The sequence below is a fragment of the Roseovarius maritimus genome (assembly GCF_043355895.2).
Classification (GTDB): domain Bacteria; phylum Pseudomonadota; class Alphaproteobacteria; order Rhodobacterales; family Rhodobacteraceae; genus Roseovarius; species Roseovarius maritimus.
In genome coordinates this window covers 1-111349 of the sequence record NZ_JBHFPF020000005.1, presented here as the reverse complement: position 1 = coordinate 111349, position 111349 = coordinate 1, and the positions used below count along the sequence as shown (strand labels likewise).

The window sequence follows — 111349 nt, the reverse complement described above, 5'->3', positions numbered from 1 at the left end:
CCAGGTGATGGAGCGCAAGCTGCTGCATGCCATCATGAACCCGGCAATGATCTCGACCTGGCTCTTCGGTCTGCTGCTGCTGATGACGCCGGGCATTGTCGATTGGGGCTCGATCTGGCCGTGGACCAAGGCGGCGGGCGTTCTGGGAATGACGTGGTTTCATCACTGGCTGGGCCTCAGGCGGCGGGAGTTTGTCAGCGGCACCTCCTCTGTCAGTGGTCGTAGCTTTCGCATCATGAACGAAGTGCCGACGATCGCGCTGCTCGTGATCGTGTTCTCGGTCGTGTTGAAATTCTAGCCTGCGATTGACTAACGGCCGGCCGCGGCGTATGAGGCAACAGGGCCTCCCGTCCGGGATACGCCTTTTTCAAATGCCAATTCGATCTGACCCGCGCCACCAGCGCGCAAGAGGTATGCCAATGTCCGATGACCGCCTGAACCTTTTCGACCTCAAGGCGCATACTGCCAAGGATCTCTTGGCGATGGCTGAAGAGCTGGAGATTGAAAACGCCTCGACGATGCGCAAAGGCGAGATGATGTTCTCGATCCTGAAAGAACGCGCGGAAGATGGCTGGTTGGTCTTTGGTGATGGTGTGCTTGAGGTGCTGCAGGACGGTTTCGGCTTCCTGCGCTCGCCCGAGGCGAACTATTTGCCGGGCCCTGACGACATTTATGTCTCGCCCGATATGATCCGCCGCTATGCGCTGCGCACTGGCGACACGATCGAGGGAGAGATGAAGCAGCCCGATGATACCGAGCGGTATTTTGCGTTGACCAGTGTCACCCGGATCAACTTCGAGGATCCCGAGCGCGCACGCCACAAGATCGCCTTCGACAACCTGACGCCGCTCTATCCGGATGAGCGCCTGACGCTGGAAATCGACGATCCGACGATCAAAGACCGGTCGGCCCGGATTATCGACCTCGTTGCGCCTATCGGCAAAGGCCAGCGGTCGCTGATCGTGGCGCCGCCGCGCACGGGTAAGACGGTGATCCTGCAAAACATTGCGGCCAGCATCGAGCGCAACCATCCCGAGTGCTACCTGATCGTTCTGCTTATCGACGAGCGGCCCGAGGAAGTCACCGACATGCAGCGCTCGGTCAAGGGGGAGGTCGTCAGCTCGACCTTCGACGAACCTGCGACGCGTCATGTTGCCGTCAGTGAAATGGTCATCGAGAAGGCCAAGCGCCTGGTTGAACACAAACGAGATGTGGTAATCCTTTTGGATTCGATCACAAGACTTGGTAGGGCATACAACACTGTCGTGCCGTCCTCCGGCAAGGTTCTGACCGGCGGTGTTGACGCCAACGCACTTCAGCGCCCCAAGCGGTTTTTCGGAGCGGCGCGGAATATTGAAGAGGGCGGATCGCTCACCATCATCTCGACTGCGTTGATCGATACCGGCAGCCGGATGGACGAGGTGATCTTTGAGGAATTCAAGGGCACCGGTAACTCCGAACTGGTGCTTGATCGTAAGATTGCGGATAAGCGCGTGTTCCCGGCGATCGACATCCTGAAGTCCGGCACACGGAAGGAAGATCTGCTGGTCGACAAACTGGACCTGCAAAAGACATTCGTTCTGCGCCGCATCCTGAACCCGATGGGCACGACCGATGCGATCGAGTTCCTGATCTCAAAGTTGAAGCAGACCAAGAACAACGCCGAATTCTTCGACTCTATGAACACCTGATAATCCGTCTGGATTGCTGCCAAAGGAGGCAGACATGGATACGATCTACGCAATGTCCTCGGCGCAGGGCAAGGCGGGGGTGTCTGTCATCCGCGTCTCTGGTCCGCAGGCGCATCCGGCTTGCAAAGCGCTTTGCGGCGATGTCCCTCCCGCTCGACATGCGTCTTTACGGACATTGCGGGGCGGGGACGGCCAGGCCTTGGATCAAGCGCTGGTTCTGACCTTTGGCGCTGGGGCCAGCTTCACCGGTGAGGACTCCGTTGAATTTCAGGTACATGGAAGTATCGCGGTCGTTTCCGCAGTCATGGACGCGCTGGCGGCGATGAATGGTCTGCGGGTTGCGGAACCCGGTGAGTTCACCCGGCGCGCGTTGGACAATGGTTGCTTGGACGTTGCGCAGATCGAGGGGCTAGCCGATCTGATAGACGCTGAAACCGAAGCGCAGCGCAAGCAGGCGTTGCGAGTTCTGTCCGGCGATCTGGGCGCTAGAGCAGAGAGGTGGCGCCGCGATTTGATCAGGGCCGCGGCACTGATTGAAGCGACCATTGATTTCGCGGATGAAGACGTCCCGGTTGACGTATCGCCCGAGGTCGAGCAGTTGATTATCGGCGTGGTTGCGGATCTGGAGCGCGAAATTTCCGGAACCCACGTAAGCGAACGCATCCGGAACGGTTTCGAGGTCGCAATCGTAGGTGCGCCGAATGTTGGAAAATCCACGTTGTTGAACGCTCTTGCGGGCCGCGATGCCGCGATCACATCGGATATTGCCGGAACTACGCGTGATGTTATCGAAGTCCGGATGGACCTTTCCGGCCTGCCGGTCACCCTTCTGGACACGGCGGGGATCCGCGAGACGGAAGACAAGATTGAGGCGCTTGGCGTAGATCTCGCGCGCCGGCGGGCGTCTACAGCGGATCTCAGAGTTTTTCTGACTGAGCCCGGACAGGCTGAACTTGATGGTTTCATCGAAGGCGACATTCTTCTGATCGCTAAAGGGGACACGCAGAAAGGGACGCATCCTGGGATCTCTGGTAAAACCGGCCATGGCGTTGATGAACTGGTTTCGAGAATTGGACAGACGCTGAGCCAGCGCGCGGCCAATGCTGGAGTCGCGACCCGCGCCCGTCACCGAGCAGCGATGCAGCGTGGGGCGATGGTTTTGCAAGACGCTCTGAGGTTTCTGCACGGCGGAGAGGATACCGCCGACCTTGCGGCAGAAGAGCTGCGAAGCGCTGTTCGGGCGCTTGATTCTCTGGTAGGACGTGTTGATATCGAAAGCATACTTGATGAGATTTTCGCGAGCTTTTGCCTGGGCAAGTAAGGAGTGTTTCACGTGAAACATTGCGATTTTGACGTTCTGGTCATCGGCGGCGGCCATGCCGGAGCCGACGCGGCGCATGCCGCGGCGCGAATGGGAGTCCGAACGGCTCTCGTTACGCTATCCCGCGATGATCTGGGCGTCATGTCGTGTAATCCAGCGATTGGCGGGTTGGGAAAGGGTCACCTCGTTCGCGAAATTGATGCCTTGGACGGAGTGATGGGGCGCGTTGCGGACGCGGCCGGAATTCAGTTTCGCTTGTTGAATCGAAGGAAGGGACCAGCCGTTCAGGGACCTCGTGCGCAGGCGGATCGCACCATTTACCGAGCCGAGATGCGAGCTGCGCTGGAGAGTCAGCCGAACTTGGACATACTCGAGGGCGAGGCGGCGGACTTTCTGATGCGCGGCAGCACCGTAACCGGGGTTGTGCTTGCGGATGGGTCTGAGATTTCAGCACAGGCCGTTGTTCTGACCACAGGAACTTTTTTAAGGGGCGTTATCCATATCGGAGACGTGTCGCGACCCGGTGGCCGTATGGGGAACAGACCTTCGGTCAAACTGGCTGAGCGCATCGACGGGTTTGGACTTCGTATGGGCCGCCTCAAGACTGGAACACCTCCTCGGCTCAATGCAAACACCATCGCTTGGGGCGAGCTTGAAAAACAGCCGGGCGACGACAGCCCAGTCTTGTTTTCCTTTCTTTCGAAGAAACCTCAGGCTCGGCAGATCTCTTGCGGCATTACCCACACGAATGAGCAAACACATGAGATTATTCGAGAAAACCTGACCAGATCAGCCATGTATGGCGGTCATATAGACGGCGTCGGCCCGCGCTACTGTCCGTCTATCGAGGACAAAATTTTAAGGTTTGCGGATAAAGCGTCGCATCAGATCTTTCTTGAACCAGAAAGCCTGACCAGTGATACGATTTACCCTAACGGTATTTCTACTTCATTGCCCCAAGACGTGCAGCTCGAGTATGTGCGGTCAATTAAGGGTCTGGAGGGTGCCGAGATCGTTCAGCCTGGATATGCCATCGAATACGACTATATTGATCCTCGCGCGCTTGATGGATCATTGGCGCTGCGCGACGTCCCCGGCCTGTATTTGGCCGGCCAAATAAACGGTACCACCGGCTACGAAGAAGCTGCGGCGCAAGGGCTGGTTGCGGGTATCAATGCAGCGTTGGCGTGCCAAGGTCGACCAGCCGAGATTTTTAGCCGGGCCAGTTCATATATAGGTGTGATGGTGGACGACCTTATCACCCGGGGGGTGAGCGAACCGTATCGGATGTTCACCTCGCGCGCAGAATTCAGGCTGTCTCTGCGAGCGGATAACGCTGATCAGCGGCTGACTCCTCGTGGCATTGAGCTGGGGTGCGTGGAAAGAAACCGCCGAAATGCCTTTGAAAAAAAGGCAGAGGAACTGGCTTCCGCGCGCTCTCAACTGGAAAGTCGCCAGTTTACACCCCGGCAGCTCGCGGATATCGGACTGAAAGTGAATCAGGACGGTACAAAGCGCACCGGCTTTCAAATCCTCGCGTTTCCAAACGTGCACTTCGCTCATATCGTCCAGTTGGACGGCTCTCTGAGCAAGATACCTGTAGAAATATCAGAGCAACTCTCGAAAGATGCGCTCTATTCGAATTATATCGCACGGCAGGAGCGCGATATCGCGCTGGTTCAGCGCGATGAAGCGCACGTGATTCCGAGTGACTTCGATTACAGCGATTTGGGTGGGCTGTCCAACGAGTTGAAGGCCAAGCTCGCGCAGGTCCGCCCCTCAAATTTAGCCCATGCAGCGCGGATTGACGGGATGACGCCGGCGGCTTTGACGTTGCTTTTGACTCGCTTGCGGTCGAGTTCGAAAGTCAGCATTGGATGACATCAGAGTTCTTAAATGTTTCACGTGAAACAATCGAGAAATTGCGGGCTTTCGAAAGGCTCGCCAAAAAGTGGACCACCAAAATAAACTTGGTTTCAAAGGAAAGTGCTGAAAACCTCTGGGATCGCCATATCCTTGACTCCGTTCAGGTTTACAATGCCGCTTCTAATGATTGGCGGCATTGGGTCGACCTTGGCTCGGGGGGCGGCTTTCCTGGTGTCGTCGTGGCTATCCTTGCAGGTGAACACACAGACGCGCACAAGGTCACCCTGATTGAAAGTGACGCGCGTAAATGCGCTTTCCTTCGCGCTGCCCTTCGCAAGACTGGGGCCAATGCGCATGTTTTAACGCAGCGAATCGAGGAGCTTGATCCGCAGGAGGCGGATATCGTGTCAGCGCGTGCTTTGGCAGATCTGACTAGCCTCCTTGGATTTACTGAGCGACATTTGCGGCGGGGCGGAACGGCGATTTTTCCTAAGGGAGTTCGTTGGCGTCAGGAGGTTGAGGCAGCGAAAAGCCTGTGGAAATTCGATTTTGAACCGGTTAGAAGTGATCTCGCGGCCGACGCCGTGATCCTAAAAATCAAAGGAGTGTCCCGTGTCTGATCCCACCCGTCCGCATGGGCCGCGTATTATCGCCGTCGCCAACCAAAAAGGTGGCGTTGGCAAGACAACGACAACCATCAACCTTGGGGCGGCGCTCGCTGAGGGCGGCAAAAAGGTGCTAATTGTCGATCTTGATCCTCAGGGGAACGCGTCGACGGGATTGGGGATTGATATTGAAGATCGCGAATTCACAACTTATGAACTCCTCCTTGAAGACATTGATCTTGGGCAAGTAGTTCAGCCGACGCGCTCGGAAAATCTAACGATCATTCCGGCAACCGTTGACCTTAGCTCGGCTGATATCGAGCTGATATCTAATGAAAAACGCAGTTTTTTGTTGCATGACGCACTACGGCAGACGGCAATGGATCGTTATGATCTGGATTACGTTCTCATCGACTGTCCGCCGTCGCTCAATCTTCTGACGGTCAATGCTATGGTGGCCGCGCACTCCGTCCTGGTCCCCTTGCAAAGCGAATTTTTCGCTCTGGAAGGTCTGTCACAGTTGATGCTGACCATTCGCGAGGTCCGCCAATCCGCTAACCCGAAACTGCGGATTGAGGGCGTAGTCCTGACGATGTTCGACGCGCGCAACAACCTTTCCGGCCAGGTCGAGAAAGATGCGCGGGACAATCTGGGGGATCTGGTCTTCAAGACACTGATACCGCGCAATGTTCGGCTGAGTGAGGCGCCATCTTATTCAATGTCGGTTCTCGACTATGATCCGCAGTCGCGCGGCGCCGACGCTTACCGGGCGCTTGCCAAGGAATTGATGCAAAATCAGGCGCTTGTCGCGGCCTGACGGAAGGATAGAAGATGGCTGACAAGGTTCAAAGGCAGCGTGGGCTGGGGCGGGGATTGTCCGCCTTGATGGCTGATGTGAATGATCGGGATGAAGCGGACCGCGCGGCGCCACGTCAGCCTGACATGATGGTGCCGATCGAGCAGGTCGCCGCGAACCCGGACCAGCCGAGACGGCGTTTTGACGCCGAGCTGCTGGATGATCTGTCCAACTCGATCAAGGAGAAGGGCATCATTCAGCCGTTGATCGTTCGGCGCAAGGACGGCGGTTTTGAGATCGTTGCCGGAGAGCGGCGCTGGCGGGCGGCGCAGAAGGCCGGGCTGCATCAGATTCCGGTCATCATCCGTGACTTCGATGATACCGAAGTTCTCGAAATTGCAATCATCGAGAACATTCAGCGCGCGGACCTCAACCCGGTGGAAGAGGCGGCTGGCTATGTCCAGTTGATGAGTAAATTCGGCCACACGCAGGAAAAACTTGCCGAGGCACTTGGGAAAAGCAGGAGCCATATCGCGAATACTATTAGGCTCATGCAACTTCCTGAAATCGTTCAGGAATTTGTGACTGAAGGAAAGCTGTCGGCCGGCCATGCGCGCACGCTTATCACCGCAAAGGATCCTGTTGGGCTGGCCAAGAAGGTGATTTCCGGTGATCTGTCGGTCCGCGATACCGAAAAGCTGGTGCGCAAGGCGGCTGAGCCTTCGCGGGATGATGCGGGAGCGCCGCCGCGGAAGTCCCGCATCGCTGGCTCGAAGGATGCGGATACCCGCGCGCTGGAGGATGATCTTTCGGCAAATCTGGGTATGAAAGTTTCGGTAGATCACAAGGCGGGATCAGAGGGTGGCGCGATCTCGATAAGCTACAAGACGCTGGATGAGCTTGATGAGCTGTGCCGCATCCTTTCGACCGGAAAATAGGGTCTAATCGGGCAGAAGTTCGGTAATCACCGCGTTGAGCACGACGCGGCCTTGAGGCGTGGTCGCCAGACGGTTACCCGATTGCTGCACCATCCCAAGTTGGGTGAGGTAGTCAATTTTTCCTTGGTTCAGCGGCGCGCCGGCCAGATTGGCATAACGCAGCAGATCGATGCCGTCTGCTACTCGGAGGCCCATCATCAAGTATTCGCCTGCCTGATCCTTCGCGGTAAGCGACTGCCGCGGCTTCTCTGTTTGTTCGATAGCAGCGCGTTGCATCCAGGCGTCCGGATGGGAATAGGCCTCCGTGGCCCAGCGCGTCCCGTTCAGGGTGAGCCTTCCATGTGCGCCGGGGCCAATTCCGATATAGTCACCGCCTTGCCAGTAAATCAGATTGTGCCGGGATTCTGCACCCGGGCGGGCGTGGTTTGAGACCTCGTAGGCCTGCATACCGGCGGCACCACACAGGTCCTGCGTCGCCTCATACATGTCGACGGCCACGTCATCGGCCGGAAGCCCCTTCAGTCCTCCTGCATCGAAGCGCGCGCCGAACGCGGTGCCGGGCTCAATGGTCAGTTGATAAAGGGACAGATGATCTACTGCCATGCTGAGCGCGGTCGACAGTTCTTGCCGCCACGCCGTCAGTGTTTGATTCTGTCGCGCATAGATCAGATCAAAGCTGACACGATCGAATTGGGCCCGGGCGACATCGAACGCGGCTTGCGCCTCGAAGGCGGTGTGGATCCGGCCCAAGCGACGCAGATCTGAGTCGTTCAAGGCCTGAATGCCCATAGAAACGCGGTTCACGCCCGCGTCGGCATAGCCCGCAAACCGGGTCGCTTCGACCGAGCCGGGATTTGCCTCCAGCGTGATTTCAATGTCATTGGCAAAGGTCCAGTGCTGCCGCACGCGGTCCAGAATGGCGTGGACCGTATCAGGTGGCATCAAGCTGGGCGTGCCGCCACCGAAGAAGACGGAGTTGAGCACACGGCTCTGCGTTATCTCGGCATATCGGTCGATTTCGCGCAGAAATGCCGTGCACCAGGCGTCCTGGTCGATAGAATTGCTGACATGGCTATTGAAGTCGCAATAGGGACATTTGGCCGCGCAGAAGGGCCAGTGTAGGTAAAGGCCGAAGCCGCCCTGGCGCCAATCCTCAGTCAAGGCAGCCCTTTACCAACTGCCGAAACGCATCAGCACGGTGGCTGATGCGATTTTTCTCAGCCGGGTCCATCTGAGCGAAAGTGATATCATGGCCATCAGGCTGGAAGATCGGATCGTAGCCATGGCCTTGCGCGCCGCGCATCGGCCAAGTCACCTGGCCCTCGACTGTGCCGGGAAAAACCTCGTCATGCCCGTCCGGCCAGGCAATGACTAATGTACAGCAGAATCTCGCGGTCCACGGGGCAGGGGCGCCGCTGGCGATCAGCCGCTCATGCGCCTTGGTCATGGCCATGATGAAATCGCGGCCGGTCGGCGTTTCGGCCCAATCGGCGGTGTAGACACCAGGTGCGCCGTCCAAAGCATCAATCTCGATCCCGGAATCGTCCGAGAGAGAAGGCAGTCCGGTAGCCTGCGCGGCGGCATGCGCCTTGATCCGCGCATTGCCGACGAATGTCGTCTCGGTCTCGTCCGGCTCGGGGAGGTTCCGCTCGGCCGCGCCGGCCACCTTGATGCCATAGGGCGCCAGAAGGTCGGCGATCTCGGCCAGCTTGCCCGCGTTATGCGTGGCGACCAGCAGGGTATCGCCCGTCAGCTTACGCATCGACCGCCGCCAATTGCGCAGAGGCAAGCTCGGCCACGCCTTTTTCCGCCAGATCCATCAACTGGTTCATCTGATCGCGATTATAGGTAGCGCCCTCGGCGGACATCTGCACTTCGATCAGCTTGCCTGACTGCGTCATGATGAAGTTTCCATCCACACCCGCCTCGCTATCCTCGGGATAGTCCAGATCCAGAACGGCCTGCCCGGCATAAAGACCGCAAGAGACGGCGGCGACGGGATCGGTCAGCGGGTCCGAGACGACAGCGCCAGTTTTCATTAGCTTGTTCACCGCCAGCTTCAGCGCGACCCAGCCACCAGTGATGGAGGCGCAGCGCGTTCCGCCATCGGCTTGGATCACATCGCAATCCACGGTAATCTGGCGCTCGCCCAGCGCCACGCGGTCGACACCAGCGCGCAGGCTGCGCCCTATGAGGCGCTGGATTTCCACCGTGCGCCCGCCCTGCTTGCCGGCCGTCGCCTCACGCCGCATGCGGGAGGTGGTGGAGCGGGGCAACATACCATATTCTGCAGTGACCCAACCGAGGCCCGAGCCCTTGATGAAAGGCGGCACGCGGTCCTCGATGCTGGCGGTGCACAGCACATGCGTGTCGCCGATGCGGATCATGCAGGACCCTTCGGCATGTTTTGTGACGCCCGTTTCGATTGAAACGGCGCGCATCTCGCTTAACTCTCTACCGGAAGGGCGCATGGATCATCCTCTTTGCATCTTTCTCGCGGGGATACAGGGGGCCGGGCCGGAATGGCAACCCCGATTGACCCTGCGCCCGGCACCGCCTTAGATAACCGGGTGAGGCAAGGAAACCAGCATGAGCGACGCGCGACAACTTCTCGAGGAAATGAATGACCGCTCTCGCGAGGTGTTTCGCCGCGTGGTCGAGGGATACCTCACGACGGGCGCGCCGGTCGGATCGCGCAGCCTGACCCGCGAGCTGAGCGAGAAGGTCAGCGCCGCGACCGTGCGCAACGTGATGCAGGACCTCGAATATATGGGCCTCCTGGACAGCCCGCATGTCAGTGCCGGGCGCGTACCGACGCAATCGGGCCTTAGGATGTTTGTGGATGGGCTGCTGGAGGTGGGCGATTTGCAAAGCGCGGATCGCGCCCTGATGGACAGCACGATGTCGTCGAATTCCGACGATGTCGCGGGAGTTCTGGACCGCATCGGGCAGACCTTGTCGGGCGTCACGCAAGGCGCGTCCTTGGTCCTGGCTCCCAAGCATGAGGCGCCGATCAAGCATATCGAGTTTGTCAGCCTCGGACATGACCGCGCGCTGGTCGTGCTGGTCTTTGCCGACGGGCATGTCGAGAACCGCATCTTCACCCCGCCGCCGGGCCAGACGCCAAGTTCAATGCGCGAGGCCGCGAATTTCCTCAATGCGCTGGTCGAGGGCAAAACGCTGAGCGATGTTCAGACCGCCATCGCCCGCCAGATCAGCGACCGGCGGCAGGAAATAGATCAGTTGGCCCATGCAATGGTCGAGAGCGGTCTGGCTGTCTGGGCGAAAGAGGGCGAGGGGCCGGACCGCCTGATCGTGCGCGGCCGGTCGCACTTGTTGAACGCTGACTCCGATGAGGTCGACCTCGAGCGGATTCGCGTTCTCTTCGATGATCTCGAGCGCAAGCGCGATATTGCCAACTTCCTTGAATTGGCCGATGAGGGCGAGGGCGTGCGTATCTTTATCGGCTCAGAGAATAAACTTTTCTCACTTTCGGGTTCCTCTTTGGTTGTCTCTCCATATATGAACGCTGACCGGAAGATCGTCGGTGCCGTCGGTGTCATCGGACCCACGCGGCTGAATTACGGGCGCATCGTTCCTATTGTGGATTACACGGCGCAGCTGGTCGGCAAGCTGATCGCTGACAGAAGTTGAAGGGCTAAAAGAATGGCAGAGCGCAATAACGACGAATTTCTCGACGATATCGAACAGGCCGAGGCCGAGACGTATCGCGAAGATATGAGCGAGATTTCCGATGAGGAAGCCGAGTTGGACACCGTCCGCGCCGAACGCGACGCCTATCACGACAAGTTTCTGCGCGCGCTGGCGGACGCCGAGAATGCGCGCAAGCGGGCGGATCGCGACCGCCGCGAGGCCGAGAATTACGGCGGCTCCAAGCTGTCGCGTGATCTGCTGCCTGTTTATGACAATATGAAGCGCGCGATTGAGTCGATTCCAGAGGATCAACGTAGCGCGTCAGCTGCCTTGATCGAGGGTATCGAGCTGACCATGCGCGAGTTGCTCAGCGTTTTTGCCAAGCATGGCATTCGCATCGTGTCGCCCGAACTGGGCGAGAAATTCGACCCGCAGTATCATGAGGCGATGTTTGAGGCGCCACTACCCGGCACGAAGGCGGGCGAGATCATTCAGGTCTCTGCCGAGGGTTTCATGCTGCATGACCGCATCCTGCGCCCTGCGAAGGTAGGGGTGTCGTCGATGCAGGGCTGAACGACCCGAACTCGTTTTACCAAGCGCGCCCCGGCCATCCCTCCGGGGCGTTTCGCGTCAATCAGTCTCTGTTCCGGCGAGTTTCGACTTGAGATCATAGATCAGGGCCAGCGCATCACGCGGGCTCAACTCGTCTGGAAGGATGGATTTAAGCGTCTCCTCCACCTGGGACGGGGCGCTGGGTTTCACAGGGGCCGAGGGCGGTCTGCTGGAAAACAGCGGCAGATCGTCGATCAGCGCATCCCGCGCGCTGCCGCCTTCGCGCTCACCGCGCTCCAGTGCGTCCAGCACGACGCGCGCGCGTTCGATGACGCTGCTTGGAAGGCCCGCCAGTTTGGCCACCTGCACGCCATATGACCGATCCGCCGCGCCCTGCCGCACTTCGTGCAGGAAGATCACGTCGCCTTCGTGCTCCTTGACGGCAACCGTCGCATTGTCGACGCGGGTTAGCTTGTCAGTCAGGTTGGTCAGTTCGTGGTAATGCGTAGCAAAAAGGGCGCGACAGCCGTTGACCTCGTGCAGATGCTCCAGCGTCGCCCAGGCGATCGAGAGGCCATCATAGGTCGCAGTACCGCGCCCGATCTCATCCAGAATGACAAGCGCGCCGTTATCCGCCTGATTGAGGATTGCCGCTGTTTCCACCATCTCGACCATGAAGGTCGAGCGGCCACGTGCAAGATCGTCAGATGCTCCGACGCGGCTGAAGAGCTGGGTGACGATGCCGATATGCGCCGACGTCGCAGGCACGAAACTGCCGATCTGAGCCAATAGGGCGATCAGCGCATTCTGTCGCAGAAAGGTGGATTTGCCCGCCATGTTGGGGCCGGTCAGCAGCCAGATGTCGCTGGCGTCTCCCAGATTGCAGTCATTGGCCACAAATGGGCCCGCACCCTGAGCACGAAGCGCCTGTTCCACCACAGGATGGCGTCCGCCAATGATGTTCAATGCGCGGCTGTCATCGACCTTGGGCCGGCACCAGTTCGCCTCGGTGGCAAGATCTGCCAGCGCGGCGGTCAAATCCAGCTCCGACAAGGCGCGCGCAACCTGTGTCAGCGCGGCGGCGTGATCCAGAATGGCGCGTTTCAGCCTGTCATAGAGCCGTTTTTCGATCTCCAGCGCACGGCCCCCGGCATTGAGAATGCGCGTCTCCATCTCCGACAGCGGAACGGTCGTGAAACGCACCTGGTTTGCGGTGGTCTGGCGATGTTTGAAGGTCTCGTTCAGCGGCACTGACAGCATTTTCTCGGCATGGGTGGCGGTGACTTCGACGAAATAGCCAAGAACGTTGTTATGCTTGATCTTGAGCGAGGAAATCCCCGTCTGCTCGGCATACTCGGCTTGCATTCGCGCGATGACGCCGCGCCCCTCGTCGCGCAGCTGGCGGGCCTCGTCCAGTCCGGCTTCGTACCCCTCCGCAATGAAGCCGCCATCGCGGGCCAGCAGCGGCGGCTCGGCGATCAGGGCCTGATCCAGCAGATCCAGCAGCGCGTCATGGCCGATCAGATCATTGGTCAATCGTGACAGGACGTCCGGCAGGTCCAGCGCCTCCATCAGCTGCGCAATCTGCTCGGCGCCTTCCAGCCCGTTTCGTACGGCGGCCAGATCACGAGGGCCGCCGCGGTCCAGCGCAAGGCGCGACAGGGCGCGGTCAAGATCCGGCACCTTGCGGAGATGTTGCCGCAAATCGGCCCGGAATCGAGACTGTTCCACGGTGAAGGACACCATGTCCTGCCGGCCATGGATGACATCCAGATCGCGTGATGGGCTGGACAGCCTCCGCTCAAGCAGGCGCGCGCCGCCAGCGGTAACGGTGCGGTCTATCACGGCCAAAAGCGATCCAGCGCGCCCTCCTGACAATGCATGGGTCAGCTCGAGGTTGCGGCGGGTGGCGGCGTCGATTTGCATCACCCCGGCCAGGTTTTCGCGCTGGGGCGGCTGGAGCAGTGGCAGCTTTCCCTTTTGCGTGATTTCGAGATACTCGACGACGGCGCCCATCGCGGCGATCTCGGCGCGCTCGAACGTGCCGAACGCGTCCAGCGTCTGCACCTCGAAGAGCGCGCAGAGCCGCTTGGCCGCGCCGGTGCTGTCGAAGGCAGACCGGCCCAAAGGCGTGACAGATGCGCCCATATCAGTCACTAAATGGGCGATATCGTCATCGGCTCCGTCCGCGACCAACACCTCGCTGGGCATGAGGCGCGCAAGCTCGGGTCCGATCCGGGCGGGCGGCAGGGGCAAGACGTGCAGTGCCCCGGTCGAGATATCCGCCCAGGCAAGCGCATGTTCCCCGCGTACCTCGGCAATCGCCGCCAAATAGTTGTGCCGGCGCGCCTCAAGTAGGCATTCCTCAGTTAGCGTTCCGGGCGTCACCAGCCGGACCACCCCGCGCTTCACCACGGATTTCGATCCGCGCTTCTTTGCCTCGGCCGGGTTTTCCAGTTGCTCGCAAACGGCAACGCGAAATCCCTTGCGAATCAGCGTCAGAAGATACCCCTCGGCCGAATGGACCGGGACGCCGCACATCGCGATATCCTCGCCCAGATGCTTGCCGCGCTTGGTCAGAGCGATGTCCAGCGCCTCGGCGGCGGCCGCGGCATCGTCGAAGAACAGCTCGTAAAAATCGCCCATGCGATAGAAGAGCAGGGCATTCGCATGCTCGGCCTTGATTTCCAGATATTGCGCCATCATCGGCGTGACTGTGTCGGTTGTCACGAAACGTCCCCCATCGCTGCGCAGAACCTACAAACCATGGCGGCCCGACGAAACCCCATTCAGCACGGCAGTTGAGGGCGCGCGCATAGACCGCTATGCAGAAAGAAACGCATTTTCAGGACGCACCCGCACATGGCAAATCCCAAGTTCACCCCCGAAGAGGCGCTGGCCTTCCATCTCGAGCCGAGCCCGGGCAAGTTCGAGATCACGGCCACGGTGCCGATGACGACGCAGCGGGACCTCAGCCTTGCCTATTCGCCCGGCGTCGCGATCCCGTGCCTTGCCATCGAGGAAAACCCCGAAACGGCCTATGATTACACGAACAAGGGCAACCTCGTGGCCGTAATTTCCAACGGGACGGCGGTTCTGGGTCTTGGCAATCTGGGCGCGCTGGCCTCCAAGCCGGTGATGGAGGGCAAGGCGGTGCTCTTTAAGCGGTTCGCGGACGTCAACAGCATCGATATCGAGCTTGATACCGAGGACGCCGATGCATTTTGCAATGCGGTGCGCCTGATGGGGCCGACGTTTGGGGGGATCAACCTCGAAGATATCAAGGCGCCTGAATGCTTCATCATCGAGCAGCGCCTGAAGGAGGAAATGGACATCCCGGTCTTTCACGACGACCAGCACGGCACCGCCGTGATCTGCGCGGCGGGTCTGATCAACGCGCTGCATCTCAGCGGCAAGAAGATCGAGGATGTGCGCATCGTGCTGAATGGCGCCGGCGCGGCGGGCATCGCCTGCCTCGAGCTGCTCAAGACCATGGGCGCGCGGCACGAGAATACCCTGATGTGCGATACCAAGGGCGTGATCTATCAGGGCCGCACCGAGGGGATGAACCAGTGGAAATCCGCCCATGCGGTCAAGACGGATCGCCGCACGCTGGCCGAGGCGATGGAGGGTGCGGACGTGTTCCTTGGGGTGTCGGCCAAGGGGGCGGTGACGCAGGCGATGGTGGACAGCATGGCGCCCGATCCGGTGATCTTTGCCATGGCCAACCCCGATCCCGAGATAACGCCGGAAGAGGCGCACGCGGTGCGGCCCGATGCGATTGTCGCCACCGGGCGCAGTGATTACCCCAATCAGGTGAACAACGTCCTTGGGTTTCCCTACCTCTTTCGTGGTGCGCTGGACGTACATGCCCGCGCCATCAATGACGAGATGAAGATCGCCTGCGCCGAGGCGTTGGCGCGCCTCGCGCGCGAGGATGTGCCCGATGAAGTGGGCATGGCCTATGGGCGCAAGCTGGCCTTTGGGCGCGATTATATCATTCCCGCGCCCTTCGATCCGCGGCTGATCCACACGATTCCACCCGCCGTGGCCAAGGCCTGCATGGATACGGGCGCCGCGCGGCGTCCCATCGTCGACATGGAGGCCTACGAGGTATCGCTAAAGGGCCGGATGGACCCTACGGCCAGCATCATGCGCTCGATCAACGCGCGGGCGCGGGCGGCGCAGGCGCGAATGATCTTCGCCGAGGGCGACGATCCTCGCGTATTGCGCGCAGCGGTGCAATACCAGCGTGCCGGTATGGGCAAAGCCATTGTCGTGGGCCGCGAGGCGGATGTTCAGGCCAAGCTGGAGGCCGCGGGCATGGCCGATGCGGTGTCCGAGCTGGAGATCGTGAACGCTGCGAATACGCCCCATCTGGAGGAGTACCGCGCGTTTCTCTACAATCGCCTGCAGCGCAAAGGGTTTGATCGCCACGACATTCACAAGCTGGCAACGCGGGACCGGCATGTGTTTGCGTCGCTCATGCTGGCGCATGGTCATGGCGATGGCCTGATCACCGGCGCGACGCGCAAATCCGCGCATGTATTGGAATTGATCAATCACGTTTTCGATGCGGATGCCGAACACGGTGTCGCTGGTGTCACGGCATTGATGCACAAGGGCCGGATCGTACTGGTGGCCGACACGCTGGTGCAGGAATGGCCCGACGAGAACGAGTTGGCAGATATTGCCGAGCGCGCCGCAGCCGTCGCGCGCCATCTTGGGCTGGAGCCGCGCGTCGCCTTTGTCAGCTTCTCGACCTTCGGCTATCCGCAATCGGAGCGGGCCGAGAAAATGGGCCACGCGCCGCAGGTCCTGGAGAGCCGAGGGGTCGATTTCGAATTCGAGGGCGATATGACCGTCGATGTCGCGCTGAACACCGCCGCGCAAGAGGCATACCCGTTTCAGCGGCTGACCGGCCCCGCCAACATTCTGGTGGTTCCCGCGCGGCACTCGGCCTCGATCTCGGTCAAGCTGATGCAGGAGATGGCGGGCGCCACGGTGATCGGCCCGATCCTGTCGGGGCTGGATAAGTCGGTTCAGATCTGCTCGTCGACCTCGACGGCCACGGATATTGTCAACATGGCGGTGCTGGCGGCCTGCAAGGTGGGCTGACAGACCGCGCTTGGGGTTTCAGGCTCTGTGCCGACGCGACATTTGAACGGCCAGGATGCCGGCCATAATGATGGCCACGCCGATCAGGTCGGTGGGGCGCAGTTCTTCGCCCAGCACTAGCGCGGCGATCGCGACGCCGAGGAACGGATTGAGAAAGTGAAACGTCGCCGCGCGTGTGGCATTGATGCGCTGCACCAGTTTGAACCAGACCAACGTTGCCGCTAGGCCAGGGATCAGCGTGGTCCATGCAAAGGCGGCGCCGAGTTTCCAGCTCCAGTCGATGACGAGCGTCTCGGTCAGGGCGGCGACGACGGCCAGGACCGCACCGCCGATCAGCATCTGAAGCCCCACGACCATGAGGAAATTTCCGCCCGAGGTCGCGCCGCGCACGCTGAGCGTGGCGACGGCCAGCGCGATGGCACCTAGGATGCAAAGAGTGAGGCCATAGGGATCGACACCGCCGGAAAACCGCGTGCCCATGACCAGCGCGACACCCGCAAATCCGGCCATCAGGCCAAAGAGGGTCAACGGCGCGAGGCGCTCCTTGAGGAAGGCCCAAGAGGCCAGGGCGACCAGGAGTGGCATCATGGATGCGATAATCACGGCCAGCGATGCCTCGATTGTCTGCATCGCGACGAAGTTGAGACCAAGGTAGAGTGCGTTCTGGCAGATCCCGAGGATGATGCAGGCGCGCCACTGGCCTGGGGTCAGGCTCCAGGATTGTCCCAGCACCCGTGCGATCAGTACACCCAGCCCGCCAGATATGAGAAAACGCAGTGACAGAGCGCTGAGAGGGGGTGCCGCCTCGACGATGATCCGCGCGGAGGTGAACGCGCTGGACCACATGATGGCAAAGGCCAGACCCATCAAGATGCTTTTCAAATCCACGCCCGAGCCCCGCCCCTTGATACTGCGCCCATAGAAAAAGGGCCGCCTTTTCGGGCGACCCTTCATAAATCCCGTGCCAAATGCAAGATCAGCCGTTGACGCTGTCCTTGAGGGCCTTGGCGATGGTCATCTTGACGACCTTGTCCGCGTCTTTCTTGATCTGCTCACCTGTGGCGGGGTTGCGAACCATCCGCTCGGGGCGCTCGCGGCAATAGATCTTGCCGACGCCGGGAAGGGTGACGGCGCCGCCGTTCGACACTTCACGCGTGATGACGCTGATGATGCTGTCGAGGGCAGTGCCCGCAGTTTTCTTGTCGCTACCCATTTCTTCGGCCAGTGCGGCCACGAGCTGGGTCTTGGTCATCGGTTTTGCCATCTAGTGGTCTCCTTTTCTTGCCCGGAAAATGGGCCTCGCGGACAGGTGTAACGCTATTTTAATGGGTATTACAACGCATACTGAGGTTTCCTGTGCGAAATTTACGCAGAAAAGCGCCGGTTAAAGGAAGGCCGTTTCGTCAAAGGCACGCAACTTGCGGCTGTGAAGCCGGTCAAGCGGCATCTGAGCCAGCGTTTCCATTGCTCGAATGCCGATCATCAGGTGGCGCGCGACCTGGCCGGTATAGAAGTCGCTGGCCATTCCCGGCAGTTTCAGCTCGCCATGCAGCGGTTTGTCGGAAACGCAGAGCAAGGTGCCATATGGCACGCGAAAGCGAAATCCGTTGGCTGCAATCGTCGCACTCTCCATATCCAGTGCGATCGCGCGGCTCTGGCTCAAGCGGCGCACGGGGCCGGACTGATCACGCAGCTCCCAGTTTCGATTGTCGACGCTGGCGACCGTGCCGGTGCGCATGATGCGCTTCAACTCGTACCCTTCCAACTGGGTCACATCCTCGACGGCCTCCTCCAGCGCGATCTGGATCTCGGCCAGCGCCGGGATCGGCACCCATGTGGGCAGGTCCGCGTCCAGCACGCCATCCTCGCGCAGATAAGCATGGGCCAGCACATAATCGCCAAGGCGCTGCGAATTGCGCAGGCCCGCGCAATGCCCGACCATGATCCACGCATGCGGGCGCAGCACCGCGATATGATCTGTCGCCGTCTTGGCATTGGAGGGACCGATGCCGATGTTGATCAGAGTAATGCCCGACCCGTCGGCCTTCTTGAGATGATAGGTGGGCATCTGAGGCATCTTGACCGGAATGTCCAAGGGTGCATCCGGAGCGGTAATTTCGGCATCGTTGGTCGCGACAAAGCTGGTATAGCCGCTGTCCGGATCGGCCAGCGCACGGCGGGCATAGGCCTCGAATTCCGAGACGTAGAATTGATAATTGGTGAACAGCACATGGTTCTGGAAATGTGCCGGCGAGGTTGCGGTGTAATGCGCCAGCCGCGCCAGCGAATAATCGATGCGCTGGGCGGTGAACGGCGCGAGCGGCGCGGTGCCGCTGGTATCGGGTACGGCAAGTCCGTTGATGATGGCATCGTCCATCGTGCCCAGATCGGGTACATCGAACACGTCGCGCAGAGTGAACCCGGCGGCGCCTTCGTGCGGGACCGTCATGCGCGCATCCTGTGCCACGGCGAAATGCACGGGCATGGGCGTATCCGATATGCCAATGCTGACGGGAACGCCGTGATTTTCGACCAAAAGGCCGATTTGCTGTATCAGGTAATTCCGAAAGAGATCGGGCCGCGTGACCGTGGTGGCATGGGTGCCCGGCGCCGCCACATGGCCGAAGGACAGGCGCGTATCGATCCCCGCAAAGCTCGACGTTGTCAGCCGGATCTCGGGATAGAAGGCGCGGATGCGATGGGCAGGCTGCGGGCCCGCAAGGGCGCCGGAGAAGCCCGTGCGCAGAAACTCCACCGCCTCTTGGTAGAGCGCACAGAGCTGATCGACGGCGGCCGTGGCGTCGGTGAATTCGCGCGCCGCCACGGTTGGCGGGGTGTCGATCAACCGGTTATTTCCTTGCATCTCTGCCTCTTGCCTCTGGTCCTGTCGCGGCAGGGTGCACCGGCTGCACCCCGGGCGCAAGCGCGCTGCTGCCCTTGCCTTGAAGATAGGCGAGGCGCATATCAGGCAGATGACAAAGACACTTCTGACTTTTGGACACGGGTATTCCGCGCGCGCAGTTGCCGCGCTGCTGCAGCACGAGGGTGACTGGCGGATCATCGGCACTACGCGGGATGCGGAAAAGGCCAAAGCGCTTGAGGCCGAGGGGGTCGAGCCGCTGATCTGGCCCGGCGATGACGTGACGCCTGCCTTGGCCGAGGCCACGCATCTGCTGATATCTGCCGCGCCGGGCGAGGGCGGCGATCCGGTCCTTGTGGAGCTGCAATCCGAGATTATGCGCGCCGCGCCACATCTGGACTGGGCCGGCTATCTGTCGACGACGGGCGTCTACGGCGATCATGATGGCGGCTGGGTGGACGAGCAGACCCCCCTCGATCCCGGCACAAGGCGCGGCAAGCTGCGGCAGGAGGCCGAGGCGGCGTGGCAGGCCATCCCCGATCTGCCCCTGCATATCTTTCGGCTGGCCGGGATCTACGGTCCGGGGCGCGGCCCTTTCGCCAAGCTTCGCTCGGGCAAGGCGCGGCGCATCATCAAGGAGGGGCAGGTCTTCAGCCGCATCCATGTCGAGGATATCGCGCAGACCCTTGCCGCCTCGATGCATGCGCCCGATCCCGGTGCGATCTACAACCTGTGCGATGATGACCCCGCGCCGCCGCAGGACGTGATCGGATATGCCGCCGAATTGCTCGGCCTGCCATTGCCCGAGGCCGTGCCCTTCGAGGAGGCGGAGATGTCCGAGATGGCACGCAGTTTCTATGCCGAATCCAAGCGCGTCCGGAATGACCGGATCAAGGGGGATCTGGGCATCAACTTGCGCTATCCCACCTACCGCGAGGGGTTGCGAGCGATGATGGAAGACAAGGGTTAAGCAAAGGCTGGAAGGTGGCGCCATCCGCGCGCCCGCGCCAAGCCTTGCCAATCCTGCCCCGGCCCTGCTTTAACCCTTGGGAAGCCATACCGGAGCCTGACATGGTCGATATCGCCGCGCGCGTGCACAATCACAAATGGAAGATCGACCCCATCGTGCGGTCCCTGATCGACACCGATTTCTACAAGCTGCTGATGTGCCAATCGGTCTTTCGCAATCGGCGTGACACGCAGGTGACCTTCAGCTTGATCAACCGGGCCAAGCATATCCCGCTGGCCGATCTGGTGGATGAGGGGGAACTGCGCGAGCAGCTGGATCACATTCGCTCGCTGTCGCTGTCCCGCGGCGAGAGCACATGGATGCGCGGCAACATGTTCTACGGCAAGCGGCAGATGTTCAATCCCGAGTTCATGGACTGGTTCGAGAATCTGCGCCTGCCGCCCTATCATCTTGAGCGAGTAGGCGATCAATATGAGCTGACCTTCGAGGGGTCGTGGCCCGAGGTCATGCTGTGGGAAATTCCCGCCCTCGCTGTTTTGATGGAACTGCGCAGCCGCGCCGTGCTGCACAAGATGGAGAAGTTCGAGCTTCAGGTTCTCTATGCCCGCGCCATGACCAAGCTGTGGGAGAAGGTCGAGACGCTGCGCGAGGTGCCGAGCCTGCGCCTTGCCGATTTCGGGACAAGGCGGCGGCACTCGTTCCTGTGGCAGGATTGGTGCGTGCGCGCGATGCATGAGGGGCTGGGCGAGAAGTTCGTCGGCACGTCGAACTGCCTGATCGCCAAGAACCGCGATCTAGAGGCCATCGGTACGAATGCGCATGAACTGCCCATGGTCTATGCCGCCCTGGCCGAAAGCGACGAGGAATTGGCCCGCGCGCCCTATGATGTGCTGAGCGACTGGCACGAAGAGCATGATGGCAACTTGCGCATCATTTTGCCCGACACCTACGGCACCAAGGGGTTTCTGAAAAACGCGCCCGACTGGTTGAACCGCTGGACCGGCATCCGCGTAGATTCGGGGGATCCGGTCCAGGCGGCCGAAATGGCTATCGACTGGTGGACGGCCCGTGGCGAGGATCCGTCGCAGAAGCTCATCATTTTCTCTGACGGTCTGGATGAGACGAAGATCGCCGGGCTTCACGCGCAGTTCTCGGGGCGGGTGCGCGTGTCATTCGGCTGGGGCACGTATCTGACCAATGATTTCCGGGGCCTCGTTCCCAATGATGCGCTCGCGCCCTTCTCGCTGGTGTGCAAGCCGGTGGCGGCGAATGGGCGCCCGACGGTCAAGCTGTCGGACAACCCGAACAAGGCGATGGGCCCCGCGGATGAGATCGCGCGCTACAAGCGTGTCTTTGGCGTGGGCGATCAGACGGCGGTCGAGGTCAAGGTGTGACATCAGGGACCGCTGCATGACCGAAATCATCCTCATCCGCCATGGTCAGGCCAATTCGGGCGCGTCGGACGAGGCGGGATATGACCGCCTCTCGGATCTGGGCCATCGTCAGGCTGAGTGGCTGGGCGCCTGGCTGAACGCCACCGACGCCCATTTCGACCGGATCATCACCGGCACGCTGACCCGCCAGCGCCAGACGGCGGCGGCCATGGGATTTGCCGCCACGGCCGAGGACGTTCGTCTGAACGAGCTGACCTATTTCGATCTGGCGCACGCGATGGAGGCGCAGCATGGCGTCGCCGCGCCCGACACGGCGCGCGAGTTTTCGCACTACATGCCCCAGGTCATCGCCCATTGGGCCGAGGACAGGCTGACCGGCGTGCCCGAGACATTCGGGAGCTTTCACACCCGCATCATCTCGCTGGTTGATGAGATCGCCGCGCAGCACGGGCGCAGCATGCTGGTGACCTCGGGCGGCGTGATCGGGATGGTGATGCGCCATGTGCTTGGCCTCGATACCCATTCGATGACGCGCATGATGCTGCGCACGCATAACAGCTCGGTCCATCGCATCCGGCATGTTCATGGGCAGTTGGTGCTGGACAGCTTCAACGCGACACCGCACCTTGATGCGGCAGATCGGGCGCATGCCCGTACGTTCATCTAGATCCGGCAGGAGACTCTCATGAAACTTTACTACGCGCCCGGCACCGTTTCGGTCACGATCGCCATCGCCCTGCACGAGGCGGGACTTGCCTTTGATACACATAAGGTCAGTTTCAAGGATGCCGAGCAGACCAAGCCGGAGTATCACCGTATCAACCCCAAGGGACGTGTGCCCGCACTTGAGGTCGACGGCGCGATCCTGACCGAGACGGGCGCGATCCTCGACTACATCGCGGCCATCGCGCCCGATGCGCATCTGATGCCCCAAGACCCGATCGAGGCTGCTCGCGTGCGCGCCGTGATCCACTACCTGGCCAGCACGATGCAGACCAATCACGCCCACGGTCCGCGCGGCTATCGCTGGGCCGAGAAGGACGACTCCTTTGCCGACATGCGCGCGCAGGTGCCGAAAACCATGGCCGCCAGCGCCGCCTATGTGGAACAACATTGCCTGAAAGGCCCGTTCGTCATGGGGGACCATGTGACGGCAGCAGATCCGCATTTGTTCGTCATTTGCCAGTGGCTGGAGAGTGACGGTGTCGCCGTCTCCGACTATCCACGCATCGCCGCGTTCCTCAAGGCAATGGAGGCCCGCGCCTCGGTCAAGGCGGTGCGCGATGCCGGGATGCTGTAGGGGGCGCCGCATATGATACATCTCTGGGTCCGAGCCGAGCAGCGCCCGAACGAAGAGCGCGTCGGCCTGACGCCGGACGGCGCCCGCGATCTGATTGCCGCCGGCATGACCGTGACAGTCGAAGAGAGCGATCAGCGCGCTATTCCACTGGACGACTATCGCGGCGCCGGTTGCGCCATCGTGCCTGCCGCCAGCTGGCCGGACGCGCCCGAGGACGCCATCATCTTCGGCCTCAAGGAACTACCTGAGGACGGCACGCCCCTGACGCATCGTCACATCATGTTTGGCCATGCCTTCAAGGGGCAGCATTCCGGCAGGATCCTGCTGGAGCGGTTTCGCGCGGGCGGAGGCACGCTCTATGATCTGGAATACCTCGTGGATGAGGGCGGGCGCCGCGTCGCCGCCTTTGGATATTGGGCCGGCTATGCGGGCGCTGCGGTCACGCTGAAGTCATGGGCGGCGCAGAGTCGCGGTGGGATTTGCCCCGCTATCGGGACCTATGGCGGCAAGGAGGCGCTGCTGGCCGATCTGGCACGCGACATGGACGGCCTGCGCACACCCAGCGCCATCATCATCGGCGCGCTGGGCCGCGTCGGCGCCGGCGCCGCCGATCTTTGCACAGCGATGGGCATCGAGCCGACCCGCTGGGATATGGCCGAGACGCAGCAGGGCGGCCCTTTTCCGCAGATCCTTGCGCATGACATGTTCCTCAACTGCATCTTCGCGCGGCCCGGCACGCCGGTCTTCGTGCCGCCATCCGCCTTGGATGTGCCCCGCGATCTGACCGTCATCGGCGATGTCGCCTGCGATCCAGACAGCGATTACAACCCGGTGCCCGTCTACGAGGCCGCCACCGACTGGTCCGCCCCTGCGCGCCGCGTGCATGAGGCACCCCCTATGGACGTGATGGCGATCGACAATCTGCCCTCACTGCTGCCGGTCGAGTCCTCGACCGACTTTGTCGCATTGCTCTTACCCTCGCTGCGCAGTCTGGACGATCTTGACAGCGGCGTCTGGGGCCGGGCGCATCAGACGTTCTTGACGGCGATGAAAGGCCTGTGACATGACGGCCCACCGGTGTGGCGGGGTACTCTCTTTCTGAGACGTCTCGTGCTTCACCGTTCTTGAAATACTCATCCTGCGCGGCCCGCCACGGGTCCGCCCCGCAGCAACCCGAGGCGCCATGCCAAGCAAAGCCAGCAAAGAGCTGACCCGCCCCCGTTCGCCGCTGGCCTGGCTGCGGCGTTGGGCGCTGTGGGCGCTGGTCGCCGGGGCGCTGGTCATCGGGCTGGCAACGCTGTGGCACCGCGTCGTCCCGCCGGGTCCGACATTCTACATGAAGCAGGAGGCCCGCAGACTGGGACAGATCGCTTATGTCTGGACGCCCATTGATGCTATCGCACCCGTCATGGCACGGGCGGCTGTCGCCGCGGAGGATGCAAATTTCTGCACGCATTGGGGGTTCGACATGCGTGCGATCCGGCAGGTGCTGGAGCGCGGTGGCGCCCGCGGCGCCTCGACCATAAGTCAGCAGACAGTCAAGAACGTCTATCTGTGGCACGGCCGCTCTTGGCCCCGCAAGGCGCTGGAGGCGGTCATGACTCCGGCGATCGAGGCCGCCTGGTCCAAAAGGCGGATCATCGAGATATATTTGAACGTCGCGGAGTTCGATGAAGGCATCTTCGGCGTCGGCGCCGCCGCGCGCCACTATTTTGGCGTCAACGCAGCCGATCTGTCCGCCCTGCAGGCCGCGCGTCTTGCCGCGATCCTTCCCGATCCCAAGGATCGCTCGGCCAGCAAACCGTCGGATTGGGTGCGCAAACGCAGCGCCTCGATCATGGATGGCGCGGCCACGATCCGCCGTGACGGGCGCGCTGCGTGTTTCGAGGATTGAAAATCTCACGGCTAACGGGCATGGAAGGGCACCCGTCTCAACAAAGGTCCGCCACGTCATGGCCAAGCTCTATCACGTTCCCCTGTCGCCGTTCTGTCGCAAGGTCCGCCTGAGCCTTGCCGAGAAAAAGATAGAATGCGAGCTGATTGAAGAGCGCTACTGGGAAGAGCACCCCGATTTTCACCGCCGCAACCCGGCCCGCAAGGTGCCGGTTCTGCGCATCGACGGACGCACGCTGCCTGAAAGCGCGGCGATCTGCGAATACCTCGAAGAAAAATATCCCGAGCCGCCCCTGATGCCCCGCGGCGCCGAGGGGCGCTACGAGGTGCGCCGGCTGGTCGCGTGGTTCGATGACAAGTTCCATCACGAGGTCACGTCGAAGCTGCTCTACGAGCGAGTGAACAAGAAGATGATGGGCGCCGGCTTTCCCGATAGCGGCAACGTCAAATCGGGCGCCAAGGCGATCAAGTATCACTTGGATTATATGGCCTACCTCTTGGACCACCGCCGCTGGCTGGCGGGCGACGTGATGACATTGGCGGATTTTGCGGCGGCGGCGCATCTGAGCGCGCTGGACTATATCTCGGACGTGGACTGGAACCGCAGCGACGTGGTCAAGGACTGGTACGCCAAGATCAAGTCTCGCCCGGCCTTCCGCAACATACTGGCCGATCAGGTGTCCGGATTCCCCCCGCCAAAGCACTATTCCAACCTCGATTTTTGATTGCAGGCGTCGATGGGGTATTTAGCCCAAGAAAAAGCATGAATGGTTTGAAAGACAGGCTGGCGGCGCAGGCGTATGCGGAGGGGTTTGACCTGACGCGGATCTGCCGCCCTGGCGATGTGCCCCAAGTACCGGACCGTCTGGCCACCTTCCTGTCCAAGGGGCGGCATGGGCAGATGGGATGGCTTGCCGAGCGCAGTCACTGGCGCGGCAATCCCGAAGCGCTCTGGCCCGAGGCGCGCTCGGTCATCATGCTGGGAGAGAGTTACACGCCTCAGCATGATCCGCTGGAGATCCTGACGCATCCCGACAAGGCGGCGATCAGCGTCTATGCGCAGAACAAGGATTATCACGATCTGGTCAAGAAACGGCTCAAGCGGCTTGCGCGCTGGCTGATTTCCGAGACGTCGGGTGAGACCGAAGTAAAGGTATTCGTCGATACCGCACCCGTTCCGGAAAAGCCGCTGGGCGAGGCGGCTGGACTGGGCTGGCAGGGCAAGCACACCAATCTGGTCAGCCGCGATCTGGGCAGTTGGTTCTTCATCGGCTCGATCTTTACCACGCTCGAGCTGGCCCCGGACCGGCCCGAGAGTGATCATTGCGGCTCGTGCCGTGCCTGCCTGGATGTCTGTCCCACCGGGGCGTTTCCGGCGCCCTATCAGCTGAATGCACGGCGCTGCATATCCTACCTCACGATCGAGCATCACGGACCGGTCGACCCTGAGCTGCGCGCGCTGATGGGCAACCGCATCTATGGCTGCGACGACTGCCTTGCCGTTTGCCCGTGGAACAAGTTTGCCCGAGAGGCGCGAGAGCTGCGGTATCGTGCGCGGCCCGACCTCACCGCCCCCGATCTGGCCGAGTTGGCCCGGCTGGATGATGCCGCGTTCCGCGCGAAATTCTCCGGCAGCCCGATCAAGCGGATCGGGCGGAACAGATTTTTGCGAAACGTGCTATATGCCATCGGCAATTCGGCGCAGCCCGAGTTGGCGGAGGCCGCGCAGCCCCATCTGAGCGATCCCGATCCCACTGTCGCCGATGCGGCGGACTGGGCACTAAAGCGACTATGCGGTGACGCGAAAGAGATGGAATAGCCGCGATATCCGTCATAGAGCGAGGGGCGCGTCAGACAGGGGTAAAGGTATGGCGATCTTGTTGGGGGTGGATACGGGCGGCACGTATACCGACGCGGTGCTGATCCGCGACGAAACCGAGGTGATCGCCAGCGCCAAGGCGCTGACGACTCGGCACGATCTGGCCATCGGTATCGGCGCCGCGGTTGCGAATGTGCTAGCCGACGGCGGCACGGCCCCCGAGGACATCGCGCTGGCCTCCCTTTCGACAACGCTGGCAACCAATGCGCTGGTCGAAGGGCAGGGCGGGCGCGCGGGCCTGATCTATATCGGCTTCCGGGAGCAGGATTTGGACGGGCATGGGTTGCGCGCGGCGCTGGGCACCGATCCGGCGCTGATCCTCGGTGGCGGGCATAATCACGCGGGCTATGAGGCGCGGCCTCTGGATTTGGGTGCATTGGAGGCCTGGTTGAGCGAGGATCGCGGTATCTCGGCCTACGCGGTTGCCGCGCAATTCGCAACGCGCAATCCCGAGCATGAATTGGCGGTTCAGCGAATGGTGCAGGACATGACGGGGCGGCCAGTTTCCTGCTCTCACCACCTGTCGGCCAAGCTGAATGGGCCCAAGAGGGCGCTGACCGCGCTGTTGAACGCGCGCCTGATCGGGATGATCGCGCGGCTGATCGAAAAGGCCGAGGGTAAGCTGGCAGAGCTCGGCATTGACGCACCCCTGATGGTAGTGCGCGGCGATGGGGCCCTGATCAGCGCGGATCAGGCGCGAGAGCGCCCGATAGAGACGATCCTGAGCGGTCCGGCGGCGTCGATTGTCGGCGCGCGCTGGCTGACGGGTGTCGATACTGCGCTGGTGTCGGATATCGGCGGGACGACCACGGATGTCGCCGTGCTGCGTGGGGGCAAGCCAATGATCGATCCGGCGGGCGCGCAGGTGGGGCCGTGGCGCACGATGGTCGAGGCTGTGGGAATGCGCACGACCGGCCTCGGCGGCGACAGCGAAGTGCATGTTCAGGGTGACGGCCTCACCGGGGGCATCCTGCTAGGCCCCCGCCGGGTGCTTCCCGTTAGCCTGATCGCACATGAGGCGCCCGAGATCGTGCACCGCACGCTGGATGCGCAACTGCGCGCCACCGTACCGGGCGAGCACGACGCCGCCTTCGTGCGCGCGGTTCCCGGCATCGAGGCGGGCGGATTGGCCGAGCGTGATGACGCCCTGCTTTCCCGCATCGTCGAGGGGGGTGTGCAGCCCGTGGGCGCTGTTCTGCGCACGCGGATTGAGGCTCAGGCGCTTCGCCGGCTGGTTGCGCGCGGGTTGATCCAGGTGTCGGGCGTCACGCCCTCGGATGCGAGTCATGTTCTGGGTCAGGCAACGGTCTGGGATGGGGAGGCGGCGCAAAAGGCTTTGGCGCTCATGGCGCGCAAGCGGACCGGGTCAGGCAACGTCGTCGCGGCCAGCGCCGAGGATATGGCGCAGATGATCGTCAATCAGCTGACGAAACAGACCGTGCTTGTGATCCTCGAGACCGGGTTTGCCGAAGAGGTCGAAGCCTTCGGACTGCCACCGGATCAGCTTGCCCGGCATGTTCTGATGCAGCGCGGAATGGACCAGCATCAGGGTCTGGTCCGGCTGAATTCGGGCCTGAATGTTCCTGTCGTGGGGCTTGGGGCGTCGGCTGGCACCTATTATCCGGCGGTCGGCGCGAGGTTGGGTTGCCAGATGATCCTGCCGCAGCATGCGGGCGTGGCCAATGCCATCGGCGCGATCGTGGGCCGCGTCACGATCCGGCGCAGCGGCACGGTCACCTCGCCGTCCGAAGGGCTCTTTCGGGTGCATCTGGAGACCGGGCCGGAAGATTACCGTGATGCCGCCACCGCGCTGGATGCGCTGCAGGCTGCGCTGGAGGAGGCTGCCCGCGCCGATGCCGTCGCGGCAGGGGCCGAGGATATCCGGATCACCGCAGGGCGCGATCTGCGCACCGCCGAGGCCGAGGCGCGGCAGGTGTTCCTGGAAGGCGAGATTACGGTCGAGGCATCGGGCCGCCCGCGCATTGCCGTCTGAGCGCACCTCATGTTGCGCGGGCCGCAGATGCGGTAGCCTGCGGTTAATCCGAGTCAGTGAAAGGAGTATCAGATGAGCGCCGCCAAGGATTTTGACGCAGATATTGGAAGCAGACTCGACAGCCTCAAGGATGAGGGGCTCTACAAGGTAGAGCGCGTCATAACCTCGCCCCAATCGGGCCGCGTGTCACTGGCCAGCGGGGCCGAGGTGATTAACCTCTGCGCCAACAATTACCTGGGGCTTGCCGACAACCCTGACATCATCGCGGCGGCGCATGAGGCGCTGGATCGCTACGGCTTTGGCATGGCGTCGGTGCGCTTCATCTGCGGCACGCAGGAAGAGCACAAGGCGCTGGAGGCGCGCATCGCGGAGTTCCTCGGGACCGAGGACAGCATCCTTTATCCCAGCTGTTTCGACGCGAATGCAGGGCTTTTCGAGACAATCCTTGGCCCTGAGGATGCGATCATCAGCGATGCACTGAACCATGCCAGCATCATCGACGGCGTGCGGCTGTGCAAGGCGCAGCGCTATCGCTATGCCAATTCCGACATGGACGATCTGGAGCGCTGCCTGAAAGAGGCACAGGGCGCGCGGCATCGCCTGATCGCGACGGATGGCGTGTTCTCGATGGATGGCTATTACGCCAAGCTGGATCAAATCTGTGATCTGGCTGAGAAGTATGATGCGCTGGTCATGGTCGATGATTGCCATGCGACGGGCTTTGTCGGCGTTACCGGTCGCGGCAGCATCGAGCATTGCGGCGTGATGGGCCGGGTCGATATCCTGACCGGCACGCTGGGCAAGGCGCTGGGCGGCGCGTCGGGCGGCTATACCGCCGCCTCGGCCAAGGTTGTCGACTGGCTGCGCCAACGCTCGCGGCCCTATCTCTTTTCCAACACGCTGGCGCCAGTGATTGCCGCGGCCTCGTTGACCATGTTCGATCTGATCGAGGAGGGCGACGACCTGCGCGCGCAGCTTTGGGACAATGCCGCGCATTTCCGCACCCGCATGACCGAGCTGGGATTCGAGCTGCTTCCAGGTGAGCATGCAATCATTCCGGTGATGCTGCGCGATCCCAAGCTTGCCCAACAGATGGCGCAGAAGCTGGGCGAGCATGGGGTCTATGTCACCGCCTTCAGCTTTCCGGTGGTGCCAAAGGAGCAGGACCGTATCCGTACGCAGATGAGCGCGGCATTGACGCGCGAGATGCTGGACGAGGCGATCGACGCCTTTGCCAAGGTTGGCCGCGAGTTGGGAGTGATCTGAATGGAAAACCGCATGAAGGCTCTGGTCAAGGCGCGCCCCGAGCCAGGCCTCTGGATGGAGTATGTCCCGGTGCCCGAGCCGGGGCCGACGGATGTGCTGATCAAGGTGAAGAAGTCAGCCATTTGCGGCACGGATGTGCATATCTGGAAATGGGACGAGTTCAGCGCCAAGACAGTGCCCGTGCCAATGGTCGTCGGCCACGAGTTCGTGGGCGAGATCGCCGATACCGGCGCTGCGGCGACGCGCTATCGTGTAGGCCAGCGGGTCAGCGGCGAGGGGCATATCGTCTGCGGCACGTGCCGCAATTGCCGCGCCGGGCGCGGGCAACTGTGTCGGAACACCAAGGGCGTCGGCGTCAACCGGCCCGGCAGTTTCGCCGAATATGTCTGCATCCCCGAGATGAACGTGGTGCCGATCCCCGAGGATGTCAGTGACGAGATCGCGGCGATTTTCGATCCCTTCGGCAATGCCGTGCACACGGCGCTCAGTTTCGATCTGGTGGGCGAGGATGTGCTGGTCACCGGCGCTGGCCCCATCGGCATCATGGGCGCGCTGGTGGCGCAGAAGGTGGGCGCGCGCAAGGTGGTGATCACCGATATCAATCCCTATCGCCTCGATCTGGCACGCAAGATGGGCGTGCAGCATGTCGTCGATGTGTCGAAAGAGCAGCTCAGCGACGTGATGGACCGCATCGGCATGACCGAGGGCTTTGACGTCGGCCTCGAGATGTCGGGCGCGGCGGCGGCGATGCAGCAGATGATCAGCCGCATGAACAATGGCGGCAAGATCGCCCTTCTGGGCATCGCTCCCACGGAGTTCGCCGTCGACTGGAACGCGATCATCTTCAAGATGCTGCACGTCAAGGGCATCTATGGCCGAGAGATGTTCGAGACCTGGTACAAGATGATCGCGCTGGTGCAGTCCGGCCTCGACGTCTCGGGGCTGATCACGCATCGCATCGGGATCGACGATTTCGAGGAAGGGTTCGCCGCGATGATCTCCGGAAACTCCGGCAAAGTCGTGATGGATTGGGGCTCGACATGAGCGATATCGGCAGCACTTTTCGCGCGCTTCACCGCAGGGGCGATCCGGTTCTGATCATCAATGCGTGGGATCGCGGATCGGCGCGGATGATGCAGTCGCTCGGCGCGCGCGCGCTTGCGACCACCTCGGCGGGCCACGCGTTCAGCATGGGGCGTGTCGATGGCGGCACGCTGAGCCGAGATGAGGCGCTGGCCCATGCGCAGGACATCGTTTCCGCCGTAACAGTGCCGGTTTCGGGAGATTTCGAGAACGGGTTCGGCGAGGCGCCAGAGATGGTCGCCGAGACCATTCGCCTCGCGCAGGAGGCCGGGCTGGCCGGCTGCTCGATCGAGGATACGGCGCTGCCTGATTTCACGCCCTATGATTTCGACCTGGCGGTCGAGCGGATCCGCGCCGCAGCCAGCGCCGCGCGGGCATTGCCCCGCGACTTCGTGCTGGTGGCGCGGGCCGATGGTGTCATGCTGAAAAGCTACGATTGCGATGAGGCGATCCGACGGATCCGCGCCTTTGAGGCGGCGGGCGCGGATTGCGTTTACGTGCCAGCACCGCCAGACAGTGAAGCCCTGCGGCGGATCATCGACGCGGTATCGGTGCCGGTGAATGTGCTGGCATCCGGCGGGTTCGCGAACGTCACACGGGACGAGTTCGCAGCCATGGGCGCCGGGCGGATCACGGTGGGCGGCGCTTTGGCCCGTGTTGCTTATGGCGCCGCCGTTTCGACCGCGCGAAACATGCTGAACGGGGATTTCTCAAGGCTGGCGCGCGCCGCCGCCGAAGAGGATATCGACGACCTTCTGGAGACGTGAGACTCTAGCACCGTGGAGGGTGGAGATCTCGTCTGCGGGACGGGTTTGGGTATTTGGACCAAGAAAAAGCACGGGCGGCTCATCAATCCGGAGTGAGGCATGTGAAATATCGGTTGGAAATTCGCGCGCGGCGGCCATCTATGAGGCCAAGAGGCGTAATGAGAGGGAGCATTTCATGACCCGCTATACCAAGGACCCGGATGCCATCGCGCGTCTGACACCGGAAGAATATCATGTGACGCAGCAAAGCGGCACCGAGCGGCCCGGTACGGGAAAGTACCTGAGCAACAAGGCGCCCGGTATCTATGTCGATATCGTGTCGGGCGAGCCGCTCTTTGCCTCTTCGGACAAGTTTGAAAGCGGATGCGGCTGGCCCAGCTTTACCAAGCCGATCGAGCCTGCGCATGTGGCCGAGTTGCAAGATGACAGCCTTGGCATGCGCCGGGTCGAGGTGCGCAGTGCCCATGGTGACAGTCATCTGGGCCATGTCTTTCCCGATGGGCCGCAGGACCGGGGCGGGCTGCGGTATTGCATCAATTCGGCCTCGCTGCGCTTCGTCCCCAAAGGCGAGATGGAGGCAGAAGGCTATGGCGAATATATGGACCAAGTGGAGGATGTGGCATGAGCGAAGAGCGCGCGGTTCTGGCCGGTGGATGTTTCTGGGGAATGGAAGAGCTTATCCGCAAGCGTGATGGTGTGATCTCGACCCGGGTGGGCTATACGGGGGGTGATGTGCCCAATGCCACCTACCGCGATCACGGCACTCATGCTGAGGCGATCGAGATCATCTTCGACCCTTCCAAGATCAGCTATCGTGAAATTCTTGAGCTGTTTTTCCAGATCCATGATCCGACGACTTTGAACCGTCAAGGCAATGACATAGGCATCAGCTATCGGTCGGCAATCTACTACGTTGATGACGCGCAGAAGCTCGAGGCGCGGCGCACGATCAGGGATGTCGAGGCCAGCGGCAAATGGCCCGGCAAGGTCGTGACCGAGGTCGAGCCTGTCGGTGATTTCTGGCAGGCCGAGCCCGAGCATCAGGATTACCTGCAGCGGGTGCCCAACGGCTATACCTGCCATTTCCCGCGCGCGGACTGGGTTTTGCCGCGCAGCTAAAGGCGCGGACTATATGCCGCGCCCGGCCCTTGACCTCGCCTTGGGCCGGGCGCATTCATGGCCCGTCAAAGGAGCCATGCCCATGCAGCCGGTCAAGGCGATCACGCTGAAACTATGCGCGGTCGTTCTCTTCATCATCATGTCCGCGCTGATCAAGGCCGCATCGGTTGATGTCCCGCCGGGTGAGGCCGTATTCTTTCGCTCATTCTTTGCAATGCCGGTGACGGTGATCTGGCTGCTGATGCTGGGACAATTGTCGACCGGGCTGCGCGTGGCCTCTGTTTGGGGCCATGTGCGCCGGGGTGTGGCCGGAACATTGGCCATGGCGATGATGTTTGCCGGGCTGGCCCTTTTGCCGCTGCCCGAGGTCACGGCGTTGAGCTATACCTCGTCCCTTCTGATCGTGATCTTCGCGGCCTTGTTTCTGGGCGAGAAGGTCGGCGTCTTTCGTATCAGCGCGGTGTGCATCGGCCTGATCGGTGTGCTGATCATCCTTGCGCCGAAGCTGAGCGTTCTTGGCGGCGCGCCCGTGGCCGCGAGCGAGGTGATCGGGGCGGTTGTGGTTCTGGTTGGAGCGACCTTCGCCGCGATTGCGCAGATCACGATTCGCAAGCTGGTGCAGACGGAACATCCCGCCGCCATCGCCTTTTACTTCTCGGTCACGGCCACGGCCCTCTCGGCGCTGACCATGCCGTTCGGCTGGGTAATGCCCTCGGGTTGGCTGGCCGGGCAGCTGGTCTTGGCGGGTCTGATCGGCGGCGCGGCGCAAATTTTCCTCACGCTCTCCTACCGCTATGCCGATGCCAGTGTCGTGGCGCCGTTCGATTATGCCTCGATGCTGTTCGCGCTGGTCATCGGGTATGTCATCTTTGACGAGGTGCCGACCGGCCCGATGCTGATCGGTGCCGCGCTGATCGCGGCCGCGGGCATCGCCATCATCCTGCGCGAGCATCATCTGGGCCTCAAGCGGGGACGCGCCCGCGCGCTGCGCACGCCGCAAGGGTGATGGAATATCAGCGGACAGCAGTGTGTTTTGAGTGCAAATGCACATCAACGCGAGGCCGACATGACCAATACGTTTCAAACCATAAATCCCACCACGGGCGACACGATCCAGTCCTACAGCCATATCAGCAATGACGAGATGACCGCCAAAATCGAGGCGTGCCACGAGGCATTCCTTGGCTGGCGCAAGAAGAGCCATTCCGAGCGCGGCGAGGTCCTCAAGGCCGTTGGCCAAGGCCTGCGCGACGGCAAGGAAGAGCTGGCCAAGCTGATGACCCAAGAGATGGGCAAACTGCTGGAGTATTCGCGGCAGGAAGTGGATCTCTGCGCGGCGATCTGTGACTATACTGCCGAGAACGGGCCCAAGGAGCTGGCCGATGAGGACCGCGAGATTGCCAATGGCAAGCGCGGCAAGCAGGTTCACTCACCCTTGGGCGTGATCTACGGCATCCAGCCCTGGAACTTCCCGGCTTACCAGGTGGTCCGCTATTCGATTGCCAACCTGATGGCCGGCAATGGCGTGCTGCTCAAGCACGCGGCGAATGTGACCGGATCGGGCCTGATGCTGGAAGAAATCTATCGTGATGCGGGCCTGCCGGAGAGCCTGTTTACCGCGCTCGTCATCAGCCACGATCAGTCGGACGAGGTGATCGCGCATGAAAAGGTACGCGGCGTGACCCTGACGGGCAGCCCCGGCGCCGGCAGCCATGTGGGCGAGAAAGCGGGCAAGGCGCTCAAGAAGTCCGTACTCGAGCTGGGATCGAATGACGCCTACCTCGTCCTGTCTGATGCCGATCTGGAAACGGCTGTCGAAACATGCGTCACTGGCCGTATCTACAATAACGGCGAGACTTGCGTGGCGGCCAAGCGGTTTGTCGTCGTCGAGTCTCGCTATGATGCCTTTCGCGATGCCTGTGCCGAGCGGATGAAGGCGCTGAAGGCCGGCGATCCGACGGATGATGCCAGCGATATCGGTCCGATGGCGCGCGAGGATCTGCGCGACGATCTGCATGAGCAGGTGGAGAAAAGCGTTGCGAATGGCGCGACTGTTCTTTGCGGAGGGCAGAAGCCCGAGGGCAAGGGGTATTTCTACCCCGCCACTGTCCTCGCCGACGTCAAGCCGGGCCAGCCCGCCTATGATGACGAGCTTTTTGGCCCGGTCGCGTCCTTGCTCCGCGCCAAGGATGACAAGGACGCCATGCGCATCGCCAATGACAGCCGCTACGGCCTTGGTGGTGGTATCCTGTCGCAAGACACCGAAGCGGCAATCAAGCTGGCTGCTGAGGAATTCGACACTGGCATGGTGTTTATCAACGGGTTTGGCATGGCGACGCCCAATATGCCCTTCGGCGGCGTGAAGGACGCCGGATATGGGCGCGAGCATGGTGGCTTTGGCATGAAAGAATTCATCAACGCCAAGGCGATCATGGTGATGAGCTAACGCTTCAGGCCCCCGTCGCCCACATCGCACCGTAAACCGGCCAGAACCAAGCCCGCCTGAACCGGCCCAAGGGCCAGCGTTTGGGCGGGCTTTTCATGATCTGTGGATATAGGTTCTGCGGGGCACGATCCTGTGCGAGATCCGCCAGAAGGGCGCCCGCATAGGTGGCCATCGCCACGCCGTTGCCGTGATAGGACATCGCTGTGAAGGCGCCGGGCATGGTGTCGATTGGGCCGACATAAGGGGTCAGATCGCGCGAGATGCTGAGCAGGCCGTGCCAGCTATGCGGTGTTTCGACATGGGCCCATGCGGGGAACATTTTCTCGAAATGCTGGCGGATATTGCTGTGCATCCGCTCGTCGGCCCATGGCGCGCTGAAAAGGCCACCCCGCATTCCGAACAGCATCCGGTTGTTCGGCATTAGGCGAAAATAGTGCAGGAAAAACCTGTCATCGTAACAGGCCTGCCGTGTGGTCCAGCCTTGTTCGGCAAGTTCGTCCTCGGTCATCTGGCGGGTGACCAGCACGTTGGACTGCGTCGGCAGATAGCGGCCCTTCATCCAGTCCGGCAGATCGTCCGAGCTATAGCCATTGGTGGCCACGATCAGGCGGTGCGCCTGGATGCGGGCTTCGGGCGTCTGCAGGTTGAAATTGGCCCCTTGCTCGATTTGGCGCACGGGGCTGTGGGCGCGGATACGCACGCCGGCGACGCGAGCGGCGCTGGCCAGCTCCTGGATATACTTCATCGGGTTGAGGGCAAAGCCGATGGGGGTCGTCATCGCCCCGTGAAACGGCCCTGACATGCCGTTTTGTGCCTGTTCATGCGGCGGGATGAGGGTCGGTGTGACGCCGTAATCCCGCTCGACCTCCTCGGCGCGCGCCTCGAAGCTGTCATAGGCGGCGGGCGTGTGGGCCATCACCGTCTCGCCCTGCGAGTGGCGATCCACCTTCATCCTGTGGCGATCCATCAGGCTCGCAGCCAGTTCGACCGCGCGGCGCTCGGTCATGCGAAACTCGCGCCGCGCCTCTTCGCCGAATTGGCGCGTCAGTGCCTTGTCGCTGGCGGCCGAGCCGCCGAGGCAGCAAAAGCCGCCATTGCGCCCCGATGCGCCCCAGCCGACATCCTGTGCCTCCAGCACGATCACGTCCGCGCCAGCCTCGGCCAGATGCAGAGCGGCCGAGAGGCCGGTGAACCCCGCCCCGATGATGGCGACATCCGCCGTCAGGGTGCCGCGCGCGGGCGGGTTCGCCTCGCCTTCGGTGGTAACCGGCCAGTAGCATGCGGCGCGCGGGGCCTCGCCATAGGCGTGGGGGGGATAGATGCGTCTCATGTTCCCGCCGCGCGCTCGTCCGCCTGACGTTTCAGGCTGCTGCGCTTGCTGACCAGCGAGGCGGTGATGACACCGATCGCCACGACGGCGATCATCAGGGTCGAGAGCGCGTTGATCTCGGGGCTGAGCCCGAGGCGGATCGACGACCAGATCTTGATCGGCAGGGTGGTGGAGGAGGGGCCGGCGGTAAAGCTGGCGATCACCAGATCATCGAGGCTGAGCGTAAAGGCCAGAAGCCAGCCCGAGATGACCGCCGGCGCGATGATGGGCAGGGTCACGAGGAAGAACGCCTGCATTTGCGAGCAGCCGAGATCCAGCGCCGCCTCCTCCAGCGATTGGTCGAAACTGACGAGGCGCGACGAGACGACGACGGACACGTAGCACATCGAGAAGGTCGTATGTGCCAGCACGATGGTCATTACCCCCCGGTCGATGTTGAGCCCGATGAAGAGCAGGAGCAGCGAGAGGCCGGTGATGACCTCGGGCATGACGAGCGGGGCGTAGATCATGCCGGAAAAGAGCGTGCGGCCCGAAAACCGGCCTGCCCGCACCAGAACAATGGCGGCCATGGTGCCGAGCACGGTGGCGATGGAGGACGATATGACCGCGACCTTGATCGTGACCCATGCGGCGTCCAGAAACGCCTCGTTGCGCACCAGCTCGCCATACCATTTGGTCGAGAAGCCCGCCCAGACTGTCACCAGTTTGCTGTCGTTGAAGCTGTAGATGATCAGGATCACCATCGGCAGATATAGAAAGGCGAAACCCAATGTCAGGGACGTCGCGTTGAACCATGTGACGCGCCTCATCCTTCGGCCTCCCGCTGCTTTTGCTCGTTCCGCTGGAAGAGGATGATCGGGATGATCAGGATGATCAGCAGGATTACCGCCACCGCGCTGGCAACCGGCCAATCGCGGTTGTTGAAGAATTCCTCCCACAGAACCTTGCCGATCATCAGCGTTTTTGACCCGCCCAGCAGCGAGGGAATCACGAACTCGCCGATAGTGGGGATGAAGACAAGGAAGCAGCCCGCGATGATGCCGTTCTTGGACAACGGAAAGGTGACCAGCCAGAAGGCGGTGATGCGACTGCAACCCAGATCCTCGGCGGCTTCCAGCAGCGAGCCGTCCATCCGCTCGAGCGCGGCGTAGATGGGCAGGATCATGAAGGGCAGGTAGGTGTAGACGATGCCGATATAGACCGCGACATTGGTGTTGAGGATCGTCAGCGGCTCGGAGATGATCCCGATGCTGAGCAGAAGCTGATTGAGGTACCCTTCATTCGACAGGATACCGACCCAGGAATAGACCCGGATCAGGAAGCTGGTCCAGAAGGGCAGGATCACCAGCATCATCAGCGTCGGGCGCCAGTGATCCGGCGCGCTGGCCATGCCGTAGGCAATGGGATAGCCGACGAGCAGCGTCAGGAAGGTGGCGATGAATGCGATCTGGAGCGAGGACAGATAGGCCTTCCAGTAAAGGTCATCGGTGGTCAGAAACTCGAAATTCTCGAGATCGAGCCCGGCAAAGAATGCCTTGATCCCGGCCCAACCCTCGCTGAAATCCAGCGTCGGGGTATAGGGCGGTATGGCGAGCGCGATGTCGCTGAGGCTGATTTTCAGCACGATCAGGAACGGCACGAGGAAGAGCGCGAGGAGCCATAGATACGGGATGATGATCAGAAGGGTGCGGCGCATCGCTCAGCCCTCCAACAGGACACCGGCAGTGTCGGTCCAGCTGAGCCAGACGGTATCCTCCCAGGTGAAGCTGCGGCGCGACAGGCGGCGGGTGTTTGCCGTCTGTGCCTTGATGATCTGCCCGTTCTCCAGCCTGACATGGTAGGTCGACAGGTTGCCCAGATAGGCGATGTCCATGATTTCGCCCTTGAGGGCGTTGCGCGTGTCAGGCTTCTCGGCGGTGATGGCCACCTTTTCAGGGCGGATGGCCAGATGGCAGGTCTGCCCGTTTTGGAACTGCTTGTCCGACTCGGCGTGTAGCGTCGGCTGGCCCTCGGCGAAGGCGATGTCGTAGCCATTGCCGTTCTTGGTGGCGCGGCCCCCGATGATGGTCACGTCCCCGATGAAATCGGCAACATAGACCGAGTTGGGCGCCTCGTAGATATTGGCTGGCGTGTCGGCCTGCATGATCTTGCCATCGTCCATGACGGCCACGCGGCTGGCGACAGTCATCGCCTCCTCCTGGTCATGGGTCACGATGACGAAAGTCGTGCCGGTCTTTTCCTGGATGTCCACCAACTCGAACTGGGTGTCCTGACGCAGCTTGGCATCCAGCGCGCCCAGAGGCTCGTCCAGCAGGAGCAGCTTGGGCGCCTTGGCAAGGCTTCGGGCAAGGGCGACGCGCTGACGCTGGCCACCCGAAATCTGGTGCGGCTTGCGCTTGGCGAATTTCTCCAGCCGGGTCAGCTTCAGCATCTGTGCGACGCGGTCGGCGATCTCTTCCTTGGGTTTCCTGTCGCGCTTGAGGCCGAAGGCGATGTTGTCCCAGACCGACAGGTGCGGAAAGAGTGCGTAGGACTGGAACATCATGTTGACCGCGCGCTTGTTCGGCGGGATTGGGGCCATGTCCTGACCGGCCAGCAGGATCGTGCCCTCGGTTGGCTTTTCAAAACCTGCCAGCATGCGCATCATGGTCGTCTTGCCGCAGCCCGAGGGGCCCAGCAGTGCGAAGAACTCGCGCTCGTAAATGTCGAATGTCTGGTCGTCAATGGCGGTGAACTCGCCGAAACGCTTGGTGACGTTCTTGAACTGAATCAGCGGTTTGGCCTGCGGATCGTTCCACGGCTCGAAAACGGTCTGGCTCATCGGTGCTCCCGGTCTGGGGTGACGGAAAGGCCTGCGCAAGAGGGTCTTGCGCAGGCCGGTGTCCGAAGTCAGGTGCCGGATTTCACGGCGGTCCAGAGCCGCGTGACCTTTCGCTGCACCTTGGCCGGGTAGGGCGTCGTGATGTAGAGATTTTCCAGCGTCGCTTCATCGGGATAGACGGCCGGATCGCCGATCACATCCTCGACGAGATACTCTTGGCTCGCCTTGTTGCCGTTGGCGTAATAGACGTAATTCGACGCAGCGGCGATGTTCTCGGGGTCCATGATGAAGTTCAGGAACTTGTGCGCGCCGTCGGGATTGGGCGCATCGATCGGGATGGCCATCTGGTCGAACCACATCAGCGCGCCTTCGCTGGGTGCGTTGTAGGCGATGGTGACGCCGTTGTCCGCCTCGACGGCGCGGTCGCGGGCCTGCAGGATGTCGCCGGACCAGCCGAAGGCGACGCAGATGTCGCCGTTGGCCAGCGCGTTGATATATTCCGAGCTGTGGAATTTCTGCACATAGGGCCGAACGGCGGACAGAACCTCTTCGGTCTTGGCGATCACGTCGGGCTCATGGCTGTCGGGATCCTCGCCCAGCCACGCCAGTGAGGCGGGGATCATCTCGGTCGGGGCATCGAGGAAATGCACGCCGCACTCGGCCAGTTTTTCCATGTTCTCGGGCTTGAAGATCAGGTCGAGCGAGCCGACCGGAGCATCCTCGCCCAGCGCTTCCTTGACCTTGTCGACATTGATGCCAATGCCGGTCGTGCCCCACATGTAGTTGATCGAGTATGCGTTCTCGGGGTCGTACCGGATGGTGCGATTCTCGATCAGCTCCCACATGTTTTCGAGGTTGGGTAGCTTGGACGGGTCGAGCTTTTGAAAGGCGCCGGCGCTGACCTGGCGCTGCAGGAACGTGCCCGAGGGCACGACGACGTCATAGCCCGATCCGCCTGCCAGCATCTTGGTTTCCAGAACCTCGTTGCTGTCGAAGACGTCATAGATCAGGTCGAGGCCGGTCTCCTGCTCGAATTTGTCCAGCAAAGCCTCGTCAATATAGTCGGACCAGTTGTAGACGCGCACTTCCTGGGCCATCGCGTTCGTGGCCGTCAGCGCGATTGCGGCTGTCGTGGTCAGAATGGTCTTCTTCATTTTCTTCTCCCGTTGGTTCGGTGATCATGCCACCGCTGCCGCGAATTTGATCAAGTTTTTCCGCTTATGGCAATATGGTAATGTTTCCACGGGGCCGCTAAACTCGCAACCTCGGACATTGCAATCGATCGGAGCCAGGCGCGCGATGCATCACTTCGCCCAGAAATTCAGCAGCGATGACGCGGGGTTGCCGGCTCATGCGCAGGTCTATCTACGTCTGCGCGAGATGGTTCTTTACGGTGACCTGACGCCGGGTCAGGCGGTTACGATTCAAGGTCTGACGACGCGGCTCAATGCCGGAATGACCCCTGTGCGGGAGGCGATCCGCCGCCTGATTTCCCAAGGCGCGCTGGAATTTCAGGGCAATCGCCGGGTCAGCGTGCCGCAACTGAGCGCGAATGACATCAGCGAGATCATTGTCGCGCGCGAGTGGCTTGACCCTTACCTGACGCGCCGCGCGGCGGCGCGTGCGAATGCATCCGACGTAGCCGCGATGACAAATATCGACGGTGCGCTGGATGGCGCGATTCGGCAGGGCGATCTGCGGGCCTATCTGCACCTCAATCACCAATTTCATCTCTATCTCTACAACCTGGCCGATTCGCCTATCCTGGCCGATCTGGCCGAGGGGCTGTGGCTGCGTTTCGGGCCGGCCATGCGGGTGCTGTGCGGGCGGCTGGGCACACAGAACCTGCCCGACAATCACAAGGATCTGCTGACCGCGATGACCGCGAATGACCCTGAGGCGGCCGCGCGCGCCATTGAGGCGGATGTGCGTCAGGGCATGGATCAGCTGCGCGCGTCGCTGGACGAGGCTGCCCGGCGGGAAGGCGCAGGTGTTAAGTGATTCGATTGACAAAGAATAATTTGATCATATTTTGGACGTCATAGCGCCATGCGCCCGTTTCCACCCCATTTCAAACCGTGAAAGGCCAGCACATGAACATGATCGCCAACCACCCGCCCACGTCGGAACTTCAGGCGCTGGACGCCGCTCATCACATGCATCCTTTCACCCATGCGGGTGAACTGAAGGAAAAGGGCGCACGCATCATCGCACGGGCCAATGGCGTGACGCTGACGGATACGGACGGCAATGATTATCTGGACGCGATGGCGGGCCTTTGGTGCGTGAACATCGGCTATGGCCGGGGTGAGATGGCTGATGCCGCCGCCCGCCAGATGCGCGAGCTGCCTTACTACAACACGTTCTTCCAGACCTCGCATGTCCCGGCCATCGCGCTGGCAAACAAGCTGGCCCAGCTGGCGCCGGGCGATCTGAATCACGTGTTCTACGCTGGCTCGGGTTCCGAGGCGAATGACACGAATATCCGAATGGTGCGCACCTACTGGGCGCAAAAGGGCAAGCCCGATAAGAAGGTCATCATCAGCCGCAAGAACGCCTATCACGGATCGAGCATGGGCAGCGGCAGCCTAGGCGGCATGTCCTTCATGCACGAGCAGGGCGGTCTGCCGATCCCCGACATCTGCCATATCGATCAGCCGCATTGGTGGGCCGAGGGCGGCGACATGTCCCCCGAGGAGTTCGGACTGGAGCGCGCACGCCAGCTGGAGAAAAAGATCGAGGAGCTGGGCGAGGACCGCGTCGCGGCCTTCATCGCCGAACCGATTCAGGGCGCCGGCGGCGTCATCATTCCGCCCAGCACCTACTGGCCCGAGATTCAGCGCATCTGCGACGAGCACGAGATCCTGTTGATCGCCGACGAGGTGATCTGCGGCTTTGGGCGCACCGGCGCGTGGTTCGGCAGCGAGACGCTGGGTATCCGCCCGGATATCATGACCGTCGCCAAGGGCCTCAGCAGCGGCTATGCGCCCATCGGCGGCTCGATCGTCTGCGACGAGGTGGCCGAGGTCATCAACAACTGCGAATTCGCGCATGGCTACACCTATTCGGGCCATCCGATGACTTGCGCCGTCGCGCTGGAAAACCTTCGCATCCTCGAGGAGGAAGGCATCGTCGACCGCGTGGCCGACCATTCCGCCGCCTATCTGGCCAAGAAGTGGGGCACCCTCGCCGATCATCCCCTGGTGGGCGAGGCGTCCAGCATCGGCATGATGGGTTCCATCGTGCTGACCCCCGATGCCGAGCGCCGCGCCAAGTTTGCCGGCAACGAGGGCGATGCAGGCCTGATCACGCGCGAGCATTGCTTCCAGAACGGTCTGGTGATGCGGCATGTGGGCGACCGAATGATCATCTCGCCGCCGCTGGTCATCACCGACGCCGAGATCGACACGCTGGTCGAGCGGGCTTGGATCGCGCTGGACCTCGCGCACGAGCAGCTGAAGGCCGAAGGCAAGATGAAGGCCGCCTGAGCTTCTTTTTCGAGACTGCATTGAAGCGGGCGCGGCCAATAGGCCGCGCCCGTTTTCGCCCAAGGGCACGGCACGGTTGCGGAACGCAGGCATTGCCAGATACGTTTCACCCTGTTGCTCAGGGGCGGGAACGGCATGAACAGACGCAAGAAGACGGATCGGCAAGCAGCCTTCGCAGTGGTCGGACTTGGCAATTTCGGGGCGACTGTCGCAAGCGAGCTGATGCGCTTTGGCAATTACGTGATTGGCATGGATCATGACGAGCGCGCGGTGAACGCTCAGGCCGAGGTTCTGAGTCAGGCCCTGATCGTGGATGCCCGCGAAGAGGCGGCGCTGCGCGAGGCGGGCGCGGGCGATTGCGATGTCGCAGTGGTCGCCATCGGGGACGATCTGGAATCCAGCATCCTCGCCGCCATCAACCTCAAAACCATCGGTGTCGAGACGGTCTGGGCCAAGGCGATGAGCAAGACGCATCACCGCATCCTCAGCAAGATGAAGGTCGATCGCATCATCCACCCCGAGGTGGAGGTGGGCCAGCATATCGCGCAGGTGCTGCACAATCCGATGGTGCGAGATTATGTGAGCCTCGGCAACGGCTTCAACGTGGTCAATTTCCGTATTCCCGAATCGCTTGAAGGCAAGCGGCTGACCGACATCCCATATGCCAGCGAATACAACTTGCGCTGCGTCGGCGCGATGCGCGGCACCGAATGGCTGGGCTGTGACGGTGATGACTGCACGTTGCAGAAGGATGATCTGCTGCTGCTTTTGGGGCAGCGGTCGAACCTGCGCGCCTTCGCGGCCAGCCTCTGATGCCACGCCATCCAATGCGCGCCATATCGGGGTCGAGCTGGCGCCTGGCGCCCCCTGCGACGCTGGCGGTGATCTATCTGGTCTTCATCGTGGTGGGGGCGGTCATCCTGTGGTTGCCGATCGCGAATTACGGGGGAGTGTCCGCATGGGATGCGCTTTTTACCTCGACCTCAGCGGTGACCGTGACGGGTCTGATCGTTGTCGATACGGGCAGCGCGTTTACGCCCTTGGGGCATGTGGTGATCGCGCTCCTGATCCAGCTCGGGGGCCTTGGCCTGATGGTGTTCGCGGTCATGCTGCTCAGCCTTCTGGGCATTCCCATCGGCCTGCCGTACCGCGTGATCCTGCGCGAGGAGGTGAACCAGAAGGCGCTGCATGACCTGACCGACATCGCGCGGGTGATCATCACTGTCTCGCTGCTCTGCGAGCTGATCGGCGCGGCGCTGCTCAGCGTTGTCTTCGTGCCTGAATTCGGCTGGGCCAAGGGGATCGGCCATGCCTTGTTCCACTCGATCTCGGCCTTCAACAATGCCGGTTTCGCGCTCTATTCCGACAGTCTGATGAGCTATGTCGCAAACCCGGTGATCAACATCGTCATCCCGGCGCTTTTCATCATCGGAGGGCTGGGCTTTATCGTGCTGGCGGATCTTTACGAGGTGCGCGCATGGCGGCGCCTCACGTTGCACAGCAAGCTGATGATCGTCGGCACGCTGGCGCTGATCGGGTTTTCATGGCCGATGTTTGCGGTGCTGGAATGGACCAATTCCGGCACGCTGGGCGGCCTGCCGGACACCGCCTCACGCATCTGGGCCAGTTGGTTTCAGGCGGTGACGACGCGCACCGCGGGATTCAACTCGGTCGATACGGCGGCGATGCATGACAGCACCACCTTGATGACAATGGCCCTGATGCTGATCGGCGGCGGGAGCACCTCGACGGCGGGAGGGATCAAGGTAACGACGCTGATCGTGTTGGTCATCGCCACCATCGCGTTCTTTCGCCGCCAGACCGAGCTCCATGTCTTCGGGCGCAGCCTTGGGCCGCAGGAGGTGCTGAAGGTGCTGGCACTGACCACGGTCAGCCTGATCCTCGTCCTGACCGGCATTTTCGTCACATCGATTTCACATGACGGCGACTTTCTGGACATGGCGTTCGAGGTGACATCGGCTTTTGGCACGGTTGGAATGTCCCGCGGCGCCACGGGCGAGCTGGATACGATGGGCCGTATCGCCATCATGCTGATCATGTTCCTCGGGCGTGTCGGCCCCCTGACCCTCGGGTTCTTCCTGGCGACGCGCAGCGTGCCACGCGTGCGCTATCCCAAGGGTCAGATTTACCTGGGTTAGCGTCTAATCCTTGACGAAAAGCTCGCGCGGTTGGCTGCAGAGCGGCTCGGCGGCGCCATCCTCGGTGATCAGGATCGTCTCGGTGATCTCCATCCCCCAGCTGTCCATCCAGAGACCCGGCATGAAGTGGAAGGTCATCCCCGGCTCCAGCACCGTCTGATCACTGGCGCGCAGGCTGACCGTGCGCTCGCCCCAGTCAGGCGGATAGCTGAGACCGATGGGATAGCCGCAGCGCGCGCCGCGCTCGATCCCGGCCTTTTCCAGCGCACCGTTGAGGGCATTGGCGATGTCGCAGGCACGGGCCCCCGCGCGCGCCGCCTCGATTCCGGCGCCCAGACCTTCGACAAGCGCGCCCTCGGCATGGCGCATCTCATCCGTGGGCTTGCCCAGAACCATCGTGCGGCAGCAGGGAGCGTGGTAGCGGCGATAGACACCGGACACCTCAAAGAAGGTCGCTTCGCCCGAGGTGAAAGGCCGGCCATTCCATGTCAGATGCGGCGCGCCCGCCTCGCTGCCCGAGGGCAGGAGCGGCATGATCGCCGGGTAATCTCCCCATGCGCCGGGAATGCCGCGCACGGCATCGCGCAGGATCTCGGCCACGATCTCGTTCTTGGGGATGCCCGGCTCGACTCGCTCGCGCAGGCCATTGATGATCTTGTCGGTGATGCCAGCCGCCTTGCGCATCACGGCGATTTCCTCGTCCGACTTCACCGCGCGCTGCCAGTTCACCAGCGCGGTCGCGTCGACGAAGGTGACATCCGGCAACTCGGCTTTTAGCACCTCATACGCCTTGGCCGAGAAATAGTAATTGTCCATCTCGACACCGATCCGGGCCGAGCCAAGCCCCAGATCCTTCAGGCGCTTCGCCAGATCCTCCATCGGATGGCGCTCGGTCGACTGGATGTATTTGTCGTCGTAGCCCCAGACGCGGGCGTCCTCCATCCAGACGGTGCGCACGCCGCCATTGGCATCCATACTGCGGCCCCACCACGCTGGATCGGCATCGGGAAAGACCAGCACGCCCTGATGCACGTAGAAGGACCAGCCGTCATAGGCGGTCAGCCAGTTCTGGTTGGACGGATCGGTGCAGAACATCACGTCGATATTCGCGGCCTCCATCGCATGCCGTGTCTTGGTCAGTCGCCGCTGATACTCAGCGGTGCTGAACGGGATGTCCTTCTCGATCATGTGCCGGGCCTTTCATGTGATCGCTTGCGCCGCGCATCTCATGCGCTTTTGCGCGATTGCGCAAGGGGTGCGTTGACGGCGCCGTCTGCTGCGCCCAAAGCTGACCCATGACCTTTCCTCTGCGAGCCCCCTCATGATCCGCCTAGACGCCCGCGATCTGGACATCCTGCGCGCATTGGCGGGCAATGGCCGCATGACCAACGCTGATCTGGCCGCCGCTGCCGGCCTCTCGGCCAGCCCGTGTTGGGAGCGGGTGCGCAAGCTGCAGGAGGCGGGCGTGATCGAGGGGGTTCATGCGCGCATCGCCCTGAGGAAGTTGGGCCCGCATGTGTCGGTTTTCGTCACGGCCGAGTTGACAGGCCACACGGCCGCCGATTTCCGCCGCTTCGAAGCGGCGATGGCAGGATATGAGCAGGTGATGGGCTGCTGGGCGCTGGGCGGCGGGTATGACTATCTGCTGCATATCGTGGCCCGCGACATCGAGGGGTATCAGGCGCTTCTGGATGATATGTTGGAGGCCGGAATCGGGCTGGCGCGCTATTTTACCTATGTTGTGACCAAGACGGTCAAGGACAGCCCGGTGCCACCATTTGCGGCGCTGCTCGGGGAGTAGCAGAAGAATCTTCTGCGGCGCCCCGAAATTTCGGTTACACAACCTGCACGCTTTCAGGCACCTTGCGCCCCAAGACGCGGACGCGAGTGCGCGCATTCATTTCATCAGGAGACCCCCAATGCTCAGAAACGATCAGCTGGCCGAATGGGACCGCGAGAATTTCTTTCACCCCTCGACGCATCTGGCGCAATTTGCCCGCGGCGAGATGCAGAGCCGGATCATCACCGGTGCCAAGGGCTGCCACATCGAGGACCGCGAGGGGAACAAGCACCTTGATGCCTTTGCTGGCCTCTATTGTGTGAACGTCGGCTATGGCCGCACCGAGATTGCCGAGGCGATCGCGAAACAGGCGCATGAGCTGGCCTATTACCACGCCTATGTCGGCCACGGCACCGAGGCGAGCATCACGCTGGCCAAGATGGTGCTGGACCGCTCGCCCGACCACATGTCCAAGGTCTATTTTGGCCTCTCGGGCAGTGACGCGAACGAGACCAACATCAAGCTGCTCTGGTACTACAACAACATCCTCGGCCGTCCGCAGAAGAAGAAGATCATCTCGCGCTGGCGCGGCTATCACGGCTCGGGGCTTATGACAGGCTCGCTGACGGGGCTGGAGCTGTTTCACAAGAAGTTCGATCTGCCGCTGGAGCAGGTGATCCATACCGAGGCGCCCTATTACTTCCGGCGCCAGGACCAAAACCAGACCGAGGCGCAGTTCGTGCAGCATTGCGTGGACAAGCTGGAAGAACTGATCGCCCAGCATGGCGCCGACACCATCGCCGGCTTCATCGGTGAGCCTGTTCTGGGCACCGGCGGCCTCGTGCCACCGCCCGCAGGCTACTGGGAAGCGATCCAGAAGGTTCTGGACAAGCACGATATCCTGCTGATCGCCGACGAGGTCGTCACCGGCTTTGGCCGCACGGGCAGCATGATGGGCTCGGACCACTACGGCATGAAGCCGGATCTGATGACCATCGCCAAGGGTCTGACCAGTGCCTATGCGCCCCTTTCGGGCAGCATCGTGTCGGATCGCATGTGGCGGGTGCTCGAGCAGGGAACCGACGAGAATGGGCCCATCGGCCACGGCTGGACCTATTCGGCGCATCCCATCGGGGCGGCGGCGGGCGTGGCCAATCTCAAGCTGTTGGACGAGCTTGGCCTCATCGAGAACAACCGCGAGACAGGCGGCTACCTGTTGGCGTCCATGAAGGATGCGCTGGGCGAGCATCCCCATGTGGGCGACATCCGCGGCGAAGGGATGATGTGCGCCGTCGAGTTCGTGAAGGATCGCGGTACGCGCACTTTCTTCGACTCTGGTGAGAAGGTCGGCGCAACCGTCACGAGCGCGCTGGCGTCGCGCGGTGTCATCGGGCGGGCCATGCCGCAGGGCGATATCCTGGGGTTCGCGCCGCCCTTCTGCCTCAGCCGCGCTGAGGCGGACGAGATCGTGAGCAAGACTGCGCAAGCCGTGAAAGAGGTTCTGGGCTGACGTCCCGCAATTTGGATCAAAAGAGGCAAGGGGGCGCGCCGGATGGCGGCGCCCCTTTTTCCTGCGCGGCGCGGTCCGGGTTGCCCAATTTCTGACCACGAGAGGGCGCGCGCCGCAAATCGGGGCAAAAGTGACGCATCACGGTTGCAATGTCTCGCGTTTGACGGTTTAGTCTCCCTCCAACGCGGCAATGATCGCGGATAACGATAAACAACGGGGAGACTCATTTGGCCGAGTCGCAGACCAGCGACGCGTTCGTTGAATTCGAACGCGTGCAGAAAAGCTATGACGGGGAAACGCTGGTCGTCAAGGACCTGAACCTCAAGGTGCCCAAGGGTGAATTCTTGACGATGCTGGGGCCATCGGGCTCGGGCAAGACGACGTGCCTGATGATGCTGGCCGGGTTTGAGACGGCAACGCATGGCGACATCCGCCTTGCCGGAACCTCGATCAACAACATCCCGCCGCACAAGCGGGGCATCGGCATGGTCTTCCAGAACTACGCCCTTTTCCCGCATATGACGATTGCCGAAAATCTCAGCTTTCCGCTGGAAGTGCGCAAGATCGGCAAGGACGAGCGCGAGAAGAAGGTCAAGCGCGCGCTCGACATGGTCGAGATGGGGAAATTCGGCGGACGCCGCCCCGCGCAGCTTTCGGGCGGGCAGCAGCAGCGTGTCGCGCTGGCGCGCGCGCTGGTGTTTGAACCCGAGCTGGTCCTGATGGACGAGCCGCTGGGCGCGCTGGACAAGCAGCTGCGCGAGAAGATGCAGTTCGAGATCACGCATCTTGCGCATAATCTGGGTATTACAACGGTTTACGTCACCCATGACCAAACCGAGGCGCTGACCATGTCGGACCGCGTTGCTGTATTCGATGATGGCCGGATTCAACAGATTGCCGCGCCCGATGTGCTTTATGAGCAGCCCGAAAACAGCTTTGTCGCGCAGTTCATCGGCGAGAACAACACGCTGCAGGGCGTCGTCAAGGAGATCAAGGGCGACATCGCGCTTGTGGAGCTGGATGATGGCGAGTTGATCGATTGCCACCCGGTCAACGTAAGCAAGGTGGGCGAGCGCACGCAGGTCTCGATCCGCCCCGAGCGCGTGGAATTCGACAAGAAGCGCCTGCAGCAGGGTGTTCATACACTGAAAGCAGAAGTGCTGGAATTCGTCTATATGGGCGACATTTTCCGTACGCGCCTGCGGGTGGCGGGCAGCGACGATTTCATCGTCAAGACCCGCAACGCGCCGGATCAGAAGCGTCTAAAGCCGGGCGAACAGCTGGAAATCGGCTGGCTGCCGCAGGATTGCCGCGCGCTGGATGCGTGACCACACGAATATCGCGGCCATCGCGGCCCGATGATCAGAGGGATCGGTGGACAGGCCCGCGCCACCCCCTCACCCGAACGAAACGGGCCTCACTAGGGAGAAAAAAGAATGAAATTTACCAAAACACTTCTGACATCGACTGCGCTGACTGCCGTCGCGGGCATGGCAACGGCCGAAGTCGAAGAGCTGACCGTCGTCAGCTGGGGCGGCGCCTACAGCAACTCGCAGCAGAAAGCCTACCACGAGCCGTATACCGAAATGACCGGTATCCAGATCATCAACGATGACAGCTCGAACGAGGCCGTGGCCAAGCTGCGCGCAATGAACGAAGCCGACAACATCACCTGGGACGTGGTCGACGTGGTTGCCGCCGATGCGATCCGCCTGTGCGACGAAGGTCTCGCGATGGAGATCGACTTCAACGAGATGCTGGCCCCCGGCGATGACGGCTCGACCGCCGAAGACGATTTCGGCGATCTGCTGGTATCTGACTGCTACGTTCCGACGATCGTCTATTCGACCACCTTCGGCTATCGCACCGATCTGGTCGGCGACACGCCTCCGGATGATGTCTGCGATGTCTTCGACCTCGAGGCCTATCCCGGCAAGCGTTCGCTGGAAAAGCGCCCCATCAACAACATGGAATGGGCCCTGCTGTGCGACGGCGTTGCCAAGGACGAAGTCTATGACGTGCTGGAGACCGACGAAGGTCAGCAGCAGGCGCTGGACAAGCTGGACACGATCCGTGACAGCGTCGTCTGGTGGTCGGCCGGCGCGGATACGCCCCAGCTTCTGGCCGATGGCGAAGTCGTCATGGGATCGACCTATAACGGTCGCCTGTTCAGCCTGATCGAAGAGCAGGACCAGCCCGTTGCCATGCTGTGGGACGCTCAGGTGTTCGACATCGACGGCTTCATCATCCCGACCGGCCTCAGCGAAGAGCGTCAGGCCGCGGCGCTTGATTACCTCAAGTTCGCGACCGACACGCAGCGTCTGGCAGATCAGGCCGCCTACATCAGCTACGGCCCCGCACGCAAGTCGTCGGCACCACTGGTCGGCAAGCATGCCGAGCTGGGCATCGACATGGCACCCCACATGCCGACCGATCCAGAGAACGCCAAGAACACGTTCCTCTACAACTATGAGTTCTGGGCTGACTACCGCGATGACATCGACGCCAAGTTCCAGGCGTGGCTGGCACAATAAGCCAATGGTCGAGGCTGGTTCGCCAGCCTCTCACCACCTCATAAAGTGCGGCCCGCATCGAACGGGCCGCACGCACCAGACAGGGACCATACAAGAATGCCCAAGGGCTATCTGATCGGACATATCACGGTGAATGATCCGCAGGCGTATCGCGAATACGTCGAGCGTGACACGCCGATCCTCGAGCGGCATGGCGGACGTTTCCTTGTTCGTGGCGGCCAGTCCGAGGTGCCCGAGGGCGAGACGTATCAGCGCCATGTGGTCATCGAATTTCCCAGCTATGCTGCGGCCCGGAACGCCTATGACGACCCCGCCTATCAGGCGGTGGCCGACATTCGCAGACGCACCGCCGACAGCGTGATTGTTTTGGTCGAAGGGGCCTGAAATGAGCGACGTAACAGATGCCACCACGGCAAAACGTGGCCCGACCCCGGATGACGGCCTGCGCATCGCCGACAGCGAACAGGGCGGCCCGGTCCTTGCTGCCGACGGCACCCCGCTCAAGCGGAGCCTGTCTCGCGCGCTGCGGGTGCAGAAGATGCGCGCGCTGGCCCTGATCGCGCCGCTGCTGATCTTTGTCCTGATTTCCTTTATCTTTCCCATCGGCGACATGCTGTTCCGGTCGGTCGAGAACCAGATCGTCGAGAATACGCTGCCCTACACGGTCGAAGAGCTGGACGACTGGGACGCCACTGGCGACGCGTTGCCCGATGAGGCCGTGTTCCGCGCGATGTATTACGATCTCTTCCTCGCGGATGAGATGAAGCGTCACACGCGCCTCGGCTCGCGCCTGAATTACGAGGCCAGCGGAATGTCCTCGCTCTTCCGCCAGGCGGGCCGCAAGATGGACGATCCGGGCGACGACGCGCTTGACCTGCTGGAGGGCGTCGACCCGCGGTGGGGCGAGCGTGAGACATATTTCGCCCTCTTCAACGCCGCCGAAGGCGCCTCGGTCGATGGCGATCTGCTGGCGTCGCAAAGGAAGCGTATTCGCCTTCTGGCGGACGAAAAGCCGACGGGCGAGATGAACTTTGCCCCGTCCGCCGCGGTCTCGAACCTGCTGCCGACCGCTGCGCGCGCCTATACTGCCTTCGCCGTGATCACCGGCATGGTCGAGAACAAGGAGGTCGCGTCCACCAAGCCGGTCGAGACAGTGTATCTGGCCTTGCTGGACGATATCACCGCCCCCGAATTCCCCGAGCGCCTGGCCGCCTATAATGGCGCCGAGAAAGAGGCACTGAGCGCGCTGGCGAATGCCGGCCTGCCCGCGCCCGACTACCGCGCCATTTTCGAGAATATCGACGAGGATTGGGTGCTCGTGGAGACGTGGCGCGTGATCCAGACGCATAGCGCTCCCTATACTTCCGGCTATTTCCTCAATGCCATCGACATGCAGAAAACGCCCGAGGGCATCGCCGTTCAGCCCGAGAACACGCGGGTCCTGATCCAGCTGTTCATCCGCACGCTCTTTATGTCGCTGACCATCATGGGCGCCTGCATCCTCTTGGGCTATCCCGTCGCATGGCTGTTGGCGAACCTGCCGATGCGGCAGGCGAACGTGCTGATGATCCTTGTGCTGCTGCCCTTCTGGACGTCGCTTCTGGTGCGCACCTCGGCGTGGAAGGTGATGCTGCAGCAACAGGGCGTAATCAACGATGTGCTGGTGTGGGCTGGCCTCGTCGCGGATGAGAACCGGCTGATCATGATCAACAACCAGTTCGGAACGATCATCGCGATGACGCATATCCTGTTGCCCTTCATGATCCTGCCCATGTACTCGGTCATGCAGACGATCAATCCCAGCTATCTGCGCGCGGCGAAATCACTGGGCGCGACGAACTGGACGGCTTTCTGGCGGGTCTATTTCCCGCAATCCATTCCCGGCATCGGCGCAGGCTCGATCCTCGTCTTCATCCTGTCGATCGGCTACTACATCACGCCCGAGATCGTCGGCGGCACCAAGGGCGTCTTTATCTCGAACCGGATCGCCTATCACATCTCGTCCAGCCTCAACTGGGGCCTTGCCGCGGCGCTTGGTACGATCCTGCTGGCCGTCGTGCTGGCCCTTTACTGGTGCTATGACAAGATCGTCGGCATCGACAACGTGAAACTGGGGTAACGCGATATGAGCCTTCCTATCTACGCCACGTTCGGCCAACGCGTCTGGTATTACGCCTTCCGGGTGATCTGCGCGCTGATCTTCATCTTCCTGATCACGCCGATCCTTGTCGTTATCCCGCTGTCCTTCAACGCCGAGAACTTCTTTACCTTCACGCCGGAAATGCTCAGCTTTGACCCCGAGGGATATTCGCTCAAGCATTACCGCGACTTTTTCACCAACAACGAATGGCAGCGTAGCTTCAAGAACTCGCTGATCATCGCGCCCATCGCGACGCTGATCTCGGTCAGCTTGGGCACGCTGGCCGCCATCGGCCTCAGCCAATCCCATGTGCCCTTCCGCCGTGCGATCATGGCGATCCTGATCTCTCCCATGATCGTGCCGCTGATCATATCGGCGACCGGCATGTTCTTCTTCTACTCGAAGATCGGCAATTTCATGGAGAACTCCATTGGCCTCGACAAGAACCTCGTCGGCTATATCAAGGTGATCCTCGCCCATGCCGTGCTGGGCATTCCCTTTGTCATTATCACGGTGACGGCGACGCTGGTCGGATTTGACCGCTCGCTGACGCGGGCTGCGGCGAATATGGGTGCCAACCCTGTGACGACATTCTTCCGGGTGCAGATGCCACTGATCCTGCCGGGCGTCATCTCGGGTGGCCTCTTTGCCTTCATCACGTCATTCGACGAGGTGGTGGTCGTGCTCTTCGTCGGCTCGGCCTCGCAAAAGACGCTTCCTTGGCAGATGTTCACCGGACTGCGCGAGCAGATTTCGCCCACCATTCTGGCTGTGGCGACGATCCTCGTGGGGATCTCGATCCTGCTGCTGACAACGGTGGAGTTGCTCAGGCGAAGGTCCGAACGATTGCGCGGCATGTCGCCTGGATGAATGCAAAAGGGCGCCTCACCGAGGCGCCCTTTGTCATTGGCTGCAGACCGTTTTAGCTGCGCACCAGCGTCTCATAGGTCTCGGCGATGTCCCGCGTCAGCGCGCCCACCTCGAAGTGGTAGTTGCCGATCTGCCCGACGGGCGTCACCTCGGCGGCGGTCCCGGTCAGCCAGCACTGCTCGAACCCTTCCATCTCGTCGGGCATGATATGCCGCTCGTGCACGGCGATACCCTTTTCCTTGAGCAGTTCGATCACCGTCTGGCGCGTCAGCCCGTTGAGGAAGCAATCGGCCAGCGGCGTGTGCACTTCGCCATCCTTGACGAAGAAGATATTCGCGCCCGTCGCTTCGGCCACATAGCCGCGATAGTCCATGAAGAGCGCGTCCGAGCATCCCTTGGCCTCGGCGGCATGTTTGGACGTGGTGCAGATCATGTAGAGGCCTGCGGCCTTTGCATGCACCGGGATCGTCTCGGGGCTGGGCCGTTTCCATTTCGAGATATCGAGCTTCGCGCCCTTCATCTTGGCGTCGCCGTAATAGGCGCCCCATTCCCAGGCCGCGATGGCCAGATGCACAGGATTGCGGGCACTGGCGACGCCCATGTCAGGGCCAGCCCCGCGCCAGGCGATGGCGCGCACATAGGCATCCGTCAGCCCGGCCTCCTTCAGAACCAGCGCCTTGGCGGCCTCAATTTCATCCACGGAGTAAGGGATCTCGAAATCCAGCTCGCCGGCCGAGAAATGAAGCCGCTCGGAATGCTGACGGCTCTTGAAGATCTTGCCATTATACGCGCGCTCGCCTTCAAAGACCGAGCTGGCGTAGTGTAGGGCGTGGGTCAGGATATGGACATTGGCATCGCGCCACTCGACCATTTTGCCATCCATCCAGATCTTGCCGTCGCGGTCGTCATAGCCAGTCATCACGTGCCCTCCAAGGTGCAATTTTTTCATTAGTTGCGCTAGATATGACCGGAGTGGACGTAAAGTTGCGCAGAAACTGCGATTCGGTACCAGTTGAAACTTGGAATGTCAACAAAGCTGACGTAAGTTGGTCGCAAGGTGGGGAGGATGTGATATGGCAGAGGCGCAAGGCGGCGAGGCGCTGCTCTTTCTTACGGACGAGCAGTTGCAGCAGGGCATCGAGGCGATGTTCTTTGCCTATCAGGGCTTCACAGCCGATCCCGACAGGATTTTGGCAACCATGGCTTATGGTCGCGCGCACCACCGTGCCATCCACTTCATCGCGCGCAAGCCCGGCACGACAGTGACGAACCTTCTGAATATCCTCGGCGTGACCAAGCAGTCGCTGAACCGTGTTCTGCGAACGCTGGTCGAGGACGGCCTCGTCTCCAGCCGCGTCGGCAAGGCGGACAAGCGCGAACGCAACCTGCACCTTACCCCCGAGGGCGCCGCGCTGGAGCGGCAACTGAGCGATGCACAGCGCGCCCGGATGCGCGCCGCTTACCGTGCGGCAGGACCGGGGGCTGTGGCAGGATTCAGGCAAGTTCTGGAGGCCATGATGGACCCCGACATGCGTCGTCGCTACCAAACTCTCAGAGAGGCGCAATCATGAGTGACCCAGCCCCCCATCTGCTGATCGTCGACGATGACGAGCGCATTCGCGGCCTTCTGCGCAAGTTTCTCGCGCGGCACGGCTTCCTCGTGTCGGTCGCGCGCGATGCGGCCCATGCGCGACGCATTCTTGGCGGGCTGGAGTTCGACCTGATCGTGATGGATGTGATGATGCCGGGCGAGGATGGTGTCGCGCTGACCCGCGCCCTGCGCGAGACGCTGTCGACTCCCATCCTGCTTCTCACCGCACGCGGCGAGACGAGTGATCGGATTAGCGGTCTTGAGGCCGGCGCCGATGATTATCTGGCCAAGCCCTTCGAGCCCAAGGAACTGCTGCTGCGTATCAACGCCATCCTGCGCCGCATGCCAGAACCCGAGGCCGACGGCACACAACCCAAGATCCTGGCATTAGGGCCTGTGCGCTACGACATGGAGCGCGCCGAGTTGACCAAAAGCGGCGATCTTATCCGCCTGACGGCGACCGAAACCCAGCTTATGCGGATCTTTTCCCAGAGCCTGCGCCAGCCCGTTACCCGCGCCAAGCTGGTCGAGGATCTGGGTCGTGACCGGGGACAGGCACAGGAACGTGCCATCGACGTCCAGATCACCCGGCTTCGCCGCAAGATCGAGGCCGATCCGAAGCAGCCACGCTATTTGCAGACGGTCCGCGGCGAGGGGTATATGCTTGCGCCTGACTGAGCCTGGGGATCCGGGTATTTTTCCCAAGAAAAAACCAAGGTGCCGGTCTATCCGTTCTTCTTGCTCAAAATATCCTTGCCTAAGGCCCAAAATCACTTTTGGCGCCAGGCATCGCCTTTGCGCCATCGGCGCACTTGCGAGATGAGGGCGCAGGTAGTATTCCCGAGGCCATGAAAAAGATTATCGACATGGATGACAGATCACGCCTGCCCTGGCGGTTCTTTGGCGCGTCCTTGTCCGTGCTCGCGCATCTATGACGGGCCGTTGCCCGCCTGATACCTGATACAATCCGACATATTACGGGAGAGGACCCATGTCCCCCAAGACGCTCTATGACAAGATCTGGGATGCCCACCTGGTGCATGAGGCCGAGGACGGCACGTCCCTGATTTATATTGACCGCCACCTTGTTCACGAGGTGACCAGCCCACAGGCCTTCGAGGGGCTGCGCATGACAAACCGCACAGTGCGCGCACCGGACAAGACCATCGCCGTGCCGGATCACAACGTGCCCACCACGCTGGACCGCGCCAAGGGGATCGAGAACCCCGAGAGCAAGATCCAGGTCGAGGCGCTGGACAAGAACGCCGCCGATTTCGGCATCCACTATTACCCCGTTTCGGACGTGCGCCAAGGCATCGTGCATATCGTCGGCCCTGAGCAGGGCTGGACACTGCCCGGCATGACCGTCGTTTGCGGCGATAGCCACACCGCGACGCATGGCGCCTTCGGCGCGCTGGCGCATGGCATCGGCACGTCCGAAGTCGAGCATGTCCTCGCCACTCAGACGCTGATCCAGCGCAAGGGCAAGAACATGAAGGTGGAGATCACCGGCAAGCTCAGCCCCGGCGTCACCGCCAAGGACATCACTCTCAGCGTCATTGGCGAGACCGGCACGGCCGGGGGCACGGGCTATGTCATCGAATATTGCGGCGAGGCCATTCGCGATCTTTCGATGGAAGGACGGATGACCGTCTGCAATATGGCGATCGAAGGCGGCGCGCGCGCGGGCCTGATCGCGCCGGATGAAAAGACGTTTGAATACTGCATGGGCCGCCCGCACGCACCGAAAGGCGCGCAGTGGGAGGCCGCGCTGGCCTGGTGGAAGACTCTCTATTCCGATGATGACGCGCATTGGGACAAGGTGGTGACACTCAAGGGCGAGGATATCGCGCCGGTCGTCACATGGGGCACCAGCCCCGAAGACGTTCTGCCGATCACGGCCAAGGTGCCCGCCCCAGAGGATTTCGCCGGTGGCAAGGTCGATGCGGCCAAGCGCGCGCTGGAGTACATGGGCCTCAAAGCGGGCACGCCGCTGAACGAGGTCGAGATCGACACCGTCTTCATCGGCTCTTGCACCAACGGCCGGATCGAAGATCTGCGCGCCGCTGCCGCAATCCTGAAGGGCAAGAAGATCAAAGAAGGTCTACGCGCCATGATTGTGCCAGGATCGGGCCTTGTCCGGGCGCAGGCCGAGGAAGAGGGGCTGGCCGATATCTTCATCGAGGCCGGTTTCGAGTGGCGCCTTGCGGGCTGCTCCATGTGCCTCGCGATGAACCCCGATCAGCTTAGCCCTGGCGAGCGCTGTGCCGCCACGTCGAACCGCAATTTCGAGGGACGGCAGGGGCGCGGCGGTCGCACGCATCTGATGAGCCCCGCGATGGCGGCGGCGGCGGCGATCACAGGCCACCTCACCGATGTGCGCGAGATGATGTGATGGCCCGCGGCGCGTCCTCAGGATTTGCGCAGTTCGCTGTGCGATTTCAGAACCTCGTCCCCGTCATCTTGCTGGATACGGTAGGCAGGTTCATCCTGGGACGCGTCGCGCGTCACCTCGGTGCCCTTGATCTTGAGCGTGATCTTTTGCGTGTAGACCTTGGTCACCTCGCCGGTGGCGGTGCCGTTGCCCCAGTCCCATTCGACACTCGTGCCTTCGCTATATGACATGATGTTTCCTCTCTTGGCGTTCCGCATGTGAACGTCCGCCGCCAAGGTCCGGTTCCGGGCCGGCGGCCCCTGCAAAAGGACAAACCGATGGAAAAGTTCACCAAGATCAGCGGCATCGCCGCCCCCATGCCGATGATCAATATCGACACCGACATGATCATCCCCAAGCAATTCCTCAAGACGATCAAACGCTCGGGTCTGGGCGTGAACCTCTTTGACGAGATGCGCTATGATGACGACGGCAAAGAGATTCCCGACTTCGTGCTGAACAAGCCGGCCTATCGCGATGCCGAGATCCTTGTTGCGGGCGACAATTTCGGCTGCGGCTCCAGCCGCGAGCATGCCCCTTGGGCGATCAAGGATTTCGGCATCCGCTGCGTCATCGCGCCCAGTTTTGCCGATATCTTCTACAATAATTGCTTCAAGAACGGCATCTTGCCGATAGCGCTGCCTCAGGAGCAGGTGGATGTTCTGATGGCCGAGGCCCAGAAGGGCGCGAATGCGCGAATCGAGGTTGATCTCGAGGCGCAGACGGTTACCACGTCCGAGGGCGACGTCATCTCCTTCGAAATCGACGCGTTCAAAAAGCACTGCCTGCTGGAAGGTCTGGACGATATCGGCTTGACCATGGAAAAGGCTGCAGCGATCGACAGTTTCGAGGCGAGCGCAAGCGCGCAGCGCCCTTGGGTCTGATGCAGTAACTGCATCAACGGCCCGCGATATGCGCGGGCCGTCCTTCCGGCCCTTGTGGGCTAACTTGGCGTGCGAACCACATGTTGTGGCACGCTCATTCCCTGCCAGCACTGACCTTGAGGATTGATGCATTCGCGCATCACTACTTCAATGCATCGCGCCAAGCGCACGAAAAGACGGCGCAAATTCTTGAGCGCCAGCCGGAAACAAGGCAAGATCAAGGCGTAATTGAGGCATACCGCCATAAAGAGCGGGATCAAGTTGGGACAACGTCGCGGCATCGTATCGCGTCAGGCCAAGTTGAAGGGATCGGGCAGTGGTTTCACATGTCGCAGGCGCGGCCATGCGCGCCTTATTGGTGGCTGTACTCATCGCCCTGCCGTCTCTGATGGTGGATCAGGGCGCACAAGAGGCGAGCCAGATAATCCTGCTCATCGCACTTGTCGCGGGGCTGCTGGTGTTCGCCGAATACTCGGCGCATTCGCCCAGCATTCTGGAGTTTCGGTTCGCCGCCCCCTACAACCGCATCAAGTTCATCGCCTTGGCCATCATCATTGTGACACTTTCCGCCATCGCGCGGGGCGGGTCGGAGCCCGGATCGCTGACGCTGCTGCTTGCGGATTTCGGTCGCAGCGTTGGTACGTCCCTGGACTTCCCTTATTCGCCCGTCCGGCAGGTATTGCTATTGGTGCCCACGAATGCGCCCGCAGAAGTGATTGAATTCGTTCGAATTGCTGCCGGGCTAAGCTATGGCGCCTCGCTGCTTATCCTGGCGCTCTTCGTGCTGATCGTTCGTGTGCTCGGCTGGCCGGTACGGCGCGGCGCCTTCAACGTCTGGATGAATCTACCCCTCTTCGATCCCACGCGTGGCGGCGATGTCGTGCAAAAGCTTCAGCGTGAAGCTGGTATTAACCTTTCTTTAGGGTTCGTTCTGCCATTCTTGCTTCCAGTGATCGTGGCAGTGATGCAGGGCCTCCTTACCTCAAGCTCTGTTTTGCAGTCGCATACCTTGATCTGGATGATCGTTGGATGGGCCTTTCTTCCTGCCAGTCTGGTGATGCGCGGCATCGCGATGATCCGCGTGGCCGAACTGATATCGGCCAAGCGTCGGCGCGCTTACGCGCAAGCCGAGGACTCGTTGCAGGTGGTCTGATAGCCTTTTGCCTTGTCTGGTTGGCGCTGACGGCCCCGGCTTGGGGCGACAGTCTGCGTGTGGCGACCTATAATACCGACCTCTCCCGTGACGGGCCGGGACTGCTGTTGCGGGATATCCTGCGCGGCGATGATCAGGCGCAAGCCGTTGCGGAAACCATCGCCGAGGCGGGTGCTGACGTCATCCTGTTGCAGAATGTCGATTACGACATCGATCTGCTGGCGCTGACGGCGCTGCGCGATCTGATCGGACGAGCCGGGCGGGTTTATCCCGAGATGTTTGCGCTCCGGCCCAATACCGGAATTCCGACGGGTCTGGATCTGGACAAGGACGGTCGATTGGGCGAGCCCGAGGACGCCCAGGGGCATGGTGACTTTTCCGGGCAGGGCGGTATGGCCATCCTGTCGCGCTGGCCCATCGACCGGCACGCTGTGCAGGACCTGAGCGGGCTTCTTTGGCGCGACATGCCAAAGGCGTTGCTGCCACAAGCGGACGGCGCGCCCTACTTCAGCCCCGCCGTGCTCGATATGCTGCGTCTGGCGGATGTGGCGCATTGGGCGGTGCCGATCATGCATCCGGACGGCCCGGTGACTGTCCTTGCCTTTCACGCCAGCCCCCCGGTCTTTGACGGGCCGGAAGATCGTAACGGGCGGCGCAACCATGATCAGCTTCGCTTCTGGCAGCACTATCTGGACGGCAGGTTTGGCGCCGCGCCGGACCAGCGCTTTGTCTTGATGGGCCACGCCAATCAAGATCCCGATCGTAGCGAGGGGATCAAGGAGGGGGTCGCCGGCTTGCTGGCCGATCCACGTATTCAGGATGTGCGTCCCCTGCGCCCGGAAGGCACCCCGCCCGAGGCGACTGTTCATTGGCCTCGCGTCACACCGCCTGATCTGCGGGTCAGCTATGTGTTGCCATCACGCGATTGGCAGATCGCTGGGTCCGGGGTTCTGTGGCCGCTGAACGGCTCGGAAGCCGAGCGCGCGGCACTGGCCAGCCGTCACCGCATCGTGTGGGTCGATCTTGCCCTACCCTAGACCCATTTGGCCATGGGCGGCAGCGACATCAGCACGGCATTGGCGTCATGGCCCGTGGCAAGGCCGAATTTCGTGCCGCGGTCATAGACCAGATTATACTCGGCATAGAGGCCCCGATGCACCAGTTGCGCATCCTTGTCGGCATCGCTCCAGTCCTGCACCCGGCGCTTTTCGATCAATGGCAGGAAAGCGGGCAGAAAGGCGCGCCCGATATCCTGCGTCAGCGCGAAATCCGCGTCCCAATCGCCAGAGTTCTGATCATCCATGAAAATGCCGCCGACGCCGCGCGCGCGGCCCCGGTGCGGGATGTAGAAATACTCGTCCGCCCAGTCCTTGAGCCGCGGATAGTGATCCGGCCCGTGCGGGTCCAGATGCGCGCGCTGCTGCGCGTGGAAATGGGCGGTATCCTCGGGGTATTCGATGCAGGGGTTCAGATCGGAGCCGCCACCGAACCACCAGGCATGCGGGGTCCAGAACATGCGGGTATTCATATGGACCGCCGGGCAATGCGGGTTCTGCATATGTGCGACCAGGCTGATGCCGCTGGCCCAGAAGCTGGGATCGCTCTCCATCCCCGGCACGCCGCGCGCCGCCATCGCCTTTTGCGCGGCATCGCCCAGCTGGCCATAGACCTCTGATACGTTGACGCCCACCTTCTCGAAGACGCGGCCGCCGCGCATCACGCTCATCAGACCGCCGCCGGCGTCGCTGCCATCCTCGGTGCTGCGTCTGGTCTCGCTGACCTTGAACCGGCCCGGCGCTGCGTCGCTCAGGGGGCCTCCGCCATGGCTGTCCTCCAGCCCCTCGAAGGCCGCAACGATCTCGTCCCGCAAGCTGCGAAACCAGTCGGCGGCGCGGCGCTTTTCGCTGGTGAAATCGTCAGTCATGGGTGTCCCTTTCGGATGATCAGTGGGCAGGCGCCGAGACCGGATCGACCAGAGAACGGCCCCCGTCCAGCGTTACGATCTGCCCGGTCATGAAGCCCGCGCCGTCACTGGCGAGGAACTGCACCGCCTCGACCAGCTCGCTGCAGGCGGCGATCCGGCCGAGCGGCGTGTGCTCTTCGATATCGCTGCGGTAGTCGCCATGATCCTTGAGCGTTTCCTGCAAGGATCGGCTCATCACCGACCCGAAGGCTAGCGCGTTGACGCGGATCTTGTGCGGCGCCAGCGTCACCGCCATCGAGCGCGTCATCTGATCGATGGCGGCCGAGGATATGCCATAGGCCAGCAGATCGGGATGCGCCCGGCAGGTCGCGATCGAGGACAGGTTGATGATCACGCCGCCGGCGGGGTTTTCCTCGCCCTCGGACTGCTTGATCATGCGCTTGGCCACCAGTTGGCTGAGGCGCAGCGCGGTGATGAGGTTCTGCTCCAGCAGCAACTCGACGGCATCGTCGTCGGGATTCAGCGGATCGGACATGACCACCTGCCGCGAGGCGTTGACCAGAATATCCACCGAATCGAACGCGTCGATCGTGGCTGAGAGCAGATTGGCGAGCGTCAGCTTTTCGCGCAGATCGCCCGCGAAAAAGCGGATGGGGCCGTCATCGTCGAGGCTGCCCAACTGCTCGGTCAGGGCCTCTTCGTCCATATCCGCGAACATGACATTCGCGCCCTTGTCGGCCAGATGCCGTCCAATGGCGAGGCCGATGCCGTTGGCCCCGCCAGTGACGATGGCCGTTTTTCCGGAGATCGAAAATGACATTGTGAAACTGTCCTTGTGAGGGGTTTGCGGCTAGCGCTTCTTGCGCATGGGGCGGCGGGCATGCAGCAGCTTGAACCGTGTATCGCCGCCCGGCGCTTCGGAGACATCGGCAAAGAGGCCTGCGAGAGTCTGTTCATAGGGCAGATGGCGGTTGGCCACCATCCAGAGCTGGCCCGAGGGTTTCAGCATGTCGGCGGCCGCGGCGATGAAGTCACGCCCCAGCGCCGGGTCAGCCTTGCGCGCGGTGTGAAAGGGGGGATTCATCAGAACCGTGTCGGCGCGCGTCTCGGGGCGCCAGCGCAGCGCATCCTCCCAGTGAAAGCGCGCGCGCGGATCGGCCACGTTGATACGGGCGCAGCCCAGTGCCGCGTGGTCGGCCTCGACGGCGTCGATCAGCCTGATGCTGTCCCGCTCCAGCGCCCGGTGGGTAAGGTATCCCCAGCCTGCGCCCAGGTCGATCACGTGCGCGCCCAGCGTTTCAGGCAAATTGTCAGCCAGCGCACGAGAGGCCGGGTCGATGCCGTCGGCGGAAAACACGCCCGGCGCGGTGACATAGCCTTCTTCGATTTCGCTTGGCTCGCCCGCGCGCCAGCCGGGCAGTTCGGGCGCCGGGTCCATCCAGAACAGCTTGCCATGTGCCTTGTTGATCGGGCCGGACACGCCGTCGGCCTGTTTGCGGCACGCCTTCATGGCCGACTCGATTCCATCGGTCTTCATGCCATCGACGATCACCGGACCATCGGTCACATCTGCAGCCTGCGCGATCAGGGCGCGGGCGCGGTCCTTGGCGCGGGGCAGGCAGATCAGCGAGGCGCCATAGCGCCCCTCGGGCGCGGTGTTGCAGGTATAGCCCAGCGCGGCGAAGTGATCGCTGTCGGGCTTGATGCCCGTGATCACGTGGCAAAGGTCCTGCGGCAGATCCGACAGGTCGCTGTCGGGGGTGGGCGCGAACACCGCGATGCGCGCGCCATCCGGCAAGGACAGGCCGCCGCCCTGCAGCGCCAGTGACAATCGGATGCCTGTCATGATGTTTATTCCCGTTCCATCGTGCATTGCAGGGGATGCTGGTGTTTGCGCGCGAAATCCATGACCTGCGCCACCTTGGTTTCCGCGATTTCGTGGCTGTAGACGCCGACGACGGCGACGCCCTTCTTGTGGACGGTCAGCATGATCTCAAACGATTGCGCGCTGCTGAGGCCAAAGAAACGCTCGAGCACCGCAACCACGAACTCCATCGGCGTGTAGTCATCATTCAGCAGCAGCACCTTGTAGAGCGGCGGGCGCTTGGTCTTGGGCCGCGTGGCAACCACGACCGAGCTGTCGGTGCCGTCATCGTCGTCGGCCATCGTCCATTGCTGCGATGTAATGAGGTCCATAGGGTCCATGTGTCTGCTGCGCTCATCGATAGGTCGGGTCGTGTAACTCAGGCCGTCTATATAGCCTTTGACGCAAATTTTGAAAGGGGGTGGCGGCGTCCGGCGGTTGCCAGGGTCTGGCCCTGCCTCAGGCCGCGCCCCAGCCTTCCGATTGCATCTCGCGCAGGCGGCTGGCGGTGCGCTCGAACTCGAAACTGCCCTCGCCTTCGACATAGAGATATTCGGGCGTTGCCGCCGCCGAGCAGATCAGGCGCACCTTCGCCTCGTAAAGCGCGTCGATCAGCGTGACGAAGCGTTTCGCCTCGTTGAAGTTCTGGCGGCTGAGCAGGGGGATATCCTCCAGCACCAGAACGCGCGCGGCCTCGGCCAGCGCGAGGTAGTCGGCAGCGCCCAGCATGCGCCCGCAAAGGTGATAGAATGTGGCCCGCGCGACACCGTTGTGAAAGGCGGGGATTTCCAGCTGCCGCTTCTGCACGGTCAGGGTATGCGGCTGCGCCTTGCCTTCGGTCAGGCTCTGCCAGACCTCCTCGATCTTGGCGCGCGCCTCGGCGTTGTTGGGGGTGAAGTAGGTGGGGCTGCCGGCCATGCGGTCCTGCCGGTAATCATTGGGCGATGTCAGCTCATGCACCACCATCCGCTCCTTGATCAGGTCGATGAAGGGCAGGAAGAGCTGGCGGTTCAGCCCGTTCTTGTAGAGATCATCGGGCACACGGTTGGATGTGGTCACCACCACGACGCCCGCATCGAAAAGACCCTGAAACAGCCGCCCCACGATCATCGCGTCGGTGATGTCGGTGATCTGCATCTCATCGAAAGCCAGAAGTCGCACATCTTCGGCCACCTTGGCGGCGACAGGGGCGACGGCATCCTCCTTGCCCTCTTGCCGCGCGGCGTGGATGCCGGCGTGGATTTCCTGCATGAAGGCGTGGAAATGCACCCGGCGGTTTGGAACCTTCAATGAGCTGGCGAACATGTCCATCAGCATGGATTTGCCGCGCCCCACCCCGCCCCACATGTAGAGGCCCCTGGGCGGCTCGGGCGCCTTGCGGAACCATCCCTTGGGCTGCGGCTCGGCCAGCGCGGCGCGGATACGCTCGAACTCGGGCAGTACACGCTCTTGCGCGGGGTCGGCGGTCAGCGCGCCGGAATTAACCTTGTCGGCGTAGATGTCGGGCATTGTCTTCATGGGCAGGGACATACCTTGGGGCCAGCGCATTGGGAAGCCATCAGGCGCGCGCATCCTTGGGCGAGCCCATCACCACATAGGAGGTGATGGCATTGACCTGCGGCAGCACGCCCATGACATCGGTGTGAAATGCCTTGTAGCTGGGCAGGTCGGCCACCTCGATCCGCAGCAGATATTCGACCGAGCCGGTGATGTTGTGACATTCCACCACCTCGGGCGCGGCAGCCATGGCGCGCTCGAACGCCTCCTGGCTGGCCTTGGTGTGGCTGTTGAGACCGACGGTGGCATAGGCAACGAAACCGACGCCCATCGCCCCGCGATTCAGAACCGCACGGTAACCAGCGATCACGCCGCGCCGCTCCAGTTCCTGTACGCGGCGCAGACAGGCGCTGGGCGACAGGCCGCAGCGCTCGGCGAGCTGAATGTTGCTGATCCGGCCATCTCGTGCCAATTCCTGCAATATGCGCTCGTTGATCTTGTCCATGACGCTGGATAATTGCGCCATTTCTGAGTTCTGACAAGTATTCGCAATGACATTGCGGAGTGCTCTGCATAATCTTGCGCCCTATGACATTGGATATCCTCTCTGCGCTGGTCGCCTTCTGCTTTGTCGGAGTGATCACCCCCGGCCCGAACAACCTGATGCTGATGGCATCAGGGGCCAATTTCGGCTTTCGCCGGACGGTGCCGCATATGTTTGGTATCGGGGTCGGGATGCCCGTCCTGACGCTGCTGGTGGGCGTTGGCATCATCCGCGTCTTTGAGGTGTTTCCCATCGTGCAGACCGTGCTGACGGTGATCAGTGTAGCCTATCTGCTGTTCCTGGCGTGGAAGATTGCCAATGCCGCTCCACCGCAGCAGGCCGGTGCCGAGGAGGCGGGCAAGCCGCTGACCTTCCTGCAGGCCGTCGCCTTCCAGTGGGTCAATCCCAAGGCCTGGTTCATGGCGCTCTCGGCGATCACGCTCTATGCGGGCGGGCGCGAGCCTTCGGCGATCCTGTGGGTCGCTGGCGCCTATTGCGCGGTCTCGTCCATCAGCACGACCAGCTGGACCGCACTGGGCCAGCAGATGCGCCGGTTTCTCGGCACGCCGGGGCGGTTGCGCGCATTCAACTGGACGATGGCCGCGCTGTTGGTGGCAACATTGATTCCCGTGCTAATGCCGCACTGACGGCCAAGCTGATTGCATTTGGTGCCGGCCCCAGCCATATAACGCAGGCACCAAACGGAGCCGCGTTTATGACCCAATATCTCGACTTTGAAAAACCCCTCGCCGAAATCGAAGGCAAGGCCGAGGAGCTCAGGGCGATGGCCCGCGCCGGTGAGGGTGTCGATGTCGAGGAAGAGGCCGCCGCGCTGGACAAGAAGGCCGCGACCATGCTGCGTGACCTCTACAAGGATCTGACGCCCTGGCGCAAATGCCAAGTCGCGCGCCACCCCGAGCGACCCCATTGCCGCGACTATATCAAGGCGCTTTTTACCGAATACACGCCCTTGGCCGGGGACCGCAATTTTGCCGATGATCACGCCGTGATGGGCGGCCTTGCGCGGCTGGATGACCGCCCCGTGATGGTGATCGGCCATGAAAAGGGCAACGACACCAAGTCCCGAATCGAGCGGAATTTCGGCATGGCCCGCCCCGAGGGCTACCGCAAGGCGATCCGCCTGATGGAGATGGCGCACAAGTTCGGTTTGCCGGTTATCACGCTGGTCGACACGCCCGGCGCCTATCCCGGCAAAGGCGCCGAAGAGCGAGGCCAGTCCGAGGCGATCGCCCGCGCCACCGAGAAATGCCTGCAGATCGGTGTGCCGCTGGTCAGCGTCGTGATCGGCGAGGGCGGATCTGGCGGGGCTGTTGCCTTTGCCAGCGCCAACCGCGTCGCCATGTTGGAGCACTCGGTCTATTCGGTCATCTCGCCCGAGGGCTGCGCGTCGATCCTATGGAAGGACGCTGAGAAGATGCGCGAGGCCGCCGAGGCGCTGCGCCTGACCGCACAGGACCTCATCAAGCTGGGCGTTGCCGACCGTCTGATCGACGAGCCGATGGGCGGCGCGCATCGCAATCCCAAGCAGGCGATGGAAAATGTCCGCGCCGCGCTGGGCCAGATGCTGCAGGATCTGGACGGCAAGAGCCCGAAGGCGCTGGTCCAGGACCGTCGCGAGAAATACCTGAACATGGGCAGCAAGGGCTTGGCGGCTTAACCCGCCAGCATTCTCAGGCCCTGCGTCACGTCCGATCTGACCGCAAGGCGCAGTGCAGGCTCGTCTCCGGCCTTTAGCGCCCCGATGATGAGGCGGTGATAGGGGGGTGGCTCTTTCTGGCGCAGTTTGCCGTATAGCTTGCGCATGGTCGGCCCCAGTTGCAGCCAGACCGTTTCGGCCATTGCCAGCATCGCGGGGGCCTGCGCCCGCAGGTAGAGCGTGCGGTGAAACTCCAGATTGCGCCGGATATAAGCGACGGCATCGTGGCGGGCGATATCCTCGGCTATCGCGGCGTTGATCGTGGTCAGCCTGTCGATCAGCGCGATGTGTGCGCGGGGCAGGGCGCGGCTCGCCAACTCGACCTCCAGAAGCGAGCGGAGCGCCGCCAGTTCCTCGATTCGGTCATTGCTGAGCTCGGGGGTCGACACGCGGCCCGACTGGCTGAGCGTCAGCGCACCCTCGGCCACCAGCCGGCGCAGCGCCTCGCGGGCCGGGGTCATCGAGACGTCGAATTCCTTGCCGATACCGCGCAGGGTCAGCGATTGGCCGGGCGCGATCTGGCCGTGCATGATGCGCGTGCGCAGCCCGCGATAGACGCGGTCATGGGCGGCGGGAACGGGATCGGGGCGTGGATTCATCAACATGAATCCCTTGTGATCACAAATTCAGCCGCCGTCAATCAAAGCGATAGCGGTGCAGCTCCGTCCCGTGCCGGCGCAGCCATTGGCGATGCGCCGCGTAATCCGGCATCAGGTGCGCGACCGCATCCCAGAAGGCGGCCGAGTGGTTCATCTGCTCAAGATGCGCAACCTCATGGGCAGCGACATAATCCAGCACCTCGGGCGGGGCCATGATCAGCCGCCAGGAATAGCTGAGCCCCGCAGTGGACGAGCATGACCCCCAGCGCGAGCGTGTGTCGCGCAGGGTCAGCTTGCCATAGGGGCGCCCCAGGGCGGCTGAATAGCGGTCCGACGCCGCCGCCAGCCTGTCCCGCGCCAGCGTTTTCAGCCAGGCCTGCAGGCGCGCGGGCTGGCCGCCCGGCACGATCAGCCGATCCCCCTCAATGGTGACGCGCCGCCCCGGTCCGGCCTCGACGCGAAAGAGGTCGCCTTCGACGGGGATCTGCGCCCCGGGCAGGGCGGCCACCTCGGGGGCGCGGCTCTCCAGATGGCCCTGCAACCAGTCCTGCTTGGAGCGTGCGAAGTCCAGCGCCTCGCGCTCGGACAGGCCGCGGGGCAGGGTCAGCGTGACGCGCCCATCCACCCCCGAGACCCGCAAGGAGATGCGCCGCGCGCGCGACGACCGGCGCAGGGTTACTGCGATCGGGGGGTTGCCGGGAAGGATATGCTCGCCCATATGCCTGAATATCGCTGCGGGTGCCTGTCTTAAAGGCTTTGACACCTTTGCACCGTTATGGCAGGTGGCGCAGACCGCATGCAAGGCACCATATTTGAAAGGGATGACCCATGCCCAAGGAAGAATGGGGCGTCAAGCGCCTGTGCCCGACGACGGGCCAGCGCTTTTACGACCTGAACAAGGATCCCATCGTCAGCCCCTACACGGGCGAAGTCGTCGAGCTGAACACCGGCAAGAGCCGGTCGATCAAGGCTGACGCAGAGGATGCGGAAACGAAGAAGATGAAAGAAGCCAACACCGACGACGACGCGGTGCTGGATGATGATGATGACGATGTCGACGTCGATCTGGGCGATGATGTGCTCGAGGACGATGAGGACGAGGATGTCTCGCTGGACGAGATCGCCGATGTCGCATCGGATGACGACGATAGCTGATACCGCAAAGCCGGGCCGGATTTTTTCGCTTGATCCCGCCCGGCGCTTTGCTTAATCAGCGCCAAGCGGCCCGGTTGGGCCGCATCGGGGCCTTAGCTCAGCTGGGAGAGCGCCTGCATGGCATGCAGGAGGTCAGGGGTTCGATCCCCCTAGGCTCCACCAAACTTCCTGTTTTTCCGTTGAATCAGCATCCGATTTCCAGCGGTGATCTGTTTTCGTGGGTTGTGATGCCTGAGCCGTTCCAGCACGTTGGACGCAGGCCGTTCGAACCGAATTCCAGTTGCCGCTACAGTGGGTTTTTTCTCTGGGCGCTTGACATCAGGCTTGGATGCCTTGCCATTTCGATGTGGAAAGCTGACTAGACGCTTCACGTGGAAGGTTCGATTCAGGATGAGCAGGTTCGCAAAGACTGCGTTTGGGCGCATCACCGACACGGATGCAGATGATGTGAGTGCCGAGGAAGCGGGCAATGGCGTTATCCATGTCCTGTCTCTCACCCTGACCAAGACCGCTGACGCGCTGATCGACCCCAAGCTTGTGCTGTCCTGGCTGTTGACGGCTCTGGGGGCGCCTGGCGCGATGATCGGTGCGCTGGTTCCGGTACGCGAAGCCGGCGCGCTCTTGCCGCAACTGGCCCTCGCGCGCTGGGTCGAGGCAAGCCCGCAGCGCAAGCGATTCTGGGCGGCTGGCAGTGCCCTACAGGGGCTCGCGGCTCTGGGCATTGCGGCGTCTGCGTTGCTCTTGAGCGGCATCTGGGCGGGCGGCGCCATCGTGGCCTTCCTTGCCGTGCTCGCCGTTGCGCGGTCGGCCTCGTCGGTCAGCTACAAAGACGCATTGGCACGAACGATTACCAAGCGGCGCCGGGGGGCGATCACTGGACTGGCCGCATCGGTCGCGGCGGTTTCGGTCTTTGTCGTCGGCTTGGTCATGGCGGCGGGACTCTTTGAGGTCGCCGTCACGCCGTTGGCAGCGATCATTGCGGTCGCGGGGGCAGCCTTCTTGCTGGCTGCGATCATTTTCTTGCGTTTGAGCGAGCCAAAAGGTGGCACTGACACCGTTGATAACGATGCCTCACTTACCGCGCTTGTCGATCCGATCCTTTCGGATGTCCAACTGCGCCTGTTTGTTGCCTCCCGTGCCGCGCTTGCGGTAACAGCATTGGCGCCTCCCTTTATCGTCATGCTCACGGCGGCCTCGGGCCGCAGCGCACTGGACCAACTGGGACCGCTGGTAATGGCCTCCACCGCGGCCTCGGTTCTGGCATCCTATGTCTGGGGGCGCCTTTCGGACTATTCCAGCCGGCAGACCTTGATGGCGGCGGGGGCGCTGGCCGCAGTGGTTTTCGCGGTTGTCGGCGGACTTGGCCTGACGCTCGGCGGATTGGGCGGGGCGTTTGGCGCCGCGGCCGCGATCTTTGCGGCGCAGATCGCCTATGAGGGGGTGCGGGCGGGCCGCAAGCTGCACCTGACGGATATGGCCGAGGATGCGTTTCGCGCCCGCTATACTGCTCTGTCCAACACGCTTATCGGTATCGCCTTGCTTGCGGGCGGTCTCTTTGGTCTCGCGGCCGAGCGGTTTGGGCCCGCGCCGGTACTCCTGGTCTTCGCCGTGATCGCGTTGCTGGGATCGGCGTTGTCGGCCACTCTTGAGGAAGTGCAGCAGGACTGATGCGGCATTCCTTGTTGCTCTGGCTTGCGGTTTGGAAGATCAACATGTGCTTGCGCAGGGGCGGCTTCCGGCGCGCTGATTTTCTTTCGTAACTCTGGCACGGCGCGACCAACCGCGCTGCGCGCACTTTGGGGTTGTCCACGTTTGGGCTTAGCGTCTAGGAGGCTGCGAAGGCTGCTCTCACTGCCGTGACGAAGTAATCCGCCTCATCTTCACTCAAGATCAGCGGCGGGCGAATTTTCAGGATATTGGCGTCCGGTCCGGTTGCGCTGATCAGCACGCCATTCCGGCGCAGGTGATTGACGACAAAACCCGCGCGTGCCGCGTCAGGGGTATTTGTTTCCGTATTGGTGACGCATTCGACAGCCAGAAACAGGCCCGCGCCCCGAACATCGCCGATATCGCTGCGCCCGGCGGCAATATCGCGCAGGCCAGCTTTCATATGGGCACCGACATCGCGGGCATTCTGCTGCAGGCCTTCGGTTTCGATCACGTCCAGTACGGCCATACCTGCCGCGGCGGCCACCGGGTTTCCGCCAAAGGTGTTGAAATAGCGTGCCTTTTTGCCAAATTCGGCTACCAGATGCGGCTGCATCGCCGTCCCTGATACGGGAAATCCATTTCCCATCGGCTTGCCCATGGTGACCATATCCGGGACCAGCTCATGCCGCTGAAACCCCCAGAAGGCATCGCCAGTGCGCGCAAATCCCGGCTGCACCTCGTCGGCGATGAAGAGGCCGCCCTCGGCGCGGATCAGATCGACGGCGGGCTGCAAGAAACCAGCGGGGTCTGGGTAGAGGCCATCGCTGGAAAAGACCGTATCGACGATGAAGGCTGCAGGCTCGATCCCGTCGGCGCGCATCGCGCCGATGGCCTCGGCCAGATCGGCAGCAAGCTTGGCGCCCTGGCTCTCGGACGGCACTGTCAGCGCATTGGGTGCATCAATCAGGCGCACGCGCGGGCCACGCGTGACGAAATCCCCCAGCGATGGCGACAGCTCGGATACCGATTCGCTGAGGCCGTGATAGGCGAGGCGTGTGACGATCACACCCTGCCGCCGCGTGTAGCTGCGTGCGATGCGCAGCGCGAGATCGTTGGCTTCGGAGCCGGTGCAGGTGAACATCACATGACCCAGTGCATCCGGCATGGTGGCCAAGAGACGCTCGGCATAGTTCACCACGCCCTCATGGAGGTAGCGGGTATGGGTGTTCAGCACGCCAAGCTGCGCGCTGATGGCCTGCACCACATGCGGGTGACAATGGCCCAAGGATGCGACGTTGTTGTAGGTGTCCAGATATTTCTTGCCCGCCTTGTCCCAGACCCACGCGCCCTCGCCACGGACGAGGTGCAGCGGTTCTTCGTAGAAGAGGCGATAGGCGGGGCCGAGAACCTTGGCGCGCCGTTCGATCAGGGCGCGGTCTTCGGGGTCAAGATGATCGGCGGCGGACGCGTCGAAGGCGTTGACCATGCTCATGGGGCGGGCCTTTCCATTGCGGCGCGGAGCGCGGCCTGCGCGGCGGGGATGCCGATGGCGTCGATCGCGTCGAGGCCGTGCAGCGAGGCGGCGGTGTTGCGCAGGATGTAGTCGGCATTGGCCGGGTAGCGCCGCGCGCGCCAGGCGCCGATGGTTAGCGTCGTGGCGTGGCGCAGGCGCATGAGATCGGGCAGCAGTTCCAGCTCCTCGCGCTCCAGCGGCATGAGGGTGGTATAGCCGGCGATCATCCCGGCGATCCGTTCCATCGGCCGCTCGCCGTCCGTCACCTGATAGGAGCAGGCAACCGCCAGATCGCAGGCAACGGGGGTGTGCACCATGTCGCCGAAGTCGATGATGCCGGTGGCGCGCGTGGCCTGCGCGCTATCGACGAGCAGGTTATGCGGGTTGAAATCGTTATGCACCACCTGCGCGCGCAGGCAGGGTAGGTGCGGCGCAATCTCGGCGTCGAAATGGTCGACGATGGCCGTCAGGCGCGCGCGCAGGGCGCCATCCTCGACCGCGTCCAGCATCGGGCGCAGGCGGTGCGCCTGCTTGATATCCCACTGCAGGATATGGCCCGCCGCCGGATGGAAAAACCCGCGCAAGCCGAGTGTCAGTCGCGCGAGAAGCGCGCCCAAAGCCGGGTAGAGTCCCGGCGCGGGCGTGGCGCTACTGAGGACCGTGCCGCTCAGGAAGGTCATCAAGCGCACGACATGGGCATCGCCATTGGGCCCGGTGATGATGGCCGAGGGCGCGCCGGTTAGCGTCTGGCAGATGCGCTGCACCGGAAGGGACGGGTCCACCTTGGCCAGATGCATCAGCGCGGCGGTCTGCATGTCGGTCACGCCGCGATCCTCGACCGCGTTCGTGACTTTCAGCAGCGCCTCCTCGCCAGTATCCAGGCGAATGTGGAAATTGGCATCCTTTTCGGCACTAAGCGGCCTGATAGAGCCTGATATGCCATACAGATCGCGCGCCAGGTCCGCAGCCATGTCCAGCGATATCTCGGGCGCGTCATGCGCCAGCAGATCCGTCAAGGCGGGTGGCGCCTCGGACGGAAAACAGAAGCTGGGGAGGCCTGTCATGTGCGTCATCAGCTATCGATTGCCTCGACGCCGCACCATTCCGCAATGAAGAGCGCCATGGTTGTCGTGATCTTTTGCACCGATGAAAGACTGACGCATTCGTCGATGCCGTGGATGTTGCGCGATTTTGGCCCGTAGCAGAGGGACGGGATCTGATTGTAGAGCGCATAGACCCGGCTATCGAGGTAACTGGGCGTCATGAAAGATTTGAGCGGTGCGCCGATGGCGGCCTCATGTGCGCGGCCCAGTACCGCCTCGGCCTCGCTGCCTTCCTCCAGCGCGTAACCCTCGGCGTAGAAGCCGTTGAAGACCACCTTGGGCGGGTTGTTGGCGAGGAAGGCGTCATTGTCGGCAAAACTCTTGATGCGGTCGGTGATCTCCTTGGCTGCCTCTTCGGCACCCTGTCCGGGATAGAGCGAGACGCGGCAGTCGATATTGCACCATGATGGGACGGACGAGGCCCAATCGCCGCCCTCGATCTTGCCTATGTTCAGATTGATCGGGTGCGCCTCATCCTCGAAATGGGGATGGTTGGCCTTATCCGCATTCCAGTCCGCCTCCAATTCACGCAGAGCGCCGACGATGCGATAGGCGGCGTCGATGGCATTGGCTCCCTCGCCCATTTCGCGCACATGGACGGGCACGCCGCGCACCTGCACCTGGAACCAGACCACGCCCACATTGGCGCGCACCAGCATCTCCTCCTCGGGCTCGGGGATGAAGGCAGCGTCAGCGGTGTAGCCTTGCAAGAAGGTCTGAAGCGCGCCGTTGCCGGTGCTTTCTTCCTCGACGACGGATTGCACATAGACCGTCGCCGCGGGCTGAAGGCCGATACTGCGCAGCGCGTCGAGGGCAAAGAGGTTGGCGGCGGCGCCGGCTTTCATATCGCCCGAGCCGCGGCCATACATCCAGTCGCCGTCGATCTTGCCGGAAAAGGGCGGATCGGACCACATGTCGTGCAGTCCCTCGGGCACCACGTCGAGATGCGATTGCAGGATCAGCGAGCGGCCCTTTTCCTCGCGCGGTCGGTGGATGCCGACGACGATGGGAGCGTCCGAATGATGTTCCGAGAATTTCGAGCCACCAGGATGCGCCTCGATCGCGGTGCGCTCCATCTCGAAGCGATCCATTTTGTAGCCGCGCCCCTGAAGTTCGCGAAAGAGCAGGTCCTGGATGCTGTGCTCGTGTCCGCGCAGGGACGGGTTCTGCACCAGTTTCTGGGTGAAGGCGGTCTGGGCGTCAAAGCCATCCTCGACCGCCTTGATGATCCGGTTCCGTAGGTCTGCATCCAGTGTCATTGTCTCGTGCCTTTCAGGTTAGAGCATCGCTTCGATCAGATAGGGGCCGGGTTCGTGGGCCGCGTCCTCGATGGCGCGCATCAGCTCGGCCACGTCCTCGACCCGGCGGCCGGGCACGCCCATACCGCGTGCCATCGCCACGAAATCGAGATGCGGGCGATCAAGGTTGAGCATGTCGAGCGCATCCTGCCCCGGCTGGGCGCCGACATTGTGCAGTTCGGTCTTGAGGATCGCGTAGCTTTGGTTGGCGAGGATGATGGTGGTCACGTTCGAACCCTCGCGCGCCTGCGTCCAGAGACCCTGGATCGTGTACATGGCCGAGCCGTCGGCCTGCAGCGTGACGACGGGCCGGTCGGGGCAGGCGATGGCGGCGCCCGCCGAAAGGGGAATGCCGATGCCGATGGAGCCACCGGTGAGCGCCAGCCACGAGTTGGGCCGCGCCATGTCACCCGCAGGGAAGGTCGCGCCGCCGGATGAGACAGCCTCGTCGATGATGATCGCATCCTCGGGCAGAGCATTGGCGAGCGCCGCGCCGAGGTTGTCGAGCGTGATCGCGCCGGACTGGGGCCGGGCGGGCATGGCGGGGCTTTGCCCTGTGCCGGGCTTTGCGCCGACGCGGTCTGCCAGCGCCGACACGGCGGCCTGCCCGTCGCCATCGACGCCCACCAGGGTCACCTGCGCGCAGTTTTCAGGTAGCAGAAGGCTCGGCTTGCCCGGATAGGCAAAGAAGGCGACGGGCGGCAGCGTCTCGATCAGGATGGCGCGGTCATAGGGGGCGAGACAGGCAATCGCCCCGTCGATCGGGTAGGGGATCTTGGGCAGCGGCGCGCGGCCCTGTCCCCGCTCGATTCGCCGGGACGAGGTGGGGGCGAGAATGGTCGCGCCGGTCTTCTCGCCGATGCCTTGCAACAGCTTGAGCGTTGCCGGGTCCTCCAATACCGAATTGCCAACGAGGATGGCGGTCTTGCCGCCGGGCGCGAGCAGTTTCACCGCCTCGTCCAGCCGCGCCTCATCCAGTGGGGCTGCGTCATCGGGCGTTAGTTCGGGGGCCATCTGGCCGCCCTCGTCCCAGCCGATATCGGCGGGCGCGACCAGCGTGGCGATGCGGCCGGGCTTGCCCTTGGCGACGCGCAGCGCCTCCATCGCATCGCGTGAGAAGCTGCCGGCATCCTCGCCCGATTTCACCCAGTCGCTGAAGGGCGCGCAGGCCCCTTCGACATCAGCCGAAAGAGGCGCGTCATATTGCCGGTGCCGCAGCGCATGATCGCCGACAAGGTTGACCATCGGAACGCGCGCCTTCTTGGCGTTGTGCAGGTTCGCCGCCGCGTTGGCGAAACCGGGCGCGAGATGAAGCAGTGTCACCGCAGGCTTGCGGGCCATGCGGGCATAGCCATCGGCGGCGCCGGTCACGACCCCCTCGAAGAGGCCAAGGACGCAATGCATCAGCTTGGTGCGGTCCAGCGCATCGACGAATTGCATCTCGGACGTGCCGGGATTGGCGAAACAGGTGTCAACGCCCGCCGCGTGCAGGCTGCGCACGACGCTTTCGGCGCCGTTCATTTCCTTGGGTGCATCGCTCATGTCGTTGCCTCGCGGAAGGTGGTGATGAAGGCCTTGGCGTTGTCGGCCAGCGACGGGCCCAGATATCCGCCCTCCTGCACCAGCACGGTGGGCACGTTCAGCGCGGCCAGGCGGCGGGCCATTTCGGCAAAGCCATCGGGATAGACCTGCACGGCTGCCAGCGGATCGTCGGCGGCCATGTCGAAGCCCAGCGAGACGACCAGCGCCTCGGCCCCAAAATCCTTGATCGCCTTGATCCCCTTGTCGAGGGCTTCCAGCACATCGTCCTCGGTCGCGCCTTGTTCCAGCAGAATGTTCATCGATTTGCCGATCCCCTCGCCCTCGCCGGTCTCATCCGCGTGGCCAAGGTAGAAGGTGGGGTAGGTCGCGGGATCGGGATGCAGCGAGCAAAAGAAGATATCGCCACGCTCGTAGAGGATATCGAGCGAGCCGTTGCCAGTATGCACATCGACGTCGATCAGCGCGACCTTTTTGTATTTGGAGGTCAGGTGGTTGGCCACGACGCAGGCGTTGTTGAAAAAGCAGAACCCGTTTGCGCAGTCGCGCATCGCGTGATGCCCGGGCGGTCGGCAGAGCGCATAGGCGCTGCGCGATCCGGCCAGCACATCCTCGGCAGCGGAAATCGCGGTCTGGGCGGACCAGTAGACGGCCTCCCATGTACCCTCGGTCAGCGGGGTCGAGGTGTCTGTCATCCACCAGCCCAGCTGGCCGTGGATATCGTTCGGCTCCTTGCCGCGGCGTACGCCCGGATGCATCGTGGGGATGGCCAGCGCGTCCGGCCCGGCGCTTTCGACGAAACGCTTGTAAGCGGTGGGCAGGAAGTCGACATAGCCGGGATTGTGCACCGCCTTGACCGGGTCCAGCCCGTGATCGCCGGGTTTGGTGATCTCAAAGCCTTCGCCGATCAGCATGTCGCGCAGGATCTCGGCGCGCTGGGGCTGCTCCTGATGCGGCATCGCGGCGCCCCGGCGAAAGTAGGTGGTGGGCGCGTGGCGCAGCTGGCGCTCGTCGAAGAAGGCTTTCATCGGGATGTCCTCATGTTGGTCGCGCAGGCTGGCTGCGCCGGCTTTGCCGACAGTAGTGGGCCGGGCGCGCCGCATCGTCAATACGCGGCGCAGCATTGCAAGTTTCGTTTGCCGGATCAATGTGATTGATGCATGATGCATCAAAATCAGGGATGCGGATGAAAGAACTCAGCAAGGAATCGCTTGGCAGTGCCATCTATGACAGGGTCAGTCAGGACCTTGTCCGGGGCAAGTTGCGACCGAATCAGAAGGTCACGATTCGCGGTCTGGCCGAGACGCTGGGAACCAGCTCGACCCCTGTGCGCGACGCAGTGCAGCGTCTTTTGCAAGACAACGCGCTGGAGCAGCGTTCGCTGCGGGATGTGCGCGTGCCGGTGCCTACGATGGCCCAGTATCAGGAGATTGCGGCCCTACGCGCCGAGTTGGAGGGCATGGCCGCCGCCGAGGCCGCGCGCGTTGCCACCCCTCAGGATATCACCAGTCTGCGCCGTATCATTGCCCGCAACGAGGAGGCCATCGCTGCCGCCCGCTGGACCCGCGCCGCCGAGCTGAATCAGCAGTTTCATTTCGCGCTGGCCGAGGTGGCGCGTATGCCCATGCTGCTGGATATCCTGACGCGGCTATGGCTGCGCATGGGGCCGCTCATTTCCGGCTATTACGATGGAGCCAAGCAGGACATGGTGCAGCGTCACCACGGCGTCATCGCGGCCTTCGAGGCGGGTGATTCGGATGCAGCGCGGGCAGAGATCCGCGCCGATATCGCCGAGGGGCGCGAGGGCATCACACGTTACATCGCCTCTTTCGGCGAAGAGTTCGGGCCAGGATCGGAGCCTTCCAGATGACGGGTGGAAATACCTGCTCATTTGGTTAATCTGATGCCATAGAAACGATAACAACCAACGGGGAACATAATGTTACGACCTTTCAAACTTGCTGCTGCGGCAGTGGCGCTGGCGCTGACCAGTTCATTCGCAGGCCCGCTGGCCGCGCAGGATGGCGAGCCGCAGGATGGCGGCACGCTGAACGTGGTAATCCAGCCAGAGCCACCCAGCCTGATGCTGGGCATCGTGCAGAACGGCCCTACCCAGATGGTCGCCGGCGACATCTATGAAAGCCTGATGTGGTATGATTTCGATCTCCAACCGCATCCGCAGCTGGCTGAATCCTGGGAGATTTCCGACGACGGCAAGACCTATACATTCAAGCTGCGCGAGGGCGTCGTTTTCCATGACGGCGAGCCGTTCACATCCGAGGATGTGAAATTCTCGATGGACGTGTTCCTGCGCCAGATGCATTCGCGCATGGGCGTCTACATGGAACATGTCGAGAGCATCGAAACCCCCGACGATTATACCGTCGTCTTCAACCTCAAGCAGCCCTTCGGCCCCTTCATCGGCATCTTCGAGGCCGGCACGGCGCCGATGATTCCCAAGCATATCTATGAAGGCACCGATTTCGCCAACAACGAGGCGAACAACACCCCCATCGGCACCGGTCCGTTCAAGTTCGATGAATGGCAAAAGGGCAGCTACATCCACTTCGTCAAGAACGAAGATTATTACATGGAAGGTCTGCCGCATCTCGACGAGATCTATTACCATGTGATCCCCGACGCCGCATCGCGCGCCGTGGCTTACGAGACGGGCAAGGTCGATGTGCTGCCCGGTGGCTCGATCGAGAATTTCGACGTGCAGCGTGTGCGCGAGATGGAAAACACCTGCATCACCGAAAAGGGCTTCGAGTATTTTGCGCCCCATTCGTGGATCTGGGTCAACCTGAACAACAAGCCGCTCGACGATGTGAAGGTGCGCCAGGCGATGATGCATGCGCTGGATCGCCAGTTCGCGCGCGACGCGCTGTGGAATGGACTGGGTAAGGTCGCGACCGGCCCGGTTTCATCCGCGACCAAATTCTATGCTCCCGACACGCCTGATATCGGCTACGACCCCGAGAAGGCCAAACAGCTGCTGGAGGAATCCAGCTATGATGGCGAGACGATCCGCCTTCTGGGTCTACCTTACGGCGAGACGTGGCAGCGGTGGGCCGAAGCGGTCAAGCAGAACCTGACCGAGATCGGCATGAACGTCGAGCTGGTGCCGTCGGATGTGGCGGGCTGGAACCAGAAGACATCGGACCGCGATTTCGATCTGGCGTTCACCTACGTCTATCAATACGGCGATCCGGCGCTGGGTGTGTCGCGCAGCTACATGGGCGACAATGCCGAGCCGGGCAGCCCGTGGAACAACGTCGCCAATTACCAGAATGCCGAGATGGACAAGCTCTGGGACGAGGCCGCGCTGATGGCGAACCCTGAGGACCGCAAGGCCGCCTACAAGACCATACAGGACCAGATCGTCTCGGAGGTGCCGAATCTGTGGCTGCTGGAGCTCGGCTTTCCGACAATCTATCGCTGCAACGTCAAGAACCCGGTCAACACCGCGTTCGGCGTGAATGACGGCTTTCGCCGCGCGTGGATTGCCAAGGAATAAGGGCAGATGCCTCCGGTCCGGGCCGCTCGCGTGGCCCGGACCCATTACTGACATGGAAACAAGGCTGAGCCGCACGTGACACGTTTCATCCTGGGCAGGCTGGTCAAGGCGGTGTTTATCCTGCTGGCCATCCTGATCTTCAATTTCTTCCTGATCCACGCCGCGCCGGGCGATCCCGCCGCCGTGATGGCAGGTGAGGCCGGGGCCGGGGATGCCGAATACCTTGCGCAGCTGCGCGCGCGCTTCGGCCTTGATCAGCCGCTTTATGTTCAACTGTGGATCTACCTCAAGGGTGCTGTCCAGCTGGACCTTGGATATTCCTTTCGCCAGCAGATGCCGGTGGCCGAACTAATCGTTGACCGCTTGCCGGCGACCCTTTTGCTGACCGGCGTGGCCTTCGTGCTGTCGCTGGTCCTCGGCGTGATCGCCGGTGTCGCGGCCTCGGCCCGCCAGGGCAGCTGGGGCGACACGGTGATCTCGACCCTTGCGCTGCTCTTCTACGCGACGCCCCTCTTCTGGGTGGCGCTGATGGCTGCCCTTGTCTTTTCTGTCTGGCTGGGCTGGCTGCCGGGATTCGGCTACTCGACCATCGGCGCAGGCTATACCGGCTTGGCGCATGTGCTGGACGTGGCCAAGCATCTGGTGCTGCCCGCCTCGACGCTCGGCCTTTTCTTCATGGCAATCTACATGCGCATGACGCGGGCTTCGATGCTTGAGGTCAGCCGCCTCGATTTCGTGAAAACCGCGCGCGCGAAGGGCCTCAAGCGCAGCGTGATCCAGCGCCGCCATATCCTGCGCAACGCGCTTTTGCCCGTCATCACGCTGGCGGGCCTGCAGGCGGGGCAGATCTTCGGCGGTGCGATCCTGACCGAGACGGTCTTCGCCTGGCCCGGCATCGGGCGGCTGATGTTCGAGGCGATCAACCAGCGAGATTACAACGTGATCCTCGGCGTCTTCTACATCTCGGCCGCGATGGTGCTGCTGTTCAACCTGATCACCGACATCGTCTATGTCATCGTCGACCCGCGGATAAGGCTGACGTCATGAGGGATTTCTGGAAACGCTTTTGCTATAACCGCGGCGCTGTGGTCGGCCTGGTCATCCTGGCCCTTGTCATCATTGCAGCCATCCTTGCTCCCGTCCTTTTTCCGCAAAGCCCGTGGAAGATGGTGCAACGGCCGTTCCTGCCGCCCTTTACGCAAGATGGCCTCCTTCTGGGGACCGATGCGTTAGGACGCGACGTGCTATCAGGACTCTTTCATGGTGCTTACGTCAGTCTGATCGTTGGTCTCGTTTCGACCATCGTGGCGCTGGCAATCGGCGTGCCGGTAGGCGCGCTGGCCGGGTATTTTGCTGGGCGCACGGATGACGCGCTGATGCGCTTTACCGAGTTCTTCCAGACGATCCCCAGCTTTGCGCTGGCCATCGTTCTGCTGGCGATCTTTCAGCCCAGCCTGACCTTCGTGATCATCGCCATCGCGATCGTTTCCTGGCCCCCCGTTGCGCGCCTTGTGCGCGGCGAAGTCCTGAGCCTCCGCACACGCGAATTCGTCGAGGCGGCGACGCTCTCGGGTCTTGGCAATACGCAGATCATCCTGCGCCATGTGCTGCCCAACGCGCTGCCGCCCATCATCGTGCTGGCCTCGCTGATGGTGGCGCAGGCGATCCTGCTGGAAAGCTCGCTGTCCTTCCTTGGCCTCGGCGATCCCAACATCATGTCTTGGGGCTATATGATCGGGGCCGCGCGCACCGTCATCCGCACCGCCTGGTGGCTGTCCTTCCTGCCGGGCATGGCGATCCTTCTGACCGTGCTGGCGCTGAACCTGATCGGTGAAGGGCTGAACGACGCGCTCAACCCGCGCCTGACGAGGAAATCCGAATGAGCCTTTTGCAGATCCGAGACCTTGCCATCGCGCTGCCCGTTGGGGCCGACCGGATGTATGCGGCGCAGGACATCAATTTCGACCTCGCCCCCGGCGAGATCCTCTGCATCGTGGGCGAGTCCGGCTCGGGCAAGTCCATGTCCGCCAATGCAGTCATGGGTCTTTTGCCCCAAGGGGTCGAGCCTGCGGGCGGCACGATCACCTTCGACGGGCGGGAGATCCTGGGCCTTTCGGAGAAAGAGATGCTGAAGCTGCGCGGCGGCCGTATCTCGATGATCTTTCAGGAGCCGTTGAGCGCGCTCAACCCGCTGATGCGCGTCGGCGCGCAGATTGCCGAGGTGTTTGAGGCGCACGGCGCGCTGACCGGCCCCGAGCGCAAGGCACGCGCGCTGGAACTGCTGGGCGAGGTCGGCATCCCTGACCCCGAGGCCGCCATCCGCGCCTATCCATTCCAGCTGTCGGGCGGACAGCGCCAGCGCGTGATGATCGCGATGGCCTTGGCTCTGGAGCCCGATATCCTGATCGCGGACGAGCCGACGACGGCGCTGGACGTCACCACGCAGGCGCAGATCCTGCAGCTGATCGAGGATCTGCGCAAATCGCGCGGCATGGCAGTAATCTTCATCACACATGACTTTGGCGTGGTGGCCGATATCGCCGACCGCGTGATCGTCATGCAGACCGGCAAGATCGTCGAGGCGGGTACTGCTGATGAGGTCCTGCTGAGGCCGCAGCATCCCTATACGCGCGCCCTGATCGACGCGATCCCGCGCCTCACCCAGCGGGCCGAGGCCGAGGAACAGACGCGCGATCCGATCCTGACCGTCGAGGGGCTGAACAAGACGTTTTCCACCGGCTCGGGCACGCTTTTTGGCAAGCGGCGCGTGGTCAAGGCGGTGCAGGATGTCAGTTTTCAGCTGTACGCGGGCGAGACGATCGGCATTGTGGGCGAGTCTGGCTCGGGCAAGTCCACTGTCGGGCGTTGCCTTGTGCGCCTTCTCGATCCCGATAGCGGCCGCGTGATGGTGGATGGCGGCGATATCGCCCATATGTCGGGCAGCGAGCTGCGCGATCAGCGGCGCAAGCTGCAGATGATCTTTCAGGATCCATTTTCGTCGCTCAATCCCCGCGCCCGCGTCAGCCGCATCCTGACCGAGGGCCTGATTGCCTATGGCACCGCCAAATCCGAGGCTATGAACCGCGCGCGAGAGCTTTTGGAGGTCGTGGGCCTCGATGCCTCCGCGATGAATCGCTTCCCGCACGAGTTCTCAGGTGGCCAGCGGCAGCGCATCGGCATCGCACGGGCGCTGGCGCTGGACCCCAAGATCATCATCGCGGACGAGGCCGTGTCGGCGCTCGACGTGTCGATCCAGGCGCAGGTGCTGGACCTTCTGGCCGACCTCAAGACGCGGCTGGATCTGTCGATGCTGTTCATCACGCATGATCTGCGCGTCGCGGCGCGGATCTGCGATCGGATCATCGTCATGCAGAAGGGCCGCATCGTCGAGGCGGGGCCAGCGGGCAAGGTTCTGCATAATCCTGACACTGAGTATACGCAGTCCCTGCTGGATGCGATTCCGGGCCAGGAATATGAGCGCGCGCTGGAAGGTACCGCGTGAGCGCCGGCCGCGCTGACGGCGCCAGTAAAGGCTGACGTGATGCCCATCCTTGCCCGGATTTGCGCGGCGGTCATCGTCGGCTTTGCCCGCGCCATCACCGCCGTGCGGGGCATCTGGACCGGCAGCGATCCCGCGCCGGTGCAGCGGATCTATTACGCCAACCACGCCAGCCACGGCGATTTCGTCCTGATCTGGACGGTGCTGCCGCGCACCTTGCGCGCCCGCGCCCGGCCCGTTGCCGGATCGGATTACTGGCTGGCCTCTCGCCTGCGCGCCTTCATCGGGCGCGAGGTGTTCCGCGCCGTGCTGATCGACCGTAACCCCGAGACACGGCGGGGCGATCCGGTGGCGCAGATGAGCGATGCGCTGAACGCGGGCGATAGTCTGATCCTCTTCCCCGAGGGCACACGCAACACGAGCGAAGATCCGCTATTGCCGTTCAAATCGGGGCTATACCATCTGGCTGCGGCCAACCCCGAGGTCGACATGGTCCCGGTTTGGATCGCCAACCTGAACCGCGTGATGCCCAAGGGTGCGCTGGTGCCAATTCCGCTGATCTGCACCGTCACCTTCGGCGCGCCATTGCGGCTGGAGGAGGTCGAGGAGAAGGGCGCGTTTCTGGACCGCGCGCGTGAGGCGCTGCTGGCCCTATCTCCGCAAGAGGAGACCTGACATGGATACCCATTTCCTGATCCTGCTGATCTGCGTGCTGGCCGTCCTGATTACGGCCAGCATCGCCGGCCAGTTGGTGAAGCGCAAGGTGGGGCCGGACGATCTGACGGTTCAGAACCTCAATGCACGGATCAATACGTGGTGGGTGATGGCGGGGGTCATCGCGCTGGCTTTTACCCTCGGGCGGACGGGGGTCGTCGTCCTCTTTGCGCTCTGCTCCTTCGCGGCGCTGCGCGAGTTCCTGACGTTGACCAACACCAGGGCGGCGGATCACTGGGCGCTTGCCGCCGCCGTCTTTGTCGTGCTGCCGTTGCAATACCTGTCGGTTGGCATGGCGTGGTACGGGTTCTACTCGATCTTCATCCCCGTCTATGCGTTCCTCTTCATGCCGATCCTGTCGGCGCTGCGCGGTCAGACGGACAATTTCCTGATCCGTGTGTCCGAGGCGCAATGGGCGCTGATGATCGCTGTCTTCTGCGTCAGCCATGTGCCTGCTCTGCTCAGCCTCCAGATCCCCGGCCATGAGGGCCGCGGCCTCTTCCTGATCTTCTTTCTGATCGTCGTCGTGCAGTTCAGCGATGTGATGCAATATGTCTGGGGCAAGCTCTTGGGCCGGCGCAAGATCGCGCCGCGCCTTTCGCCCTCCAAGACTTTGGAGGGGCTGGTGGGCGGTGTTCTGAGCGCCAGTCTGCTGGGCGCCGCGCTGTTCTGGATCACGCCCTTCACACCGCTGCAGGCCTTTGCCATTTCGCTGGTCATCACGCTCATGGGTTTCTTCGGCGGGCTGGTCATGTCGGCGATCAAGCGGGACCGGGGCGTCAAGGATTGGGGCCACCTGATTGCAGGACATGGCGGGTTCATCGACCGGCTGGATTCGGTGATCTTCTCTGCGCCGATCTTTTTCCACATCGTGCGTTTCTGGTGGGACCTGCATTGAGCCTGCGCCGCCTTGCCGCCAGCACGCCGGTGCATGTTGCCATCGGCTTTGCCGCGATGGGCGGCTGGGCGGTCTGGGCCAATGCGGCGCATGGGGCGGGGCCTGCCCTGCTGGCTGGGCTGGTGCAGGGGGCCATTTCGGGCGCACTGACGCTGGGGCTGAAACAGTCGGTCGACTGGATGCGACCCCGTATGCGTGGGCCGTTGGCCTATGTCGCGCCGCCGCTGATCGCCGTGATCTGCTCGGCGCTGATCCTGATCACCGCGCATGGGCTGGCCGGCACGCCCGAGATATGGACGACGATCGCCGTGCCCTTGGCCGTATCGTTCAGCTACATCTTTGCCTATAACATCCTGCGCCAGCGCGCTTCTGAGAGGACACCCCATGCCTGACCTCGGCAACCGCCGCCCCCTCAGCAGCCGCGACACGAAATGGGCCGCGCGCATCACCCGGATGCTGGCGGCGCGGGGCGCGACGCCCAATGGCATATCGCAGGCCAGCATGGTCGCCGCGGCGGTGGCGGCGCTGGCCTTCTGGGCGCTGGCGGCTGTGCCGGTGGGGGCGCGCGCGGTGATCTTGCTGATCATCGGGGCGCTTGGCTGTCAGATCCGGCTGCTCTGCAACCTCTTCGACGGAATGGTCGCGGTCGAGGCGGGCAAGGCCGCGCCGGACGGACCGCTCTGGAACGAGTTTCCGGATCGCGTCTCGGACATCCTGATCCTTTTTGGCGTGGGCCTGGGCATGGGGCAGCCGGTTCTGGGGCTGGGCGCCGCCTGCATGGCGGTGCTGACGGCCTACACGCGCGAGCTGGGCGCCTCAATTGGCCTCGCGCCCGATTTCTGCGGCCCGATGGCCAAACCGCACCGCATGGCGCTGATCACCGGGGCCGCGCTACTGGCGATTTTCGAGACGACACTGGTGCCGCCGGGAACCACCCTGACCATCGCGCTCTGGCTGGTCCTGCTGGGCGCGGGCGCCACCGCGCTGCGCCGGGCATACCGCATCCGTGCAGCGCTGATGTTGCGCGGCGAGGAGTCCTGAGCGTTTTATCCCGTGCTATTTGTGAGGGGCGCGCGGTGAAGCGCGTGAAACCGGCCATCCGCATCCTCGCCCATCAATGTCAGCGCGTCTATCGCGAAGGGCCGGGGCAGCAAGGGGTCGAGCAGCGGCGTCAGCACGCGCCGGGTGCGGGCGGCCATATCGTCATCCAGCGGCCCGGTAAGCGTGACGTGAAACCTGAATTGCTCCATCACATGCGGGTAGCCCCAGCGCAGCAAGAGCGCGTCCGCTTCTGGCGACAGGCGCCCATGCCTGCGCCGCGCGATCTCAGCCTCGGTCAGAGGGGCGCGAAAGGCGTCCAGCTGGCGCACCGTTCCTGCGGCCAGCGCGGTCAGCGCGGTGGTATCGCCCTCGGGCCGCAGGCAAAGGAACCTGCCCAGCCGTGCAAGGCCCAGCGACTCAAGCTGGATCGGCGCGCATTGGCCTGCAAAGCTGTCCAGTGCGCCGCGCAGCCCTTCGAATGTCTGATCCTCAACCAACCGGAAAGGCGCCTTGATCGTTGCGTGAAGCCCGTACTTCCGGGGCCGGGCCGTGATCTGAGCGACGGGCAGATCCTCGGCGGGCGGGTGCGAGCGTTCGGACCCGCAGGCGGGATCCCAGCCCAGCCAATGGGCACCAAAACTGGCAAGCGGGCCGGGGGCCGGCGTCCAGTAGATGGCGTATCGCAGATAGGGACCGGATGGCATGCAGGTGGCCTTTCGGCAGTGGAAATGGACCGCATCTGACATGACAGAAGCGATCCTTAATGCAAATGCTGATCTCGTCGTTTCAAGTGAGGTTTTCCACGCCTAACGAAAGGCGCGAAACCGCCCCGGTCCCTGTGCCGCGAGGATCAGAAGCCCTCCGGCGATCGACCAGTTCTTGATCATGATCGTAACCTGCCAAGGGTCGGCGCGAAGCTGCCAATGGAACCAGCTGGTGAAAAGGCAATAGCCAGCCAGAGTGACCGCCCAAAGGCGGATGCGCGGCCCGGTCACAAGGAATATCGCAGCGATAAGATTGAAGAGCGCAATCAGCCAGGCCAGCGCAGCGGGGAGGCCGATCGAGACGATCATGTTCTGCACTTGAGCAGGGTCTGAGACCTTCTGGACTGCGCCCGCAAGAAAGAGAAACGCAATCAGCATCCGCCCGATGATGTTCAAGAGGTCACGCATCATGGGATTTCGAGCTCGTTATACGAATGTGTCATGGACCTGTATCAGACCGCGCGCGTGCAGGCAGTTCAACCGCGAAACGGCGCGGCGCCTCTGATTGAGATTACATCGCGGGCAGGATCGTAATGTCGTGTATCGTGCCGCCCGCGCCCCCGATCATCCCAACCTCGATGGCGGCGCCACTTTCCAGATCTACGGTCTAGAGCGTGCTGCCATTCACCAGCCAACCAGTGTTTTTCATATCGGCAGCGGTCTGGATGTCGAAGGCGTAATTCGCCTCGGTCGCCCCTGCCTCTGGCCGAGGCGGCGGATACGGTCAGGGCAAGGGCTGCGGTCGAAAAAGTTTCGATACGAAGCATGATGAAATCCTTTGTCGGGGCCTGCCATTGCACGGCGCTCATCGCCGTCCATGCCCTTGAGGACACCGGGGGGCGGGAAAACGGATGCAGGAAAAACGGAAGTTTTTGCCTCCACTGTACGGCGGGGCGTGTCTTTCCCTTTGAAAGGGACAGGATTGATGCATCACTTGACACAGGCTAGGCACCGCATCCGCCGAACCACGCGCCCGGATGCGCCTGCATTTGCGGCGGGCCGCCAATCCGGCGTGGACGCGATACTGGGCAGCGAGGACGCGCAGCTAATGTGGGTGGCGCGCCGCATCATGCACGAATCCGGATCTGGCGGAAGAGGCGCTTCAGGATGCGATGGTGCAGGTCTGGCGCAAGGCGGCGCAGCAAAGCTCTGCCTTGATGATCTGCCGGACCCGAATGCGCAGCAGTTCTACGAGGTGACGCTTGAACCCTGGGGCAGCTCTCCGACCGAGCGCCCAACCGGGCCGATCATCGGCAAAGGGTTCGCGATGCCGCAGATCTGGGGCGCGGCACCAGGATGCTCAGAGGGCGGGCACGCCGATCACCACGGGATGCGCTGCGATCAGTGCCGCAAAGGCAGTTACCCCGGCGGCAATGCGCAGGGCGAGGCGGGGCCAGGAATGCGGTGGCTGGACGCGCGGCGCCGCCATGACCCGGTGTTGCAGGGCCTGCCAGCGCTCGGCGCCTAGTATCCGCCGCTTGCGCATGTCGATCAATGCGCGGCCGGCCAGGGCGAAACTGCCCAGCACGCCAAAGAGTATGACATGCGCCAGATCACCATTGGGCAGAAGGTGCAGCCCTGCCCACAGCGCCAGCGCCACCAGGACCGGGTGGCGCATCCAGCGCATGATGCCGGGATGCGCGGGATCAAAGCTGTCATTGTGCGCTCCGCCAAAGGAAAACGGATTGGGCCGTCCCAGCGACAGTGCGAGGATCAGGCAAACCGCCAGCATTCCCAGATGCACCACGTGGCGCTGCCACTCGGCTTGCGGCCAGAGCTGGACATAGGGCGCCTGTCCCGCCGCCCAGATCAGCAGCACCAGCATACCCGTGGACAGGGCCGAATAGGCCAGCCCGAAGCCGCGCGCACCGATCTGCCGGGTGATCCCGGCCTTGACCGCCGGGCGCACCGGGATCGAATGGGTCAGGAAGAACGCGGCGAATATGGCGGCGAAGGCGGTCCAACTCATGGCTTAGCTCTCTTTTCTATAGCTCAGCAGGCAGGGGCCATAGACCACGGCAAAGCCGCCGAAGGCGGCCAGCCACAAGGCGCCCGAGAGCGTGGTGAGCCCCCGCACATCCGGCAGTGCACCCACCGCCAGCCGCGCCGCGACCGATGACAGCAGGGCGAGGTAGATCATCACGGTCCCCTTGCCCGCGACCAGTTGCTGACCGGTATGGCCCAGCGTCGCACGTGTCATCACGGCCAGCGTCATGCCCCCGATCGCACCGGCCATCCAGATATGCTGGGCGGCGGCGGTCCAGGCCACGTTTGCCACGATGCCGAGACCCAGCATCACGGCGCCTAGCGGAATTAGCGCGTAGGTGGCGTGCAGCACCCAGAGCAGCGGCTCGCGCAGGGTGCGGTGGCCCTGCCAGCGTGCCAGCCGTACGGCATGAAGCGCGCCGGTCAGGATCAGCGCCAGCCCCGCCTCCATTCGTTCGGGCACCAGCACCCAGGTGAGCAGCGCGGCAACGCTGGCGACAAGGACCAGCTTGTCCAGCCTCTGCATCGGTGCGGCAGGCCGCGCCTCGATGCCCTGTTTGACCAGCCAATTGCGCGTGAAGGAGGGCACGATGCGCCCGCCGATCACGGCGATCATCATCACCGCCGTCGCCAGTCCCAGTCGCAGCCCGGCCCCTTGCGCGGCATAGGCGCCCTGCGCTGCCTCGATATGGAAAACGAGATTGGCAAGCGTAAAGACGGCCAGCAGCCCGAGCACGATCAGGTTGCGCCAGTTCTTGCCCGCGATGATCTCGCGCAGGATGACCGCGCCAAGGACGAGGGGGAAGGCCAGATCGATGGCCGCCGGAAGCCCCGCAGGCATCAGGGCCGAGGCGCTGACAGCCACGCGGCCCGCCACCCAGAGGCCGAAGAGCGCGGCCAGTTGCCAGCCGACGACGGGCAGGCGGCCTGTCCAGTTCGGCACGGCCGTCAGAAGAAAGCCGGCGATGATGGCGCCCAGATAGCCAAAGAGAAACTCATGCGCGTGCCAGGACACGGCATCCAGCCGCGTCGGCAGCTCCAGAAGGCCGGACAGCATCGGGATCCATAGGCACATCGCCAGCGCCGCCCAGAGCGCGCCAAATAGGAAGAAGGGGCGAAAGCCGTAGGTGAAAAGAGCCGGGCCGGTCCAGCGGCGCATTTGTTCCGAAGATGTCATTGCCGCTCCTTTACGCGGACGCGCGTCGTCTTGAGCACGTCGCCCTTGGCATTGCAGGTAAACCGCACGCTGAGGCCGCCATGGCGAAACCTCAGCCGGAAAAGGCCGGCATCCTCACCTACGCCGGTCTCGAACTGGGTCACGATGGCACCCGCGCGCATCAGCTCCGCCACCTCATCGGGTGTCATCTCCAGCGCGCGGGCCAGATCGGCGGCATCGATGGTGGGGGTGTCGGTGGAAAAGTCGATTTTCATGGGTCGGCCTTGTCCATGAGAGTGCGGATATGCCGGGCGAAGGCCCATGTGGCGGGCACGCCGATCAGCGCGCCAAGAGCGATGGACCAGCCCGCCGACAGCACGGGCAATCCTACCCAGCTGCCGATCAGGGACGCGAAAAAGACATTGGTCGCCATCGCCCCCGCCGCCAGCGGAAAGAGGGCGATGGCGATGCGCCGCGCGGACCAGCCGCCGCCGCTCATCGCCGGGCGACCAGCCGCGCAACCAGCGCCAGCGCGGCGATCAGGGCAAGGGAGGCCACCGCGAACCACAGCTCGGCGGTGGCCGACTGGGCCTGCGGGATCGGCCGGTCAAAGCTGCTGGCCAGAAGCGGCGCGGGCAGCATTGCGAAAAAGGCGATCAAGATTCGGGTCATGTCATGTCTCCTGTGTGAGTTGGCGATAAATGTCGGGCAGGGCGCGGGTCAACCGTGCGGGACTGGGTAGCAGGGAAAAACCGCCGCGCCCGAAAATGCGCGCGAACCAGTCCTGCCCGTCCTCGTCGATGATGACGCCGTGCAGGGTCAGGCCGGCGCGGTGTGCCTCGCGCACCGCCATGTGACTGTCTTCGATGCCGTATTGGCCCTCGTAATGGTCCAGATCGTTCGGCTTGCCGTCGGTCAGCACGATCAGCAGCTTTCGCGCGCTGGGCTCTTCGGCCAGCTGGGCCGAGACGTGGCGGATGGCCGCGCCGAGGCGCGTGTAGTGGCCGGGTTTCAGCGCGCCGATATTGGCGGTGATCTCGTCGCTCATGGGCGCATCGAAATCCTTGCACCGGCTGAGGAACACGCGGTCGCGCCGCAGCGAGGAGAACCCCCAGATACCCAGCCGATCACCCGCTGCGTCGATGCCGGCGGCGAGGGCAGACATCGCCTCGCGAGCGACTTCGATCACCGACGTGTCGCCGATGGCGGCCTCGGTCGAGCGGGAGGTGTCGATCAGGAAGGCGACGGAGAGGTCCCGCTCGATCTGGCGGGCGGATTGCCAGATGCGGTCGCTGCCATGTCCCGTCGCCGCCAGATCGGCGCGGGTGGTCAGGAGCGCGTCGAGGTCCAGCTCGGCACCGTCGATCTGGCGGGGCTGCAGGATGCGGCGCGGGCGCAGGGCGTCGAACTGGCGGCGCACCTCGCGGATGCGGCGCGCATCCGGCCGATAGGGGTGGCCTTCGTCGCGCGCCACGGGGGCATCGAGCACACGACAGTGGCCCTCCATGTAGCTGCGAGCACGGTGGTTCCACTCGGGGTAGGTATGCGCGCCGGCCAGCGCCTCGTGATCAGCATCGGCGGGGGACAGGTCCAGATGCAGGCGCAGCCGCGTGGCGGATTTGCGGTCCTGTTTCGACAGGACGATCTCGTCCTGATCATCCGCCGCCTTCTGCGCGTTTTCGTCATCGTCATCATCAATGCTCCGATTGATGTTCATCGATTCGACCCAGGACAGGATCGATTCGAACCGATGGATGATGAAGCTGTCCTTGCGGTTCTGCTGTTCCTGATCCTTGCGCAGGCCCATCTTGCGGCTGGTCTGCGCGGCGGCAGGGGGTGGGGCGGCAGGCTCGGCCTGATCGTGGGTGGCGGCGCCGCCGGTGCCGGGGGCCGCGAAATGCAGCCAGATGGGCACGGGCGCGGGCGGCATGTAGCCGCGCGGGGCCTCGTGGGTGGTCGGGGCGCAGGAGCGGCCGCCCAGCTGATCGCGGATCGCGGTTTCCAGTATTGCCTCCTGCGGGGGCAAAATGACGGCGGGGCGCGCCTGTGCGCAAAGCTGCGCGGCCTCGGAATAGGCGGTGCGCAGGCCGGGGCAGAGCGCATAGGCGCGGTCGGCGGCGGCGGCATTGGCGCGGATCTGGGCACCATCAAAGGCAGGTCCGTCGCCATCCAGATCCAGCACGGTGATATCGCTGACAGCGGCCAGCGCCGTCAGCCAGAAATAGGCGGTGCGGTTCAGCCGCGCCTGCGGAAAGGCCTCGATCACGGGCGGCAATGTCAGCCGCTCACCGTCAAAACGGGCTACCCATTCGCGGTCCCGCTCCGCTCCCAGCTTGCGCCGGAGGGGGCGGCGGTGGCGCGCCAGCGTCGCGGGCGCCTCGGCCAGTTCGACCCCTGCGGCCCCGCCCAGCGCGCGGAAAAGCACCGCAAGACTGGGCCGCACCGAGGCCAGCGTTACGCCCGCCTCGGTAAAGGTGACGCCGGCGCCGATCCCGCTGGCCATGTCATGCCAGAGGTTGCCAACGGTCTCTTCGGGTTCCATGAGGTCGAGAAGATGCATGGCGCTTATCCGTAAATCGTCGCGACCAGATCGCGCAGCGCCTGCTGCACGTCCGGCTCGTCGCTCAGCGGCTCGATCACCGCGGCCTCCAGCGCCTGCGCCACGCCCATGCCACCCGCCATCAGCGTCGCGGCGTAGATCAGCAGGCGGGTCGAGACGCCTTCCTCCAGATCCATGCCCGACAGGGTGCGGATATGCCCCGCCAGCCGCACCAGCGGCGCAACACGCCCCGGCTCCAGCCGGCTTTCGCGCGCGACGACGGCGATCTCCGCCTCCTCGCCGGGAAAGTCGAAGCTGATCGACAGGAACCGCTGGCGCGTCGAGGGCTTAAGCCGTTTCAGCACGTTCTGGTAGCCGGGGTTGTAGCTGGCTACCAGCATGAAACCTGCAGGCGCGACCAGCTCTTCGCCGGTGCGGTCGATCATCAGCGTGCGCCGCGTGTCGGTCAGCGGATGCAGCACGACGGTCACATCCTTGCGCGCCTCGACCACTTCGTCAAGATAGCAGATGCCGCCCTCGCGCACCGCGCGGGTCAGCGGGCCATCGACCCAGACCGTCTCGCCGCCCTTGAGCAGGTAGCGCCCGATCAGATCCGCCGCCGACAGATCGTCATGGCAGGCGACGGTGTAGAGGGGTTTGCCCAGCCGCGCTGCCATATGCTCGACAAAGCGGGTCTTGCCGCAGCCGGTCGGCCCCTTCAGAAGAAGGGGCAAACCGTTTTCATAGGCCGTCTCGAACAGCTCGCACTCTCTGGCGGCGGGCTGATAGAAAGGCAGTTTGGGAGTGGTTGCGATGTTCATGGCTTATTCTCCTGGAACAGGATTGGCAGGGCCGGGGGCGATGATCTCGCGTTTGCGCACGACGAGGATCGAGTAGATGAAGAGCAGCGCCCCGATCACCACAGCCGCCCCCGCGCCGAAGCGCATCATGTAGAAGAGCGACAGGCCGTCCTGCACATCCATGTAGTAGTCGCCCACAACGCGCTGCATATGCGTCTGGATGGTGCCTGCGAAGGTCAGCACGAAGGTCATGAAGGCCATGCCGCCTGTCATCAGCCAGAAGGAGGCCATGTTCAGCACCTGGTTATAGGGCTGGCGGCCCAGCAGCATCGGCATCGCATAGGTGAAGACCGCGAGGTTCAGCGCCACATAGGCGCCATAGAAGGACAGGTGCCCGTGCGCCGCAGTGATCTGCGTGCCGTGCGAGTAGAAGTTGACGCCATGCAGCGTGTGCAGAAAGCCCCAGACGCCCGCGCCGAAGAAGGCGACGGTGGATGAGCCGAGCGACCACAGAAGCGCGGCCTTGTTCGGGTGGTTCTTGCGGCCCTTCCAGACCATGACAAAGGCAAAGGACATCATCAGGAAGAACGGGATCACCTCGAAGGTCGAGAAGATCGAGCCGATCCACTGCCAGTAGCCCGGCAGGCCGATCCAGTAGAAGTGATGTCCGGTGCCGAGGATGCCCGAGAAGAGTGCGGTGGCGACGATGACATAGAGCCATTTTTCCACCACCTCCCGGTCGACGCCCGTCAGCTTGAGCAGCAGGAAGGCGAGGATCGAGGCCATCACCAGCTCCCAGGTCGCTTCGACCCAGAGATGGACGACGAACCACCAGTACATCTTGTCGAGCGAAAGGTTGTCGGGGTTGATGAAGGCAAAGACCCACAGCAGCGAGAGGAGCCAGAGTCCCATCAGCAGCACGTTGGTGATCGCCGTCTTCTTGCCCGCCAAAACGGTCATCGAGATGTTGAAGAGGAAAATCAGCGCGGCGACGAGAATGCCGAACTTGACCCAGAGCGGCTGCTCGAGGAATTCGCGCCCGCCATGGATGCCGACAAGATAGCTGCCGACGGCGCCCAGGGTGCCGACCATCAGGATGATCAGCTGCAGATAGGCGAGTTTGACCGAGTAGATCTCGCGCTCGCTCTCTTCCGGGATCAGAAAGTAGGCGGCCCCGAAGAACCCCAGCAGCAGCCAGACGATCAGCGCGTTGGTGTGGATCATGCGGATGATGTTGAAGGGCAGGATCTCGGACAGGAAGTTGGGCGAGACATAGATCCAGCCCGCCAGCAGCCCGCCGATGACCTGGATGCCAAAGAGGGCCATTGCGCAGACGAAATAGGCCAGCGCGACCTTTTGCGATTGATATTTCATGTGTCCGTCTCCTTAGCCGGCATCATTGGGCGGCCAGCCCTGCGTGTCTGTCTGATCGGCCCAGCGAAGGAATTCGGCCAGGCCGCGCATTTCCTCTTCGGTGATCTCGAAATGGGGCATCTGGCGGCGTCCCTCGATGCCGCTGGGCTGGGCGTTCATCCATCCATCCAGGATTTCATACGCGCCCTCTGCATCGTCCTGGACGCCCCAGCGGGTCATCACGTTGCCGACCTCGGGTGCGAAATACGCACCCTCGCCGTGCAGGCTGTGGCAGTTGATGCAGGAATGGCGTTCCCAGACATGCTTGCCCAGAACCACTGCATCGCTCAGCTCCATGCCGGCGGTTGATTTCTCGACCACGTATTTGTGGCTGTGAACGCTAAGCCCGATGAACACCACGACGAAGAAGATGGATCCTCCGTAGAAAATGTTGCGGGCCCGCGATTTGGTCAGAATTTCCGCCATGCTGCGGCCTCCGTTGTAATTGGATGGCCCTAGCTAGCCCGGCTGATCCTGCCGGAGTTTGTGCTGGCACAACGTTTGGCGGAGTTTCCGAATGTAGTTAGATCGCGAGGAGGAACAGACGATGCGCGGACCCAGACTTGACGATCCAGATTTGTGCCTGCGCGATCTGATGGAGGCATGGCCCCAGACGATCCCGGTCTTCATTCGCCACCGGATGCTGTGCGTAGGCTGCATGATCAGCCCGTTTCACACATTGCAGGATGCCTGCGCGGAATACGGGCTGGATGAGGCCGAGTTTCTGACCGAGCTGCAAAGCGCGGTAGGATAGGCGGCGCGGCGGGCTAGTGCCCTTCAGCCAGCACGACCAGCGCATGTGCGTCCAGCACCTTGATCCGCTTGCGCCGACTCTCGACCAGACCGCGCCGTTCCCATCCGCTCAGAACGCGGCTGACCGTGTGCAGTGTGGTCGCCGTCAATTCCGACAGATCCTGCCGCGTGATGGGAAAGTCGATCTCGATCCCGCCCTCGACCTTGCGGCCGGTCTGGTTGATCAGCCGCAGCAGCGCATTGGCGACACGCTGTTCCACCTGCTGCGTCGCCAACTCGACGATGCGTGTGTTCATCTCGCCGACCCGGTGCCCGAGCGTCTTGTAGGTTTCGGTGGCAAAGCCGTCATAGTCCGCCACGAACGTCTCCCACAGGCGCGTGGGCCAACTAAGCACGATCGACTCGGTCGCCGCCATCGCCGTGGCGGGATAGGTGGTGCGCCCGATCGCCTTGGCGATGCCCAGCAGCTGGCCCGCGGGGATGTGCAGCGCCGTCACCTGCTCGCCGCCAGGGGTAATGCGCACCACGCGCACATAGCCGTCCAGCAGCATATAGAATCGGTCGGCCTCGGCGCCCTCTTCAAAGATATACGTTCCGCTCTCCACGCGCCGCGAGGTGGCCTGATCCAGGATGGTACGGATCTGCCGCCGCTCCAGCCGCGAGAAGGGCGGCAGGTGCGTCAGCAGACTTTCGTCCAGCCTGGGCATTGTTTTGGGTGACATATCGGAAGTCATTTGCCCTCTGTGCCACAGTGCGGCGCTGCATACCAGATCACAGAAAAACCGCGATCGCGCAAAATGTTGTGCCAGCGCAAACTACGCGCGTGGGCCGGAGCTAGAACGACGCCAACCGATCATTGATAGAAGGAAGAAAAAGATGATCCGTACCCTAGCAACCGGCCTCGCCTTCGCAGCTCTGATGAGCGGCGCCGCCTTTGCCGAAACGTTCGAAGTTCAGATGCTGAACAAGGGTTCAGACGGCGACCGCATGGTGTTTGAGCCTGCCTTCGTACAGGCCGCCCCCGGCGACACCATCCGATTTGTGCCCACCGACAAGAGCCACAACGCCGAAACGATCGACGACATGATTCCGGAGGGTGCCGAAGGCTTTGCCGGCAAGATCAACCAGGAGATCGAAGTGACGCTCGATAGCGAGGGTGTCTACGGCATCATGTGTAAGCCGCACTACTCCATGGGCATGGTGATGACCATTGCCGTGGGCGATGTGGACGCACCGGCCGAATTCCTGGAAGGGCGCGTGCCACGCAAGGCCAAGAAGCGGTTTGAAGCGCAGTTGGGCAATCTGTGACCCAAAGCCAGCCGGGCCATGGTGGCCCGGCAGCCAATTCAAAACAGACAAGAAGACTGACCCGATGGAGGGATCAATGACCAAATTCATCAACCCCGGCCTGAAAATGACCAGCCGCCGCAATGTTCTGCGCGGCACCGTTCTGGCCGGCGCCGCCGCGATGACAGGCGCCAGCGCGATGTCCGCGCCGCGCCGCCAGTCCATGCAGAAGGCCGATGCCAGCTCGGCCAAAATCTACAAGGCTGCGGCCGAGCAGAAGGCCGCCAGCACCGCCAAGCCCGCCGATCTCACCGGTTATACCCGTGTGCGCCAAGAGTTGGTCGCACCCCCCTTTGCCCCCGAGCACGAGCAGGTCGCGACAGGTGGCCCGAAGATCATCGAGATCACGATGGACACGACCGAACGTCTGATGGTGGTCGACGAGGATACTGGCGCCTCGGTCTGGGCACTCACCTATAACGGCTCGGTTCCCGGCCCGCTGATCATCTGCCATGAGGGCGACATGATCGAGCTGACGCTGCGCAACCCCGAAGACAGCATGATGGAGCATAATATCGACTTCCACGCCGCGACCGGCGCGCTGGGCGGCGGTGGCCTGACCCATGTCTATCCGGGCGAGGAATGCGTGCTGCGCTGGAAGGCGACCAAGGCCGGCTGCTTTACCTATCACTGCGCACCGGGCGGGGCGATGATCCCCTACCACGTCACCCACGGGATGAACGGCGCTGTCATGGTGCTGCCGCGCGACGGCCTCAAGGACAGGAATGGTAATCCCCTGAAGTACGACAAAATCGCCTATATCGGGGAGCAGGATTACTATTTGCCCAAGGATGAAAACGGCGACTTCAAATTCTACGAAACGGCCGGCGATGACTATGCCGACAGCCTCGATGCGATGCGCACACTGACGCCGACGCACAGCGTCTTCAACGGCTCGGTCGGGGCGCTGACAGGAACCGGCGCGCTCAAGTTCAATGTGGGCGAGACGGTGCTGATGGTTCACAATCAGGCCAACCGCGACTCGCGGCCTCACCTGATCGGCGGGCACGGCGACTACGTCTGGGAGACGTCTTTCACCAACGAGCCGCTGACCGGTGTCGAGACATGGTTCGTCCGCGGCGGCACCGCGATGGCGTCGATGTATACCTTCGAGCAGCCCGGCGTTTACGCCTATGTCAACCACAACCTGATCGAGGCGGCCCTGCTGGGCGCTACCGCGCATTTCGTTGTCGAGGGTGAGTGGAACAACGACCTGATGGAGCAGGTCGCCGCACCTCGCGTCTTCGCAACCTGAGCTCGGAGAAGCCGACATGACCGTCGCCATGACGACCCTCCCGCTAAGCAGCAAGCCGATCCTGCTTTTGGCCGTGGGCGCCGTGGCGGCGGTGATAGCCTTCGGGACCGCGCAGTTCTTGCGCGGTCCCACCCCTATGCTGGCGTCCTTGCCCGAGATGGCCGCCGCGCCGGTCACCTTGCCGGATGGCGCCCCGCTCTATGTACAGCGCTACGAGGTGACGCTGTCGGAATGGCAGAGATGCCATGATGCCGGGGCTTGCAGCCTGGCCCTGCGTGGCCGCGCCGATCTGGACCCGGCGACAACCCCTGCCACCGGCCTCAGCTATATGGATGCTGCCGAATATCTGCGCTGGATCAACGATGCCACCGGTCATGAGTTTCGCCTGCCCACCGCTTCCGAGTGGGAGCATATGGCCCGTCCCGTCCTGCCCCATGGCGCCGACCCGATTTTCACCGATCCGTCGCTGCAGTGGGCCTCATCGTACTTGACCGAAGGCCTGGCGCCCCGTGCGCTGCGCCCGCAAGGCAGCTTTGCCACCTCGCCCGAGGGTATCGCGGACCTGGATGGCAGCGTCTGGGAATGGACGCAGGAATGTTATGCCGGTGCGGAAGCGGGCATCGATGCCGAGCGCTGCCCCGCCTATTTCGTCGGCGGCGAGCATGTATCGGCAATGTCCTTCCTTATCCGCGACCCGGCACGAGGCGGATGCGCCGTCGGTGCACCGCCTGCGCATCTGGGCATGCGCCTGGTCTCGGACGAGCCGGTCTAGCGGCGCCGCCACCGCGTACAAGCCCAGCATTGCGGGGTCCCGCTCTCAGAAGGTCGGCGGCGTGTTTGCCCACAATATGCGCGCGCGCGCCTTACCGGGATTGCGATACCCGTGCTTGCGATGTGATTTGAAATGAAACGCGTCGCCCACGCCCAAGAGAAACACCTCCTCATCCAGCAAAAGCTCGATCTGACCCTCGAGAACAAAGCCCATCTCTTCGCCGACATGGTCGATCTGTCCATCGCTCGATCCGCCCGGCTCGACGATATGGATATTGCATTGCAGCATGTGATCGGGCGTGCAGGGAATGACCCGCTCAAGGCTGAGGCCTGTTCCCTGCCGCACCATGTCGATTTCCAGCATCGGGCGGGCGCCCGCGCGCGATACGGATCTTTCGGGCGCATCCTGTTCGTCGAAAAAAACGTCGAGGTTCAATCCCAGTGTCTGCGTGACCCGGTGCAACAGCGCCAGTGATGCCTCAACCTTGCCGTTCTCGACCTTGGACATGTGTCCCTCGGACGTGCCGCTGCTTTCCGCCAGCTCTTTCAGGGTCATGTTCTTCAACCGTCTTGCCGACTTGATCCGTGGACCGATCATCTGATCTCCTTCGCGCAGGGCCTTCGCGTTCGCTTTTACAAGAGGCTATGCCAGCGTTTCACCTCCAATATCAAATCGCTGTGCGATGACATATGCAAGATACTTGCATGAACGCGCGGAATACGCATAGGCTGACGGCAGGAGGATGCGCTCTTGAGGAGGGGCGCGAACAGAAAAACCGGACAGGGCGCCGTGGGGCTTTCGCGTGCGCACCCGTTCGGGAAAACAGGGAGACAAACAATGACGAAACACTCAGCTTTCAACTATCTGTCCGCACCGATGCGCAAGCTTGCGCTGGCTGGCACGATCGCCGCTGCCGGTCTGGGCGTAGCGGCCCCGGCGCTGGCCCAATCCGTGCTCAAGGTCGTTCCGCACGCCGATCTGCGAAATATCGATCCCATCTGGACGACGGCCTATATCACGCGAAACCATGGCTACCTCGTCTTCGACACGCTGTTTGCGATGGACGAGAACCTTGAGGTCCAGCCGCAAATGGCCGAGGGCCACGAGGTCAGCGAGGACGGTCTGACCTACACGATCACCTTGCGCGACGGGCTGCAGTTCCACGATGGCGCGCCCGTTACCGCCGAGGACGCGGTGGCGTCAATCAAGCGCTGGGGTCAGCGCGACGGCATGGGCCAGAAGCTGATGCGCGTCACCGAGAGCATCGAGGCGGTCGACGACAAGACCTTTACCCTGACCCTGACCGAGCCCTACGGCCTCGTGTTGGCGTCGCTCGGCAAGATTTCGTCGAACGTGCCCTTCATCATGCCCAAGCGTCTGGCCGAGACCGACCCGAACGCGCAGATCGAAGAGATCATCGGCTCGGGTCCGTTCAAGTTCGTCGCCGACGAGTGGCAGCCGGGAAACCAGGTGGTCTACGAGAAATTCGCCGAGTATGTCCCGCGGGATGAGCCGGCGAGCTATGCCGCCGGCGGCAAGGTCGCCAATGTCGACCGTATCGAATGGCGCTACATTCCCGATGCCGCAACCGCCAGTCAGGCGCTGATGGCGGGTGAGGTAGACTATTATGAGCAGCCCGCCGTGGACCTCTTGCCGATGATCCAGTCGGATCCTGGGATCAAGGTCGAGACGGTCGACCCCTTGGGTACCCAAGGCGTCGTCCGCTTCAACTTCAAATACCCGCCCTTCGACAACAAGCTGGTGCGCCAGGCGGCGATGTGGTCGGTCCAGCAGGCCGATTACATGTATGCGATCATGGGCGATCCCCAGTATTTCGAAGAGTTCTGCGGCGCCTATTTCATGTGCGGCGGCCCCTACGAGACCGATGTGGGCAGCGAGCCGCTGCGCGAGAAGGATATTGAGAAGGCCAAGGCACTGCTGGAAGAGGCCGGGTATGACGGCACGCCGGTCGTGATCCTGGATCCGACCGATGTGCCGGTGGCACATGGTCAGGCGTTGGTGACAGCGCAGGCGCTGCGCGATATCGGCATGAATGTCGAGTTGGCGGCGCTGGACTGGGCGACAATGACCTCGCGGCGCGCGGTGCGGGAATCACCGGAAAACGGTGGCTGGAACATCTTCCCGACATGGTGGCTGGCGGCCGACCAGCTGAACCCGATCACCAATATCTCGGTTGCGGCCTCCGGCGACACGGCCTGGTTCGGCTGGCCCGAAAACCAGAAGATCGAGGATCTGCGCAATGCCTTTGCCGCCGAGACGGATATCGAGAAGCAAAAGGCCATCGTCGAAGAACTGCAGGCCGAACTCTATGACTTCGTACCCTATATCCCGACAGGTCAATACTATCAGCCGACTGCGTACCGCGACAACGTGAGCGGCGTGCTGGAAGCGCCGGTGCCGTTCTTCTGGAACATCTCCGTCGAATAAACTCTCCCTGACTTCGGCGGCGCGTGGCATCATGCCGACGTGCCGCCATTTTTCACAGGGACGGAGCGCACCCCATGATTGCCTATATCATCCGCCGTTTGCTGGCCACGATCCCGATCATGGCGCTGGTCGCCGTGTTCGTGTTCATGCTGCTGCATCTGAGCCCGAGCGACCCGGCGCTGATCATTGCGGGTGATTTCGCCACGCCTGAACAGGTGGACGAGATTCGCCGCCAGCTTGGCCTGAACGAGCCGCTCTATCAGCAATTCATCGGCTGGGCCGGCAACCTTCTGCAGGGGGACATGGGCAAGTCCATCTATTCCGGCCTGCCGGTCACCACGCTGATCGGCCAGCGGGTCGAGCCGACCTTGATGCTGACGCTCTCAACCATGCTGATCGCCATTACGTTGGCCATCCCGCTGGGCGTGATCGCTGCATGGAAGGTGGGCACCTGGATCGACCGGGCGGTGATGACGCTTGCCGTCTTCGGCTTTTCGGTGCCGGTCTTCGTGATCGGCTACCTGCTGATCCTCGGCGGCTCGCGCAAGCTGGGCTGGTTCCCGGTGCAAGGCTATACCAGCATCTTCGACAGCTTCACCGGGTTTCTGTCACATATCACGCTGCCCGCCCTCGCGCTCGGGGCCGTCTATATGGCGCTCATCGCGCGCATGACCCGCGCCACGATGCTCGAGGTGCTGAACGAGGACTATGTGCGGACCGCCTATGCCAAAGGGCTGGCGACGCGCAAGGTGCTGGTGAAACATGCGCTGAAAAACGCGATGGTGCCGATCAGCACGACGATCGGCCTTGGCGTCGCGCTGCTGATCGGCGGCGTGGTGGTGACCGAGACGGTCTTTGCCATTCCCGGCCTGGGGCGCCTGACGGTCGATGCTGTTCTGCGCACCGACTATCCGGTGATCCAGGGTGTGATCCTCGTCTTTTCGTTCACCTATGTCCTTCTGAACCTGCTGGTCGATCTCAGCTACGTGCTGTTCGATCCGCGCATTCGCTACTGACGCGGCATGACTGCCCGAGGGAGCCATCTGCATGACTGACACCATCAAGGATCCGCCGCTGAGCGCGCGTCTGCGGCACCGCGTCGGCGTCGTGGCCGAGAGTCTTCGCCGCAATCCGACCATGCTCTTCGGCCTCACCGTGCTGGTCGTCATGGCGCTGATGTCGTTCCTCGCGCCATTTCTCGGCCTGCCCAGCCCGATGGAGCAATCGCCGCGCGACCGCCTGCAATCGCCCTCGGGCGAGGCGTTCTTCGGCACGGACATGTATGGACGTGACCTCTTTAGCCGGGTGTTGCATGGCGGGCAGGTGTCGCTGGTGGTGGGGCTTTCGGTGGCGGCGCTATCGACAGGCATCGGTCTGGCCATCGGCCTCGTATCGGGCTTCATGCGCAAGGTCGATGCGGTGCTCATGCGGGTGATGGACGCGTTGATGTCGATCCCGTCGATCCTCTTGGCCATCGCGCTGGTGGCGCTCTGGGGCTCGAGCGTGCCGAACGTCATCCTGGCCCTGACAATCCCTGAAATTCCGCGCGTGGTGCGCCTTGTGCGGTCCGTTGTCTTGATGCTGCGCGACCAGCTTTATGTGCAGGCGGCCATCGCCGCGGGTACCTCGACGCCGCGCATCCTGATCCGGCATATCCTGCCCAACACCATCCCGCCGCTGATCGTGCAGGCGACCTATATCTGCGCGCAGGCGGTGATTTTCGAGGCGTATCTCAGCTTTGTCGGCGCGGGCACACCGCCCGAGATCCCCAGCTGGGGCAACATCATGGCCGAGGGGCGGATGTTCTTCTTCCAGTCGCCGGGCATCATTCTCTATCCGGGCGCGTTCCTCGCGATCACGGTTTTCGCCATCAACACCTTCGGCGACGGTCTGCGCGACTCGCTGGACCCGCGTATGCAAAGGAGCGTCTGAGGCATGGCCGAAACCGACACGATCTACGCCCCCCGCCAGTTCGACCGCAACGCCGATCCGGTGCTGGAGCTGGACGATCTGCGCACCTATTTCGACACGCGCGATGGCGTGGTCAAGGCGGTGGACGGCCTCAGCCTTGCCGTGCGTCCCGGTGAGATCCTCGGCATCGTCGGGGAGTCTGGCTGTGGCAAGTCGATCACCTCGCTTTCGGTCATGCAGTTGGTGCCCAGCCCGCCCGCGCGCTACGCGTCGGGCGAGATCCGCTATAAGGGCCGCGATCTGCTGAAAGCCAGCGAGGCCGATATGCGCAAGATCCGCGGCAACGATATCTCGATGATCTTTCAGGATCCCATGTCATCCCTGAACCCGGTGCTTTCCATCGGCGACCAGCTGACCGAGGCGATCATGCTCCACCAGGGGCTGGGGTCCAAGGCGGCGCTGAACCACGCGCAGGAGATGATGGAGCTGGTGCACATCCCCGAGCCGCGTCGCCGTTTGGGCGAGTATCCTCACCAGCTCTCGGGCGGGATGCGTCAGCGCGTGATGATCGCGATGGCACTGTCGTGCAACCCGTCGGTGCTGATCGCGGACGAGCCGACGACGGCGCTCGACGTGACCATACAGGCGCAGATCCTGGCCCTGATGGAAGAGATCCGCGACAAGATGAAGACCGCGATCATCCTCATCACCCACGATCTGGGCGTCGTCGCCGAAATGTGCGACCGCGTGCTGGTCATGTATGCGGGCCGCAAGGTCGAAGAGGCCGATGTGGTCGAGATCTTCGAGCGCCCGCAGCATCCCTACACGCGCGGCCTCATGCGCTCGGTTCCCCGCATCACGGGCGATGAGGCCCCGGAAAAAGGCGCGCGGCTGTCGGAAATCCCCGGCATCGTGCCCGCGCTGACCGATCTGCCCAAGGGCTGCACCTTCGCCGCGCGCTGCCCCTTCGCGCAGGATCATTGCCGCGCCGAATACCCGCCGCTGGAGCTGAAGAAACCCGATCATCTGGCCGCCTGCTGGGAAAGCGCCAATCTACCGGACTGGACCGCATGAACACCGAAACCCCTCTTCTCGAGGTCAGGAACCTCGCCAAGCATTTCCCGATCACGGGAGGGCTTCTGAACCGTGAGCAGGCGCGTGTCTATGCGGTCGACGGCATATCGTTTAGCGTCAAGGCGGGCGAGACGCTGGGCATCGTGGGCGAGTCTGGCTGCGGCAAATCGACGGTGGGCAAGACGATCCTGAGGCTGGAGGACGCAACCGAGGGGCAGGTGCTGCTCAAGGGTGAGGATATCACCCACCTCAGCCGCAAACAGATGCTGAAGCATCGCCGCGAGATGCAGGTGATCTTTCAGGATCCCTACGCCTCGCTCAATTCGCGGATGCGCGCGCAGGATATCGTGGCCGAGCCTCTGGGCAATTTCGACACCGGCTCGCGCCGCGCGCGGCTGGAGAAGGTGGCCGATCTTTTTGCACGTGTCGGCCTGCGCCCCGACGCGATGCACCGCTTCCCCTATGAGTTCTCGGGCGGCCAGCGCCAGCGCCTCGGCATCGCCCGCGCGCTGGCGCTGGGCCCTGAGATCATCATCGCGGACGAGCCTGTTTCGGCGCTCGACGTGTCGGTGCAGGCGCAGGTCATCAACCTGATGATGGACCTGCAGCAGGAGATGGGGCTCAGCTATCTGTTCATCGCGCATGATCTGGCCATTGTGCAGCATATCAGCCACCGCATCGGCGTGATGTATCTGGGCAAGATGGTGGAAATCACCGACAAGCGCAGCCTGTTCCGCAATCCGCAGCACCCCTATACGCAAGCGCTGCTCGAATCCGTGCCCGTGCCGGACCCGCGCAAGCGGAAGGCGCGGACCGTGCTGAAAGGGGACGTGCCCAGCCCCCTGAACCCGCCTAAAGGATGTAGTTTCAACACCCGCTGTCCTTTCGCCTTCGAGCGATGCTTTCACGACGAGCCTAAGCTGAAAGAGGTCGCCCCCGGTCATATGGCCGCCTGCCACCTTCAGGACACGTAGCCAAGGAGCCGCCCCATGAGCGACACCATCACCGGCCTCGAGCTGACCAAGCGCCTGATTGCCTTCGATACGATCAACCCGCCGGGTGACGAGGTAGACTGCTTCAAATACATCGCCGGCCTGCTGGAGCCTGCGGGGTTCGAGCTGACTTGGCATGACTGGCGCCCGAACCGGCCGAACCTGATCGCGCGGCTGCCTGCGACCGAGGCAGCGCGCGGCGCACCGCTGGTCTTTTCGGGCCATGTCGACACCGTCCCGCTGGGCCAGGCGAAATGGAGCGTCGATCCCTTCGCGGGCGAGGAAAAGGATGGCAAGCTTTACGGGCGCGGCACCTCCGACATGAAATCCGGCGTCGCCGCCTTCATTGTCGCCGCGCTGCGGCTGGCCGAGATCCAGCCGCGCCATGCGGAAATTCAGCTGATCATCACCTCCGGTGAGGAAACCGGCTGCGAAGGGGCGCTGGGGCTGGCCGAGAGCGGTCTGCTGGACAAGGCGGCCGCGCTGGTCATCGCCGAGCCAACGGACAACCGCGCGCTTTGTGGGCACAAGGGCGCGCTCTGGATGAACCTCGTGCATGAGGGTGTCACCGCCCACGGTTCCATGCCCGACAAGGGCCGCAACGCCATCTTTGCTGCTGTTGAGAGCATCGAGCGTCTGCGCGGCCATGATTTCGGAATCAAGCCGCATCAGGTGATGGGCGGCCCGACGCTGAACGTCGGCAACATGAGTGCGGGGCTGAACGTCAATTCCGTTCCGGACCTGGCGCGCGTCGGTGTCGATATCCGCTCGGTCGTGGGACAGACCAATGCCGAGATCCGCGCCGATCTTCAGCGCCTTCTGGGCGACGCGGTGCGCACGGAGCCGATGACCGACATGGACAATGTCTATACCGATTTCGAAGACCCGTGGCTGGAGAGCGTCTTTGCCGTGACCGAAGAAATCCTCGGAACCGAGCGCGAGGTGGCGACGGCGACCTATTTCACCGATGCCTCGGTTCTGAAGCCGGCAATGGGCAATCCCCCGACCCTGATCATGGGGCCGGGCGCCATGTCTATGGCGCATCAGACCGATGAGTATTGCGAGGTTGATCTGCTGGACCCCTGCATCGACGTGTTCGAGCGGCTGGGCCGCGATCATATCGCCTGATGCCGCGCTGCCTGATCTGCGGCGCCGAGGTCAGCCGCAATACTGTTCATTGCAGATCCTGCGGCACAGTCCAGCCGCAGCGCCGTCTTGGCGGCACCATCGCGCTGATCGTGCTGGTGGGCGGTCTGATCGTGGCCGCGCTGGCCGCGATCCTGCTTTAGCGCGTCACTGGATCAATCGGGCCCAGCGGGCCGTCCATCGCCATCTCGACGAAGCGCGCCGCTGCCAGCAGCCCGGCCTCGCCGCGCGGCTTCCCGACCAGTTGCAGGCCGACGGGCATGTTCCGCGGGCCAAGGCCCGCCGGCACCGACATGGCGGGCAGGCCTGCCGTGGTAGCCAGAAAATTGAAGCGCAGCCAATCCATATAGCCGGTCAGGGTCTGGCCGCCGATCTCGCGCACCCATTCCTCGGATTGCGGGTGGGGCATGCATCCGACCACCGGCAGGGCCAGCACGTCGAAGCGCTCGAAATAGGCAAGCATGGCATTGTAAATCACTGTGCGGGCGATTTGTGCCTCGGCGACATCCTGAATTGTCAGGCTTTCGCCGAACCGGATGTTGTCGATCAGCGCCGGTTTCAGATGCTCTCGCACATCGGTGCTCATCGTGCGCGCGACAGTCACCCAGCTGATGCCGCGCAGGGTGTGATAGCACCGTTCGAGGCCGCTGACATCGGGGCAGGCTTCCTCGACGCGCGCGCCGCTGCGCTCCAGCCGCTGCATCGCCGCGCTCAGGTGGTCCGCCATCTCGGGATCGACCGGGCAGATCCCGCCCAGATCGGGGGCGAAGCCGATGCGCAGCTTGCCTTCGGCCCGCTGCACAGCCGTTTGAAACGGCGTGTCCGGCGCGGGGTATGAGATTGGAAAGCGCGGCTCGTACCCGGCCATCGCGTCCAGAAAGAGCGCGCAATCCATGACCGAGCGGGCCATCGGCCCCTGTGCGCTTTCGATCAGAAAGCCGGCGGTCTGAGAGCCGCCACCGGCCCGCCCGGGGCTGGGCCGCAGTCCGACGATGCCGCAATAGGCCGCCGGTACCCGCAGCGATCCGCCATGGTCCGTGCCGTGGCTGAGCCAGACCTCGCCCGCCGCCAGCCCCGCCGCGGCCCCGCCCGAGGAGCCGCCCGCGTTCATCATGGTGTCCCAGGGATTCCTCGTCGGGCCAAAGACCTCGTTGAATGTATTTGCCCCGGCACCCAGTTCGGGCGTGTTGGTCTTGCCCACCACCAGCGCACCGCGCGCCTCAAGCCGTTCCACCAGCGGGTCACTGGCCTCGGGGACATGGTCGGCCAGCCCCCTGGTGCCAAAGGTCGTGCGCACGCCCGCGACCGCGGTCAGATCCTTGACGCCGACGGGCAGCCCCGCAAGCCAGCCGGGCGCATCCCTCTCTCCCGTCGCCAGTGCGGCAATCGCCGCCTCGGCGCGGTCCCAGCAGGTGGTGGGCATGGCGTTGATGGCAGGCTCGACAACTTCGGTGCGACCGCAGGACGCCTCGATCAGATCGGCGGGTGCGATCTCGCCTTTGCGCAGGAGCGCGACAATCTCATGTGCCTCACGCGCGCACAGATCCGGCCCGGTGAAGGGATGTGGTCGGTCCGATGTCATGGAGTCCTCTCTATTGTCAGCGCGCGGCGGCACGCAAGCCAAGATAGGCAGCGAAGATGTGCGGGTTCAACAGCTTTTGGTGATGTTGCAACGGGCAAAGCGAGGCGATTTTCCGCAGGTCAGAGCTCTGCAAAAGTGGATGTTGGCCAAGCCGGGCACAGACGGACGCGCTGAATTCTGCTTCTCATCAAAGCAAGCACAACTTCTTTGATCCGAGATCTATAGACCAAACCCGCCGAATGTGATGGTGCCCCCACACGGTGATGGTTGCAATGTTGAGACGTTCTATCTATCTGATTTACATGTATTTAACAAGACGCCTGAATTTGGTGAGCAACCGTTTGTGTTACCTTTAATCTCGCATCTAGCATGGCAATCATGTTCTACCTGATACTAGCTAGGGCGATGATGAGTTGTCATAGTATCCCACCTCCTCCGCCACGCCACCTGATTTCACTTTTATTTATTCAATTCAGGATCTTACGTGTGGCGTAGAATTTTCAACCACACACGATAACCACACACATTGGCCACACTCAAAAAGGGTCCCATCCGTTGCTTGGCGTTCTCACCAGTGATTGCCCTCCACATGATTTGCTGATGACGTTAAGCGACTTGATGTTCAGGAGCAGTAGCGAAGTAGGTCGGTCAGACTCAACAAAGAGACTAGGCGAGCCCTTTGGTCGGCCAGAGATCCGATGAGCCAGGCGACATCTAGCATCTAGAACCCTAAGCTGAGGTTTACCAAGGGCGGATTCCGGACTTTCGCTGCGCTCTTATAAAATACTGCCAGCTGCGCTCAAGATACCGAGTGCTATCTGCATCCAACCAATACTAAAGTATTTGACTGCTAGCTGCCAAATCCGGCCTCGTTGTCGCCCAAACATCGAAAAGCCTTGGTAGCAAATTGATAAATTTGAAGGATATCAAAACAACATCTTGTGGTGCGTCGGCGCATAGCTACATTTAGCAGCAGTGAATAGGGGGCAGAATGTCAGAAGCGAAGAAAACGGACGTCGAAACACCCGCTACTTGCCGGATTCTTAGCCTAGACGGCGGTGGGGCCAAGGGTTTCTATACTCTAGGCGTCTTGCGTGAAGTTGAAGGTTTGCTTGGTGGGCCGCTGTACAAACACTTTGACCTGATATTCGGTACCAGCACCGGCTCAATCATCGCAGCCCTTCTCGCCCTAGGCCATGAAGTTGAAGCTATTCACCAACTCTATTGTGAGAATGTCCCAAATGTGATGAGGCAAAAGTCAGCATACGCAAAGTCGGAGGCGCTTTCCAAACTGGCAGAAGAAGTGTTTGAGGGAGCTACGTTTGAGGACGTGAGAACCGGCCTCGGTGTAGTGACAACGAAATGGGAATTGGAAACACCCATGATATTCAAGGGCAGTGTAGCGCAAGCCCACGGTCGAATTGGCACATTCAAACCTGGCTTTGGTTGCACGATATCTGAGGCGGTACAGGCTTCTTGTTCTGCCTATCCCTTCTTCAACCGCAAAACTGTTACTACAGCTATGGGTGATGAGATAGAGCTAGTCGATGGAGGCTACTGCGCCAATAATCCGACCCTATACGGCATCGCCGATGCGGTAGCCGCATTGAAGTACGAACCAAGTGATTGCCGTGTGCTGAGCGTAGGATGCGGCAACTACCCTACACCCAAAGAAGGTATAGGAAAGAGGACCTACCGCCGAGTCCTACCTACCCTGCCTATCCTGGAGAAAACGATGGGGATAAACGTTGCTTCCATGGAGCAGCTAAGGCAAATCCTCTTTAAGGCGGTGCCGACCATTCGGGTGAATGACACGTTCGAAAGACCTGAGATGGCCACTGATCTATTTGAACACAACTTAGCAAAGCTAAACATATTACGGCAGCGGGGTGCTGAGTCTTACGCCACCCGCGAAGCAGACATTCAAGCACTTTTGATGACAGAGGGGTAATATGGCGATTTCAGAAAACCAACTTGAAACTTGGTCCCATCCAGGTGCGCAAGAACAGTCGAAAAATACTTATGCCGCGATTAAGGCCGTGCTGGAGGATACGTCTGCGCCCTATAGCATCCGCGGCTTTGACACCTTCCTTCAAGGTTCATATGGGAACAGTACAAATATCCGCACAGATAGTGACGTTGATATCGTGATGCGCTTAGATTCAATAAACTACTATGATATCAGCAGATTAGATGAGGACGACACCACCAGATTCAAGCAAAACACGGGCCATACTGACTATAGCCACCACTTGTTTAAAGAAGAAGTCTTGGCATGGCTGAAAAAAAAGTACGGGACTGGGGTGAAGGCTGGGAACAAAGCTATCTTTATCCCTGGCAACAACTCTCGGCGTGATGCGGATGTCTTGGTTTGCACTAGACATAAAACCTACCTGTCATATCCCTCCACCTACGGGGAAAATTTCTGGGAGGGTGTTTGCTTTTGGAACTCTGACAACCAACAGATTGTAAACTACCCCAAACAGCACCTCGCGAATTGTAAGTCAAAGAACCAAAATACATCCACCCGATTCAAGTCAAACGTCAGAGTCTTTAAGAATATAAGGAAGGCAATGGTCGCAAGCGGATATCTGGACGACGGCGTTGCCCCGTCATATTTCATAGAGGGCATGTTGTGGAGCATACCGAATGAAAATTTCGTATCGACCTACCAGCAGACCTTCATCAATTGCATAAATTGGCTTGATAGTTGCGATCCCACGAAGTTGAGTTGCGCGAACAATTACCACTACTTAATCCGGGATAGTGCAAAAGTGTGCTGGAACATGGCTGACTACAACAAATTTCGTACAGCAGCAGTTAAATATTGGAGCGACAGCTAAGCTCAGCCTTTCGAAAAAGGTGCGATTGAATCCCTCACTTGTGTTGCTCCCCTCTTCATCACCTTCCCAGCGGTGGCCATGATGGGTCAACTGCATTTTTGTCGTCGTCGTGAATAGCCGCAGTGTAAAAGCTGCGCCCCAGCATGTCGAGGGTCAGCCGCGGTCGGCTTTGGGCCGTTTTTTCTGAACGAAACACTCATGCCATCATCGACATTGTCAATCAGCATTCAAAATTGACCCCTTATCGGCGTCCAATACTGACCCCCTCTGGTTCTGAGCTGGCCCGCCGCT

At 62.4% G+C, this 111349-nt stretch carries 110 protein-coding genes, 1 tRNA gene and 1 pseudogene (1 of these 112 cut by a window edge); 70 read left to right on the top strand and 42 right to left on the bottom strand.

The features are described from left to right. The 7 genes from ACEWPM_RS11405 to ACEWPM_RS11375 all read left to right on the top strand — a co-directional run. Positions 1-298: the 3' portion of a CopD family protein gene (locus ACEWPM_RS11405; protein WP_393962333.1), read on the top strand. The gene continues 152 nt to the left of window position 1, outside the view; only the last 298 of its 450 coding nucleotides appear in the window; the start codon falls outside the window, past its left edge; it ends in the stop codon at positions 296-298. A 121-nt stretch (positions 299-419) separates the two neighbouring features. Then, positions 420-1691: a transcription termination factor Rho gene (gene rho / locus ACEWPM_RS11400; RefSeq protein WP_393962334.1), complete on the top strand. Its 1272-nt coding sequence runs from the start codon at positions 420-422 to the stop codon at positions 1689-1691. 34 nt (positions 1692-1725) lie between these two features. Beyond that, complete coding sequence (gene mnmE / locus ACEWPM_RS11395) at positions 1726-3012, top strand: tRNA uridine-5-carboxymethylaminomethyl(34) synthesis GTPase MnmE (RefSeq protein ID WP_393962335.1); 1287 nt, start codon at positions 1726-1728, stop codon at positions 3010-3012. 3 nt (positions 3013-3015) lie between these two features. Then, complete coding sequence (gene mnmG, locus ACEWPM_RS11390) at positions 3016-4893, top strand: tRNA uridine-5-carboxymethylaminomethyl(34) synthesis enzyme MnmG (RefSeq protein WP_393962336.1); 1878 nt, start codon at positions 3016-3018, stop codon at positions 4891-4893. Beyond that, positions 4890-5498 (top strand): 16S rRNA (guanine(527)-N(7))-methyltransferase RsmG, encoded by a 609-nt coding sequence (rsmG, locus tag ACEWPM_RS11385; RefSeq protein WP_393962337.1) that lies wholly within the window; start codon positions 4890-4892, stop codon positions 5496-5498. Before mnmG ends, rsmG begins: the two co-directional genes overlap by 4 nt. Further along, complete coding sequence (locus ACEWPM_RS11380; protein ID WP_393962338.1) at positions 5491-6300, top strand: ParA family protein; 810 nt, start codon at positions 5491-5493, stop codon at positions 6298-6300. Before rsmG ends, ACEWPM_RS11380 begins: the two co-directional genes overlap by 8 nt. Before the next feature lie 14 nt (positions 6301-6314). Next, on the top strand, positions 6315-7217 hold the full coding sequence (locus tag ACEWPM_RS11375) for a ParB/RepB/Spo0J family partition protein (protein ID WP_393962339.1): 903 nt from the start codon (positions 6315-6317) through the stop codon (positions 7215-7217). Positions 7218-7220: 3 nt separating this feature from the next. Here the strand turns inward: ACEWPM_RS11375 and hemW are convergent, their stop codons facing one another. Genes hemW through rph form a run of 3 tightly spaced genes read right to left on the bottom strand, consistent with a single transcriptional unit; the run spans position 7221 to position 9688 of the window. After that, on the bottom strand, positions 7221-8378 hold the full coding sequence (gene hemW / locus ACEWPM_RS11370) for a radical SAM family heme chaperone HemW (protein ID WP_393962340.1): 1158 nt from the start codon (positions 8376-8378) through the stop codon (positions 7221-7223). Then, positions 8371-8979 (bottom strand): RdgB/HAM1 family non-canonical purine NTP pyrophosphatase, encoded by a 609-nt coding sequence (rdgB, locus tag ACEWPM_RS11365; protein ID WP_393962341.1) that lies wholly within the window; start codon positions 8977-8979, stop codon positions 8371-8373. The genes hemW and rdgB overlap by 8 nt, the downstream gene beginning before the upstream one ends. Further along, a complete protein-coding gene (rph, locus tag ACEWPM_RS11360; protein WP_393962342.1) occupies positions 8972-9688 on the bottom strand; it encodes a ribonuclease PH in 717 nt (238 codons plus the stop codon). Before rph ends, rdgB begins: the two co-directional genes overlap by 8 nt. Positions 9689-9806: 118 nt before the next feature. Here rph and hrcA point away from each other — a divergent pair, with 118 nt between their 5' ends. Then, the gene (gene hrcA, locus ACEWPM_RS11355; protein ID WP_393962343.1) at positions 9807-10871 is read left to right on the top strand and encodes a heat-inducible transcriptional repressor HrcA; all 1065 of its coding nucleotides are present in this window, start codon (positions 9807-9809) and stop codon (positions 10869-10871) included. A 12-nt stretch (positions 10872-10883) separates the two neighbouring features. Continuing rightward, positions 10884-11444 carry a nucleotide exchange factor GrpE gene (locus ACEWPM_RS11350; protein ID WP_393962344.1) on the top strand — a complete coding sequence of 187 codons (561 nt, stop codon included), beginning with the start codon at positions 10884-10886 and terminating at the stop codon, positions 11442-11444. 57 nt (positions 11445-11501) lie between these two features. Here ACEWPM_RS11350 and mutS read toward each other — a convergent pair whose 3' ends face one another. Continuing rightward, entirely contained in the window at positions 11502-14129 is a 2628-nt protein-coding gene (mutS, locus tag ACEWPM_RS11345; protein ID WP_393962436.1) for a DNA mismatch repair protein MutS, read from the bottom strand. A gap of 156 nt (positions 14130-14285) precedes the next feature. Between mutS and ACEWPM_RS11340 the strand changes: the two genes are divergently transcribed. Beyond that, the gene (locus ACEWPM_RS11340; protein ID WP_393962345.1) at positions 14286-16541 is read left to right on the top strand and encodes an NADP-dependent malic enzyme; all 2256 of its coding nucleotides are present in this window, start codon (positions 14286-14288) and stop codon (positions 16539-16541) included. Positions 16542-16559: 18 nt separating this feature from the next. On the opposite strand, the gene ACEWPM_RS11335 is transcribed toward ACEWPM_RS11340, so the two are convergent. From ACEWPM_RS11335 to ACEWPM_RS11325, 3 genes are all read right to left on the bottom strand, one after another. Beyond that, entirely contained in the window at positions 16560-17429 is an 870-nt protein-coding gene (locus tag ACEWPM_RS11335; protein ID WP_393962346.1) for a DMT family transporter, read from the bottom strand. A gap of 88 nt (positions 17430-17517) precedes the next feature. Continuing rightward, positions 17518-17805, bottom strand: coding sequence for an HU family DNA-binding protein (locus tag ACEWPM_RS11330; protein ID WP_393933177.1), 288 nt, complete (start codon positions 17803-17805; stop codon positions 17518-17520). Positions 17806-17925: 120 nt separating this feature from the next. Next, entirely contained in the window at positions 17926-19404 is a 1479-nt protein-coding gene (locus tag ACEWPM_RS11325; protein WP_393962347.1) for an AMP nucleosidase, read from the bottom strand. Positions 19405-19513: 109 nt separating this feature from the next. Here ACEWPM_RS11325 and ACEWPM_RS11320 point away from each other — a divergent pair, with 109 nt between their 5' ends. The 16 genes from ACEWPM_RS11320 to ACEWPM_RS11245 all read left to right on the top strand — a co-directional run bounded on the left by ACEWPM_RS11320 (position 19514) and on the right by ACEWPM_RS11245 (position 35511). Further along, the gene (locus ACEWPM_RS11320) at positions 19514-20371 is read left to right on the top strand and encodes an SDR family oxidoreductase (RefSeq protein ID WP_393962348.1); all 858 of its coding nucleotides are present in this window, start codon (positions 19514-19516) and stop codon (positions 20369-20371) included. Positions 20372-20472: 101 nt separating this feature from the next. Then, the gene (gene pncB / locus ACEWPM_RS11315; RefSeq protein WP_393962349.1) at positions 20473-21765 is read left to right on the top strand and encodes a nicotinate phosphoribosyltransferase; all 1293 of its coding nucleotides are present in this window, start codon (positions 20473-20475) and stop codon (positions 21763-21765) included. 16 nt (positions 21766-21781) lie between these two features. Beyond that, positions 21782-22432, top strand: a complete 651-nt coding sequence (locus ACEWPM_RS11310; RefSeq protein ID WP_393962350.1) for a histidine phosphatase family protein — start codon at positions 21782-21784, stop codon at positions 22430-22432. Between the two features lie 18 nt (positions 22433-22450). Further along, positions 22451-23065 (top strand): glutathione S-transferase family protein, encoded by a 615-nt coding sequence (locus ACEWPM_RS11305; protein ID WP_393962351.1) that lies wholly within the window; start codon positions 22451-22453, stop codon positions 23063-23065. A 12-nt stretch (positions 23066-23077) separates the two neighbouring features. Then, positions 23078-24127, top strand: a complete 1050-nt coding sequence (locus ACEWPM_RS11300; protein WP_393962352.1) for a saccharopine dehydrogenase — start codon at positions 23078-23080, stop codon at positions 24125-24127. A gap of 121 nt (positions 24128-24248) precedes the next feature. Further along, positions 24249-24959, top strand: a complete 711-nt coding sequence (gene mtgA, locus ACEWPM_RS11295) for a monofunctional biosynthetic peptidoglycan transglycosylase (protein ID WP_393962353.1) — start codon at positions 24249-24251, stop codon at positions 24957-24959. A 58-nt stretch (positions 24960-25017) separates the two neighbouring features. Beyond that, positions 25018-25683 (top strand): FtsZ-binding protein FzlA, encoded by a 666-nt coding sequence (gene fzlA / locus ACEWPM_RS11290; protein WP_393962354.1) that lies wholly within the window; start codon positions 25018-25020, stop codon positions 25681-25683. 38 nt (positions 25684-25721) lie between these two features. Next, positions 25722-26777, top strand: coding sequence for a tRNA epoxyqueuosine(34) reductase QueG (gene queG, locus ACEWPM_RS11285; protein ID WP_393962355.1), 1056 nt, complete (start codon positions 25722-25724; stop codon positions 26775-26777). 49 nt (positions 26778-26826) lie between these two features. Beyond that, entirely contained in the window at positions 26827-28830 is a 2004-nt protein-coding gene (locus ACEWPM_RS11280) for a hydantoinase/oxoprolinase N-terminal domain-containing protein (RefSeq protein ID WP_393962356.1), read from the top strand. A gap of 72 nt (positions 28831-28902) precedes the next feature. Further along, complete coding sequence (locus ACEWPM_RS11275; RefSeq protein ID WP_393962357.1) at positions 28903-30096, top strand: glycine C-acetyltransferase; 1194 nt, start codon at positions 28903-28905, stop codon at positions 30094-30096. A 12-nt stretch (positions 30097-30108) separates the two neighbouring features. After that, positions 30109-31140, top strand: a complete 1032-nt coding sequence (tdh, locus tag ACEWPM_RS11270) for an L-threonine 3-dehydrogenase (RefSeq protein ID WP_393962437.1) — start codon at positions 30109-30111, stop codon at positions 31138-31140. Next, positions 31137-31946 carry an isocitrate lyase/PEP mutase family protein gene (locus ACEWPM_RS11265; RefSeq protein WP_393962358.1) on the top strand — a complete coding sequence of 270 codons (810 nt, stop codon included), beginning with the start codon at positions 31137-31139 and terminating at the stop codon, positions 31944-31946. The genes tdh and ACEWPM_RS11265 overlap by 4 nt, the downstream gene beginning before the upstream one ends. A gap of 175 nt (positions 31947-32121) precedes the next feature. After that, entirely contained in the window at positions 32122-32571 is a 450-nt protein-coding gene (msrB, locus tag ACEWPM_RS11260; protein ID WP_393962359.1) for a peptide-methionine (R)-S-oxide reductase MsrB, read from the top strand. Beyond that, complete coding sequence (gene msrA / locus ACEWPM_RS11255; protein ID WP_393962360.1) at positions 32568-33065, top strand: peptide-methionine (S)-S-oxide reductase MsrA; 498 nt, start codon at positions 32568-32570, stop codon at positions 33063-33065. The genes msrB and msrA overlap by 4 nt, the downstream gene beginning before the upstream one ends. A gap of 82 nt (positions 33066-33147) precedes the next feature. After that, complete coding sequence (locus ACEWPM_RS11250; RefSeq protein ID WP_393962361.1) at positions 33148-34071, top strand: DMT family transporter; 924 nt, start codon at positions 33148-33150, stop codon at positions 34069-34071. Between the two features lie 60 nt (positions 34072-34131). Continuing rightward, positions 34132-35511: an NAD-dependent succinate-semialdehyde dehydrogenase gene (locus ACEWPM_RS11245; RefSeq protein ID WP_393962362.1), complete on the top strand. Its 1380-nt coding sequence runs from the start codon at positions 34132-34134 to the stop codon at positions 35509-35511. Between the two features lie 4 nt (positions 35512-35515). Here ACEWPM_RS11245 and ACEWPM_RS11240 read toward each other — a convergent pair whose 3' ends face one another. The 5 genes from ACEWPM_RS11240 to ACEWPM_RS11220 form a co-directional block, all read right to left on the bottom strand. Next, complete coding sequence (locus tag ACEWPM_RS11240; RefSeq protein ID WP_393962363.1) at positions 35516-36841, bottom strand: NAD(P)/FAD-dependent oxidoreductase; 1326 nt, start codon at positions 36839-36841, stop codon at positions 35516-35518. Further along, a complete protein-coding gene (locus ACEWPM_RS11235) occupies positions 36838-37650 on the bottom strand; it encodes an ABC transporter permease (protein ID WP_393962364.1) in 813 nt (270 codons plus the stop codon). The genes ACEWPM_RS11240 and ACEWPM_RS11235 overlap by 4 nt, the downstream gene beginning before the upstream one ends. Further along, a complete protein-coding gene (locus tag ACEWPM_RS11230; protein ID WP_393962365.1) occupies positions 37647-38537 on the bottom strand; it encodes an ABC transporter permease subunit in 891 nt (296 codons plus the stop codon). The genes ACEWPM_RS11235 and ACEWPM_RS11230 overlap by 4 nt, the downstream gene beginning before the upstream one ends. A 3-nt stretch (positions 38538-38540) precedes the next feature. Then, positions 38541-39662: an ABC transporter ATP-binding protein gene (locus ACEWPM_RS11225; RefSeq protein ID WP_393962366.1), complete on the bottom strand. Its 1122-nt coding sequence runs from the start codon at positions 39660-39662 to the stop codon at positions 38541-38543. A 68-nt stretch (positions 39663-39730) separates the two neighbouring features. After that, positions 39731-40816, bottom strand: coding sequence for a polyamine ABC transporter substrate-binding protein (locus tag ACEWPM_RS11220; RefSeq protein ID WP_393962367.1), 1086 nt, complete (start codon positions 40814-40816; stop codon positions 39731-39733). Positions 40817-40961: 145 nt separating this feature from the next. Between ACEWPM_RS11220 and ACEWPM_RS11215 the strand changes: the two genes are divergently transcribed. From ACEWPM_RS11215 to ACEWPM_RS11200, 4 genes are all read left to right on the top strand, one after another. Further along, positions 40962-41663: a GntR family transcriptional regulator gene (locus ACEWPM_RS11215; RefSeq protein WP_393962368.1), complete on the top strand. Its 702-nt coding sequence runs from the start codon at positions 40962-40964 to the stop codon at positions 41661-41663. A gap of 92 nt (positions 41664-41755) precedes the next feature. Continuing rightward, positions 41756-43150, top strand: coding sequence for an aspartate aminotransferase family protein (locus ACEWPM_RS11210; RefSeq protein WP_393962369.1), 1395 nt, complete (start codon positions 41756-41758; stop codon positions 43148-43150). 135 nt (positions 43151-43285) lie between these two features. Further along, entirely contained in the window at positions 43286-43963 is a 678-nt protein-coding gene (locus tag ACEWPM_RS11205; RefSeq protein WP_393962370.1) for a potassium channel family protein, read from the top strand. Then, the gene (locus ACEWPM_RS11200; protein ID WP_393962371.1) at positions 43963-45309 is read left to right on the top strand and encodes a TrkH family potassium uptake protein; all 1347 of its coding nucleotides are present in this window, start codon (positions 43963-43965) and stop codon (positions 45307-45309) included. Before ACEWPM_RS11205 ends, ACEWPM_RS11200 begins: the two co-directional genes overlap by 1 nt. 3 nt (positions 45310-45312) lie before the next feature. Here the strand turns inward: ACEWPM_RS11200 and ACEWPM_RS11195 are convergent, their stop codons facing one another. Continuing rightward, positions 45313-46497, bottom strand: coding sequence for a M24 family metallopeptidase (locus ACEWPM_RS11195; protein WP_393962372.1), 1185 nt, complete (start codon positions 46495-46497; stop codon positions 45313-45315). Positions 46498-46633: 136 nt separating this feature from the next. Here ACEWPM_RS11195 and ACEWPM_RS11190 point away from each other — a divergent pair, with 136 nt between their 5' ends. From ACEWPM_RS11190 to ACEWPM_RS11160, 7 genes and pseudogenes are all read left to right on the top strand, one after another. Next, on the top strand, positions 46634-47110 hold the full coding sequence (locus ACEWPM_RS11190; RefSeq protein WP_393962438.1) for an Lrp/AsnC family transcriptional regulator: 477 nt from the start codon (positions 46634-46636) through the stop codon (positions 47108-47110). A 118-nt stretch (positions 47111-47228) separates the two neighbouring features. After that, a complete protein-coding gene (locus tag ACEWPM_RS11185) occupies positions 47229-48599 on the top strand; it encodes an aspartate aminotransferase family protein (RefSeq protein WP_393962373.1) in 1371 nt (456 codons plus the stop codon). 227 nt (positions 48600-48826) lie between these two features. Further along, on the top strand, positions 48827-49927 hold the full coding sequence (locus ACEWPM_RS11180) for an ABC transporter ATP-binding protein (protein WP_393962374.1): 1101 nt from the start codon (positions 48827-48829) through the stop codon (positions 49925-49927). Positions 49928-50035: 108 nt separating this feature from the next. Further along, the gene (locus ACEWPM_RS11175) at positions 50036-51133 is read left to right on the top strand and encodes an extracellular solute-binding protein (RefSeq protein ID WP_393962375.1); all 1098 of its coding nucleotides are present in this window, start codon (positions 50036-50038) and stop codon (positions 51131-51133) included. Between the two features lie 96 nt (positions 51134-51229). Continuing rightward, on the top strand, positions 51230-51517 hold the full coding sequence (locus ACEWPM_RS11170) for a DUF1330 domain-containing protein (RefSeq protein ID WP_393962376.1): 288 nt from the start codon (positions 51230-51232) through the stop codon (positions 51515-51517). A gap of 1 nt (position 51518) precedes the next feature. Then, positions 51519-53252: an ABC transporter permease gene (locus tag ACEWPM_RS11165; protein ID WP_393962377.1), complete on the top strand. Its 1734-nt coding sequence runs from the start codon at positions 51519-51521 to the stop codon at positions 53250-53252. 12 nt (positions 53253-53264) lie between these two features. Continuing rightward, a pseudogene (locus ACEWPM_RS11160) lies at positions 53265-54143 on the top strand (ABC transporter permease); the annotation flags it as partial. A 52-nt stretch (positions 54144-54195) separates the two neighbouring features. Here the strand turns inward: ACEWPM_RS11160 and ACEWPM_RS11155 are convergent. Further along, entirely contained in the window at positions 54196-55062 is an 867-nt protein-coding gene (locus tag ACEWPM_RS11155) for a branched-chain amino acid aminotransferase (RefSeq protein ID WP_393962378.1), read from the bottom strand. A 154-nt stretch (positions 55063-55216) separates the two neighbouring features. Between ACEWPM_RS11155 and ACEWPM_RS11150 the strand changes: the two genes are divergently transcribed. The 3 genes from ACEWPM_RS11150 (at position 55217) to leuC (ending at position 58129) form a co-directional block, all read left to right on the top strand. Further along, positions 55217-55714 carry a MarR family winged helix-turn-helix transcriptional regulator gene (locus tag ACEWPM_RS11150; protein ID WP_393962379.1) on the top strand — a complete coding sequence of 166 codons (498 nt, stop codon included), beginning with the start codon at positions 55217-55219 and terminating at the stop codon, positions 55712-55714. Continuing rightward, positions 55711-56412: a response regulator gene (locus ACEWPM_RS11145; RefSeq protein WP_393962380.1), complete on the top strand. Its 702-nt coding sequence runs from the start codon at positions 55711-55713 to the stop codon at positions 56410-56412. Before ACEWPM_RS11150 ends, ACEWPM_RS11145 begins: the two co-directional genes overlap by 4 nt. A gap of 313 nt (positions 56413-56725) precedes the next feature. Next, positions 56726-58129: a 3-isopropylmalate dehydratase large subunit gene (leuC, locus tag ACEWPM_RS11140; protein WP_393962381.1), complete on the top strand. Its 1404-nt coding sequence runs from the start codon at positions 56726-56728 to the stop codon at positions 58127-58129. Positions 58130-58146: 17 nt separating this feature from the next. On the opposite strand, the gene ACEWPM_RS11135 is transcribed toward leuC, so the two are convergent. Beyond that, entirely contained in the window at positions 58147-58359 is a 213-nt protein-coding gene (locus tag ACEWPM_RS11135; protein ID WP_393962382.1) for a hypervirulence associated TUDOR domain-containing protein, read from the bottom strand. Between the two features lie 87 nt (positions 58360-58446). On the opposite strand from ACEWPM_RS11135, the gene leuD reads away from it, so the two are divergent. The 3 genes from leuD to ACEWPM_RS11120 all read left to right on the top strand — a co-directional run bounded on the left by leuD (position 58447) and on the right by ACEWPM_RS11120 (position 61242). Continuing rightward, positions 58447-59052, top strand: coding sequence for a 3-isopropylmalate dehydratase small subunit (gene leuD / locus ACEWPM_RS11130; protein WP_393962383.1), 606 nt, complete (start codon positions 58447-58449; stop codon positions 59050-59052). A 343-nt stretch (positions 59053-59395) separates the two neighbouring features. Then, positions 59396-60205 carry a hypothetical protein gene (locus ACEWPM_RS11125; RefSeq protein ID WP_393962384.1) on the top strand — a complete coding sequence of 270 codons (810 nt, stop codon included), beginning with the start codon at positions 59396-59398 and terminating at the stop codon, positions 60203-60205. Positions 60206-60225: 20 nt separating this feature from the next. Then, a complete protein-coding gene (locus ACEWPM_RS11120) occupies positions 60226-61242 on the top strand; it encodes an endonuclease/exonuclease/phosphatase family protein (protein ID WP_393962385.1) in 1017 nt (338 codons plus the stop codon). Here the strand turns inward: ACEWPM_RS11120 and hemF are convergent. The 6 genes from hemF to ACEWPM_RS11090 form a co-directional block, all read right to left on the bottom strand. Next, a complete protein-coding gene (hemF, locus tag ACEWPM_RS11115) occupies positions 61239-62129 on the bottom strand; it encodes an oxygen-dependent coproporphyrinogen oxidase (RefSeq protein ID WP_393962386.1) in 891 nt (296 codons plus the stop codon). The two genes, ACEWPM_RS11120 and hemF, sit on opposite strands and share 4 nt — an antisense overlap. Positions 62130-62148: 19 nt before the next feature. Beyond that, positions 62149-62949, bottom strand: a complete 801-nt coding sequence (locus ACEWPM_RS11110; RefSeq protein ID WP_393962387.1) for an SDR family NAD(P)-dependent oxidoreductase — start codon at positions 62947-62949, stop codon at positions 62149-62151. Positions 62950-62979: 30 nt separating this feature from the next. Next, positions 62980-63975 (bottom strand): class I SAM-dependent methyltransferase, encoded by a 996-nt coding sequence (locus ACEWPM_RS11105; RefSeq protein WP_393962388.1) that lies wholly within the window; start codon positions 63973-63975, stop codon positions 62980-62982. A 5-nt stretch (positions 63976-63980) separates the two neighbouring features. Beyond that, a complete protein-coding gene (gene clpS, locus ACEWPM_RS11100) occupies positions 63981-64325 on the bottom strand; it encodes an ATP-dependent Clp protease adapter ClpS (RefSeq protein ID WP_393962389.1) in 345 nt (114 codons plus the stop codon). 127 nt (positions 64326-64452) lie between these two features. Continuing rightward, entirely contained in the window at positions 64453-65511 is a 1059-nt protein-coding gene (gene zapE, locus ACEWPM_RS11095; RefSeq protein ID WP_393962439.1) for a cell division protein ZapE, read from the bottom strand. A gap of 40 nt (positions 65512-65551) precedes the next feature. Continuing rightward, positions 65552-65995, bottom strand: coding sequence for an Lrp/AsnC family transcriptional regulator (locus ACEWPM_RS11090; RefSeq protein WP_393962440.1), 444 nt, complete (start codon positions 65993-65995; stop codon positions 65552-65554). 83 nt (positions 65996-66078) lie between these two features. Here ACEWPM_RS11090 and ACEWPM_RS11085 point away from each other — a divergent pair, with 83 nt between their 5' ends. Then, a complete protein-coding gene (locus ACEWPM_RS11085) occupies positions 66079-66681 on the top strand; it encodes a LysE family translocator (RefSeq protein WP_393962390.1) in 603 nt (200 codons plus the stop codon). A gap of 68 nt (positions 66682-66749) precedes the next feature. Then, positions 66750-67712 carry an acetyl-CoA carboxylase carboxyltransferase subunit alpha gene (locus tag ACEWPM_RS11080; RefSeq protein ID WP_393962391.1) on the top strand — a complete coding sequence of 321 codons (963 nt, stop codon included), beginning with the start codon at positions 66750-66752 and terminating at the stop codon, positions 67710-67712. On the opposite strand, the gene ACEWPM_RS11075 is transcribed toward ACEWPM_RS11080, so the two are convergent. After that, positions 67709-68356, bottom strand: a complete 648-nt coding sequence (locus tag ACEWPM_RS11075) for a GntR family transcriptional regulator (RefSeq protein ID WP_393962392.1) — start codon at positions 68354-68356, stop codon at positions 67709-67711. The two genes, ACEWPM_RS11080 and ACEWPM_RS11075, sit on opposite strands and share 4 nt — an antisense overlap. A gap of 31 nt (positions 68357-68387) precedes the next feature. Beyond that, a complete protein-coding gene (locus tag ACEWPM_RS11070) occupies positions 68388-69068 on the bottom strand; it encodes a M48 family metallopeptidase (RefSeq protein ID WP_393962393.1) in 681 nt (226 codons plus the stop codon). A gap of 110 nt (positions 69069-69178) precedes the next feature. Between ACEWPM_RS11070 and ACEWPM_RS11065 the strand changes: the two genes are divergently transcribed. The 3 genes from ACEWPM_RS11065 to ACEWPM_RS11055 all read left to right on the top strand — a co-directional run bounded on the left by ACEWPM_RS11065 (position 69179) and on the right by ACEWPM_RS11055 (position 71173). Then, positions 69179-69505 carry a TIGR02300 family protein gene (locus tag ACEWPM_RS11065; protein ID WP_393962394.1) on the top strand — a complete coding sequence of 109 codons (327 nt, stop codon included), beginning with the start codon at positions 69179-69181 and terminating at the stop codon, positions 69503-69505. An 86-nt stretch (positions 69506-69591) separates the two neighbouring features. Then, a tRNA-Ala gene (locus ACEWPM_RS11060) sits at positions 69592-69667 on the top strand. 228 nt (positions 69668-69895) lie between these two features. Beyond that, on the top strand, positions 69896-71173 hold the full coding sequence (locus tag ACEWPM_RS11055; RefSeq protein WP_393962395.1) for an MFS transporter: 1278 nt from the start codon (positions 69896-69898) through the stop codon (positions 71171-71173). 157 nt (positions 71174-71330) lie between these two features. Here ACEWPM_RS11055 and ACEWPM_RS11050 read toward each other — a convergent pair whose 3' ends face one another. The 5 genes from ACEWPM_RS11050 to ACEWPM_RS11030 are packed head-to-tail and all read right to left on the bottom strand — an operon-like array spanning position 71331 to position 77732. After that, complete coding sequence (locus tag ACEWPM_RS11050; protein ID WP_393962396.1) at positions 71331-72647, bottom strand: aspartate aminotransferase family protein; 1317 nt, start codon at positions 72645-72647, stop codon at positions 71331-71333. Further along, entirely contained in the window at positions 72644-73732 is a 1089-nt protein-coding gene (locus ACEWPM_RS11045; protein WP_420768020.1) for a phosphotransferase, read from the bottom strand. Before ACEWPM_RS11045 ends, ACEWPM_RS11050 begins: the two co-directional genes overlap by 4 nt. An 8-nt stretch (positions 73733-73740) precedes the next feature. Then, positions 73741-75030, bottom strand: a complete 1290-nt coding sequence (locus ACEWPM_RS11040; protein WP_393962398.1) for an ArgE/DapE family deacylase — start codon at positions 75028-75030, stop codon at positions 73741-73743. 18 nt (positions 75031-75048) lie between these two features. After that, on the bottom strand, positions 75049-76611 hold the full coding sequence (locus ACEWPM_RS11035) for an acetolactate synthase large subunit (protein ID WP_393962399.1): 1563 nt from the start codon (positions 76609-76611) through the stop codon (positions 75049-75051). After that, on the bottom strand, positions 76608-77732 hold the full coding sequence (locus tag ACEWPM_RS11030; RefSeq protein ID WP_393962400.1) for a histone deacetylase family protein: 1125 nt from the start codon (positions 77730-77732) through the stop codon (positions 76608-76610). Before ACEWPM_RS11030 ends, ACEWPM_RS11035 begins: the two co-directional genes overlap by 4 nt. A gap of 62 nt (positions 77733-77794) precedes the next feature. Here ACEWPM_RS11030 and ACEWPM_RS11025 point away from each other — a divergent pair, with 62 nt between their 5' ends. The 9 genes from ACEWPM_RS11025 (at position 77795) to ACEWPM_RS10985 (ending at position 86277) form a co-directional block, all read left to right on the top strand. Further along, on the top strand, positions 77795-78478 hold the full coding sequence (locus tag ACEWPM_RS11025) for a GntR family transcriptional regulator (protein WP_393962401.1): 684 nt from the start codon (positions 77795-77797) through the stop codon (positions 78476-78478). Between the two features lie 69 nt (positions 78479-78547). Beyond that, positions 78548-80125, top strand: a complete 1578-nt coding sequence (locus ACEWPM_RS11020; protein ID WP_393962402.1) for an ABC transporter substrate-binding protein — start codon at positions 78548-78550, stop codon at positions 80123-80125. Positions 80126-80200: 75 nt separating this feature from the next. Beyond that, positions 80201-81172: an ABC transporter permease gene (locus tag ACEWPM_RS11015; RefSeq protein ID WP_393962403.1), complete on the top strand. Its 972-nt coding sequence runs from the start codon at positions 80201-80203 to the stop codon at positions 81170-81172. Further along, positions 81169-82008 (top strand): ABC transporter permease, encoded by an 840-nt coding sequence (locus ACEWPM_RS11010; RefSeq protein WP_393962404.1) that lies wholly within the window; start codon positions 81169-81171, stop codon positions 82006-82008. The genes ACEWPM_RS11015 and ACEWPM_RS11010 overlap by 4 nt, the downstream gene beginning before the upstream one ends. Further along, positions 82005-83627: an ABC transporter ATP-binding protein gene (locus tag ACEWPM_RS11005; protein WP_393962405.1), complete on the top strand. Its 1623-nt coding sequence runs from the start codon at positions 82005-82007 to the stop codon at positions 83625-83627. The genes ACEWPM_RS11010 and ACEWPM_RS11005 overlap by 4 nt, the downstream gene beginning before the upstream one ends. A gap of 39 nt (positions 83628-83666) precedes the next feature. Beyond that, positions 83667-84299, top strand: coding sequence for a 1-acyl-sn-glycerol-3-phosphate acyltransferase (locus tag ACEWPM_RS11000; RefSeq protein WP_476454008.1), 633 nt, complete (start codon positions 83667-83669; stop codon positions 84297-84299). A 1-nt stretch (position 84300) separates the two neighbouring features. Further along, entirely contained in the window at positions 84301-85236 is a 936-nt protein-coding gene (locus ACEWPM_RS10995) for a phosphatidate cytidylyltransferase (protein WP_393962406.1), read from the top strand. After that, positions 85233-85628 (top strand): hypothetical protein, encoded by a 396-nt coding sequence (locus tag ACEWPM_RS10990; RefSeq protein ID WP_393962407.1) that lies wholly within the window; start codon positions 85233-85235, stop codon positions 85626-85628. The genes ACEWPM_RS10995 and ACEWPM_RS10990 overlap by 4 nt, the downstream gene beginning before the upstream one ends. After that, positions 85621-86277 carry a CDP-alcohol phosphatidyltransferase family protein gene (locus ACEWPM_RS10985; RefSeq protein ID WP_393962408.1) on the top strand — a complete coding sequence of 219 codons (657 nt, stop codon included), beginning with the start codon at positions 85621-85623 and terminating at the stop codon, positions 86275-86277. The genes ACEWPM_RS10990 and ACEWPM_RS10985 overlap by 8 nt, the downstream gene beginning before the upstream one ends. 5 nt (positions 86278-86282) lie before the next feature. Here ACEWPM_RS10985 and ACEWPM_RS10980 read toward each other — a convergent pair whose 3' ends face one another. The 11 genes from ACEWPM_RS10980 to ACEWPM_RS10930 all read right to left on the bottom strand — a co-directional run bounded on the left by ACEWPM_RS10980 (position 86283) and on the right by ACEWPM_RS10930 (position 95361). Next, positions 86283-86981: a DUF1045 domain-containing protein gene (locus ACEWPM_RS10980; RefSeq protein WP_393962409.1), complete on the bottom strand. Its 699-nt coding sequence runs from the start codon at positions 86979-86981 to the stop codon at positions 86283-86285. Positions 86982-87083: 102 nt separating this feature from the next. Next, complete coding sequence (locus tag ACEWPM_RS10975; RefSeq protein WP_393962410.1) at positions 87084-87452, bottom strand: DoxX family protein; 369 nt, start codon at positions 87450-87452, stop codon at positions 87084-87086. 889 nt (positions 87453-88341) lie between these two features. Continuing rightward, complete coding sequence (locus ACEWPM_RS10970) at positions 88342-89010, bottom strand: NnrU family protein (protein ID WP_393962411.1); 669 nt, start codon at positions 89008-89010, stop codon at positions 88342-88344. Positions 89011-89013: 3 nt separating this feature from the next. Continuing rightward, entirely contained in the window at positions 89014-90204 is a 1191-nt protein-coding gene (locus tag ACEWPM_RS10965; protein WP_393962412.1) for an NnrS family protein, read from the bottom strand. Further along, positions 90201-90458 (bottom strand): DUF6522 family protein, encoded by a 258-nt coding sequence (locus tag ACEWPM_RS10960; protein WP_393962413.1) that lies wholly within the window; start codon positions 90456-90458, stop codon positions 90201-90203. The genes ACEWPM_RS10965 and ACEWPM_RS10960 overlap by 4 nt, the downstream gene beginning before the upstream one ends. Further along, complete coding sequence (locus ACEWPM_RS10955) at positions 90455-90682, bottom strand: NnrT protein (protein WP_393962414.1); 228 nt, start codon at positions 90680-90682, stop codon at positions 90455-90457. The genes ACEWPM_RS10960 and ACEWPM_RS10955 overlap by 4 nt, the downstream gene beginning before the upstream one ends. Then, positions 90679-90855: a protein NnrT gene (locus ACEWPM_RS10950; protein ID WP_393962415.1), complete on the bottom strand. Its 177-nt coding sequence runs from the start codon at positions 90853-90855 to the stop codon at positions 90679-90681. The genes ACEWPM_RS10955 and ACEWPM_RS10950 overlap by 4 nt, the downstream gene beginning before the upstream one ends. Position 90856: 1 nt before the next feature. Next, positions 90857-92743, bottom strand: coding sequence for a nitric oxide reductase activation protein NorD (locus tag ACEWPM_RS10945; protein ID WP_393962416.1), 1887 nt, complete (start codon positions 92741-92743; stop codon positions 90857-90859). 5 nt (positions 92744-92748) lie between these two features. After that, positions 92749-93543, bottom strand: a complete 795-nt coding sequence (locus ACEWPM_RS10940; protein ID WP_393962417.1) for a CbbQ/NirQ/NorQ/GpvN family protein — start codon at positions 93541-93543, stop codon at positions 92749-92751. Positions 93544-93546: 3 nt separating this feature from the next. Beyond that, positions 93547-94896, bottom strand: a complete 1350-nt coding sequence (locus ACEWPM_RS10935) for a cbb3-type cytochrome c oxidase subunit I (protein WP_393962418.1) — start codon at positions 94894-94896, stop codon at positions 93547-93549. Between the two features lie 12 nt (positions 94897-94908). Next, the gene (locus ACEWPM_RS10930; protein ID WP_393962419.1) at positions 94909-95361 is read right to left on the bottom strand and encodes a c-type cytochrome; all 453 of its coding nucleotides are present in this window, start codon (positions 95359-95361) and stop codon (positions 94909-94911) included. Between the two features lie 121 nt (positions 95362-95482). On the opposite strand from ACEWPM_RS10930, the gene ACEWPM_RS10925 reads away from it, so the two are divergent. Next, the gene (locus ACEWPM_RS10925; RefSeq protein WP_393962420.1) at positions 95483-95689 is read left to right on the top strand and encodes a DUF1858 domain-containing protein; all 207 of its coding nucleotides are present in this window, start codon (positions 95483-95485) and stop codon (positions 95687-95689) included. Between the two features lie 13 nt (positions 95690-95702). Here ACEWPM_RS10925 and ACEWPM_RS10920 read toward each other — a convergent pair whose 3' ends face one another. Further along, positions 95703-96395 (bottom strand): Crp/Fnr family transcriptional regulator, encoded by a 693-nt coding sequence (locus ACEWPM_RS10920; protein ID WP_393962442.1) that lies wholly within the window; start codon positions 96393-96395, stop codon positions 95703-95705. Positions 96396-96564: 169 nt separating this feature from the next. Between ACEWPM_RS10920 and ACEWPM_RS10915 the strand changes: the two genes are divergently transcribed. From ACEWPM_RS10915 to ACEWPM_RS10905, 3 genes are all read left to right on the top strand, one after another. Beyond that, a complete protein-coding gene (locus ACEWPM_RS10915) occupies positions 96565-96996 on the top strand; it encodes a pseudoazurin (RefSeq protein WP_393962421.1) in 432 nt (143 codons plus the stop codon). Positions 96997-97072: 76 nt separating this feature from the next. After that, a complete protein-coding gene (nirK, locus tag ACEWPM_RS10910) occupies positions 97073-98290 on the top strand; it encodes a copper-containing nitrite reductase (RefSeq protein WP_393962422.1) in 1218 nt (405 codons plus the stop codon). A 16-nt stretch (positions 98291-98306) separates the two neighbouring features. Further along, a complete protein-coding gene (locus ACEWPM_RS10905) occupies positions 98307-99062 on the top strand; it encodes a formylglycine-generating enzyme family protein (protein ID WP_393962423.1) in 756 nt (251 codons plus the stop codon). Positions 99063-99107: 45 nt separating this feature from the next. On the opposite strand, the gene ACEWPM_RS10900 is transcribed toward ACEWPM_RS10905, so the two are convergent. Continuing rightward, positions 99108-99659 (bottom strand): cupin domain-containing protein, encoded by a 552-nt coding sequence (locus ACEWPM_RS10900; protein ID WP_393962424.1) that lies wholly within the window; start codon positions 99657-99659, stop codon positions 99108-99110. A gap of 240 nt (positions 99660-99899) precedes the next feature. Between ACEWPM_RS10900 and ACEWPM_RS10895 the strand changes: the two genes are divergently transcribed. The 7 genes from ACEWPM_RS10895 to ACEWPM_RS10865 all read left to right on the top strand — a co-directional run bounded on the left by ACEWPM_RS10895 (position 99900) and on the right by ACEWPM_RS10865 (position 106776). Then, complete coding sequence (locus tag ACEWPM_RS10895) at positions 99900-101510, top strand: ABC transporter substrate-binding protein (RefSeq protein WP_393962425.1); 1611 nt, start codon at positions 99900-99902, stop codon at positions 101508-101510. A gap of 74 nt (positions 101511-101584) precedes the next feature. Further along, positions 101585-102526, top strand: a complete 942-nt coding sequence (locus ACEWPM_RS10890) for an ABC transporter permease (RefSeq protein WP_393962426.1) — start codon at positions 101585-101587, stop codon at positions 102524-102526. Between the two features lie 31 nt (positions 102527-102557). After that, positions 102558-103442, top strand: coding sequence for an ABC transporter permease (locus ACEWPM_RS10885; RefSeq protein ID WP_393962427.1), 885 nt, complete (start codon positions 102558-102560; stop codon positions 103440-103442). Between the two features lie 3 nt (positions 103443-103445). Then, a complete protein-coding gene (locus ACEWPM_RS10880; RefSeq protein WP_393962428.1) occupies positions 103446-104495 on the top strand; it encodes an ABC transporter ATP-binding protein in 1050 nt (349 codons plus the stop codon). After that, positions 104492-105469: an ABC transporter ATP-binding protein gene (locus ACEWPM_RS10875; RefSeq protein WP_393962429.1), complete on the top strand. Its 978-nt coding sequence runs from the start codon at positions 104492-104494 to the stop codon at positions 105467-105469. The genes ACEWPM_RS10880 and ACEWPM_RS10875 overlap by 4 nt, the downstream gene beginning before the upstream one ends. 15 nt (positions 105470-105484) lie before the next feature. Then, a complete protein-coding gene (locus ACEWPM_RS10870; protein WP_393962430.1) occupies positions 105485-106615 on the top strand; it encodes a M20 family metallopeptidase in 1131 nt (376 codons plus the stop codon). Continuing rightward, entirely contained in the window at positions 106615-106776 is a 162-nt protein-coding gene (locus ACEWPM_RS10865) for a hypothetical protein (RefSeq protein WP_393962431.1), read from the top strand. Before ACEWPM_RS10870 ends, ACEWPM_RS10865 begins: the two co-directional genes overlap by 1 nt. On the opposite strand, the gene ACEWPM_RS10860 is transcribed toward ACEWPM_RS10865, so the two are convergent. Then, positions 106773-108215: an amidase gene (locus ACEWPM_RS10860; protein ID WP_393962432.1), complete on the bottom strand. Its 1443-nt coding sequence runs from the start codon at positions 108213-108215 to the stop codon at positions 106773-106775. The two genes, ACEWPM_RS10865 and ACEWPM_RS10860, sit on opposite strands and share 4 nt — an antisense overlap. Before the next feature lie 991 nt (positions 108216-109206). Between ACEWPM_RS10860 and ACEWPM_RS10855 the strand changes: the two genes are divergently transcribed. Both ACEWPM_RS10855 and ACEWPM_RS10850 read left to right on the top strand, forming a co-directional pair. After that, a complete protein-coding gene (locus tag ACEWPM_RS10855) occupies positions 109207-110166 on the top strand; it encodes a patatin-like phospholipase family protein (protein ID WP_393962433.1) in 960 nt (319 codons plus the stop codon). Between the two features lies 1 nt (position 110167). After that, complete coding sequence (locus ACEWPM_RS10850) at positions 110168-111058, top strand: nucleotidyltransferase domain-containing protein (protein ID WP_393962434.1); 891 nt, start codon at positions 110168-110170, stop codon at positions 111056-111058. Positions 111059-111349: the final 291 nt, after the last annotated feature.

Coding starts and splice junctions, on each gene's coding strand:
- ACEWPM_RS10925 (WP_393962420.1), top strand. CDS start 95,483: ATGCGCGGACCCAGACTTGACGATCCAGATTTGTGCCTGCGCGATCTG.
- nirK (WP_393962422.1), top strand. CDS start 97,073: ATGACCAAATTCATCAACCCCGGCCTGAAAATGACCAGCCGCCGCAAT.
- queG (WP_393962355.1), top strand. CDS start 25,722: ATGAATGGTTTGAAAGACAGGCTGGCGGCGCAGGCGTATGCGGAGGGG.
- hemF (WP_393962386.1), bottom strand. CDS start 62,129: ATGACTGACGATTTCACCAGCGAAAAGCGCCGCGCCGCCGACTGGTTT.
- ACEWPM_RS10860 (WP_393962432.1), bottom strand. CDS start 108,215: ATGACATCGGACCGACCACATCCCTTCACCGGGCCGGATCTGTGCGCG.
- ACEWPM_RS11175 (WP_393962375.1), top strand. CDS start 50,036: ATGAAATTTACCAAAACACTTCTGACATCGACTGCGCTGACTGCCGTC.
- fzlA (WP_393962354.1), top strand. CDS start 25,018: ATGGCCAAGCTCTATCACGTTCCCCTGTCGCCGTTCTGTCGCAAGGTC.
- ACEWPM_RS10865 (WP_393962431.1), top strand. CDS start 106,615: ATGCCGCGCTGCCTGATCTGCGGCGCCGAGGTCAGCCGCAATACTGTT.
- ACEWPM_RS11030 (WP_393962400.1), bottom strand. CDS start 77,732: ATGCTGCGCCGCGTATTGACGATGCGGCGCGCCCGGCCCACTACTGTC.
- msrB (WP_393962359.1), top strand. CDS start 32,122: ATGACCCGCTATACCAAGGACCCGGATGCCATCGCGCGTCTGACACCG.
- ACEWPM_RS10915 (WP_393962421.1), top strand. CDS start 96,565: ATGATCCGTACCCTAGCAACCGGCCTCGCCTTCGCAGCTCTGATGAGC.
- ACEWPM_RS10940 (WP_393962417.1), bottom strand. CDS start 93,543: ATGAACATCGCAACCACTCCCAAACTGCCTTTCTATCAGCCCGCCGCC.
- ACEWPM_RS11320 (WP_393962348.1), top strand. CDS start 19,514: ATGACAAAGACACTTCTGACTTTTGGACACGGGTATTCCGCGCGCGCA.
- hrcA (WP_393962343.1), top strand. CDS start 9,807: ATGAGCGACGCGCGACAACTTCTCGAGGAAATGAATGACCGCTCTCGC.
- ACEWPM_RS10955 (WP_393962414.1), bottom strand. CDS start 90,682: ATGAGCGGCGGCGGCTGGTCCGCGCGGCGCATCGCCATCGCCCTCTTT.
- ACEWPM_RS11220 (WP_393962367.1), bottom strand. CDS start 40,816: ATGAAGAAGACCATTCTGACCACGACAGCCGCAATCGCGCTGACGGCC.
- ACEWPM_RS11085 (WP_393962390.1), top strand. CDS start 66,079: ATGACATTGGATATCCTCTCTGCGCTGGTCGCCTTCTGCTTTGTCGGA.
- ACEWPM_RS11225 (WP_393962366.1), bottom strand. CDS start 39,662: ATGAGCCAGACCGTTTTCGAGCCGTGGAACGATCCGCAGGCCAAACCG.
- rho (WP_393962334.1), top strand. CDS start 420: ATGTCCGATGACCGCCTGAACCTTTTCGACCTCAAGGCGCATACTGCC.
- ACEWPM_RS11040 (WP_393962398.1), bottom strand. CDS start 75,030: ATGACACTGGATGCAGACCTACGGAACCGGATCATCAAGGCGGTCGAG.
- msrA (WP_393962360.1), top strand. CDS start 32,568: ATGAGCGAAGAGCGCGCGGTTCTGGCCGGTGGATGTTTCTGGGGAATG.
- ACEWPM_RS11280 (WP_393962356.1), top strand. CDS start 26,827: ATGGCGATCTTGTTGGGGGTGGATACGGGCGGCACGTATACCGACGCG.
- ACEWPM_RS11035 (WP_393962399.1), bottom strand. CDS start 76,611: ATGAGCGATGCACCCAAGGAAATGAACGGCGCCGAAAGCGTCGTGCGC.
- ACEWPM_RS10970 (WP_393962411.1), bottom strand. CDS start 89,010: ATGAGTTGGACCGCCTTCGCCGCCATATTCGCCGCGTTCTTCCTGACC.
- ACEWPM_RS11205 (WP_393962370.1), top strand. CDS start 43,286: ATGAACAGACGCAAGAAGACGGATCGGCAAGCAGCCTTCGCAGTGGTC.
- ACEWPM_RS11135 (WP_393962382.1), bottom strand. CDS start 58,359: ATGTCATATAGCGAAGGCACGAGTGTCGAATGGGACTGGGGCAACGGC.
- ACEWPM_RS11340 (WP_393962345.1), top strand. CDS start 14,286: ATGGCAAATCCCAAGTTCACCCCCGAAGAGGCGCTGGCCTTCCATCTC.
- ACEWPM_RS11300 (WP_393962352.1), top strand. CDS start 23,078: ATGATACATCTCTGGGTCCGAGCCGAGCAGCGCCCGAACGAAGAGCGC.
- ACEWPM_RS10870 (WP_393962430.1), top strand. CDS start 105,485: ATGAGCGACACCATCACCGGCCTCGAGCTGACCAAGCGCCTGATTGCC.
- ACEWPM_RS10975 (WP_393962410.1), bottom strand. CDS start 87,452: ATGATGCGTGACCTCTTGAACATCATCGGGCGGATGCTGATTGCGTTT.
- rdgB (WP_393962341.1), bottom strand. CDS start 8,979: ATGCGTAAGCTGACGGGCGATACCCTGCTGGTCGCCACGCATAACGCG.
- rph (WP_393962342.1), bottom strand. CDS start 9,688: ATGCGCCCTTCCGGTAGAGAGTTAAGCGAGATGCGCGCCGTTTCAATC.
- ACEWPM_RS11000 (WP_476454008.1), top strand. CDS start 83,667: ATGCCCATCCTTGCCCGGATTTGCGCGGCGGTCATCGTCGGCTTTGCC.
- ACEWPM_RS11195 (WP_393962372.1), bottom strand. CDS start 46,497: ATGATCGAGAAGGACATCCCGTTCAGCACCGCTGAGTATCAGCGGCGA.
- ACEWPM_RS11215 (WP_393962368.1), top strand. CDS start 40,962: ATGCATCACTTCGCCCAGAAATTCAGCAGCGATGACGCGGGGTTGCCG.
- zapE (WP_393962439.1), bottom strand. CDS start 65,511: ATGAAGACAATGCCCGACATCTACGCCGACAAGGTTAATTCCGGCGCG.
- ACEWPM_RS11245 (WP_393962362.1), top strand. CDS start 34,132: ATGACCAATACGTTTCAAACCATAAATCCCACCACGGGCGACACGATC.
- mtgA (WP_393962353.1), top strand. CDS start 24,249: ATGCCAAGCAAAGCCAGCAAAGAGCTGACCCGCCCCCGTTCGCCGCTG.
- ACEWPM_RS10930 (WP_393962419.1), bottom strand. CDS start 95,361: ATGGCGGAAATTCTGACCAAATCGCGGGCCCGCAACATTTTCTACGGA.
- ACEWPM_RS11155 (WP_393962378.1), bottom strand. CDS start 55,062: ATGACTGGCTATGACGACCGCGACGGCAAGATCTGGATGGATGGCAAA.
- ACEWPM_RS11125 (WP_393962384.1), top strand. CDS start 59,396: ATGCGCGCCTTATTGGTGGCTGTACTCATCGCCCTGCCGTCTCTGATG.
- ACEWPM_RS11070 (WP_393962393.1), bottom strand. CDS start 69,068: ATGGGCGAGCATATCCTTCCCGGCAACCCCCCGATCGCAGTAACCCTG.
- ACEWPM_RS10850 (WP_393962434.1), top strand. CDS start 110,168: ATGGCGATTTCAGAAAACCAACTTGAAACTTGGTCCCATCCAGGTGCG.
- ACEWPM_RS10945 (WP_393962416.1), bottom strand. CDS start 92,743: ATGCATCTTCTCGACCTCATGGAACCCGAAGAGACCGTTGGCAACCTC.
- ACEWPM_RS11265 (WP_393962358.1), top strand. CDS start 31,137: ATGAGCGATATCGGCAGCACTTTTCGCGCGCTTCACCGCAGGGGCGAT.
- ACEWPM_RS11075 (WP_393962392.1), bottom strand. CDS start 68,356: ATGTTGATGAATCCACGCCCCGATCCCGTTCCCGCCGCCCATGACCGC.
- ACEWPM_RS11325 (WP_393962347.1), bottom strand. CDS start 19,404: ATGCAAGGAAATAACCGGTTGATCGACACCCCGCCAACCGTGGCGGCG.
- leuC (WP_393962381.1), top strand. CDS start 56,726: ATGTCCCCCAAGACGCTCTATGACAAGATCTGGGATGCCCACCTGGTG.
- ACEWPM_RS11005 (WP_393962405.1), top strand. CDS start 82,005: ATGAGCCTTTTGCAGATCCGAGACCTTGCCATCGCGCTGCCCGTTGGG.
- ACEWPM_RS11045 (WP_420768020.1), bottom strand. CDS start 73,732: ATGACAGGCCTCCCCAGCTTCTGTTTTCCGTCCGAGGCGCCACCCGCC.
- ACEWPM_RS10875 (WP_393962429.1), top strand. CDS start 104,492: ATGAACACCGAAACCCCTCTTCTCGAGGTCAGGAACCTCGCCAAGCAT.
- ACEWPM_RS11250 (WP_393962361.1), top strand. CDS start 33,148: ATGCAGCCGGTCAAGGCGATCACGCTGAAACTATGCGCGGTCGTTCTC.
- ACEWPM_RS11350 (WP_393962344.1), top strand. CDS start 10,884: ATGGCAGAGCGCAATAACGACGAATTTCTCGACGATATCGAACAGGCC.
- ACEWPM_RS10855 (WP_393962433.1), top strand. CDS start 109,207: ATGTCAGAAGCGAAGAAAACGGACGTCGAAACACCCGCTACTTGCCGG.
- ACEWPM_RS11275 (WP_393962357.1), top strand. CDS start 28,903: ATGAGCGCCGCCAAGGATTTTGACGCAGATATTGGAAGCAGACTCGAC.
- ACEWPM_RS11025 (WP_393962401.1), top strand. CDS start 77,795: ATGAAAGAACTCAGCAAGGAATCGCTTGGCAGTGCCATCTATGACAGG.
- tdh (WP_393962437.1), top strand. CDS start 30,109: ATGAAGGCTCTGGTCAAGGCGCGCCCCGAGCCAGGCCTCTGGATGGAG.
- ACEWPM_RS11235 (WP_393962364.1), bottom strand. CDS start 37,650: ATGAGGCGCGTCACATGGTTCAACGCGACGTCCCTGACATTGGGTTTC.
- ACEWPM_RS11185 (WP_393962373.1), top strand. CDS start 47,229: ATGCTCAGAAACGATCAGCTGGCCGAATGGGACCGCGAGAATTTCTTT.
- ACEWPM_RS11170 (WP_393962376.1), top strand. CDS start 51,230: ATGCCCAAGGGCTATCTGATCGGACATATCACGGTGAATGATCCGCAG.
- ACEWPM_RS11055 (WP_393962395.1), top strand. CDS start 69,896: ATGAGCAGGTTCGCAAAGACTGCGTTTGGGCGCATCACCGACACGGAT.
- ACEWPM_RS11110 (WP_393962387.1), bottom strand. CDS start 62,949: ATGTCATTTTCGATCTCCGGAAAAACGGCCATCGTCACTGGCGGGGCC.
- ACEWPM_RS10995 (WP_393962406.1), top strand. CDS start 84,301: ATGGATACCCATTTCCTGATCCTGCTGATCTGCGTGCTGGCCGTCCTG.
- ACEWPM_RS10935 (WP_393962418.1), bottom strand. CDS start 94,896: ATGAAATATCAATCGCAAAAGGTCGCGCTGGCCTATTTCGTCTGCGCA.
- ACEWPM_RS11145 (WP_393962380.1), top strand. CDS start 55,711: ATGAGTGACCCAGCCCCCCATCTGCTGATCGTCGACGATGACGAGCGC.
- ACEWPM_RS11375 (WP_393962339.1), top strand. CDS start 6,315: ATGGCTGACAAGGTTCAAAGGCAGCGTGGGCTGGGGCGGGGATTGTCC.
- rsmG (WP_393962337.1), top strand. CDS start 4,890: ATGACATCAGAGTTCTTAAATGTTTCACGTGAAACAATCGAGAAATTG.
- mnmE (WP_393962335.1), top strand. CDS start 1,726: ATGGATACGATCTACGCAATGTCCTCGGCGCAGGGCAAGGCGGGGGTG.
- ACEWPM_RS11240 (WP_393962363.1), bottom strand. CDS start 36,841: ATGAGACGCATCTATCCCCCCCACGCCTATGGCGAGGCCCCGCGCGCC.
- ACEWPM_RS10905 (WP_393962423.1), top strand. CDS start 98,307: ATGACCGTCGCCATGACGACCCTCCCGCTAAGCAGCAAGCCGATCCTG.
- ACEWPM_RS11150 (WP_393962379.1), top strand. CDS start 55,217: ATGGCAGAGGCGCAAGGCGGCGAGGCGCTGCTCTTTCTTACGGACGAG.
- ACEWPM_RS11200 (WP_393962371.1), top strand. CDS start 43,963: ATGCCACGCCATCCAATGCGCGCCATATCGGGGTCGAGCTGGCGCCTG.
- ACEWPM_RS10950 (WP_393962415.1), bottom strand. CDS start 90,855: ATGACCCGAATCTTGATCGCCTTTTTCGCAATGCTGCCCGCGCCGCTT.
- clpS (WP_393962389.1), bottom strand. CDS start 64,325: ATGGACCTCATTACATCGCAGCAATGGACGATGGCCGACGACGATGAC.
- ACEWPM_RS10895 (WP_393962425.1), top strand. CDS start 99,900: ATGACGAAACACTCAGCTTTCAACTATCTGTCCGCACCGATGCGCAAG.
- ACEWPM_RS11165 (WP_393962377.1), top strand. CDS start 51,519: ATGAGCGACGTAACAGATGCCACCACGGCAAAACGTGGCCCGACCCCG.
- ACEWPM_RS11020 (WP_393962402.1), top strand. CDS start 78,548: ATGTTACGACCTTTCAAACTTGCTGCTGCGGCAGTGGCGCTGGCGCTG.
- ACEWPM_RS10900 (WP_393962424.1), bottom strand. CDS start 99,659: ATGATCGGTCCACGGATCAAGTCGGCAAGACGGTTGAAGAACATGACC.
- ACEWPM_RS11090 (WP_393962440.1), bottom strand. CDS start 65,995: ATGGACAAGATCAACGAGCGCATATTGCAGGAATTGGCACGAGATGGC.
- ACEWPM_RS11010 (WP_393962404.1), top strand. CDS start 81,169: ATGAGGGATTTCTGGAAACGCTTTTGCTATAACCGCGGCGCTGTGGTC.
- ACEWPM_RS11310 (WP_393962350.1), top strand. CDS start 21,782: ATGACCGAAATCATCCTCATCCGCCATGGTCAGGCCAATTCGGGCGCG.
- ACEWPM_RS10985 (WP_393962408.1), top strand. CDS start 85,621: ATGCCTGACCTCGGCAACCGCCGCCCCCTCAGCAGCCGCGACACGAAA.
- ACEWPM_RS10880 (WP_393962428.1), top strand. CDS start 103,446: ATGGCCGAAACCGACACGATCTACGCCCCCCGCCAGTTCGACCGCAAC.
- ACEWPM_RS11065 (WP_393962394.1), top strand. CDS start 69,179: ATGCCCAAGGAAGAATGGGGCGTCAAGCGCCTGTGCCCGACGACGGGC.
- ACEWPM_RS10890 (WP_393962426.1), top strand. CDS start 101,585: ATGATTGCCTATATCATCCGCCGTTTGCTGGCCACGATCCCGATCATG.
- ACEWPM_RS10920 (WP_393962442.1), bottom strand. CDS start 96,395: ATGCCCAGGCTGGACGAAAGTCTGCTGACGCACCTGCCGCCCTTCTCG.
- pncB (WP_393962349.1), top strand. CDS start 20,473: ATGGTCGATATCGCCGCGCGCGTGCACAATCACAAATGGAAGATCGAC.
- ACEWPM_RS10965 (WP_393962412.1), bottom strand. CDS start 90,204: ATGACATCTTCGGAACAAATGCGCCGCTGGACCGGCCCGGCTCTTTTC.
- ACEWPM_RS11105 (WP_393962388.1), bottom strand. CDS start 63,975: ATGACAGGCATCCGATTGTCACTGGCGCTGCAGGGCGGCGGCCTGTCC.
- ACEWPM_RS11230 (WP_393962365.1), bottom strand. CDS start 38,537: ATGCGCCGCACCCTTCTGATCATCATCCCGTATCTATGGCTCCTCGCG.
- ACEWPM_RS11080 (WP_393962391.1), top strand. CDS start 66,750: ATGACCCAATATCTCGACTTTGAAAAACCCCTCGCCGAAATCGAAGGC.
- ACEWPM_RS11330 (WP_393933177.1), bottom strand. CDS start 17,805: ATGGCAAAACCGATGACCAAGACCCAGCTCGTGGCCGCACTGGCCGAA.
- ACEWPM_RS10980 (WP_393962409.1), bottom strand. CDS start 86,981: ATGCCATCCGGTCCCTATCTGCGATACGCCATCTACTGGACGCCGGCC.
- ACEWPM_RS11305 (WP_393962351.1), top strand. CDS start 22,451: ATGAAACTTTACTACGCGCCCGGCACCGTTTCGGTCACGATCGCCATC.
- ACEWPM_RS11210 (WP_393962369.1), top strand. CDS start 41,756: ATGAACATGATCGCCAACCACCCGCCCACGTCGGAACTTCAGGCGCTG.
- leuD (WP_393962383.1), top strand. CDS start 58,447: ATGGAAAAGTTCACCAAGATCAGCGGCATCGCCGCCCCCATGCCGATG.
- ACEWPM_RS10885 (WP_393962427.1), top strand. CDS start 102,558: ATGACTGACACCATCAAGGATCCGCCGCTGAGCGCGCGTCTGCGGCAC.
- ACEWPM_RS11050 (WP_393962396.1), bottom strand. CDS start 72,647: ATGAGCATGGTCAACGCCTTCGACGCGTCCGCCGCCGATCATCTTGAC.
- ACEWPM_RS10960 (WP_393962413.1), bottom strand. CDS start 90,458: ATGAAAATCGACTTTTCCACCGACACCCCCACCATCGATGCCGCCGAT.
- mutS (WP_393962436.1), bottom strand. CDS start 14,129: ATGATGGCGCAATATCTGGAAATCAAGGCCGAGCATGCGAATGCCCTG.